Origin of the sequence: Acidipila rosea, from assembly GCF_004339725.1 — a bacterium.
Lineage (GTDB): Bacteria > Acidobacteriota > Terriglobia > Terriglobales > Acidobacteriaceae > Acidipila > Acidipila rosea.
In genome coordinates this window covers 1,037,493-1,147,137 of the sequence record NZ_SMGK01000002.1, presented here as the reverse complement: position 1 = coordinate 1,147,137, position 109,645 = coordinate 1,037,493, and the positions used below count along the sequence as shown (strand labels likewise).

111 protein-coding genes and 1 riboswitch (1 of these 112 running past the window's edge) are annotated in these 109,645 nt (G+C 59.3%); of the genes, 79 read left to right on the top strand and 32 right to left on the bottom strand.

The window, feature by feature from the left end; all coding sequences use genetic code 11:
- From C7378_RS09970 to polA, 37 genes are all read left to right on the top strand, one after another.
- Positions 1-96: EF-Tu C-terminal domain-related protein (locus C7378_RS09970; protein ID WP_131990475.1), on the top strand; the 96-nt coding region annotated here is incomplete at its 5' end.
- Positions 97-164: 68 nt separating this feature from the next.
- Positions 165-482 (top strand): 30S ribosomal protein S10, encoded by a 318-nt coding sequence (gene rpsJ, locus C7378_RS09965; RefSeq protein WP_131995448.1) that lies wholly within the window; start codon positions 165-167, stop codon positions 480-482.
- Positions 483-539: 57 nt separating this feature from the next.
- Complete coding sequence (gene rplC / locus C7378_RS09960) at positions 540-1,280, top strand: 50S ribosomal protein L3 (RefSeq protein WP_131995445.1); 741 nt, start codon at positions 540-542, stop codon at positions 1,278-1,280.
- A gap of 80 nt (positions 1,281-1,360) precedes the next feature.
- The gene (gene rplD, locus C7378_RS09955; protein ID WP_131995442.1) at positions 1,361-2,041 is read left to right on the top strand and encodes a 50S ribosomal protein L4; all 681 of its coding nucleotides are present in this window, start codon (positions 1,361-1,363) and stop codon (positions 2,039-2,041) included.
- On the top strand, positions 2,041-2,334 hold the full coding sequence (locus C7378_RS09950) for a 50S ribosomal protein L23 (protein ID WP_131995439.1): 294 nt from the start codon (positions 2,041-2,043) through the stop codon (positions 2,332-2,334). The genes rplD and C7378_RS09950 overlap by 1 nt, the downstream gene beginning before the upstream one ends.
- A gap of 99 nt (positions 2,335-2,433) precedes the next feature.
- The gene (rplB, locus tag C7378_RS09945; protein ID WP_131995436.1) at positions 2,434-3,258 is read left to right on the top strand and encodes a 50S ribosomal protein L2; all 825 of its coding nucleotides are present in this window, start codon (positions 2,434-2,436) and stop codon (positions 3,256-3,258) included.
- A 26-nt stretch (positions 3,259-3,284) separates the two neighbouring features.
- Positions 3,285-3,572 (top strand): 30S ribosomal protein S19, encoded by a 288-nt coding sequence (gene rpsS / locus C7378_RS09940; RefSeq protein ID WP_131995433.1) that lies wholly within the window; start codon positions 3,285-3,287, stop codon positions 3,570-3,572.
- Positions 3,573-3,606: 34 nt separating this feature from the next.
- Entirely contained in the window at positions 3,607-4,107 is a 501-nt protein-coding gene (gene rplV, locus C7378_RS09935) for a 50S ribosomal protein L22 (RefSeq protein ID WP_131995430.1), read from the top strand.
- Positions 4,108-4,130: 23 nt separating this feature from the next.
- Positions 4,131-4,802 (top strand): 30S ribosomal protein S3, encoded by a 672-nt coding sequence (rpsC, locus tag C7378_RS09930; RefSeq protein ID WP_131995427.1) that lies wholly within the window; start codon positions 4,131-4,133, stop codon positions 4,800-4,802.
- Positions 4,803-4,894: 92 nt separating this feature from the next.
- Positions 4,895-5,329: a 50S ribosomal protein L16 gene (gene rplP, locus C7378_RS09925; RefSeq protein WP_131995424.1), complete on the top strand. Its 435-nt coding sequence runs from the start codon at positions 4,895-4,897 to the stop codon at positions 5,327-5,329.
- A gap of 75 nt (positions 5,330-5,404) precedes the next feature.
- On the top strand, positions 5,405-5,671 hold the full coding sequence (rpmC, locus tag C7378_RS09920; RefSeq protein ID WP_131995421.1) for a 50S ribosomal protein L29: 267 nt from the start codon (positions 5,405-5,407) through the stop codon (positions 5,669-5,671).
- Positions 5,672-5,674: 3 nt separating this feature from the next.
- Positions 5,675-5,998 carry a 30S ribosomal protein S17 gene (gene rpsQ, locus C7378_RS09915; RefSeq protein WP_131995418.1) on the top strand — a complete coding sequence of 108 codons (324 nt, stop codon included), beginning with the start codon at positions 5,675-5,677 and terminating at the stop codon, positions 5,996-5,998.
- Between the two features lie 36 nt (positions 5,999-6,034).
- Positions 6,035-6,406 (top strand): 50S ribosomal protein L14, encoded by a 372-nt coding sequence (gene rplN, locus C7378_RS09910; protein ID WP_131995415.1) that lies wholly within the window; start codon positions 6,035-6,037, stop codon positions 6,404-6,406.
- Positions 6,407-6,442: 36 nt separating this feature from the next.
- On the top strand, positions 6,443-6,772 hold the full coding sequence (gene rplX / locus C7378_RS09905) for a 50S ribosomal protein L24 (RefSeq protein ID WP_243648167.1): 330 nt from the start codon (positions 6,443-6,445) through the stop codon (positions 6,770-6,772).
- 85 nt (positions 6,773-6,857) lie between these two features.
- Positions 6,858-7,409 (top strand): 50S ribosomal protein L5, encoded by a 552-nt coding sequence (rplE, locus tag C7378_RS09900; protein WP_131995412.1) that lies wholly within the window; start codon positions 6,858-6,860, stop codon positions 7,407-7,409.
- Positions 7,410-7,430: 21 nt separating this feature from the next.
- Positions 7,431-7,616 (top strand): type Z 30S ribosomal protein S14, encoded by a 186-nt coding sequence (locus C7378_RS09895; protein WP_131995409.1) that lies wholly within the window; start codon positions 7,431-7,433, stop codon positions 7,614-7,616.
- Positions 7,617-7,750: 134 nt separating this feature from the next.
- The gene (rpsH, locus tag C7378_RS09890) at positions 7,751-8,149 is read left to right on the top strand and encodes a 30S ribosomal protein S8 (RefSeq protein WP_131995406.1); all 399 of its coding nucleotides are present in this window, start codon (positions 7,751-7,753) and stop codon (positions 8,147-8,149) included.
- A 145-nt stretch (positions 8,150-8,294) separates the two neighbouring features.
- Complete coding sequence (gene rplF, locus C7378_RS09885; RefSeq protein WP_131995403.1) at positions 8,295-8,834, top strand: 50S ribosomal protein L6; 540 nt, start codon at positions 8,295-8,297, stop codon at positions 8,832-8,834.
- A gap of 45 nt (positions 8,835-8,879) precedes the next feature.
- Positions 8,880-9,236 (top strand): 50S ribosomal protein L18, encoded by a 357-nt coding sequence (gene rplR, locus C7378_RS09880; protein ID WP_131995400.1) that lies wholly within the window; start codon positions 8,880-8,882, stop codon positions 9,234-9,236.
- Between the two features lie 45 nt (positions 9,237-9,281).
- Entirely contained in the window at positions 9,282-9,791 is a 510-nt protein-coding gene (gene rpsE / locus C7378_RS09875; protein ID WP_131995397.1) for a 30S ribosomal protein S5, read from the top strand.
- A 2-nt stretch (positions 9,792-9,793) separates the two neighbouring features.
- Positions 9,794-9,982, top strand: a complete 189-nt coding sequence (gene rpmD, locus C7378_RS09870; RefSeq protein ID WP_131995394.1) for a 50S ribosomal protein L30 — start codon at positions 9,794-9,796, stop codon at positions 9,980-9,982.
- A gap of 94 nt (positions 9,983-10,076) precedes the next feature.
- Positions 10,077-10,517 carry a 50S ribosomal protein L15 gene (rplO, locus tag C7378_RS09865; RefSeq protein WP_131995391.1) on the top strand — a complete coding sequence of 147 codons (441 nt, stop codon included), beginning with the start codon at positions 10,077-10,079 and terminating at the stop codon, positions 10,515-10,517.
- A 67-nt stretch (positions 10,518-10,584) separates the two neighbouring features.
- Complete coding sequence (secY, locus tag C7378_RS09860; RefSeq protein WP_131995388.1) at positions 10,585-11,982, top strand: preprotein translocase subunit SecY; 1,398 nt, start codon at positions 10,585-10,587, stop codon at positions 11,980-11,982.
- Positions 11,983-11,997: 15 nt separating this feature from the next.
- Positions 11,998-12,705, top strand: coding sequence for an adenylate kinase (locus tag C7378_RS09855; protein ID WP_131995385.1), 708 nt, complete (start codon positions 11,998-12,000; stop codon positions 12,703-12,705).
- A 10-nt stretch (positions 12,706-12,715) separates the two neighbouring features.
- Entirely contained in the window at positions 12,716-13,468 is a 753-nt protein-coding gene (gene map / locus C7378_RS09850) for a type I methionyl aminopeptidase (protein WP_131995382.1), read from the top strand.
- A 51-nt stretch (positions 13,469-13,519) separates the two neighbouring features.
- Positions 13,520-13,738 carry a translation initiation factor IF-1 gene (gene infA / locus C7378_RS09845; protein ID WP_131995379.1) on the top strand — a complete coding sequence of 73 codons (219 nt, stop codon included), beginning with the start codon at positions 13,520-13,522 and terminating at the stop codon, positions 13,736-13,738.
- Between the two features lie 130 nt (positions 13,739-13,868).
- A complete protein-coding gene (gene rpmJ / locus C7378_RS09840) occupies positions 13,869-13,982 on the top strand; it encodes a 50S ribosomal protein L36 (RefSeq protein ID WP_013581269.1) in 114 nt (37 codons plus the stop codon).
- Positions 13,983-14,134: 152 nt separating this feature from the next.
- The gene (rpsM, locus tag C7378_RS09835; protein ID WP_131995376.1) at positions 14,135-14,521 is read left to right on the top strand and encodes a 30S ribosomal protein S13; all 387 of its coding nucleotides are present in this window, start codon (positions 14,135-14,137) and stop codon (positions 14,519-14,521) included.
- Between the two features lies 1 nt (position 14,522).
- Positions 14,523-14,942, top strand: coding sequence for a 30S ribosomal protein S11 (gene rpsK / locus C7378_RS09830; protein ID WP_131995373.1), 420 nt, complete (start codon positions 14,523-14,525; stop codon positions 14,940-14,942).
- A gap of 108 nt (positions 14,943-15,050) precedes the next feature.
- Complete coding sequence (gene rpsD / locus C7378_RS09825; protein ID WP_131995370.1) at positions 15,051-15,680, top strand: 30S ribosomal protein S4; 630 nt, start codon at positions 15,051-15,053, stop codon at positions 15,678-15,680.
- Positions 15,681-15,842: 162 nt separating this feature from the next.
- Positions 15,843-16,946, top strand: coding sequence for a DNA-directed RNA polymerase subunit alpha (locus C7378_RS09820; RefSeq protein WP_131995367.1), 1,104 nt, complete (start codon positions 15,843-15,845; stop codon positions 16,944-16,946).
- A gap of 73 nt (positions 16,947-17,019) precedes the next feature.
- The gene (gene rplQ / locus C7378_RS09815; protein WP_131995364.1) at positions 17,020-17,502 is read left to right on the top strand and encodes a 50S ribosomal protein L17; all 483 of its coding nucleotides are present in this window, start codon (positions 17,020-17,022) and stop codon (positions 17,500-17,502) included.
- A 116-nt stretch (positions 17,503-17,618) separates the two neighbouring features.
- Positions 17,619-18,521 carry an ABC transporter ATP-binding protein gene (locus C7378_RS09810; RefSeq protein WP_131995760.1) on the top strand — a complete coding sequence of 301 codons (903 nt, stop codon included), beginning with the start codon at positions 17,619-17,621 and terminating at the stop codon, positions 18,519-18,521.
- A complete protein-coding gene (locus tag C7378_RS09805; protein ID WP_131995361.1) occupies positions 18,514-19,764 on the top strand; it encodes an ABC transporter permease in 1,251 nt (416 codons plus the stop codon). The genes C7378_RS09810 and C7378_RS09805 overlap by 8 nt, the downstream gene beginning before the upstream one ends.
- Positions 19,765-19,809: 45 nt before the next feature.
- Positions 19,810-20,454, top strand: a complete 645-nt coding sequence (locus C7378_RS09800) for a lysophospholipid acyltransferase family protein (protein WP_165876731.1) — start codon at positions 19,810-19,812, stop codon at positions 20,452-20,454.
- A 47-nt stretch (positions 20,455-20,501) separates the two neighbouring features.
- Positions 20,502-21,551 (top strand): tRNA preQ1(34) S-adenosylmethionine ribosyltransferase-isomerase QueA, encoded by a 1,050-nt coding sequence (gene queA, locus C7378_RS09795; protein ID WP_131995757.1) that lies wholly within the window; start codon positions 20,502-20,504, stop codon positions 21,549-21,551.
- A gap of 20 nt (positions 21,552-21,571) precedes the next feature.
- On the top strand, positions 21,572-24,325 hold the full coding sequence (polA, locus tag C7378_RS09790; RefSeq protein WP_131995355.1) for a DNA polymerase I: 2,754 nt from the start codon (positions 21,572-21,574) through the stop codon (positions 24,323-24,325).
- 46 nt (positions 24,326-24,371) lie between these two features.
- On the opposite strand, the gene glmM is transcribed toward polA, so the two are convergent.
- Both glmM and xseA read right to left on the bottom strand, forming a co-directional pair.
- On the bottom strand, positions 24,372-25,721 hold the full coding sequence (gene glmM, locus C7378_RS09785) for a phosphoglucosamine mutase (RefSeq protein ID WP_131995352.1): 1,350 nt from the start codon (positions 25,719-25,721) through the stop codon (positions 24,372-24,374).
- Positions 25,718-27,127, bottom strand: a complete 1,410-nt coding sequence (xseA, locus tag C7378_RS09780) for an exodeoxyribonuclease VII large subunit (protein WP_243648166.1) — start codon at positions 27,125-27,127, stop codon at positions 25,718-25,720. Before xseA ends, glmM begins: the two co-directional genes overlap by 4 nt.
- A gap of 184 nt (positions 27,128-27,311) precedes the next feature.
- On the opposite strand from xseA, the gene C7378_RS09775 reads away from it, so the two are divergent.
- From C7378_RS09775 to C7378_RS09715, 13 genes are all read left to right on the top strand, one after another.
- Positions 27,312-29,330, top strand: a complete 2,019-nt coding sequence (locus tag C7378_RS09775; RefSeq protein ID WP_131995349.1) for a M3 family metallopeptidase — start codon at positions 27,312-27,314, stop codon at positions 29,328-29,330.
- A 168-nt stretch (positions 29,331-29,498) separates the two neighbouring features.
- Positions 29,499-30,020: a DUF2127 domain-containing protein gene (locus tag C7378_RS09770; RefSeq protein WP_131995346.1), complete on the top strand. Its 522-nt coding sequence runs from the start codon at positions 29,499-29,501 to the stop codon at positions 30,018-30,020.
- A gap of 267 nt (positions 30,021-30,287) precedes the next feature.
- The gene (locus C7378_RS09765; RefSeq protein WP_131995343.1) at positions 30,288-30,731 is read left to right on the top strand and encodes a division/cell wall cluster transcriptional repressor MraZ; all 444 of its coding nucleotides are present in this window, start codon (positions 30,288-30,290) and stop codon (positions 30,729-30,731) included.
- 23 nt (positions 30,732-30,754) lie between these two features.
- A complete protein-coding gene (gene rsmH / locus C7378_RS09760; protein WP_131995340.1) occupies positions 30,755-31,663 on the top strand; it encodes a 16S rRNA (cytosine(1402)-N(4))-methyltransferase RsmH in 909 nt (302 codons plus the stop codon).
- A gap of 153 nt (positions 31,664-31,816) precedes the next feature.
- Complete coding sequence (locus C7378_RS09755; RefSeq protein WP_131995337.1) at positions 31,817-32,329, top strand: FtsB/FtsL family cell division protein; 513 nt, start codon at positions 31,817-31,819, stop codon at positions 32,327-32,329.
- A gap of 35 nt (positions 32,330-32,364) precedes the next feature.
- The gene (locus C7378_RS09750; protein ID WP_341539140.1) at positions 32,365-34,698 is read left to right on the top strand and encodes a penicillin-binding protein; all 2,334 of its coding nucleotides are present in this window, start codon (positions 32,365-32,367) and stop codon (positions 34,696-34,698) included.
- The gene (locus tag C7378_RS09745) at positions 34,695-36,197 is read left to right on the top strand and encodes a UDP-N-acetylmuramoyl-L-alanyl-D-glutamate--2,6-diaminopimelate ligase (protein ID WP_131995334.1); all 1,503 of its coding nucleotides are present in this window, start codon (positions 34,695-34,697) and stop codon (positions 36,195-36,197) included. Before C7378_RS09750 ends, C7378_RS09745 begins: the two co-directional genes overlap by 4 nt.
- Positions 36,194-37,585, top strand: a complete 1,392-nt coding sequence (locus tag C7378_RS09740; protein WP_131995331.1) for a UDP-N-acetylmuramoyl-tripeptide--D-alanyl-D-alanine ligase — start codon at positions 36,194-36,196, stop codon at positions 37,583-37,585. Before C7378_RS09745 ends, C7378_RS09740 begins: the two co-directional genes overlap by 4 nt.
- A 64-nt stretch (positions 37,586-37,649) precedes the next feature.
- Positions 37,650-38,783 carry a phospho-N-acetylmuramoyl-pentapeptide-transferase gene (gene mraY / locus C7378_RS09735; RefSeq protein ID WP_131995328.1) on the top strand — a complete coding sequence of 378 codons (1,134 nt, stop codon included), beginning with the start codon at positions 37,650-37,652 and terminating at the stop codon, positions 38,781-38,783.
- A gap of 35 nt (positions 38,784-38,818) precedes the next feature.
- A complete protein-coding gene (murD, locus tag C7378_RS09730) occupies positions 38,819-40,198 on the top strand; it encodes a UDP-N-acetylmuramoyl-L-alanine--D-glutamate ligase (RefSeq protein ID WP_131995748.1) in 1,380 nt (459 codons plus the stop codon).
- A complete protein-coding gene (gene ftsW / locus C7378_RS09725; RefSeq protein ID WP_131995325.1) occupies positions 40,183-41,274 on the top strand; it encodes a putative lipid II flippase FtsW in 1,092 nt (363 codons plus the stop codon). Before murD ends, ftsW begins: the two co-directional genes overlap by 16 nt.
- Positions 41,275-42,342 carry an undecaprenyldiphospho-muramoylpentapeptide beta-N-acetylglucosaminyltransferase gene (gene murG, locus C7378_RS09720; protein WP_131995322.1) on the top strand — a complete coding sequence of 356 codons (1,068 nt, stop codon included), beginning with the start codon at positions 41,275-41,277 and terminating at the stop codon, positions 42,340-42,342.
- Between the two features lie 143 nt (positions 42,343-42,485).
- Positions 42,486-44,066 carry an ATP-binding protein gene (locus C7378_RS09715; protein WP_131995319.1) on the top strand — a complete coding sequence of 527 codons (1,581 nt, stop codon included), beginning with the start codon at positions 42,486-42,488 and terminating at the stop codon, positions 44,064-44,066.
- Between the two features lie 21 nt (positions 44,067-44,087).
- Here C7378_RS09715 and C7378_RS09710 read toward each other — a convergent pair whose 3' ends face one another.
- From C7378_RS09710 to cyaY, 3 genes are all read right to left on the bottom strand, one after another.
- Positions 44,088-45,911: a mechanosensitive ion channel domain-containing protein gene (locus C7378_RS09710; protein WP_131995316.1), complete on the bottom strand. Its 1,824-nt coding sequence runs from the start codon at positions 45,909-45,911 to the stop codon at positions 44,088-44,090.
- Between the two features lie 47 nt (positions 45,912-45,958).
- Positions 45,959-46,732, bottom strand: a complete 774-nt coding sequence (locus tag C7378_RS09705) for a glycosyltransferase family 2 protein (RefSeq protein ID WP_131995313.1) — start codon at positions 46,730-46,732, stop codon at positions 45,959-45,961.
- 66 nt (positions 46,733-46,798) lie between these two features.
- Entirely contained in the window at positions 46,799-47,134 is a 336-nt protein-coding gene (gene cyaY, locus C7378_RS09700; RefSeq protein ID WP_131995310.1) for an iron donor protein CyaY, read from the bottom strand.
- A gap of 36 nt (positions 47,135-47,170) precedes the next feature.
- Between cyaY and C7378_RS09695 the strand changes: the two genes are divergently transcribed.
- The 3 genes from C7378_RS09695 to C7378_RS09685 all read left to right on the top strand — a co-directional run bounded on the left by C7378_RS09695 (position 47,171) and on the right by C7378_RS09685 (position 54,113).
- Positions 47,171-48,043, top strand: a complete 873-nt coding sequence (locus C7378_RS09695) for a hypothetical protein (RefSeq protein ID WP_131995307.1) — start codon at positions 47,171-47,173, stop codon at positions 48,041-48,043.
- Positions 48,044-48,370: 327 nt separating this feature from the next.
- On the top strand, positions 48,371-52,084 hold the full coding sequence (locus C7378_RS09690; RefSeq protein ID WP_243648165.1) for an outer membrane beta-barrel protein: 3,714 nt from the start codon (positions 48,371-48,373) through the stop codon (positions 52,082-52,084).
- Between the two features lie 154 nt (positions 52,085-52,238).
- Positions 52,239-54,113, top strand: a complete 1,875-nt coding sequence (locus C7378_RS09685; RefSeq protein WP_165876730.1) for a tetratricopeptide repeat protein — start codon at positions 52,239-52,241, stop codon at positions 54,111-54,113.
- Here C7378_RS09685 and C7378_RS09680 read toward each other — a convergent pair.
- Genes C7378_RS09680 through C7378_RS09655 form a run of 6 tightly spaced genes read right to left on the bottom strand, consistent with a single transcriptional unit; the run spans position 54,110 to position 59,613 of the window.
- Positions 54,110-54,913, bottom strand: coding sequence for a c-type cytochrome (locus C7378_RS09680; protein ID WP_165876729.1), 804 nt, complete (start codon positions 54,911-54,913; stop codon positions 54,110-54,112). The genes C7378_RS09685 and C7378_RS09680 overlap by 4 nt on opposite strands.
- A gap of 9 nt (positions 54,914-54,922) precedes the next feature.
- A complete protein-coding gene (locus C7378_RS09675) occupies positions 54,923-55,882 on the bottom strand; it encodes a substrate-binding domain-containing protein (protein ID WP_131995298.1) in 960 nt (319 codons plus the stop codon).
- Positions 55,883-55,912: 30 nt separating this feature from the next.
- Positions 55,913-56,620, bottom strand: a complete 708-nt coding sequence (locus C7378_RS09670) for a hypothetical protein (RefSeq protein ID WP_131995295.1) — start codon at positions 56,618-56,620, stop codon at positions 55,913-55,915.
- Complete coding sequence (locus tag C7378_RS09665; protein ID WP_131995292.1) at positions 56,610-56,828, bottom strand: hypothetical protein; 219 nt, start codon at positions 56,826-56,828, stop codon at positions 56,610-56,612. The genes C7378_RS09670 and C7378_RS09665 overlap by 11 nt, the downstream gene beginning before the upstream one ends.
- Entirely contained in the window at positions 56,825-59,422 is a 2,598-nt protein-coding gene (locus tag C7378_RS09660; RefSeq protein ID WP_131995289.1) for a cbb3-type cytochrome c oxidase subunit I, read from the bottom strand. The genes C7378_RS09665 and C7378_RS09660 overlap by 4 nt, the downstream gene beginning before the upstream one ends.
- Positions 59,419-59,613, bottom strand: a complete 195-nt coding sequence (locus C7378_RS09655) for a hypothetical protein (RefSeq protein ID WP_131995287.1) — start codon at positions 59,611-59,613, stop codon at positions 59,419-59,421. The genes C7378_RS09660 and C7378_RS09655 overlap by 4 nt, the downstream gene beginning before the upstream one ends.
- Positions 59,614-59,993: 380 nt before the next feature.
- On the opposite strand from C7378_RS09655, the gene C7378_RS09650 reads away from it, so the two are divergent.
- The gene (locus C7378_RS09650; RefSeq protein ID WP_131995284.1) at positions 59,994-60,881 is read left to right on the top strand and encodes an aldo/keto reductase; all 888 of its coding nucleotides are present in this window, start codon (positions 59,994-59,996) and stop codon (positions 60,879-60,881) included.
- Positions 60,882-60,941: 60 nt separating this feature from the next.
- Here the strand turns inward: C7378_RS09650 and C7378_RS09645 are convergent, their stop codons facing one another.
- The 7 genes from C7378_RS09645 to cyoE form a co-directional block, all read right to left on the bottom strand.
- Positions 60,942-61,163: a hypothetical protein gene (locus C7378_RS09645; protein ID WP_131995281.1), complete on the bottom strand. Its 222-nt coding sequence runs from the start codon at positions 61,161-61,163 to the stop codon at positions 60,942-60,944.
- A gap of 191 nt (positions 61,164-61,354) precedes the next feature.
- Positions 61,355-61,825, bottom strand: coding sequence for a single-stranded DNA-binding protein (locus tag C7378_RS09640; RefSeq protein ID WP_131995278.1), 471 nt, complete (start codon positions 61,823-61,825; stop codon positions 61,355-61,357).
- A 57-nt stretch (positions 61,826-61,882) separates the two neighbouring features.
- Complete coding sequence (locus tag C7378_RS09635; RefSeq protein ID WP_243648164.1) at positions 61,883-62,203, bottom strand: hypothetical protein; 321 nt, start codon at positions 62,201-62,203, stop codon at positions 61,883-61,885.
- Between the two features lie 11 nt (positions 62,204-62,214).
- Positions 62,215-62,757, bottom strand: coding sequence for a DUF420 domain-containing protein (locus C7378_RS09630; RefSeq protein WP_131995275.1), 543 nt, complete (start codon positions 62,755-62,757; stop codon positions 62,215-62,217).
- 26 nt (positions 62,758-62,783) lie between these two features.
- On the bottom strand, positions 62,784-63,614 hold the full coding sequence (locus C7378_RS09625) for an ABC transporter permease (protein ID WP_131995272.1): 831 nt from the start codon (positions 63,612-63,614) through the stop codon (positions 62,784-62,786).
- On the bottom strand, positions 63,614-64,618 hold the full coding sequence (locus C7378_RS09620) for an ABC transporter ATP-binding protein (protein ID WP_243648163.1): 1,005 nt from the start codon (positions 64,616-64,618) through the stop codon (positions 63,614-63,616). Before C7378_RS09620 ends, C7378_RS09625 begins: the two co-directional genes overlap by 1 nt.
- A gap of 8 nt (positions 64,619-64,626) precedes the next feature.
- A complete protein-coding gene (gene cyoE / locus C7378_RS09615) occupies positions 64,627-65,787 on the bottom strand; it encodes a heme o synthase (RefSeq protein WP_243648162.1) in 1,161 nt (386 codons plus the stop codon).
- Between the two features lie 75 nt (positions 65,788-65,862).
- Positions 65,863-65,983: riboswitch (SAM riboswitch) on the top strand.
- 124 nt (positions 65,984-66,107) lie between these two features.
- Between cyoE and thrC the strand changes: the two genes are divergently transcribed.
- From thrC to C7378_RS09585, 6 genes are all read left to right on the top strand, one after another.
- Positions 66,108-67,373: a threonine synthase gene (gene thrC / locus C7378_RS09610; RefSeq protein WP_131995269.1), complete on the top strand. Its 1,266-nt coding sequence runs from the start codon at positions 66,108-66,110 to the stop codon at positions 67,371-67,373.
- Positions 67,363-67,692 (top strand): MoaD/ThiS family protein, encoded by a 330-nt coding sequence (locus C7378_RS09605; RefSeq protein WP_131995266.1) that lies wholly within the window; start codon positions 67,363-67,365, stop codon positions 67,690-67,692. The genes thrC and C7378_RS09605 overlap by 11 nt, the downstream gene beginning before the upstream one ends.
- Before the next feature lie 147 nt (positions 67,693-67,839).
- Complete coding sequence (locus C7378_RS09600) at positions 67,840-68,772, top strand: ABC transporter ATP-binding protein (RefSeq protein WP_131995263.1); 933 nt, start codon at positions 67,840-67,842, stop codon at positions 68,770-68,772.
- A gap of 21 nt (positions 68,773-68,793) precedes the next feature.
- Positions 68,794-69,594, top strand: coding sequence for an ABC transporter permease (locus tag C7378_RS09595; RefSeq protein ID WP_131995260.1), 801 nt, complete (start codon positions 68,794-68,796; stop codon positions 69,592-69,594).
- Between the two features lie 7 nt (positions 69,595-69,601).
- On the top strand, positions 69,602-70,681 hold the full coding sequence (locus C7378_RS09590; protein ID WP_165876727.1) for a sensor histidine kinase: 1,080 nt from the start codon (positions 69,602-69,604) through the stop codon (positions 70,679-70,681).
- Entirely contained in the window at positions 70,678-71,292 is a 615-nt protein-coding gene (locus C7378_RS09585) for a response regulator transcription factor (protein WP_131995255.1), read from the top strand. Before C7378_RS09590 ends, C7378_RS09585 begins: the two co-directional genes overlap by 4 nt.
- 21 nt (positions 71,293-71,313) lie before the next feature.
- On the opposite strand, the gene C7378_RS09580 is transcribed toward C7378_RS09585, so the two are convergent.
- Positions 71,314-72,162: a class I SAM-dependent methyltransferase gene (locus C7378_RS09580; RefSeq protein ID WP_131995252.1), complete on the bottom strand. Its 849-nt coding sequence runs from the start codon at positions 72,160-72,162 to the stop codon at positions 71,314-71,316.
- 154 nt (positions 72,163-72,316) lie between these two features.
- On the opposite strand from C7378_RS09580, the gene C7378_RS09575 reads away from it, so the two are divergent.
- The 5 genes from C7378_RS09575 to C7378_RS09555 all read left to right on the top strand — a co-directional run bounded on the left by C7378_RS09575 (position 72,317) and on the right by C7378_RS09555 (position 75,869).
- Positions 72,317-72,892, top strand: a complete 576-nt coding sequence (locus tag C7378_RS09575) for an RNA polymerase sigma factor (RefSeq protein ID WP_131995249.1) — start codon at positions 72,317-72,319, stop codon at positions 72,890-72,892.
- Complete coding sequence (locus C7378_RS09570; protein ID WP_131995246.1) at positions 72,889-73,335, top strand: hypothetical protein; 447 nt, start codon at positions 72,889-72,891, stop codon at positions 73,333-73,335. Before C7378_RS09575 ends, C7378_RS09570 begins: the two co-directional genes overlap by 4 nt.
- Positions 73,336-73,538: 203 nt before the next feature.
- Complete coding sequence (locus C7378_RS09565; RefSeq protein ID WP_131995243.1) at positions 73,539-74,396, top strand: manganese catalase family protein; 858 nt, start codon at positions 73,539-73,541, stop codon at positions 74,394-74,396.
- A gap of 123 nt (positions 74,397-74,519) precedes the next feature.
- On the top strand, positions 74,520-75,530 hold the full coding sequence (add, locus tag C7378_RS09560) for an adenosine deaminase (RefSeq protein ID WP_131995240.1): 1,011 nt from the start codon (positions 74,520-74,522) through the stop codon (positions 75,528-75,530).
- 117 nt (positions 75,531-75,647) lie between these two features.
- The gene (locus C7378_RS09555; protein WP_243648160.1) at positions 75,648-75,869 is read left to right on the top strand and encodes a hypothetical protein; all 222 of its coding nucleotides are present in this window, start codon (positions 75,648-75,650) and stop codon (positions 75,867-75,869) included.
- Positions 75,870-75,918: 49 nt separating this feature from the next.
- On the opposite strand, the gene C7378_RS09550 is transcribed toward C7378_RS09555, so the two are convergent.
- From C7378_RS09550 to C7378_RS09540, 3 genes are all read right to left on the bottom strand, one after another.
- A complete protein-coding gene (locus tag C7378_RS09550; protein ID WP_131995237.1) occupies positions 75,919-77,178 on the bottom strand; it encodes an arsenic transporter in 1,260 nt (419 codons plus the stop codon).
- A 447-nt stretch (positions 77,179-77,625) separates the two neighbouring features.
- Entirely contained in the window at positions 77,626-78,120 is a 495-nt protein-coding gene (locus tag C7378_RS09545) for a dUTP diphosphatase (protein WP_131995234.1), read from the bottom strand.
- Between the two features lie 12 nt (positions 78,121-78,132).
- A complete protein-coding gene (locus tag C7378_RS09540; protein WP_131995231.1) occupies positions 78,133-78,351 on the bottom strand; it encodes a hypothetical protein in 219 nt (72 codons plus the stop codon).
- A gap of 389 nt (positions 78,352-78,740) precedes the next feature.
- On the opposite strand from C7378_RS09540, the gene C7378_RS09535 reads away from it, so the two are divergent.
- Positions 78,741-79,466 (top strand): lysophospholipid acyltransferase family protein, encoded by a 726-nt coding sequence (locus C7378_RS09535; protein ID WP_131995228.1) that lies wholly within the window; start codon positions 78,741-78,743, stop codon positions 79,464-79,466.
- On the opposite strand, the gene C7378_RS09530 is transcribed toward C7378_RS09535, so the two are convergent.
- Positions 79,463-79,951 carry a hypothetical protein gene (locus C7378_RS09530; protein WP_131995225.1) on the bottom strand — a complete coding sequence of 163 codons (489 nt, stop codon included), beginning with the start codon at positions 79,949-79,951 and terminating at the stop codon, positions 79,463-79,465. The genes C7378_RS09535 and C7378_RS09530 overlap by 4 nt on opposite strands.
- 35 nt (positions 79,952-79,986) lie before the next feature.
- Positions 79,987-80,412, bottom strand: coding sequence for a YtxH domain-containing protein (locus C7378_RS09525; RefSeq protein ID WP_131995222.1), 426 nt, complete (start codon positions 80,410-80,412; stop codon positions 79,987-79,989).
- Between the two features lie 223 nt (positions 80,413-80,635).
- On the opposite strand from C7378_RS09525, the gene C7378_RS09520 reads away from it, so the two are divergent.
- The gene (locus tag C7378_RS09520) at positions 80,636-81,778 is read left to right on the top strand and encodes a BON domain-containing protein (RefSeq protein ID WP_131995219.1); all 1,143 of its coding nucleotides are present in this window, start codon (positions 80,636-80,638) and stop codon (positions 81,776-81,778) included.
- Positions 81,779-81,854: 76 nt separating this feature from the next.
- Here the strand turns inward: C7378_RS09520 and C7378_RS09515 are convergent, their stop codons facing one another.
- The 4 genes from C7378_RS09515 to C7378_RS09500 all read right to left on the bottom strand — a co-directional run bounded on the left by C7378_RS09515 (position 81,855) and on the right by C7378_RS09500 (position 84,567).
- Positions 81,855-82,604 (bottom strand): PIG-L deacetylase family protein, encoded by a 750-nt coding sequence (locus C7378_RS09515; protein ID WP_131995216.1) that lies wholly within the window; start codon positions 82,602-82,604, stop codon positions 81,855-81,857.
- Entirely contained in the window at positions 82,589-83,350 is a 762-nt protein-coding gene (locus C7378_RS09510) for a ribonuclease HII (RefSeq protein ID WP_243648159.1), read from the bottom strand. The genes C7378_RS09515 and C7378_RS09510 overlap by 16 nt, the downstream gene beginning before the upstream one ends.
- A gap of 45 nt (positions 83,351-83,395) precedes the next feature.
- Positions 83,396-83,884, bottom strand: coding sequence for a hypothetical protein (locus tag C7378_RS09505; protein ID WP_131995213.1), 489 nt, complete (start codon positions 83,882-83,884; stop codon positions 83,396-83,398).
- Positions 83,885-83,952: 68 nt separating this feature from the next.
- Entirely contained in the window at positions 83,953-84,567 is a 615-nt protein-coding gene (locus C7378_RS09500) for a hypothetical protein (RefSeq protein WP_131995210.1), read from the bottom strand.
- Positions 84,568-84,632: 65 nt separating this feature from the next.
- Here C7378_RS09500 and C7378_RS09495 point away from each other — a divergent pair, with 65 nt between their 5' ends.
- The 7 genes from C7378_RS09495 to C7378_RS09465 all read left to right on the top strand — a co-directional run bounded on the left by C7378_RS09495 (position 84,633) and on the right by C7378_RS09465 (position 94,491).
- Positions 84,633-85,310, top strand: coding sequence for a metal-dependent transcriptional regulator (locus C7378_RS09495; RefSeq protein ID WP_131995207.1), 678 nt, complete (start codon positions 84,633-84,635; stop codon positions 85,308-85,310).
- 81 nt (positions 85,311-85,391) lie between these two features.
- A complete protein-coding gene (locus tag C7378_RS09490; RefSeq protein WP_131995204.1) occupies positions 85,392-86,714 on the top strand; it encodes an Nramp family divalent metal transporter in 1,323 nt (440 codons plus the stop codon).
- Positions 86,715-86,903: 189 nt separating this feature from the next.
- On the top strand, positions 86,904-88,718 hold the full coding sequence (locus C7378_RS09485) for a hypothetical protein (protein WP_131995201.1): 1,815 nt from the start codon (positions 86,904-86,906) through the stop codon (positions 88,716-88,718).
- 99 nt (positions 88,719-88,817) lie between these two features.
- Positions 88,818-90,245 (top strand): hypothetical protein, encoded by a 1,428-nt coding sequence (locus tag C7378_RS09480; RefSeq protein ID WP_131995198.1) that lies wholly within the window; start codon positions 88,818-88,820, stop codon positions 90,243-90,245.
- A 36-nt stretch (positions 90,246-90,281) separates the two neighbouring features.
- Positions 90,282-91,460: a potassium channel family protein gene (locus C7378_RS09475; RefSeq protein ID WP_131995195.1), complete on the top strand. Its 1,179-nt coding sequence runs from the start codon at positions 90,282-90,284 to the stop codon at positions 91,458-91,460.
- Positions 91,461-91,591: 131 nt separating this feature from the next.
- The gene (locus C7378_RS09470; RefSeq protein ID WP_131995192.1) at positions 91,592-92,701 is read left to right on the top strand and encodes a GGDEF domain-containing protein; all 1,110 of its coding nucleotides are present in this window, start codon (positions 91,592-91,594) and stop codon (positions 92,699-92,701) included.
- Positions 92,702-92,775: 74 nt separating this feature from the next.
- Complete coding sequence (locus C7378_RS09465) at positions 92,776-94,491, top strand: electron transfer flavoprotein-ubiquinone oxidoreductase (protein ID WP_131995189.1); 1,716 nt, start codon at positions 92,776-92,778, stop codon at positions 94,489-94,491.
- A gap of 67 nt (positions 94,492-94,558) precedes the next feature.
- On the opposite strand, the gene C7378_RS09460 is transcribed toward C7378_RS09465, so the two are convergent.
- On the bottom strand, positions 94,559-95,128 hold the full coding sequence (locus C7378_RS09460; protein ID WP_131995186.1) for a c-type cytochrome: 570 nt from the start codon (positions 95,126-95,128) through the stop codon (positions 94,559-94,561).
- A 141-nt stretch (positions 95,129-95,269) separates the two neighbouring features.
- On the opposite strand from C7378_RS09460, the gene C7378_RS09455 reads away from it, so the two are divergent.
- Positions 95,270-96,052 carry a hypothetical protein gene (locus C7378_RS09455; RefSeq protein ID WP_131995183.1) on the top strand — a complete coding sequence of 261 codons (783 nt, stop codon included), beginning with the start codon at positions 95,270-95,272 and terminating at the stop codon, positions 96,050-96,052.
- A gap of 98 nt (positions 96,053-96,150) precedes the next feature.
- Here the strand turns inward: C7378_RS09455 and C7378_RS09450 are convergent, their stop codons facing one another.
- Positions 96,151-97,902: a class I mannose-6-phosphate isomerase gene (locus tag C7378_RS09450; protein ID WP_131995180.1), complete on the bottom strand. Its 1,752-nt coding sequence runs from the start codon at positions 97,900-97,902 to the stop codon at positions 96,151-96,153.
- A complete protein-coding gene (locus C7378_RS09445; protein WP_131995177.1) occupies positions 97,892-98,851 on the bottom strand; it encodes an ROK family protein in 960 nt (319 codons plus the stop codon). The genes C7378_RS09450 and C7378_RS09445 overlap by 11 nt, the downstream gene beginning before the upstream one ends.
- Before the next feature lie 345 nt (positions 98,852-99,196).
- Here C7378_RS09445 and C7378_RS09440 point away from each other — a divergent pair, with 345 nt between their 5' ends.
- The 3 genes from C7378_RS09440 to C7378_RS09430 all read left to right on the top strand — a co-directional run bounded on the left by C7378_RS09440 (position 99,197) and on the right by C7378_RS09430 (position 105,783).
- Positions 99,197-102,763 (top strand): polysaccharide lyase family protein, encoded by a 3,567-nt coding sequence (locus C7378_RS09440; protein WP_131995174.1) that lies wholly within the window; start codon positions 99,197-99,199, stop codon positions 102,761-102,763.
- A 199-nt stretch (positions 102,764-102,962) separates the two neighbouring features.
- Positions 102,963-104,903 (top strand): YjhG/YagF family D-xylonate dehydratase, encoded by a 1,941-nt coding sequence (locus tag C7378_RS09435; RefSeq protein WP_131995171.1) that lies wholly within the window; start codon positions 102,963-102,965, stop codon positions 104,901-104,903.
- 52 nt (positions 104,904-104,955) lie between these two features.
- Positions 104,956-105,783 (top strand): fumarylacetoacetate hydrolase family protein, encoded by an 828-nt coding sequence (locus C7378_RS09430; protein ID WP_131995168.1) that lies wholly within the window; start codon positions 104,956-104,958, stop codon positions 105,781-105,783.
- 53 nt (positions 105,784-105,836) lie between these two features.
- On the opposite strand, the gene C7378_RS09425 is transcribed toward C7378_RS09430, so the two are convergent.
- Positions 105,837-107,270, bottom strand: a complete 1,434-nt coding sequence (locus tag C7378_RS09425) for a DUF5666 domain-containing protein (protein WP_131995165.1) — start codon at positions 107,268-107,270, stop codon at positions 105,837-105,839.
- Between the two features lie 275 nt (positions 107,271-107,545).
- Here C7378_RS09425 and C7378_RS09420 point away from each other — a divergent pair, with 275 nt between their 5' ends.
- Positions 107,546-109,645, top strand: the 5' portion of a protein-coding gene (locus C7378_RS09420) for a glycoside hydrolase family 31 protein (protein ID WP_131995162.1). It continues 393 nt past the right edge of the window; only the first 2,100 of its 2,493 coding nucleotides appear in the window; it begins with the start codon at positions 107,546-107,548; its stop codon lies off the right edge, out of view.

The window sequence follows — 109,645 nt, the reverse complement described above, 5'->3', positions numbered from 1 at the left end:
CACACCCCGGTGGCGATGGAGAAGGGGCTGAGGTTTGCAATCCGCGAAGGCGGTCGCACCGTAGGCGCCGGCACCATCACTGAAATCATTAAGTAAATACAAGCAAGTAAGCCGGTGAGTGGGCCTCAAGGCAGGCCCGCTCACTCGAGAAAGATTGAATAGCGATGGTAGGACAGAGAATACGCATTCGGCTTAAGGCATACGACTACCGGGTGCTTGACACGTCAACAGGCGAGATTGTGGACATCGCGAAGCGCACTGGCGCGCAGGTGGCCGGACCGATTCCGCTGCCGACGGTCAAGAACAAGTACTGCGTACTGCGTTCGCCGCACGTTGATAAGAAGTCGCGCGAGGCTTTCGAGATCCGTACGCACAAGCGGCTGATCGACATTCTTGAGCCGACGCAGCAGACGGTGGATGCACTGATGAAACTCGACCTCCCAGCGGGTGTCGACGTTGAAATCAAGGCTTTCGAGAAGTAAACAGGCTAACGCCTTCAGTGCCGGCGCAAACGGTGCAGGCATGATGGGGAGAGAACGATGTCAGTAACAGGAATTCTGGGCAAGAAGATCGGCATGACGCAGGTGTTCGACGAGAAGGGTGAAGTTCACCCGATCACCGTCCTGCAGGCCGGTCCTTGTGTAATCACTCAGTTGAAGACTTTGGCTGTCGACGGCTATGACGCCGCGCAGATCGGGCTCGTTGAGTTTGTGAAGTCGTCCAAGGTCAACAAGCCGATGGCGGGGCACTTCGCCAAGAGCAGTGCTGCTCCTGTCAAGATGATGAAGGAAGTGGGCATCGAGACGGCAAAGAAGTCCGATGGCGAGGCTGCTCAGGACGGAGTCAAGGCGGGAGATCGCGTGCTGGTCGATATCTTCTCTGATGAGAAGTACGTCGACGTAATCGGCACAAGCAAGGGCCGCGGCTTTGCAGGTGTAGTTCGCCGGCATGGTTTCGGTGGCGGTCCCAAGTCGCACGGTCACATGTTCCAGGTGCAGGGCTCGATCGGAGCTTCATCGTTCCCCTCGCGTGTCTTCCCTGGACAGAGAATGCCTGGTCACATGGGCGTCGATCGGGTGACGGTTCGCAACCTTCGTATTCGCGGCATCGACCTCGAAGAGAATCTCTTGATGGTTGAGGGTGCGGTTCCGGGTCCACGGGATGGTTACGTGATGATCTCGAAGGCCAAGGCGCCACCGCGCGAGCGTCGCGGATTTGCGGGAGCCGGCACGGTCGATCCTCTGAAGGCTTCTAAGAAGGCTTCAGGCAAGAAGAAGTAAAGCAGACCGCCCAGGCACATACACCTGCGGTATTGAGATTTGAACGCCGGGTTCTGACCCGCAGCGTGAAAGAGAAGACGATGGCAAACATTGATGTAGTCGATCTCGGTGGACAGAAAGTCGGATCCTTTGAACTGGCCGACGAAATCTTCGCCCCGAGTGAAGTGAACGAGGCGCTGCTCTGGGAGGCGGTCAAGCACTATCGTGCAGCCTTGCGCCAGGGAACGGCCGCGACCAAAAATCGCAAGCTGGTTTCGGGCTCCGGCAAGAAGCTGTGGAAGCAGAAGGGAACTGGCCGCGCCCGCGTGGGTTCGGTTCGCTCGCCCCTCTGGCGCCACGGTGGCACGGTGCACGGACCGCAGCCCCGCAGCTACGATTACGCCTTCCCGCGTAAGAAGCTGCTCGGTGCACTCCGCTCTGCGCTGGCTGCAAAGCTGGCAGATGGCAAGCTGATCGTGGTCGAGTCTTTCGACCTCAGTGAGCCGAAGACGAAGCTGTACCGTCAGGCATTCGACAAGCTGGAAGCAAAGCGGACGATCCTGCTGGTGGAGAATAGCCAGACGCTGAGCGAGAAACTGATGCTTGGCTCCAGGAACCTGAGCGGCGTTGAGCTGATGCTCAATACCGAAGTACATCCTTATGACCTGCTTCGCTACGAGCGGGCGATCTTTTCCCGGTCGGCTCTCGAGCAGCTGCAGGAGTCACTCAGGAAGACGGTCTCGAAGCGCAAGCTGGCGGCCCGGAATGCGGAGGTGGCCTAATGCCAACAACTTTTGATGTAATTCGCCGCCCCTTGATTACTGAGAAGGGAATGGGAGTGAAGGAAACCGAAGGGACTCTGGTCTTCGAGGTAAACTCCAAAGCTACCAAGACGGAAGTGAAGCAGGCGGTGGAGACGATCTTCAAGGTAAAGGTCTCCGCGGTCCGCACGGCAAACGTTCTGGGTAAAGAGCGTCGCCGGGGCAAGTTCTCTGGCTATCGTCCTGACTGGAAGAAGGCGTATGTACGGCTTCAGGCAGGCCAGAAGATGCCGGACTACGTGGATAGCCTGTAGCCAGCCCGGATCCTGACTCGGGACATAACGGATTCAGGACTTAGACAAGATAAGAACGAGCTGTGCAAGTGGAGCAGCTGGAAGCAAAGAGCTTAGACGATGCCGATTAAGACATATAGACCGATCACCCCGACGTTGCGCTTCAAGACCTCGCTGGTCAACGATGACATCACGACCGACCGGCCCTACAAGCCGCTGCTCGTGGTTAAGCAGCGCACAGGCGGACGACGCAACTCGGGTGATCTGACCATCCGTCATCATGGTGGCGGTCACAAGAAGCAGCTTCGCCTGATCGACTTCAAGCGCGAAAAGTATGGCGTTCCGGGCAAAGTGGCGACCATCGAGTACGACCCCAACCGCTCCTCGCGCATTGCCCTGATCAGCTACGCTGATGGTGAGAAGCGCTATATCATTCAGCCAGTGGGTCTCAAGGTCGGACAGACCATCATGAGCGGTCCGGAAGCTGACATTCTTATCGGCAACGCACTGCCGCTCAAGAATATTCCGGCCGGCACCACGGTTCACAATGTCGAGCTTCGCCCCGGCAAGGGCGCGCAGATGGTGCGCTCGGCTGGCGCTTCGGCCCAGCTGGTGGCCAAGGAAGGCGACTACGCCCTTCTCAAGCTGCCTTCGGGTGAGACGCGTCGCGTACTGGTTGAGTGCATGGCGACCATTGGCCAGGTGGGCAATACGGATCACGAGAATGTGTCCATTGGCAAGGCAGGACGCAACCGCTGGAAAGGTATCCGGCCAACCAACCGTGGTGTCTCGATGAACCCGGTCGATCACCCGCACGGCGGTGGTGAGGGCAAGACTTCGGGTGGACGTCATCCGGTGACCCCGTGGGGTCAGCCGACACGCGGCTACAAGACACGTAACAACAAGCGGACTGACACGTTCATCGTGAACCGCCGTTCGAAGTAAGAAACAGCAGCAGACGAGGATTTCTGATGGCACGGTCGACAAAAAAGGGTCCGTTCATTGACGGGCACCTGATGGTAAAAGTGGAAGCGCTCAACCAGGCGAACGACAAGAAGGTGATTCGCACCTGGTCGCGCCGTTCGACGATCCACCCGGAGATGGTGGGGCACACGATTGCGGTGCACAACGGCAAGAAGTTCGTGCCGGTGTATGTGACCGAGAACATGGTCGGGCACAAGCTGGGTGAGTTCTCGGCGACCCGTACTTTCAAGGGCCATTCGGCCAAGGCATCCGAGTCGTCGGCTAAGGCGCGGTAACGATTTTTCAGACGAGAGATTAGAAGGCAAGCCAATGCAACTAGACACACGCGAATTCAGAGCAGAGGCGCGATTCCAGCGGGTATCGCCGCAGAAGGCGAGGCTCGTGCTCGAGCTGATCAAGGGCCGCCGCGTCGAAGACGCGCTGAACACGATGGCTTTCACCAAGAAGGGCTGCGCCCCGATGGTCGAGAAGGTACTCCGTTCCGCGCTCCAGAACGCCAACTACCTCAGCGATGAGCAGGGGCTCGACGTCGATATCGATAACCTGTATGTCAAGCAGGCGATCGCGAACGAGGGACCGCGGATGAAGCGTATCCGCCCCGCTCCGATGGGACGTGCCTTCCGCTATCAGCGCAGGCTCGCACACATCATCATCTCCGTGGCTGAGCGTAAGCAGGCAGCTCTCGCATCCAACGCCGACGGAGAATCGGTATCGAAGCCCGCGACGAAGCGCGCTACCAAGCGTGCAGCTGTCAAGAAGGCGCCTGCCAAGAAGACGGCAGCTAAGAAGACGGCGAAGGCCGCTAAGTAGCAGGTAGAGGTTAAGGGGAATTTATGGGACAGAAAGTCCATCCTTACGGATTTCGGCTCGGCGTCAATAAGCCGTGGAAGTCGCGCTGGTTTGTGGTTCGCGACTACGATAAGCTCCTGGTGGAAGATGTTCACCTGAAGCGTGAGCTCAAGGAAAAGCTTAAGGCTGCCGGCGTCAGCTCAGTCGAGATCGAGCGCCCCGGCAACAAGCTGCGCATCATCATTCGCACTGCGCGTCCTGGCATCATCATCGGCCGCAAGGGTGCCGAGATCGACAAGCTCAAGCTCGAGCTGCAGAAGCGCACGAACCGCGATGTCTTTATCGACATTCTCGAAGTCAACAAGCCTGAGCTTGATGCGCAGTTGGTTGCTGAGAGCATCGCCCTGCAGTTGGAGAAGCGTGTCGGTTTCCGCCGCGCCATGCGTAAGTCAGTGGATTCAGCTCTCCGCTTCGGCTGCAAGGGCATCAAGGTCCGCGTTTCGGGTCGCCTGAACGGAAATGAGATCGCCCGTTCCGAGTGGTACCTGCAGGGTCGTCTGCCGCTGCACACCCTCCGCGCTGACATCGACTACGGCTTTGCAGAGGCGCACACGACGTACGGCATTATCGGTGTCAAGACGTGGATTTATCGCGGCGACATCTACCAGCAGAAGCGGCGTGAGCCGCAGGCAGCGGTCGGCACGTCGGTATTCTAGGCCGTTGCGGGCTTCCAGCCGGTCTTCGAAGCCGGAAGCTCTTCCAAGCTGTCTACTGAGAACAGATAACTGGTTGTACAGAGGTTTTTCTTATGTTGATGCCAAAGAAGGTCAAGTTCCGCAAGCAGCAGCGCGGACGCATGAAGGGTAAGGCCTGGCGCGGCTCGGAGCTGGCGTTCGGCGACTACGGCCTCAAGGTCATGGAGTGCGGCTACATTACCGACCGCCAGATCGAGGCGAGCCGTATTGCTATGACCCGCTTCATCAAGCGCGGCGGCAAGATCTGGCTGCGGCTGTTTCCGGACAAGCCGGTAACCAAGAAGCCGGCCGAAACCCGTATGGGTAAGGGCAAGGGCGCTCCCGATCACTGGGTCGCAGTTGTTCGCCCGGGTAAGTTACTCTTTGAGATGGAAGGCGTCTCTCCGGAGATGGCTCAGGAAGCGATGAGACTTGCTTCCCACAAGCTTCCCTTGAAGACACGTTTTGTACAGCGCCACACCGTGAAGGCGACGGTAGCGGCCAAGTAGTACGGTAGTTGGGTATTTGAGATTTGGGAGACGCCGCCTGAGGGCGGGCAGTCCCGGAGAGAAGATTCAGACGAGATGGAACTAGACAAGATTCGTAACCTGAGCGATGGCGAACTGGTGGTCGAGGAGCGTAAGACCGCCGAGCAGCTCTTCCGCCTGCGTTTTCAGATGAAACTCGGCCAGAATGAAGGCGTCAAGAAACTGCGCGAGCTCAGGAAAGATATCGCCCGCATCCAGACGATCAATCGCGAGCGTGCGCTTGGACTTCACGGCGCCCAGCACAAAGCGGAATCCAGCGCGCCGCCAGCGAAGGCGAAAAAGCTAAAGAAGGGGTCCAGCTAAGCCATGAGCGCAGCAGAGAATCAAACCCAGCAGGCGCAGCCTGAATCGCGCCGTAATGAGAAGGTCGGTCAGGTTGTGTCGACCAAGATGCAGAAGACCATCGTGGTCGAAGTCGAAATGCGCAAGGCTCATCCGAAGTACAAGCGCGTCATGAAGACGAATAAGAAGTTTTACGCGCATGATGAGCAGAACTCCGCCCGCGTTGGGGATATGGTTCGCATCCGTGAGACGCGTCCGCTGAGCAAGCTGAAGCGCTGGAACCTGGAAGAGATTGTCCGTCGTTCGGCCCTTGCCCAGATTGAAGAGAAAGCAGCGGTCGCCAGCTAAGGCTGCGAAACGCGGAAGATTGAAGGAGATTCGACGATGGCAGTGCAGATGAGGTCCATGCTTGAGGTAGCGGATAATTCCGGTGCCCGCAAGCTGCAGATGATCCTGCCGCTGGGTGGTTCGAGCGGTAAGAAGGCTGGCCTGGGTGACGTGATCACCGCGGCTGTTAAGGAAGCATCGCCCGACGGTCAGGTTAAGAAGGGCAAGGTCGTCAAGGCGGTAGTCGTTCGTACCCGCAAGGAATACCGTCGCCGCGACGGCACCTACATCCGCTTTGACTCCAATGCGGCGGTGCTGATCAACGAAGCCGGCGAGCCGGTTGGGACGCGCGTCTTCGGGCCGGTGGCCAGGGAATTGCGCGAGAAGAAGTTTCTGAAGATTGTTTCACTCGCCCCGGAAGTTCTCTAAACGAGAAGCCAGGCAGCAGAGAATAAGGGAAGGCTTATGCCGAGTTTGAATATTCAGCGAAATGACACTGTCGAAGTGATCGCAGGGGGCGACAAGGGCAAGCGCGGTCGCGTTCTGCGTGTCATTCCCGACGAGAACCGCGTACTGGTCGAGCACGTTCATGTGGTGAAGAAGAATGTGCGCCCGAACCCGCAGAAAAATATCAAGGGCGGTATTGCCGAGCAGGAAGCTCCGGTGCACATCTCGAATGTGATGCTGGTCTGCTCGAGCTGCGGCCCGACGCGTGTGGGTCACAAGTTCGAGGGTGACACCAAAGTTCGCGTCTGCAAGAAGTGCGGCCAGACTCTGGCAGCAAAGAAGAAGTAAACCGCGCCTCTGGCGCAATTGAACCCCCTCCGTAACGGTATACGGCCCCGGCCAATCCGAGACCGGAGAAGAAAAGAGAAGAGAAATGGCAGTCGCAAGGCTCAAAGAGAAGTATCACAAGGAAATCAAGGGCGCACTCCAGAAGGAGCTCGGTCTTGAGAATCCGATGGCAGTTCCTCGCCTCGAGAAGATAGTCCTCAACATGGGACTCGGTGAAGCCACACAGAACTCCAAGCTGCTCGATCCGCTGTCGGCAGATCTGGCGGCCATCGCCGGTCAGAAGCCAGTCACCACCCGCGCCAAGAAGTCCATCGCTGCTTTTAAGCTCCGCGAGGGGATGCCGATCGGCGCCATGGTCACATTGCGTGGCGATACAATGTATGAGTTCTTGGACCGTCTGATCTCGGTTGCTCTGCCCCGTGTCCGCGATTTCCGCGGCGTCTCCACCAAGAGCTTTGATGGCCGCGGCAACTATACCCTCGGCATGCGCGACCAGCTCATCTTTCCCGAGATCGACTACTCAAAGGTAGAGAAGCTCAAGGGCATGAACATCACCATCGTTACGTCGGCCAGCGATGATAACCAGGCGCGCGCGCTGCTCAAGCAGTTCGGCATGCCTTTCCGCCAGACCGCGTAACGGGAGAAGGAAAAAGAGATTATGTCAACGACTGCAAAGAGGGTGAAAGACGCCCGCAAGCCAAAGTTCAAGTGCCGTCAGCATAACCGCTGCAAGCTGTGCGGTCGTCCGCGCGCCTTCCTGCGCAAGTTCGGCATCTGCCGTCTGTGCTTCCGCCAGCTGGCGCTCAAGGGTGAGATTCCAGGCGTTATCAAATCCTCCTGGTAACTCGGCGCAGCGCAAAGCAGCCGCTTCTCACTGGAGCGCATAACGAATCAAGACCTGGCTGGATAGCCTTAGGTCACAAGACATTCCCGCGGGTTCTCTGAAGAGCAGAGCGAACGGGGGATGAAGGAGAGCAAATGAGTTTGACCGATCCGGTAGCAGATTTTCTGACACGCATCCGCAATGCGATCCGCGCCCGCCATCAGAAGCTGGATGTTCCGGCCTCCAAGCTGAAGACGGAGATTGCCCGTATTCTTAAAGAAGAAGGCTACATCGCCAGCTACAAGGCTGCTGAGGAAAACGGACGCGCCGTTCTTCGCGTGTATCTTAAATACAGCGCTACCAATGAGGCTGCAATTCGTGACCTTTCCCGCATTTCGCGTCCCGGTTGCCGCGTTTATGTTGGACGCGATGAGATCAAGCGCGTTCAGGGTGGTCTCGGCATCAGCATCCTTACTACTCCGCGTGGTGTGATGACTGGCCGTCAGGCGCGCCGCGAAGGCGTCGGTGGCGAGATCCTCTGCGAAGTCTGGTAATTACCGGCTTGCAGCGGTTCGCGCTGCAAGCTGGGTGAATCAAGTTCTAGACCTCACCTGTGGTGAGGGATTCAGGTCTGCCAAGGCAGACAGGCTGCAGTGGAACGGCTCAAACCGGGACTCGCAAGCCGCTAAGGATTAAAAGATGTCGCGTATTGGTAAGAAGCCGATTCCGTTGCCGGCGGGAGTGAAGTATACCGTCCAGGGCAACACCATTGTGGTCGAGGGACCCAAGGGCAAGGTGCAGCAGGTAATTCCTGCCGGCATCAAGCTGGAGACGCAGGATGGCCACATCCATGCCGTTCGTGAGAACGACTCCCAGGCTGCCATTCACGGTCTGACCCGCGCACTGGTTTTCAATGCGGTTGAAGGTGTAACCAAGGGCTGGTCAAAGGATCTCGACATTGTCGGCATTGGTTACCGTGCTGAGTTGAAGGGCAAGGATGTGGTTGTGTTTACCCTCGGCTATTCCCACCCGATCGAGTTCGCATTGCCCACCGGTATCACTGCAACCATTGATCCGAAGCAGACACGTGTCACCATCAGCGGCATCGATCGCCAGAAGGTCGGCCAGGTAGCCGCCGATATGCGTTCGCTGCGCAAGCCAGATCCTTACAAGAATAAGGGCGTCCGGTATTCTGATGAGAAGCTGAAGAAGAAGGTCGGCAAGACCGGCGCGAAGTAAACCGAACGGGGCCGTAGGTCGGCTCCGCCTTTAGGAAGGAAGACCATGATTTTACAGAAGAAAAGAAATGAAATTCGCCAGCGCGTGCATGCGCGCATACGTCAGAAGATGGCGGGAACGGCGGAGCGTCCGCGTCTCAACGTTTATCGCTCGCTCAACCACATCTACGCTCAGGTGATCGATGACAGCAAGGGATTCACCCTGGCTTCGGCATCGACTGTGGCAGGCAAGATGAAGACCGGCGGCAACGTCGCCGCTGCAAAAGAAGTGGGCAAGCTGGTCGCAGAGCGTGCGCAGGAGAAGGGCATCAAGAAGGTGGTCTTCGATCGCGGCGGTTATCTTTATCACGGACGCATCAAGGCTCTCGCGGATGCCGCACGTGAAGCAGGGCTTGAGTTCTAAGGGTTTAGTTTCAGGCGTGAGACGCCGGAAGGAATCAGGAAGCGAATGGCAACAATCAAGAAGAGAGTGGACGCCGGTCAGTTCAACCTGAAAGATCAGGTTGTGGCCATCAACCGCGTCACCAAGGTAGTCAAAGGCGGCAAGAATATGTCGTTCGCGGCGCTGGTAGTGGTTGGTGATCCGGGCGCGGGCGTGGTCGGTTATGGTTCGGGCAAGGCTAAGGAAGTGCCGCAGGCGATCCGCAAGGGTATCGAATCGGCCAAGAAAAACCTTGTTCGCATCAACCTGACCGCGACGACCATCCCCCATCAGGTTCTCGGGCGCTTCGGGTCTGGGCAGGTGCTGCTCAAGCCGGCTCCTGAAGGTACAGGCGTCATCGCCGGCGGTGCGGTTCGCGCCGTGATGACCTCGGCCGGTGTGCAGAATGTTCTGACCAAGAGCCTGGGTAGCGCAAACCCGCACAATGTGATCAAGGCGACTTTTGACGCCCTTGTCCAGTTGCGCGATAAGGCTGAAGTCGCAGCAGCACGCGGCAAGCAGGTTGAGGAGCTATAGTCATGGCAGAGAGCAAAGCAACGATTAAGATCCAGTACTTCCGCTCGAAGATCCAGGCTCCCGTGAAGCATAAGAAGGTTGTGCAGGGATTGGGCTTTACCCGGCTAAACCAGATTGTTGAGCGGGAAGATACGCCGTCGATCCGGGGCATGGTCAAGGCTATTCCGCATCTGGTACGTATCGTCGAATAACTATTATTACCCGAGAATCATTACCATATGATAATGATTCTCCATAAGCGAGTCGGAAAGGCGTAATTGCCACCGGCGTTGAGCGAGGAAAGCAATGAATTTATCGAATCTCAGGGCGCCAAAGAAGGCGAACAGGAACCGCAAGCGTGTAGGCCGCGGTATGGGATCGGGTCATGGAAAGACTTCGACCCGTGGACACAAGGGACAGGGTTCGCGTTCAGGCTCCAGCCTGATGCGCGGCTTCGAGGGCGGCCAGATGCCGCTTCATCGCCGTCTCCCCAAGCGTGGCTTCACCAACATCTTCCGGACCGAATACACCGTTGTAAACCTTGACCGACTGGTTGAGCTGGGTGAAACCGAACTGACGCTCGAAACCCTCACCGCTAAGGGCCTGCTGAAGAAGCGCAATGAGCTTCTCAAGGTGCTGGGCAACGGTGAAGTCTCAGCGGCCATTACTGTTTACGCGCACAAGTTTTCAAAGGCCGCGCAGGAGAAGATCGAAAAGGCCGGCGGCAAGGCGGTCCTGGTCGCCTAACTGAGGCGGTCAGGATAGACACAGGGTGGCCGCAGCGACTGCGGCCCCAGTCTGGAATTACAAAAGTATGTTTGAGAAGATCGCCAATATCTTCCGCGTTCCCGACCTGCGGAACCGCGTCCTGTTCACCCTTGCCATGCTTGCTGTTTACCGCCTGGGCGCGTTTATTCCCACCCCGGGAGTCAACGCAACGGCTCTGGAACAGTTTTTCAATGCAAACAGCGGCAGCCCTCTAGGCTTGGTGGATCTCTTCAGTGGCGGCATGTTGCGTCGGCTGACCATTTTCGCCCTGGGCATCATGCCGTACATTACGGCCTCCATTATCTTTCAGCTGCTGACCGTGGTCTATGAGCCGCTGGCGCGCCTCCAGAAGGAGGGCGAACTGGGCCGCCGCAAGATCACTCAGTGGACACGCTACGTCACGGTCATTCTCGGCGTCGTTCAGTCGACGGCAATTGCCTTGACTCTGTCGCATGGGTCGGGCGGCATTCAGTATGTATTGAATCCCGGAATCGGATTTGTTCTGATGACGGTCATCACCCTTACGGCCGGCACGACTTTCGTCATGTGGCTGGGTGAACAGATTACCGATCGCGGCATCGGAAATGGCATGAGCCTGCTGATCTTCGCCGGCATTGTTGTGGGCCTGCCCCACGGGATTGCAGAGCTGGTGGATACGGCACGGACCCAGAAGTTTGGCGCCTTTACCGTGCCTGCGCTAATCATCCTGGTAGTTGCGATGATCGCTGTTGTCGCCTTTATCGTCTACGTCGAGCGCAGCGAGCGGCGTATTCCTGTCCAGTATGCAAAGCGCATTGTGGGGCGCCGCCTGATGGGCGGCCAGTCGACCCATCTGCCCCTCAAGGTCAACTCCGGCGGTGTTATGCCGGTCATCTTCGCGGCATCGGTGCTTTCGGCTCCTCTGCTCTTTTCGCAAGCATCTTTCGTTCGCAATAGCGCGGCGCTCACCCGGATTTTCGATGCACTGCGTGCCGGTGAGCCATGGTACGAGCTCCTGTACATCGTCGCGATTGTTTTCTTCGCCTACTTCTATATCTCGATTGTTTTTCGGCCGGACGACATTGCCGACAATATGAGAAAGTATGGCGGCTTCATCCCGGGGATTCGCCCAGGTAAGCGCACCTCGGATTACGTGAATGACATCCTCACGCGTATCACCTTGGTTGGCGCAATCTACCTGATCGTTATTTCACTGATACCGCAGATTCTCATCTCCGGTATCCACCTGAACCATCTGGCTCTTGTGGGACCGCTGTTTGAGAAGTTGCCGTTGTGGGTCACGAATGGTCTAGGTTTCAATTTCTACTTCGGTGGCACTTCGCTTCTGATTGTCGTGGGCGTTGCCATGGATACGATCAACCAGGTCGAATCGCAGCTGATCATGCGCCACTATGAAGGCTTCTCGCCACGCAGTGGCCGGGTCCGCGGAAGGCGGTCCTGGTAAGTGGCGCACCCGGCGATGGATATCGAAGCAGCATCCGCTACGGTCGTCATTCCGGGGCCGATTCTACTCCTCGGGGCGCCGGGCGTAGGTAAGGGTACACAGGCTAAAGAGCTGGCCTCGCAGTGGGCGATTCCTCATATTTCAACCGGGGATATTCTGCGGGCTTTGCGCTCGGACCCGGCGAAGGCTGCAACTACAGTCGGTGCGCAGGCCAAGGCGTTGATGGATGCGGGAAAGCTGGTTTCTGATGAGCTGGTGCAGGAACTGGTAGCCACCCGGCTGAAGGAGCCGGACACGGTTCGCGGATATATTTTGGATGGATTTCCGCGGACAATCGGCCAGGCGAAATGGCTTGACCAGACACTTGCTGCTGTAGCGGAGAGCCTGCCTGTCGTTGCCGTGAGCATCCAGGTCGGATATACTGAACTTTTGCGTCGCATTACCGGGCGACGCACCTGTCCGGTCTGTGGAAGTATCTACAACACATACCTGCAGCCCCCAAAGGTAGCTGAACATTGTGATCTGGATGGAGCTTTATTGATCCGTCGTCCAGATGATACTGAAGCGGTCTTTGCCGAGCGCATGCGGGCATATGAGAATCTGACCGAGCCTGTCGTGGAGCATTATCGTGCGATGGGTAGATTTGGGCAGGTAGATGGAGCCCGGCCAATTGGTGATGTAACAGCGGGAATTCTGGCGGCAGTTAAGCGCCTAAGAGGGTAAGCCGGGCTCAATGGCAATCGTGATCAAGTCGCCGCAGGAGATTGAGAAGATGCGGCGCAGCGGAAAGGCTGTTCGTGAGATTCTTGAGTATGTGCGCGGGTTTGTAAAGCCCGGCGCGACGACACTCGATCTTGAGGCAGCAGCTGCGGCAAAGATGAAAGAGATGGGCGCGATTCCCGCATTCAAGGGATATCGCGGTTATCCGTGTGTGCTGTGTACCTCGGTGAATCAGGAGGTCGTCCACGGGATTCCATCGGCAGGCAGATCGTTGCGCGAGGGCGATATCGTCTCGATCGATACTGGGGTTGTGATTGAGGGTTTTTATGGCGACTCGGCCATTACGGTGCCTGTGGGCGACAAGCTGAGCACCTCGGCGAAGCGGTTGCTGGATGTTACGGAGGCCTCGCTTGAGAGCGGGATTCGTGCCGTCAAAGCCGGCGCGACGCTTGGAGATGTAGGAGCGGCGGTGCAGGAAGTGGTTGAGGCGGAAGGCTTCAGCGTTGTTCGGGAGTTCGTGGGTCACGGGATTGGTACGCGCCTGCATGAAGATCCTCAGGTTCCAAACTATGGCCGGCGCGGGCAGGGATTGAAGCTGCGGACCGGCATGGTACTGTGCATCGAGCCGATGGTGAATGCAGGCGGCGCTGGTGTACAGGTGCTCAAGGACGGATGGACGGCGGTCACGGAAGACGGAAGTTTGAGTGCACATTTCGAGCACACGATTGCGGTGACGGACGATGGCGCACTTGTGCTGACGCAGTAAGGGTCGCAGGAAACGAGCCAGGCTGAAGGCCAGGCAGAATCAGGATACGGATTGTCGAAGGAAGATGCGATTGAGGTAATGGCAACGGTTGTCGAGACGTTGCCCAATGCGATGTTCAAGGTGGAGCTTGAGAATAAGCACCAGGTGCTGGCTCACGTCTCCGGGCGCATGAGGAAGAATTTCATTCGTATCCTTCCGGGCGACAGGGTAGCAATCGAGTTGAGCCCTTACGATTTGACCCGCGGGCGGATCGTCTACAGGTACAAATAAGTTTTTAGCCATCAGTCTCCAGCTCCTGGCCGGATTGATGGTATGCAGGTAGCGCCGTGAAGTGAAGCAGCTTCGGGGCGCGAATCGAGGATAGCTAATAGCCAGGAGCTAGTAGCTGGGAGCTTTATCAATGAAGGTTCGTGCATCAGTCAAGAAGATTTGTGACAAGTGCAAGGTCATTCACCGCCGCGGGGTGGTGCGTGTGATCTGCGAGAACGCGAAGCATAAGCAGCGCCAGGGTTAAGCCTGGCGTAGAGACAAAAGCCGGCGAGGGGCGAGTTAGCCGAAAAGAGGCTTGCGATGAACCTCTCGACCCGCAGGAACCTGCCGCGATTGATTCAGCGGCCTAACCCGTCCGGGTGGCGAAGCTTCCCCGGACAAGAGTGAAGGAAGAGCATGGCACGTATTGCTGGCGTCGATCTGCCCCGCAACAAGCAGGCCCGGATCGCGCTCACTTACATCTTCGGTATCGGTAATCCGCGGTCGCTGCGCATTCTTGCTGCGGCGGACGTCGATCCGTTCAAGAAGATTCAGGATCTTGGAGAGGATGAGGTCAATCGCATCCGCCAGGTCATCGAGCAGGAAGGCCAGGTCGAAGGCGACCTGCGCAAGGATGTCTCGATGCACATCAAGCGGCTGATTGACATTCAGTCCTACCGCGGACTTCGCCACCGGCGCGGCCTGCCCACACGCGGGCAACGGACGCACACAAATGCGCGTACTCGCAAGGGACCGCGCAAGGGTACGGTAGCAGGCAAGAAGAAGGCGACGGGGAAGACCTAAAATGGCAAAGGCACAGCAGGGCGCGGCCGGAAAGGCCGCCAAGAATAAGAAATTCAAGAAGCGCGAACGCAAGAATGTCCCTTACGGTCTGGTTTACGTTCAGGCGACGTTCAATAATACGATTGTGACCATCACCGATGGTCAGGGCAACACCTTGTCGTGGAAGAGCTCGGGGTCGCTCGGTTTTCGTGGATCGCGTAAAGGTACACCGTTCGCAGCTCAGCAGGCTGCGGTGAATGCAGCTAACCAGGCGCGTGACCACGGTCTCCGCTCGGTAGATGTGCGGGTAAGCGGTCCCGGTTCCGGACGCGAATCAGCAGTGCGTGCGCTGGCAGCGGCCGGTCTTGATGTCCGCTCCATCCGTGACGTTACGCCGATTCCGCATAACGGCTGCCGTCCGCCCAAGCGCCGCAGGGTGTAAGGGTAGTTAGTGGTTTGATCGAGGACCGGGAAGAAGCGCTCTGCGTGTAAACCGGTCGTCCTCTGCAATAGAGGCCTGGAGCATAGTTCCGGGCAGGGAGATTAAGAAGTGGCACGTTATACAGGTGCAGTATGCCGCCTTTGCCGTCGCGAAGGCATGAAGCTTTTCCTCAAGGGCACACGTTGCTTTACCGATAAGTGCGCGATTGAGAAGCGTAATTTTGCTCCCGGCCAGCACGGCCGCGATCGCAAGGCGAAGATCGTGGGCTACGGCCTGCAGCTTCGCGAGAAGCAGAAGGCAAAGCGCATCTACTTTGCCCTCGAAGGCCAGTTCCGCGCTTATTACGAGAAGGCATCGCGCGCCCCAGGCGTCACAGGCGAGCTGCTGCTGCAGCAGCTCGAGCGTCGTCTGGACAATGTGGCTTACCGCCTGGGATACGCGAGTTCGCGCCGTCAGGCCCGGCAGATTGTCCGTCATGGACACATCGAGGTCAATGGCCGCAAGGTGAACATTCCTTCGTTCCAGGTGAGCGTGGGTGATGAAATCAAGATCCGTCCGAACAGCGCAAAGCTGACGGTGGTCGAGTCCTCGCGTGAGTTTGCCAGCCACCAGCCTGCTCCGGCATGGCTTTCGGTCGATCATGCGAATCTTTCAGGTAAGGTTCTGGCGCTGCCACGGCGCGAAGACGTCAACCTGCCGGTCAACGAGCAGCTGATCGTCGAACTCTACTCGAAGTAAACGGGATTGGGTGGTGGCGATGCCGCCACCCATGTACGCCGTCGCGAGACGTTAAATCGACATCAGCCTGCGGGATATCAGGTATCCGGCAGGTCGACAATGGAGAAAGCGCGCAGCCGTTGCAGAATGCTTCGCGGCGTTCGCTGCGCAGGGAGATACAAGATGCTTTGGAGAGGTTTTCAAAAACCGAAACGGCTTGCGGTCGATACCGAAACTCTGACCGAAAAGTATGGCAAGTTCAGCGCACAGCCTTTTGAGCGCGGCTTTGGCACCACCATCGGCAATGCGCTGCGTCGCACGCTGCTTTCCTCGATTGAAGGCGCGGCGGTCACAGCAGTCAAGATTGAAGGCGTGCTGCACGAGTTCCAGTCGATCACCGGCGTTGTAGAAGACGCGACTGACATCATCCTCAACCTGAAACAGATTCCGTTTAAGCTGAGCGGCGACGGCCCGAAGGCGCTTTATCTGCGCGCGGACCAGCCCGGCATTGTGACCTCAGGGATGATCGAGGCCGATGGTGACGTGGAGATTCTCGACAAGGACGTCTATGTCGCCACGGTGAGCGAAGGCGGCAAGCTCGACATGGAAATGCGCCTGAAGCGCGGACGCGGCTATGTCTCTGCGGACAAGAATTTCGACGGCGATCTGGGTATTGGTTTTATTCCGGTCGATTCTGTCCACTCGCCGGTGCGCAAGGTGAATTACGCGGTTGACGCTGCGCGTCTTGGCCAGATCACCGATTATGACAAGCTGACGCTCGAAGTCTGGACCAATGGCACGGTGTTGCCGGCGGATGCGATCGGTCTTGCGGCCAAGCTGCTGAAAGACCACATGAGCATCTTCATCAACTTCGAAGAAGAGATGGAAGCTGATGGTCACGCAGATGACGGACGTATGCAGCTGCGGAACGACAATCTGAACCGTTCGGTGGAAGAGCTGGAATTAAGTGTTCGCAGCTACAACTGCCTGAAGAACGCAAACATCCAGACGATCGGCGAACTGGTGCAGAAGACCGAAGCCGAGATGCTGAAGACGAAGAACTTTGGCCGCAAGTCGCTGAACGAGATCAAGGAAATTCTCGCGCAGATGGGCCTTTCGCTTGGCATGAAGATTGACGAGCACGGCAATGCTGTTCCGGGACCGACGAGCATATTGCCGGCGGCTGCGCTGGCTGCCAGCTACTCGAATAATTTCGACGACGATGACGAAGACGATATGCTGGATGAAGCAGAGCTGCCGTCACAGACAGAGCCGGAGAACTTCTAAAAGCAGGGAACAGGGAGTAGGCAGTCGATGTCTGCTCCCGCAATTTTGATTTCGATTTAGAGAGAGATTTGCCATGCGCCATCGCAATGCAGGATATAAACTCGGACGCAACACCAGCCACCGCCGCGCACTGCTGCGCAACCTGGTCACGTCCATTGTTATGGAGGACCGCGTCGAGACTACCATCACCAAGGCGAAGGCTGCGCGTCCTCATGTCGAAAAACTGATCACCCTCGGCAAGAAGGGCGACCTGCACGCACGGCGTCTGGCGCTTTCTTATCTGCAGACTCGTGAGGCAGTCACCCGCCTCTTCGAGACCGTTGCACCCCGCTATGGCGAGCGCAATGGTGGCTACCTCCGTATCGTGCGCACCGGATTCCAGAAGGGCGACGGCGCAGAGAAGGCTTTCATCGAGTTGCTGGGCGCAGAGCAGGTGCTTGACGAGAAGCGCCAGAAGCGTGCAGAGATTCGCGCCAAGCGTCGGGAAGAGCTGGATAAGGCTATGGCCGAGCAGCAGCAGCAGTCTGCGGGCGACGGTACAGACGTCAGCAGCTAATCATCCAAGCATTTCATTTTAAAAACGCACCCTAACGGGTGCGTTTTTTCTTTGAAGCTAAACGACTTACTCATATGATGGCGTCAGCTTGATCTGCTGATAACGGAGCACGGATGATGCCTGTTGTTGAGTTGGACCGTATTTCAAAGAGCTACGACCAGAAGGTTGCGATCAAGGATCTGAGCCTGAAGATTGAGGCAGGCACAATGTTTGGCCTGCTTGGGCCAAATGGCGCAGGCAAGACATCAAGTATTCGCATGATGATCGGGATCACGCTGCCGGACAGCGGCACAGTGAATCTCTTCGATCGGCCTTTTTCGCGCGACCAGCTCTCCAGAGTAGGCTATCTGCCGGAAGAGCGCGGCCTTTACAAGAAAATGAATGTGATGGACCAGCTGGTGCTGATGGGACAGCTGCACGGCCTCAAGGCGGAGACGGCGCAGCAGCGCGCCCGCGCCTGGTGCGACCGGCTGCAGATAATGGATGCTGCGGACAAGAAGACGCAGGAGCTGTCCAAGGGCATGCAGCAGAAGATCCAATTCATCTCCACGCTGCTGCATGATCCCGGGCTCATCATCATGGACGAGCCTTTCTCGGGCCTCGATCCGGTGAATGCGTCCCTGCTGCAGGACACGCTGCTTGACCTGAAGAAGCAGGGGAAAGCCATCCTTTTCTCCACTCACCGCATGGACCAGGTGGAGAAGCTTTGCGACTCAATCTGCCTTGTCCATCGTGGCGAAGCGGTGCTTGCCGGGACGATGCGTGAGGTCAAGTCGGGCTATGAGCGCAACCGTGTCCTGATCCACTTTGAGGGCGGCCGTGATTTTCTTGGACATCCTGCGGTGGAGAGCTTCAAGGAATATGCAGGGCAGGCTGAGATCAAGCTGAAGCCAGGAGCAAATGCGCAGGACCTGCTGAAAAGTGCTGCGGAGCGCGCGACGATCTTCAGGTTTGAGTTGGTCGAGCCATCGCTTGAAGAGATTTTTATCAAGACGGTCGGGGAGAAGGTCGATGCATAGTGCACTGCTGATCGCCAAACGCGAGTATCTGGAGCGGGTTCGGAGCAAGGCATTTCTACTTACCACGATTCTGCTCCCGCTGGTCATGGGCGGCATCATGGCAGGTAGCATCTTCGCTGCATCGAAGGGCGGAGGCTTGAAGCATCTGGCCATTGCGTCGAATGACGCCGGGCTGGCAGCTGCGGTGAAGGCCCAGGTGCAGAAGGGGGATAATCCCCCGGAGAGCGTCATGGTTGTTGCGCCAGCCACCGAGGCAGATCGACAGGAACTGGTCAAGCAGGTGGACGCGCGCACGCTGGATGGCTATCTGTGGCTTGATCTGAAGCCGGGAAAAAGCGTTCCACAGGCGATCTATGCTTCGCGAACGTCTGCAGACGTCTTCAGCGTCTCCCGCCTGCAGGACGCCGTCAGCCAGGCTCTGATGCGGCAGCAACTGGCGGCTAGAGGCATGGCGGCGGATCAGGTCGATGATCTGCTGCGCAAGGTGGACGTGAAGACAGCTCAGGTGAAGAACGGCGCAATCATCACTTCAGATGCGAGCAAGAGCTTTATCGGCGCCTACGTGATGATCATGATGCTCTACTTCGTCGTCGTCTTCTACGGAATGAATGTGGCGCGCTCGGTCATCGAGGAGAAGACATCTCGCATCTTTGAAGTGCTGCTGGCAACGGCACGCCCCGAGTCGCTACTGATGGGCAAGCTGCTTGGCGTGGGAGCGGCGGGGCTGACCCAGGTAGGCGCATGGTTCCTGCTGCTGGCCGTCTATAGCGGATCTGCGATAGCGGCGCGGGCGGGCGTCAATGGATTTGCTTCCTTCGGGATAACGCCGCTGCAGCTGGGCTTTTTCGCAATCTATTTTTTACTGGGCTTTTTCTTCTACAGCGCGGTTGCTGCTGGGTTTGGCGCCAGCGTCAGCTCCGAACAGGAGGTGCAGCAGTTCAGCTTCTTCATCGTGGCTCCCCTGCTGGTTGGACTCATCATGATGAGCTACATCCTCTCGAACCCCAACTCCGCACTCTCCGTTGGGCTGTCGCTCTTTCCTCCCTGCACGCCTATCGTGATGTACCTGAGGCTTTGTTCGCAGACTCCGCCCATGTGGCAACTTGCGCTCTCTGTTGTCCTGATGGTTGCGGCGATCTGGGTGGCCATCTGGATTGCGGCCCGCATCTACAGGGTTGGCATCCTCATGTACGGCAAGAGAGCAACACTGCCGGAGATGCTCCGCTGGTTACGCTACAGCTAGAATCAACTGGTGTCTTCTGAGCGTCAATTCTCCTTATCGCAACGGTTGGTTCTGGCGATAGCCCCGCGCCTGACTGCCTTGCTGATGGCGCTGGTCGGCAGCACGCTCCGTTTTGAGGTCATTGCGGAAGAAGGCGCAATACCGGAGAAGCCGCCGACGAGCGGCATCTACTGCTTCTGGCATCGCTCGACCCTGCCGTGTGGCTGGTATTTTCGCAAGTTTCGCTGCTCGATCATCATCAGCCGCAGCTTCGATGGCGAGCTGATCTCACGCACCCTTGGACTGCTTGGTTATAACAGCGTGCGCGGCTCCAGTTCGCGGGGAGGTGCGGCTGGGCTGCTAGCCCTCAAAGAGGTGATAGCCGGTGGCGACCCCGTGGTCTTTACCGCCGACGGCCCTCGCGGGCCAATTTACCAGACCAAGCCAGGCCCGGTGAAGCTGGCGCAGATGACCGGAGAAAGCATAGGCAGCTTCTATCTTTTGCCGGAGCGTGCGTGGGTGCTTAACTCCTGGGACAGGTTTCTTGTGCCTAAACCCTTTTCCCGCGTTGCCGTGAGCTGGGCACGCAAAGTCGCCGCACCGTCGCCGGATGCGGATGACACAGCGATAGAAGAAAAGCGAATCGAGCTGAATGATGCGCTGGAACGCGCACGGCTGAATGCAGAGCGATACTTCTCTAAAATCAAATAAGTCCCTGCATGCAGAAGGCTGAATCGTATTTCCTGTGGAACGACCCCATGCTTGTCACCGATTTTGACTACGAACTACCGGAAGAGTTAATAGCGCAGCAGCCCCCGCAGCAGCGCGGAGGCGCGCGCATGCTGGTGGTGGGCCGCGAAAGCGGCGCATTGCAGGACAGCATGTTTGCGCAGTTTCCAGGGCTGCTGAGTGACGGAGATCTGCTCGTGCTGAACAATAGCCGCGTCATTCCGGCGCGTCTGTTCGCGACCCGCGAGGGCAGCGGCGCGATGCAGACTCCAACGGGGCGCATCGAGGTGCTCCTGACCGAGCAGCTCGACGAGTGGGAGTGGAAGGCGCTGGTGCGGCCGGGGCGGAAAGTGCAAATCGGCGAAGTACTTCGTTTCGCCGACGCCTTCTCCGCGGAGGTTGTCGCGCATGGTGAGTTCGGGGAGCGCACGCTCCGCTTCAGGCCAGTGGCGAACTTCTATGCCCAGCTTGAAATGCTTGGGCATATGCCACTCCCTCCGTACATCCACCGGCAGGATGAGATGGGCGACCGGGAGCGCTATCAGACGGTCTATGCGCAGACTCCTGGCTCGGTTGCTGCGCCCACAGCGGGGCTGCATTTTACGCCGGAGACACTTGCACGCCTTCGTGCCCGGGGAGTGCGAATTGCCTATGTGACGCTGCATGTTGGGCTGGGCACCTTCCAGCCGGTGCGAGTGGAGAAGCTGGAGGATATTCGCCTGCATCGCGAGCGCTACACTCTGCCGGAGGAGACGGCTGTTGAGATCAATGCCGCGTTGCGCGAGGGCAGGCGGGTGATCGCCGCGGGAACAACGACTGTGCGCACACTCGAGCACTGCGCACGGATAGGGCCAGGGGGGTTGCAGCCGCACTCCGGGGCAACGGAGATTTTTATCTCGCCGGGGTTTAAGTTTCAAGTTGTCCAGGGTCTTCTGACGAATTTTCATCTGCCGCAGTCCACTTTGCTGATGCTTGTCAGCGCCTTTGCGGGTAGGGAGCGGGTGCTGGCTGCCTATCGGCACGCGGTCAAGCAGCGATACCATTTCTTCTCCTATGGGGACTGCATGTTTGTGAGCTGAGGCGTTAGACTCGACTTCTGATGTCTACTGGAAATAAACCGCCTGTCTTCCTGCTCGACGCCATGTCGTTCATCTTTCGCGCCTACCACGCCATGCAGCGGCAGAGGCCGATGTCTACGAGGAATGGGCTGCCTACGGCCGCCACGTATGTCTTCGTGAATATGATCAACAAGCTGCGTCGCGACTTTTCGCCTGAATTTTTTGCCGCAGTCTTTGATATGAGTGCACCCGTCTTTCGCGATGAGCGCGCGAAGACCATGACGACAGTTCGCAAGTTCAACAGTAAGACGCAGACCTTTGATGAGGTGGCCTACGGCGGCTACAAGGCGAACCGCACCGAGATGCCTGCTGACCTGGCGCAGCAGTTGCCGTATATCCGGCGTGCGCTTGAGTCCTTTCACATACCGATTCTGCAGATGGAGGGTTTCGAGGCTGACGATGTGATCGGTACCCTTGCTGCCAAGGCTGCCGAGGCCCATCATCCTGTCTTTATCGTGTCGAACGACAAGGACATGCTGCAGCTGGTAACAGACGAGGTGAAGGTGTTGAACCCGGCGAAGGACAACCTGGTGCTCGACCGTGAAAAGGTGATCGAGACGCTGGGCGTGCCGCCGGACAAGGTTGTGGATGTGATGGCGCTGCGCGGCGACTCCATCGACAATATTCCGGGCGCTCCGGGAATCGGCGACAAAGGGTCGGTCGAGTTGATCCAGCAGTTTGGCACTGTAGAGGCAGCGCTGGACCGTGCAGACGAGGTAAAGAAGAAGACTTATCGCGAGTCGCTGGCGAATAACCGCGATACCGTGCTGCTGAGCAAAGAGCTGGTGACGATCCATTGCGCGGTGCCGCTGGAGCTCAATCTGGAGGCCATGCGAACGCAGGAGGTCGATGTAGAAGCCTGCCGGGCGCTCTTCACTGAGCTTGAGTTCACAACTTTACTGAAAGAGCTTGCGCCTGCTGTCAGGAAGTTCGCGGCTGAGTATGTCTTGGAGCCTACAGCTGCACAGGTCGATGCATTTCTGGCGCTCGCCAGGCAGCACGGCTTTGCACTGGCGCTGGAGACCTCAACGCTGCAGGCAGCCTCAGAACAGGTAAGCGAGCAGGAGTCCGAAGCTATCGAAGAGCGTGAGCCGGAGTTGAAGGCGATGTCCATGTTCGACCTCTTCGATCAACCGGAAACCGCCGCGGCCGTCACTGCCCAGGAGCTGCGCATAGGCGTGGCTGCAAGCGCTGAGACAGCGCTCCTGCTGCCTGTAAGCGCGGTGAAGAGTCTGCTCGAGGACAGCAGCGTTCCGAAGCAGGTGCATGACTTGAAGGGTACGATGCGCGTGCTCTCGCACCATGGCATTGCGCTTGAAGGAGTCGAAGATGATGCGATGCTCTACTCCTATCTCATTAACCCCACTCATGCCACGCATCGGCTCAGTGATATTGCGGCGCGTTTCAGCGAGCATCCGTTACAGGAAACCGGCGAACGGCGGCTGACAGAGGCCGCAGAGGCGGTCTATGCCCTTACGCCTGTGCTGAAGCGTGATGTGGAGGCACTGGAGGCGCGCGAAGTGTACGAGACGATCGACCTGCCACTGGGCCCTGTTCTCCTGCGCATGGAGCAGGTCGGTGTGCGTATCGACTCCGGTGTATTGCGAGAGATGTCGGGAAGGCTGGCGACGCAGATGCAGAGTGTCGGCGAAGAGGTCTATTCGCAGTCGGGCCATCGCTTCAACATCAATTCGCCGAAACAGCTTGGGGATGTTCTCTTCAACAAGATGGGACTGCCGAAGCCGCTGAAGTATGGCAAGGGTAAAGTGGTCTCCACTGCACAGGATGTTCTCGAAGAGTTGGCGCTGCACAACGAGGTGCCACGGCTTGTGCTCGAATATCGCCAGCTGGCGAAGCTGAAGTCGAACTACATTGACTCGCTGCCCCTGCTCGCCGATAGTGATGGGCGCGTGCATACCACCTTTAACCAGGTTGGCACGGCTACAGGACGGCTCTCCTCGACCAATCCGAATCTGCAGAATATTCCGATACGTACAGAGCTGGGTCGTGAGATTCGGGCCGCGTTTATTGCGGCCCCCGGCAACGTGCTTCTTTCCGCCGACTACTCGCAGATCGAGCTGCGCCTGATGGCCCACTTCTCTGAAGATCCTCTCTTTGTGAGGGCTTTTGCGAATAATGAAGACATCCATACGTTGACCGCGTCAGAGGTCTTCGGTGTATCTCCTGACAAGATGGATAAGGAGACACGCAATCGCGCCAAGGCCGTGAACTTCGGGATCGTGTACGGCATTTCGCCCTTTGGACTGGCAGCGCAGCTGGGCATCGATCAGCATGAGGCACGCCTCTATATCGAAACCTACTTTGCGCGTTACCAGGGTGTGCGTGCCTTCATCGATCGTGTACTTGAGGAGACGCGCAGCAAGCAACAGGTGAGAACACTTTTCGGCCGCGTGCGGCCAATTCCTGATATTCAGAGCCGCAACGCAAATCTGCGCGGATTTGCCGAGCGCACGGCAGTCAACACGCCATTGCAGGGAACAGCTGCGGACATGATTAAGCTGGCGATGATCCGCATCGAGCGCAGGCTAAAGGAAGAGAAGTTGAACACCCGCATGACGTTGCAGGTGCACGACGAACTGCTATTCGATGTGCCGAAAGATGAAGTTGAACGTGTGCAGCCGCTGGTCAAACACGAGATGGAGCACGTCATCGAACTGCATGTGCCCATCATCGCGGAATGCGGTGTCGGTGCGAACTGGCGGGATCTAAAGTAAGTCGGCCGTGAGGGTAGGGCGGGACAGCTGCGGTCCCGCCTGTTCTCTATGCGCCAAGTTCGCTTCTGATTGCCTCTGCGATGCGCTCGGCGTGATGACGCATTCTCTCCTCTGACTCGGCTTCAATCATGACCCGCGCCAGCGCCTCCGTTCCGGAGTAGCGCACGACGACGCGGCCGTTGCCGTCGAGTTCGCGCTCGGCTGCGGAGATTGTATCCATCACGGTTACGAATTGCTCGAGCGGCTTCTTTTCTTTGACGCGAACATTCACGATGACCTGAGGAAACACCTTGAGGTCAGCAATCAGCTCAGCGAGTGACATGCCGCTGCGCCGCACAATATCGAGCACGACGAGCGCGGTGAGCAGGCCATCGCCTGTTGTGGCGAGATGCGGGAAAAGAATGTGGCCGGACTGTTCGCCGCCAAGGGCGGCGTCGTGTCGCCGCATCATCTCGAGCACATATTTATCGCCAACCGCAGCGCGCAGCATCTTGATTTCATCCCGTCGCAGCGCGGCTTCGAGACCCATGTTTGACATGGTCGTGGCGACCACCATGTTGCCAGCGAGCAACTCCCTCGCCTTCATGTCGCGCGCCGCAAGCAGCATTATGGCATCACCGTTCACGACCCGACCTTCTGCGTCGGCAAAGAGTGCCCGGTCGGCGTCGCCATCGAAGGTGACACCGATGTCCGCTTTGAGTGACGCTGTCTCCGCAGCAACGATCGAGGGGTGCAGTGCGCCGCAATTGGCATTGATGTTGCGCCCGTCGGGACTGGTGTGGGTGAGGTGAATCGTGCCGCCCAAATGTGCAAACAGCTCCGGCGCAATGGCCGAAGCCGCACCGTTGGCGCAGTCGAGCACAACGTGCAGACCATCGAGGCTTAATCCCGGTACGGCGGCGCGTAAAAAGTCTTCATACTCTGTTCGGTATTGAAGATCGACGGCAGGAGGTTCAGTGTTCCATTCGGCAGGGGTGGTCGCTGATTCGAGCTGACGAAAAATTTCATCCTCGATGCGCAGCTCTGTTTCGTCGGGCAATTTGTATCCATCGCCGCCGAAGACCTTGATGCCGTTATCCTGCCATGGATTGTGCGAAGCAGAGATGACAATGCCTGCTGCGAAGCCGTGTTTGCGCGCCAGGTAGGCGACGGCCGGGGTAGTGATAACGCCGGCACTCACTACGGCTGCACCGCCATCCTGCAGTCCCTGGGCAATGACGGCAGCGATCCAGGTGCTGGATTCGCGCGTGTCCATGCCGAGAATCAGTGTGGGCCTGTCGCCGTGGGTTTTAAGCTGATGCGCCAGTGCGGCTCCAACTGCGTAGATGGTCTTGTGGTCGAGCGGCGCTTCTCCAGCGACGGCGCGAATGCCGTCCGTGCCAAACAGTTTTCTCATACTTCCTTGTCCGTGGTGAGTTGAGTCACGCGACTCTCAAAAGATCCTTTAGCCAGACGCGTGCGAATGTGCTGGTTGGTGGTGAGCTGCGCAGTATCGCGGACGAGCAGGCCGTCTTCATCGAAGACGAGAGCATAGCCGCGGCGCAGAACTCCGAGCGGTGAGAGAGCATTGAGCTGCCTGGTCAGCGCAGAGTGCCGCTGGCGTGCTGCGGCAACAGCGACCAGCCCTGCCCGCGATGCGCGGGCGTCGAGTGAGTCGAGCTGCCTTCGGGCAAAGGCGAGCCTGTCCACAGGGTCGCGGCGAAGTGTCAGCGTTGTCAGCCTCTGCAGTTGCTCTGCCCTGAGGCGCAACTGCGATTGCATAGCGTTCTCCATGCGGAAGCGAAGTTCGTCTACGCGCTGCTGGCGGCGGTTGAGAAGGTCGCGGATGCTGCCGCTCATGGCTACGGTGGAGAGCCTGGTGAAAAGTTCGCGGGCCTGCATCATGCGATAGCGCGACGCGCGAACAAGGCGCTGCGTCAGCTCTTCAACGCGCTCCTCGACTCTGTGCTGCGCCGCGGTGATGAGTTCCGCGGCTGCGGAGGGCGTGGGAGCGCGAAGATCGGCGACGAAGTCCGCAATCGTAAAATCCGTCTCATGCCCAACGGCTGAGACGACAGGCAACTCGGAGGCGGCTATCGCACGCGCGAGCATCTCGCTGTTAAATGGCGCCAGGTCTTCAAGCGACCCGCCTCCACGAGCGATTACCACTACATCGACATTGCGGGCGGTGTTGAAGTAGGCGATGCCTGCTGCCACTTCCATGGCAGCCGATTCACCCTGGACAAGCGCAGGGAAGAGAAGCACATCGAGCGCTGCATGACGACGCCCCGCAACGTTAAGGAAGTCGCGAATGACGGCGCCGGTCGGTGAGGTGATGATTCCAACGCAACGCGGAAATGCAGGTAGCGGCTTTTTGCGTTCTGCCTCGAAGAGGCCTTCCTGTTGAAGCTTGCCTTTGAGCTGCTCGAAGGCGACCTGCAAAGAGCCAGCGCCAACGGGCTCCAGAAATTCGGCGACAAGCTGCATCTGGCCGCGCTGCTCATAGACTGAGACTTTGCCGCGGAGCAGGATCTGCAGGCCATCCTCAGGACGAAATCGTAACAGCGATGCCTGGCGTCGAAAGAGGACTGCAGGGAGTTGCGCATCGCCATCCTTGAGCGTGAAGTAGATATGGCCCGACGGGGCGGAGCGCAGGTTGGAAATTTCACCCTCGACCCAGAGATCGGCATATTCGCGCTCGATGTGGGAGCGAACCTCGCCGACCAGCTCTCCGACGCTCCAGATACGGCGTGCGGGCGCTGGAGGAGCTTCAAAACGGAAGCCAAGCTGCCAGTCTCCGGATTCGCGCGACGCTATGCTCACAAGGTTTGAGTTTACACTCCTGAAATCCTGGGGGAGCGGCTGGAGTTGGCGTCGTCATGGCCCCGGTTTGCATCTCATTGGCGGACCACTCGCAGGGGTGAAGCATGGACTGATTTTCGGTACGTGGCTGTCAGCGGATAACGCCATGCGCTAACCTGAATCCAAGGAAAGAAGAGGACGCGTTTTGGCACAGACAGAGATATTGCAGCAGTTTGAACATCCGTGGAACCCGGACGGGAGCGGTAGCGTAAGCCCTGCAAGCCTGGAGGCCTGGGTAAAGGAGCGGCTGGCGCGGCACCAGAAATCTCTGGACACGATGCTCAGCGTGAGCGGAGCGCGGACGCTCGAGAATACGCTGCGCGCCTATGACGATGCCGTGGCAGAGCTGGGTGCGGCGGGCTCGCAGACAGGGCTGCTGAACAGCGTCGCGACCTCCAAGGAAGTGCGCGACGCGGCGCAGGCGTTGACACAGCAGATCGCAGAGGCGGGCACGATACTCGCGCTCAATCAGGATGTCTACAAGGCGTTGAGCGCTATCGATTTGAGCTCCGCCGATGATGCCACCCGCCATTACGCCGAGCGCACGCTGCTGCAGTATCGGCTGGCTGGCGTGGATAAGGATGATGCCATGCGCGCCCACATCAAGGAGCTGCAGGACAAGGCTACGCTGCTCTCGCTGACGTTCGCTCGCAACGTGCAGGAGGGCGGCAACCGAGTGACGGTGAAGAGCGCGGCTGAACTGGATGGACTTCCGCAGGACTTCCTCGCATCCCATCCGCCGAGTGAAGATGGCACGGTTACGCTTACCACGGATTATCCGGATTTTCTGCCGGTGATGACCTTTGCGAAGAGCGCTGAGCTGCGGCGCAACATGTTTCTTGCCTACCAGACGCGGGCGTATCCGGCGAACCGGCAGGTGTTGATGGACCTGTTGGCGACGCGGCAGGAGATTGCCACGACACTCGGCTTCAGTACCTGGGCCGACCTTGCGACTGCCGATCAGATGATGGAGTCGGCGGGAAACATGCAGGCTTTTCTCGATCAGCTCGATAAGGCGACCAAGGGCGGCGCAGAGCGCGAATATGCCATGGTGATGGAGTTTGTGCAGGCTCGCGAGTCTGGCGTCGAGAAGCTTTCCGCGGCCGATCGAGGGTATTGGTATGAGCAGTATCGCCGTACGGCCTTCGACTTTGACTCGCAGTCGGTGCGGCCTTATTTCCCTTATGAACGCGTAGAAAGAGGCGTGCTGGAGACGGCGGAGAAGCTCTTCAAGGTGACCTTCCTTCCAGCGGAGGGCGCCGAAGTATGGCATGAGTCCGTCAGCGCGTGGGATGTCTTCGACGGGGCAACGACAACGGCTCGCGGGCGCATAGGCCGCTTCTACCTGGATATGCATCCGCGCGAGGGCAAGGATAAGTGGTTCAGCGCGCATCCTTTGATTCCGGGCATTCGAGACCGGCAGGTTCCAGAGGCAGCGCTGATCTGCAACTTCCCGGGCGGCACAAAGGATGATCCAGGGCTCATGCAGTACAGCGATGTGGTGACCTATTTTCACGAGTTCGGCCACCTGATGCACGCGATCCTTGGGGGGCAACAGCAGTGGGCCGGGGTGAGTGGAATTGCGACAGAAGGAGATTTCGTCGAGGTTCCCTCGCAGACGCTCGAAGAGTTCTTTCGCGACCCGCGCCTTCTGGCCACCTTTGCGCACCACTATCAAACCAACGAGCCGATTCCGGCGGAGCTGGTGCTGAAGATGAATCGCGCCGGAGCGTTTGGGCGTGCCGACTGGGTGCGTTCGCAGCTCTTCTACACCAGCTATTCACTGGATACCCATCAGAATGACCCGGCCGCGCTGGATCTCGATGCACTGCTCAAATCAGACTACGAGCGCTTCGTGCCCTATGAGTGGGTGGACGGCAACCGGATGTACGCGAGCTTTACGCATCTGACCGGCTACTCATCGAACTACTACACTTACCTGTATGACAAGGTGATCGCGCTCGACTTCTTTTCGACTTTCAACCGGGTGAACCTGCTGGATGATCCCGTTTCAATGAAGTATCGGCAGATGGTGCTCGAACCGGGGGGCTCGCTTCCTGGCAAGGATATCGTTCTGCGCTTCCTGGGCCGCAGTCAGAGTTTCGATGCCTTCCAGAACTGGGTGAGTGAGGAATTCGTGCCCGGCACGCCGATGTACGACTAAGTGAGGCTTTGCCGGTCGATGCGCTCCGAGGCTGTCAACCGGGAAAGCTCGCGGTTGAGTTTCTTGACAGCCAGCCTGCAGAGATCCAACACCGGTGTCCGCAGCGATCCACTGGCGGAGCGGAGTGCAAGAGGCGGACAACATGTTTTTTTACAAAGGACTTAGGGTTTGCCGACTACGCAGCGGGAGAAGGACATAGCGAAGCACCATAAGCACAATCAGTGGCTGATCTTCATCGGCGGGCTGAAGCTGCTAAAGGGACTTTTGTTTATTCTTCTCGGCTTTGGCGCCCTCAAGCTGCTGCATAAGGACATTGTTGACCTGTTGACGCGCTGGTTTATTGACATGCGCTTCGATCCCGAGAGCCGCTTTATTAATCTGCTGCTCGATAAGGCAGCCCTCATCGACGATCATCGGCTGAAGCAGATCAGCTTCGGCATCTTTTGCTACGCTGCCCTGGACCTGGTGGAGGGCACGGGACTGGCGCTGGAAAAGACCTGGGCTGAGTACCTCACCCTGATTCTCACCGCGTCCTTCCTGCCCTGGGAGTTCTTCGAGATTATCCGGCATTTCACCTGGGTCAAAGTGGTGCTGGTGCTCATCAATGTTCTGGTTGTCCTCTACCTGCTCTTCATCCTGCAGATCCGGGCACGCGAGCGAGAGGCTGCACGGGAGCAGTCCTCCGCCTGAAGCAGGGTTTTTTGGCAAGCTCTTCCTTAAGGGGTGGGACCGAGAAAGTTAACACTTCAGGTAGTGGTCAGCGGCAAAATTTACACAAGTGCCCCGGCTTTCCACAGGCGATCCACTGCTTTTCCTAAATCGGACAAACTTTAGTTCATTCGCAGACGAGTTTCCGCTTGGAGCCGCATCTTACAGTGCGTTACGATTGTGGACGAAAGTGGTCAAGAGTGGAGCAAAACTAATCCTTTTGCCCGCACCTGACGAAAAGAGTAGCAGATGTTCCGCGGCAACCACCCAACCCGGGTCGATGACAAAGGGCGCCTTAAGCTCCCGGCGGAGTTCAAGCGCCGTATCGACGAGGTTTACAAGGGCTCGCAGTTCTACATCACGAGCACCGACGGACGGGTAGCCCAGATTTATCCGCTGCAGGAGTGGGAAAAGATCGAGCAGAAGCTGGCCGCGATCCCCGGCATGAATCCTGCGAAGAAGAAGTACCTGGACCGGGTGAACTACTACGGCCAGATGGCGGAGATGGATGCGCAGGGGCGGTTGCTGTTACCGCAGATTCTGCGCGAGTCGGCAAAGGTAACGGCCGACGTAGTTGTTTTCGGTATGCAGACGTACCTCGAGGTCGCAAACCACGAGGCATTCAAGCAGAACATGGACGATAACCCGCTGACGGCGGAAGATGCACAGGCGCTGGCGGACTTTGGGTTGTAGGCAAAACCCCCAAGGGGGAGCACATGGCGAACGATGAACGGCATGTGCCGGTTCTTTTACAAAATGCGATCCAATTCCTGAATGTGCGCGCAGGCGGCACCTACGTCGACGCCACGCTGGGCTTCGCGGGCCACTCCAGCGCAATAGCACGACTGCTGGGGCCGAAGGGCAGGTTGATAGCCTTTGACCGCGATCCGGAGGCGCTGCGGCTGGCTGGCGAAAGGCTCGAAGCTCTGAAGCAGGAGCTGGGCGACGCGATGCCGCAGGTTGAGGTGCATGGCGTCGAGTTCTCCCAGGCGGTGGAGTTGATTCCACCGGCGAGTCTCGATGGGCTGCTGGCCGATTTCGGCGCCAGCTCGATGCACTTTGACGACGCACAGAGAGGATTTAGTTTTCAGGCGGATGGGCCACTGGATATGCGGATGAATCCGCGCCAGGGACCAACCGCCGCACAAGTGGTAAACCAGGCTGGAGAAAAAGAACTCGCCGACCTGATTTACGAATTCGGAGAGGAGAGGAGGTCGCGGAGAATTGCCAGAGCCATTGTCAGGGCGCGGCCGTTGACGACGACGGCACAGTTAGCCAGAGTCGTAGCGGCTGCCGCCCCGGCGATGAAACCAGAACGGGGCAGGCACTCGATTCATCCAGCGACCAGAACCTTTCAGGCTCTCCGAATTTACGTCAATGCCGAGCTGGAAGAGATAAGCGCGTTGCTCAAGGCAGCTCCCGGGCTTCTGAAGCCGGGCGGAAGGCTGGTAGTCATCAGCTTCCACTCTCTTGAAGACCGGCTGGCTAAGGACGCGCTGCGCGAAGGAGCGCAGCAGGGAATTTACGAAGTGCTTACCCGTAAGCCGGTAACGGCAGACGAAGAGGAAATGGATCGCAATCCGCGGTCGCGCAGCGCGAAGCTGCGGGCAGCGGAAAGAAAGTAAAAAAGGTCGGGCCGGGGCCGTCCCTCCGTTGTAAATGGCGAAAGTGTACGGCAAATCCCCAGCAAGTTATCCCTCCGATCTATAGCGGCCCTGGCCCGGTCGTTTCGTGAGGGAAGAGATTGAAAGCGGCAACAGTTTTTTGGAGATGAGATTATGGCAACTCAGGCAATCGCGGCGCAGGGAATTTTCGACGGTGGACGCCAGCAGACAATAACTCCCGAAGAGCGGGAGTTGGCGCTGCGAGCGGCACAGCAGCGCGCTCGCCGTGGGCCTACGCCTGAGGTGCTCTTCACCAAAAGGCTGGACAATTCCCGGCTGGTCAAAGCCGCCGATCCGGTGCGCGTTCGCGAGATGCGCAGCTTTGCGTCGGTCATGGCGCTCCTGCTGGTCATGGTGCTTGTCTATGGCTGGCAGCATTTCAGCTCTATAGAATATGGATATCGGGTAGAGTCAGAGAAGCAGCAGCTGCTGTCGCTGGAGGAGCAGAATCGCCAGCTCCGGCTTAGCGAGGCAGAGCTGGGCGACCCGGTTCGCATTGATCGTATCGCACGTCAGCTTGGCCTCGAGGCTCCACGGCCCGGACAGGTCGTACGGCCTGATGCCTCGGTCGACCCGAGCACCCCGGTGCTTGCGGAGGCTACGCCCATTCTGCCGTCGATGCGGTAATCTCAAAAAGTCCGCGTAGGGGGCGCGTCTCGCAGGTGAAGCAGTTTTCCTTCAACCGCAAGCCTTCGCGAGCATTCCCCCCGGTTAAGACGACGCGCACGGGCGTCGTTACCCCCATGCGCCGTCTGCGCGTGCTCTACGTTCTTCTCTTCTTTAGCGCCTGGGCGCTGGCTATTTGTTTCCGCCTGGTGCTGCTGCAGGTCTTCGAACACCATGAATATGTTTTGCGCGCTGCAAGGCAGCAGCAGCGGACCTTTGAGGTAGCTCCCCGCCGCGGCATTCTCTATGACCGCAATCTTCATGAGCTGGCGATGACCGTCCTCGCCGACTCCATCTACGCTGTTCCGTCGGAAATGGGCACCTCCAAGGCGCAGACGGCAGCAGCCTTGGCGAAGATCGTTCACACGGATCCCTCGGATTCCTTTACGACGGAGAAGCAGATCCTCGCCCGGCTGCGGGATTCGAAGAACTTCGCCTGGGTGGCCCGCAAGCAGAACGAAGACGTGATCGCCCGGGTAAAGGCGCTGGGGCTTAAAGGCATCTACTTCCAGAAGGAGTTCAAGCGCTTCTATCCTGACAACGATATTGCCGCCCAGGTGCTGGGCTATGTCGGGCTGGATGACAACGGACTGGGAGGCATCGAGCAGAAGTTCGACCGCCAGCTGCACGGAACCCCCGGGCGCATGCTGACTGCCCTCGATGCCCGGCGCCATGTGCTGGGCAGTGAAGAACGCGATCCACAGGCGGGTGACAACCTGGTGCTGACCGTCGATTCGAACATCCAGTTCATGGCGGAGCAGGCACTCGACCACGCGATGGAACGGGTGAAGCCGCTTAACGGCACCGTCGTTGTTCAGGACCCGCACACGGGGCAGATTCTGGCGCTTGCGATCCGGCCTGCCTTCAATCCAAATGACTTCCGCCATGCCACCCGAGACCTGCTGCGCGACCATGCGGTTAGCGATGTTTATGAGCCGGGCTCGACGTTTAAGCTCGTAACCTACTCCGCCGCGCTCGAAGAGAAGGTCACGAACCCCAACCAGATGATTGACTGCCAGGGCGGCAAGATCGTCGTCGCCGGCCGCACCGTGCATGATGACCACTACAACGGGATCCTGTCGACCAGCCAGGCCTTGTGGGAATCCAGCGACGTCGCCGCTATCAAGCTCGCTCTGCGGATGGGACCACAAACCTTCTACAAATACATCCATGCCTACGGGTTTGGGCAGAAGTCGGGGCTTGAGGTGCCCGGCGAGACACGCGGGCTGGTAAAGCCGCCGAACCGCTGGCAGCCGACGACCATCGGCTCCATCCCCATGGGGCAGGAGATTGGTGTAACGCCGGTACAGCTGATCACCATGGTATCGACGATCGCGAATGGCGGCATGTATCTGCCGCCCCACCTGATCCTGAAGAGCACGGACCTTCGCAAGGGAAATCCGCAGCTCAAGCCGGCAACATTTCATCCCGGCTATGACCTTCCCGATCCGCTGCCTCCGGGAGCCCACCGCGTCATCTCCACCTACACTGCGGCAGAGATGAGAAAGATGATGCAGGGAGTTGTGCTCTACGGAACCGGCAAGAATGCCCAGCTGAACGGCTACACCTCGGCCGGTAAGACAGGAACGGCGCAGAAGATCGACGTGCGCACGCATACCTATTCCAAGACGAAGTACATCGCATCTTTTGTTGGCTTTGCGCCGGTGAATAACCCGGCGGTAAGCATCGCCGTCATCATCGATTCACCGAGTGTTGGTTCCCACTTCGGATCGTCGGTGAGTGCGCCTGTCTTCAATGAGCTGGCTCAGCAGGTGCTCGAGTATCTCGGCGTTCCACATGATGAGCCATTGAAGACAGCTCCCGAGCTGGCGAAGGCGCGTAAGGCAGTGCAGGTGAAAGAAGTGGATTCGGAACAGGTTGGCGACCTGAATGGGCTTTTCGCAGAGGTGAACGATCTGCCTGCGGACGACCCCTTGCGTGCCCCTGAGCATGATCCGAAGGCTGCCGCGCCGCTGGCAGCAGGGGACAATACACTAAGGGCAGCGACTGCAGCGCCAGCAGCCACGTCAGACCAGAGCAGCGCCGATGCTAAGGTCGGAGCTCCGCCGGGCTTATCACCCGCGCCCTCTGCTCCGGCGAAGGCTCCTGCGTCGCCGCAGCCGGCGGGCGAGCCGGTTACGGTGGATGCGCGTCGCCGGGTTGCGGTGCCGTCTGTTGTGGGGCAAAGCGTGCGTGCGGTCATTGAGCGTGCGGGTGCGGTTGGACTTGGCGTGCAGGTGCTCGGCGATGGAATCGCGCGGGAGCAGGCGCCTGCTCCGGGAACGATGGTGCCGGTGGGCGCGGAAATTGTGGTGCGGTTCAAACGATGAAGATCGATGAGGTAACAGCGGGAGTTGAATGCGTGCGCCGGGCGGGGCCAGATGTCGAGGTCGCTGGCGTCGAGTACGATTCGCGTAGCGTTGGCGCAGGTTCGCTTTTTGTGGCCATGCGGGGCGGTTCGGTGGATGGCAATCGCTATGTCGCCGATGCTGTGCGTGAAGACGCAACCGCCATAGTTACAGATTCAGCGGCAGCCTTCGACGAGGTGGTGCAGGCTTATCCGCAGATTGCCGCGATAGAGGTGAGGCACGGCAGAAAAGCCCTGGCGCAGCTGGCCGCCAACTTCTTTCACCATCCGGAGCAGAAGCTCGCCTTGAGCGGCGTCACCGGAACCAACGGCAAGACGACTACTGCATTTCTGCTTGAGGGGCTTCTAAACCAGGCTCAGCGCAAGACGGTGCTGGTGGGAACGATCGAGTGTCACGTCGCCGGCAAGGTGAAGCCATCCCCGCACACGACGCCTGAGTCGCGCGACCTGCTGGAGCTCTTCGATGAAGGAGTACGCGCAGGCGTTACGGAGGCGGTGATGGAGGTCTCCTCGCATGCGCTTGATCAGGGACGCGTGCATGGTCTGCCTTTTGACGTTGCTATCTTTACCAACCTCACGCGCGATCACCTCGATTATCACGGCACCATGGAGCATTATTTTCACGCCAAGCTCGCGCTCTTTGACGGCACACTTGGCCAGCCTCCGCGGGTGGCTGTGGTAAACATCGACGATGAGCACGGAGCGAGGTTTGCACTGCGTGCGCGCGAGGCCGGGGCGGAGATTTTCTCCTATGGCATCGAGACGGGGGAGTTCCGCGCAGAAGAGATCAGAATGCGCACGAACGGCATGTCGTTTCGACTGGAGGCGCCACACGGGGCCGCTGAAATCACAAGCCGTCTCACGGGCCGTGTGAATGTGCACAACCTGCTTGCCGCTTTGGCTGCTGCGCTCGCGCGGGGACTTACGCTGGAGCAGGTCGCCGCGAGTTCCGCCTCCCTGCCATGCGTCCCGGGACGCTTTCAGACGGTCGATGCAGGGCAGCCCTTCACCGTGGTCGTGGACTATGCGCACACGGACGATGCGCTTCGAAACCTGATCGCGCTGGCGCGTGAATTTGTGCAGTCGTCGGGCGGTCGCGTTCTCACGCTCTTTGGTTGTGGCGGCGATCGTGACAAGACCAAGCGCCCATTGATGGGGCGTGCTGCGGGCGAGGGCAGCGACTTTGTCGTGCTGACGTCAGATAATCCACGCAGTGAAGAGCCCGAGGCGATCTTGCGGGATGTATTGCCCGGGCTGGAGGCAACGCACTGTGAATTCATCGCGGAACCTGACCGGGCGCGCGCCATTGCGCTTGCTGTCGGAGCCGCAACCGCAGGCGACATCGTGCTGCTTGCTGGCAAGGGTCATGAAAAGACCCAAACTCTGCGCACCGGAACCATTCCGTTCGATGATGTGAGCGTGGCGATGACTGTACTGCGTGAAAGGAGGAAGCAGGGATGAATCTCGACCTGGCAACGGCTGCGCTCGAGGCTGGCGGAAAGCTGCGCCTCCCGGGCAAACCCATCGGGGAGTTAATCGCAACGGGGTATTCCATCGATTCGCGCACGATGCAAGCGGGCGAGCTCTTCTTTGCGGTGCGTGGAGAGCGCTTCGATGGCCATGACTTTATCGAGGCCGCCTTTGCGCGCGAAGCGGTTGCAGCGGTTGTCGCGGAGTCCCAACTTCTCAATCTGCCTGAGCGGGTGCGGAGCCTGCCGCTGATCGTAGTCGATGATCCGCTGCTGGGGCTGCAGCGTCTGGCAGCGTATGTGCGCCGCCACTGGGGCAGACTCTTGATCGGCATTACGGGCAGCGCGGGCAAGACCACGACGAAGGACGCAATCGCTGCCGTACTCAGCATGAAGTGCCGCGTACTGAAGTCGCAGGGCAACCTGAATAATGGCTTCGGACTGCCGCTGCAGCTGCTCAAACTTGACCGTGCACTGCATGACGTTGCGGTTATTGAGATGGGCATGTCGAACGCAGGTGAGATCACCATGCTGGCACGCATCGCGTCGCCGGACTGGGCGGTCGTGACGAATGTCGGCAACGCGCATGCACAGAATTTTCCCGATGGCATTGCCGGGGTCGCTCGCGCCAAGTATGAGCTGGTGGCCGACGTCAGCGGCCGCGGCAAGGCATTCCTCAACTGCGACGATGCCTATGTCTCGCAGTTTGGCCGCGACTTTCAGGGGGAAGTGATCTATTTCGGCTCTGGGCCATGCGGCGATCCTCGGGCCTTTGACGTGGTGGAACATGGAGCCGATGGCGTCACCATGCACGTGCACGCAGGCACACAGGAACAGCGTGTGCAGCTTAAGCTGATGGGGCGACACAACGTGACCAACGCGCTCGCTGCCATCGCCGTCGGGACGAAGTACGGGGTTCCGCTTGCAGATTGCGCGCTTGCCCTGGCATCGCTGGAGCCGGGCGACAAGCGCGGCCAGATGGTTGAATTCCACGGCGCAAAGCTTATCAATGACTCCTATAACTGCAACCCTGAGGCGCTGAAGGCGATGATCCGCACGCTCGCTGCAGTTCCGGCCACGCGGCGGATCTTGGTTGCCGGTGAGATGCTGGAGCTTGGCCCCGACTCACGCGAACTGCATCGCGCCTGCGGCGTGGAGGCGGCGGCAAATCATATAGATATCGTTCTGGGAGTGCGGGGAGAGGCCGCCCGGATCGTGGAGGCAGCTGCTGAGAGTGGGTTGCAGGCCATCTTCCTGGAAACTCCGGAAGCGGCGGGCGCATGGCTGAAGGCCAACCTGCGCCCGGGCGACGTGGCGCTGCTCAAAGCTTCGCGCGGCGTAAAGCTGGAACGCGCACTTGCTGAACTTGCGACGGAGTAATGCGTCTCCGGTGCGGCACGAAGTAACATAAGGTCAAGAATCCCTCAGCATTGCCGGAGGAAGTTTGCTTTACTGGCTGCTCTACCAAAAGCTGTTCCCATATTTCAGACCCTTTCGCATCTTCCGGTACCTGACGTTCCGCACCGCCTTTGCCTCGCTCACGGCGCTGCTGATCGCGCTGCTCATCGGTCCCTATGTGATTGAGAAGCTGCGCGAGTTTCAGATCGGCCAATACATCCGCGAGGAGGGACCGAAGGCGCATCAGAAGAAGGCCGGTACCCCAACCATGGGCGGCGTGCTGATCTGTATCGCAATCCTGCTGCCCACGCTGCTTTGGTCCGATCTCTCTAACCCTTTTGTATGGATGGTGATGGGCTCTACGCTGGCCTTCGGCGCCATCGGATTTGCTGATGACTATATCAAGGTCATCCACAGGCGAAATCTTGGCCTCACGGCCCGGGCCAAGATGGGCCTGCAGATTCTGGTCAGCGGGGCCATTGCCATTTCCCTGGTGTACATGCAGACGCAGGGGAGCTATTCCACCCGATTGATGGTGCCGTTTCTGAAGCGGTTCCGCCCGGATCTGGCAATCAATGCGCTTGGGCATATTCCGCATCTCGGCCTGCTGGCCTTCGCGCCCTTTGTCATCTTTACGGTGCTGGTGATTGTCTTTTCGAGCAACGCAGTCAACCTCACGGATGGTCTCGATGGACTAGCCATCGGCTGCACTATCATCGCTGCAGGCGCGCTCGCGGTGCTCACCTACGTTAGCGGCCATGTCGTCTTCTCTGACTACCTTGAGCTGCAGCGGATGCCGCTGGTGGGCGAGCTGACGGTCTTCTGCGGCGCAATGGTGGGCGCGAGCATCGGCTTCCTCTGGTACAACGCGCATCCGGCGGAGGTCTTCATGGGCGATGTCGGCTCCTTGGCGCTGGGCGGAGCCATCGGTACGGTTGCAGTCGTCATCAAACAGGAACTGCTACTGCCCTTTATCGGCGGCATCTTCGTGCTGGAAGCAATGTCCGTGATCCTGCAGGTGGGCAGCTACAAGCTGCGCAAGAAGCGTATTTTCAAGATGGCTCCGCTGCATCATCACTTCGAACTGCTCGGCTGGTCGGAGTCAAAAGTTATTGCACGGTTCTGGATCGGCGCATTGGTGTTTGCACTTTTTGCTCTCACCACGTTGAAGTTGAGATAATCCGCCAGAAAAGCATGGGAGAATCGAAGGTCGGCATGGAATTCAAAGGTAAGAAAGTCCTGGTGGTAGGACTCGGCAAATCTGGCCGCGCAGCGGCGCTCTTTCTGCGCAGGCAGGGCGCGCAGGTCACTGTCTCTGACATTCGCAGCGCAGAGCAACTGGGCAAAGATATTCCGGCGCTGATTGAGGAAGGCATTTCGGTTGAGGCCGGCGGCCACGGTCTACTGACCTTCCGACGCCAGGATCTCATCGTGGTGAGTCCGGGCGTGCCGCTCGATACCCCGGAGCTGGTACAGGTGAAGAAGTTTGGCCTGCCCATCATTGGTGAACTGGAACTGGCCTCGCAGCTCCTCAAGGGAAAGATCCTCGCCATCACGGGCTCGAATGGCAAGACCACCACCACTACCCTCTGCGGTGAAATACTCCAGGCAGCCAAGCTCCCGGTGAACGTCGGGGGCAACATCGGTGTGCCGGTAATTGCGCTGGTGGAGGAAAGCCGCAGCGACGACTGGTCCGTGCTTGAGGTTTCGAGCTTTCAGCTGGAGACCGCCGATACCTTTCACCCGAATATTGCTGTCATCCTAAATATCACTCCCGATCATCTTGACCGGCACGGCAGCTTTGAAAACTATGCTGCTGCCAAGGAGCGCATCTTCGCGAATCAAACCGCGGAGGATTCGCTGGTGCTGAATGCTGACGATGATGCCGCCTCGCGCGCGGCTGTGCGGGCGAAGTCACGGATCTTCTGGTTCAGCCGTAAGCGTGCGGTGAGGCAGGGTGCTTTTGTCTACGAGGGCGCCGTCGTCTATCGCGCTTCCGAGCAGGCCGCGCCGGAGTTCATCCTGAAGCTCGACGAAATTCCTCTTAAGGGCGAGCACAATGTCGAGAACGTGCTGGCGGCAGTGTGCGCCGCGCGGCTCGCAGGCGTGCCAGCGGAGACGATTCGTGCGGCGGTCGCAGCATTCAAGGCTGTCGAGCATCGGCTGGAGTTTGTGGCGGAGATTGTTGGCATCAGCTATTACAACGATTCCAAGGCCACCAACGTCGATGCAGCGATGAAGGCGATTGCGTCCTTTCCGGGCGGGATTCACCTGATCCTGGGCGGCAAGGACAAGAATTCCGATTACAGCCTGCTGCGGCCCTTGCTGGAACAGCGCGTAAAGGCGGTCTACGCCATTGGCTCCGCAGCGGAGAAGATCACGTCACAGATACACGGCGTCGTTCAGGTGGTTTCCGCAGAGACGATGGAGCAGGCAGTTGCCCTGGCAGCCGATGCGGCTGATGCAGGAGACACGGTCCTGCTTGCGCCGGCATGTTCAAGCTTCGACCAGTTTGAGAACTATGAGCACCGCGGGCGCGTCTTCAAGGAACTCGTAATGGCGCGGCGGGAAGCAGGAGTATGGCAAAGCGCGTAGGCGTCGACAAGTGGCTCTTCGCGGTCACGCTGCTGCTGGTCTTCATCGGGCTGGCAATGGTCTTCAGCGCCTCGGCGGTGATGGCGAAAGAACGCTACGGATCGCCCTACACCTTTGTGATGAAACAGGCGATCTGGGCCGCCGTGGGGTTGGCTGTGATGACTGCGCTGATGCAGATCGACTACAGGAAATACAACCGCCCCAATGTGGTTTTTCCTGCGGTCGCCATCACTGTGCTCTGCCTGCTCGCGGCTTTCTTCATGCGCGACTCACATAACACCCACCGATGGATTCGCTTCAGTATCTTCTCCTTTCAGCCGTCGGAGATTGCGAAGCCTGCACTGGTTCTTTTTCTCGCCTGGTTTTTGCAGGATCGCATGGAGTCCATCGAGGACTGGCGCAATACGATTCTGCCTGCGGCTCTGCCCAGTCTGATTTTCATCGCCCTGATCCTTAAGGAGCCGGACCTTGGTACGGCCCTGGTCTGCGCCGGCGTGACTGCGCTGATGCTTTATCTCGCCGGAATGGAGATGAAGTATCTCGGTTACGCAGTGCTTGGCGCCGCGCCCATCCTTTACTTCCTGCTCTTCCGCGTGAAGTGGCGCCGCGACCGGCTGCTGGCCTTTATCAATCCTGAGTCGGACCCGCTCGGCAAGGGCTTTCACATCATCCAATCGCTGATCGCGGTGGGGACAGGCGGCATCCATGGTCTGGGATACATGGAAGGGCGGCAAAAGCTCTTTTACCTGCCGGAGCCACACACCGACTACATCTTCGCAAATATCTCGGAGGAGCTGGGCCTGATCGGCGCACTCCTCGTCGTCGGCTTATTCGTTGTGCTCGGCGTGCGCGGCATGCGCGCGGCCATGCTGTCGAAGGATCCCTTTGCGCGCTTTCTCGCCTTCGGGCTCACCTCGACGATTCTGATCCAGGCCTTCTTTAATATCAGCGTCGTGCTGGCGCTTGTGCCAACGAAGGGCATCACGCTGCCTTTCATCTCCTATGGGGGAACATCGCTTTTCATCATGCTGGCCTGTATCGGCGTGCTGCTGAACATCACGCGGGAGATTGAATAGTTGCGCGTTCTCATCGCCGGCGGTGGAACCGGCGGCCACATTATCCCGGCGCTTGCCATAGCCGATGAGCTGCGAAAGCGGCACGATGCGGAGGTCCGTTTTGTGGGCACATCCCGCGGCCTTGAATCGCGGCTTGTACCTCAGGCTGGTTATCCGCTGGACCTCATTCAGGTCGGACAATTGAAAAATGTGAGCCTGGCAACGCGGGCGCGCACCCTGTTGGATCTGCCGCTAAGCATTCTCCGCTGCAGGACTCTGCTGCGGGCTTTCCGTCCTCAGGTGGTGGTCGGCGTGGGTGGATATGCCTCCGGACCGGCCATGGCTGCTGCTATTCTCCTACGCATTCCTACTCTGGCTTTCGAGCCGAACGCGGCGCCGGGGCTGGCGAATCGGCTGGTCGGCAAATATGTTTCCGCTGCTGCGGTCAACTTTCCTCCCGCTGCGGCCTATTTCAGAAATGCGCATGTGACCGGAATTCCTGTTCGAGAAGAATTTTTCCATCTTCCCCCCAGACCTGCTGCCGCGCCGCCGCACCTGCTCGTCTTTGGTGGCAGTCAGGGTGCTCGGGTCTTCAATGAAATCATGCCGCGCATTGCTGCTGCTCTTCTAGAAGCTGTACCGGGACTGACGATCCTGCACCAGGCGGGCGCGCGTCATGCAGAAGCCACGCAGGCGGCCTACGTGGCCTCCGGGGCCGACCGCTCCCGCTGGCAGGTGAGCGCATTCCTCGACGACATGCCGCAGCGCTTCGCTGCCGCCGATCTGGTGCTGGCTCGTAGCGGCGCGAGCACAGTCGCAGAGCTGGCAGCAGCAGGGAAGCCATCTCTGCTCGTTCCATTCCCGCTGGCTGCGGACGATCACCAGTTGAGAAATGCGGAGGTGCCCGCTCAGGCTGGCGCCGCGCAACTGCTGGTTGAGAAAGATGTGACGGCAGAGGCGCTGCTGCGCAGTCTCTCCGGTTTGCTGGCGAGTCCGACTCATCTTCAAGCTATGTCTGACCACGCCCGGGCCCTGGCGCAACCCCAGGCCGCCTGCAGTATTGCTGAACTTATAACCGCACTTACGTAAGTAAGTACGGGTAGCTGCTGGTCATTAAAATTCATTGCATACAACGGTTTATTGAGCTATCGTACGTATTACTTTGGTGACGTCCACGCGTCTATTGAGACAGTCGAGAGCAGTCTCTCCATAGCGAACCCCCGGGACATCTTATGCAAGACCAATGGCTTGGAAAGTTCGATAAGGCCCCATGGTATGTAAGAGCTGGTCTGGGGCTTGTTTGTGCTCTTCTGATCTCTGCGTTAGCCATTCATTTTCCCGCCTATGAGCAAATGCCTTATACCCTCAGCTTTCCGGGGATTATTCTGGTTGCCTGGTTTCTCGGCATGTCGGGGGCGGTTGCCGCGTCGCTCACGAGCGCGCTGCTGATTGACTACTATCTTGAAATCCCTGTTCACGAACTGACACTCCTGCGCCCCGGACACTTGCTGCGCCTAACGAGTTTCCTGGCTGTGTCGATCATGTTCAGCTGGGTTATCCGACGGTTGTCGCGACATAGCGCCCAGATGATCAAGCAGGAAGCAGCGCTGCAGCTGGAAGCAGCCGAAGCAAAGCAGCACCTCGCGGAGGAGCGCGCCCGCACTCTCCAGATCGTCCAGGACAAGGAGGTCAGACTGCGGCTGGCGCTCGCCGCCGGGCGGGTCGGATTGTGGGATTGGGACCTGCGGACGGGTGAAATTATCTGGTCGGATCAGTTCTATGCGCTGCTGGGCCTCGTGCCCGGCTCCGTCGTTCCGACGGAAGAGTTGTGGCAGAGCTTCCTTCACCCTGACGATCAATCCCTTCTATGTCGACTTCACGGAGAGAAGAAGCACGAAGGTCATCCATACTCGACCGAGCATCGTGTCATTTGGCGCGATGGCAGTGAGCACTGGATAGAGATGCAGATACATTATGTCCAGGAGGCGGAGGGGAAACCGCGCCGTGCCTTTGGAGTCGCAACCGATATCACTCAGCGTCGGCTCGCACAGGCTTCCATGGTTCGTGCGGAGAAGCTGGCGGTAGCTGGACGAATGGCCGCGTCGGTAGCGCACGAAATCAACAATCCGCTGGAAGGCATGGCGAACCTGCTCTTTCTTGCCTCTGCCAGCAAAGACCTGAACCAGACGCATGAATATATAGAAGCGGCATTAAGACAGCTCATGCGCGTATCGAGCATTACGCGGCAGGCGCTCCGTTTTCACAGGCAGTCGGAGCACGCAAAGTCTGTCAGGTTATCCGAAGTTTTCGGCAATGTTCTGCTTCTATTCAAGCAGAAACTGCAAAGCTCTGGAATCACCGTGGATGAAAAGGTGAGCGGTGAGCCGGAGATACTCTGCCTTGCTTCAGATGTTGAGCAGGTGCTGGCAAGTCTGGTTTTGAATGCCATTGACGCTATGCCGAACGGAGGCAGGATCGCTGTCCGAATTTGCTCCGGCTCTGACTGGCGGGAGCCCCATAATCCCGGCGTTCGATTTACGCTGGCAGACTCCGGTTGCGGCATGGACCTCGCCACCCGAAGGCGTATCTATGAGCCTTTTTTCACCACCAAGTCCTCAACTGGAACCGGTCTCGGCTTGTGGGTGGCCGGGGAGATTGTCAATCGTATCGGTGGCGATCTCAGGGTTTGGAGCAGCACCTCTCCTCACTCCAGCGGCACAACCTTTTCGCTCTTTCTGCCATTCCAGACTACGGTCAGCAGCGACCGTCATGCCGCACCAGCAGTCGGTGCAACTGCAGGTGCAGACAGATAGCCTGTTCAGCCGCGGACTGTTTCAGACATTGCTGTCGCTGGGAGCGAGCTTCTGCGGTTGACTCGTATGAAGGACATCGATCACGCGCTGGTAGAGTCGCGTACGGGTTTCGATACGCTCCTGCGCGCGTGTAATGTAGCGCACAACTGCTTCCAGTCCGTCGCCTGCGGGACGCACATCGAGGCTGGGCGCGGCGGAGACATGGTTGGTGACGCTGTAGCTGTGCGCAGCATGCTGCCACTCCGCTTCTGCGAGGCGCGCGTTCTCCCTGGTTGCTTCTTCGACAGAGCGCAGAATCTCGCTGATCTTCTGCTGGGAGTCGAGTCCGGCAGGAACCGTAATATGCAGCTCATCCCACAGCCATTGGCCTGCGGTTGAAAAGTTGAAGAAGCGCCCCTCGATCGCATAGCCATTCATGAAGGCAACTCGCCGGCCGGTCAGGTGGCTCGAATCGGTCCAGTTGCCTGTCTCGAGCAGTACGGTGCGCATCAGTGTGATCTCCACCACCTCGCCGGTGACTCCGTTGATCTCAACCCAGTCACCAACCCGCATGCCGTTTCTGCCCATCAGAACAAACCATCCAAGAAAAGCAACAATGAAATCCTTCATGACCACGGCGAGCCCGGCGGTGAGCAGCCCGAGGATGGTCGACAGCTGGTGCGGAGGGCCAAACAGAACGATGAGAATGAGAAGCAAGGCAACAACCTGGAGCCCCAACCGCGACAGCACACGCAGATGGTTGCGCCGTCGGCGGTCGGCGATATGACGCTCAAGTAGCCCCAGGACAAAGCCATCGAAAAGGAGGACGATGAGGATGATGACAACAATGAACATGCTGACGCGGAAAATGCGTTGGAGCACCGTCCGTTGCTGCAGCCGAACCAGATCCTCCCAGTTGTCATAGTTCGCGGCAAGCTGCTGCAGATCGTGGCCGCGGCGATCGAGCGCCGCAATTGCCTTCCGGCTTTGCGCCATCTGGTGTAAACGATTCAGCCGATCAGGAGTTTCGCCTGCGCTGTTCTGCTCGCTGAGCGCATCGATTTCCCTGTCCAGCAAGTCGCGCTGTGCTGTCAGTTCCGAGAGATAGGCGAGAGCTGCGCTGCGGGCGGCGATCAGTTGACGGCTGCGGCTGCGCAACGAGCTCAATGCGCGTATCTTGCCGGCCATCGTTACCAGGCTTTCCGGCGATTCGAGCTGGGCTGTCGCGGTATTCAGCGGGATAGCGGCAGCCTTCTTTTCTACCGCTTCATGCTCGGCCAGCGCCTGCTCGATGCGCGCATGAGGGTCTCCTCCAGCGCGAATGAGATCCTGCTTCAAATCGTCGAGCTGGTCCTGATCGAGAGCGAGTTGCGCCTGGTCAATCGCCAGTTGCTGCACATTGTCCTGCGCCAGGACCTGCTGCTTCGGCGTCATCCGGGCGCTGGGCGTAGAGGCGGATTTCTGCAGCCCGGCGATGCGCTGCTGATCGTCGGCGATACGCGCGCTGAGAGTAACAATATGCTGGGAAATGGCGAGTGCTTCTCCGCTCAGCTTCGGCGTATCCTCAGCTGCTTCGCGCAGCGCGGCGTCAAAAGCCTGATCCACTTCATGATCGGCAAGGCGCAGGGCCTGCTCAGCATACTCACGCTCCTGAGGCGTTGCGGCCTGGGCAGCCAGGATGCGCGCCGTCTGCAGTGGCGTCTGATCCACAAGCCCGGTCGTATTGGGCAGCGACGGAGGCGCGTTATAGGCCAGTTCCGGGTCGCCGCCGCGCGTCATGACGACGCCGGCAAAAAGCAGCGAGAGCAGGAGCAGCAGGAGGACCACCGCTATCCGCCGGCTGAGTTGAAAGGGAGTGACATTCATGGGGAAACTCGTATCGAGAGTAGCATCATGACTGCATGCCGGATGGCTCAATCACGCTTGCTGTTGCCTAGCTGCCACGCCTTCGCGTATTTCCAGCTCACATAGGTGGAGTGGTAGAGATGAAGCAGGAGGCCCTCCCGCCCGTCGAGGAATCCCAGCCTGAGGCCGTAGTTATAGATAAAGGTAGCCGCCGGGTTGAGTACGGTATTCCCCAGAAACGAAAGGAGGCCTTGACCACTGGAGCCTCGGATGTGGGCAGCACCCGCTCCCAGCGTGCTGTAGCGATTCATGTGTTCGAGATAGCCTTCGAGGTCAGGATAGGCGTGGTGAATCAGGTCGCCCTTCAACTGACCGCACGGCCCGGAATAGCTCACCGTCTCATGCACGACTCGCTCTTCAAACCGCGCTGCGCCGCGCTCGAAGAGGCGCAGCTTCCGGTCAGGATAGTAGCCGCCATGGCGCATCCAGCGGCCAAGAAACAGGTTTCTGCGCGGCAGGGAATAAGCCTTGTACTCCGGTTCTTCTGACAGGAGCGCCTGGATCTCACGCTGCAGCTCAGGGCTTACCTCTTCATCGGCATCGAGAGAGAGCAGCCAGTCACCGGAGCACTGGGCAAGCGCGAAGTTCTTCTGCACGCCAAAGCCACGCCATGCCTCCTCATAGATCGTTGCGTTATGATCGCGGGCAATTGCAAGCGTGGCGTCCGTGGAGCCTGAGTCTGCCAGCACCACTTCATCGGCCCAGGAAACGCTCCTCAGCGTGCGGGCAAGGTTTGCCTCTTCATTCCGAGTGATGATGGCGACTGACAGCGTCTTACGCATCCGCTAGTGTCCTGAGCGTTCCATAGCCTGCCTGCCAGTCCTCGTCGCGCCGTGGCCCCGCATTGTCTAATCGAGGGTGACGGAGTTTGTGCCGAAATACTGATTGATCAGGCGCGCCACCAGCGGCTTGAGCGCTGTGCCATCCTTGAGCAGCACGAAGTCCGATGCGCTATCCACCCAATCCAGCTTGAAGCTGGTTGAGAGTGCGGAAATCCAGATCTGCCGAGCTGCAGCGTTGGGCGTGATGACATATTTTGCCGGGGGAGCCTCAAAGACGATGTTGAGCACTCCGCCATTTTCCTCGGCCTCAAAGAGTCCATTCTCCTCAGCCTTGATGAGGCTGCGCTTCAGCGCTTCGATGGAATCATCTGCATGTTTGCGGAATTCTGTCTCATCCAACATGTTTTCAGTGTAGCAATTAGCATCGACATAGTTAGCATGCGAATTTACCGGTTCCTGTCCCCGCTCCTTCTCCTTGTCATCCTCCTGCTGGCGTCGCCCCTTCCCATTTTGGCCGCACCGCCTGTCTCAGCGCAGCAACTGGTCAAGGAGATGGTCTATAACGAGCTGCAGGATCGCGAGCATGACAGCTTCTGGAGCTACCGGGTCGTCAGGACGACTCCGGAGCAGACCATCGTCGCCTGCCAGGTCGAAACGGGTAACGGCCCACTCTATCGCATTCTCAGCAGAAATGGCGTTACCCTCGCCGGGGAACAGCTTGCGCAGGAGAACGCCCGCCTCGATAAGCTCTTTGGCAGTCCCTCGGCGCTCGCTCACAACCGCGCGCAGCACCGGGATGACGAGCAGCGCCTGCAACGCCTGATGAAGCTCATGCCGGATGCTTTTCTCTATGACTACGAAGGCGCATCCGATGAGCCGGCGATCAGGATAAGTTTCCGTCCTAATCCGGCCTTTGTCCCGCAGACATGGGAAGCCCGCGTCTACCACGGCCTCGCCGGCACCGTGCTGGTCGATCGCCGCTATAAGCGGCTGATCGATATCAATGGGAAGCTGGTTGACCGGATCGACTTCGGCTACGGCATCCTGGGACACATTGAGAAAGGCGGCACGTTTGAGGTGCGCCGCGAAAAGGTCACTGAAACCCACTGGAAGACATCCCTGGTCAACATCCAGGTCGACGGCAGGGTTATCCTCTTCAAAACGGTAAGCAAGCAACAGCGCGAGGAGCGGTCCGGTTTCCTGCCTGTGCCCACGGACATCAGTCTGGAACGCACCCGCCAGATCCTCGATCAGGCCCTTACCTCCGGCTCAGCCTGCTTCGCCCAAGGGGGAAGCCCAGTACATAAGTAATACCTCCTCCTCTTAAAAATTAGAACCTTGTAAAACCGTTTAGCTCTGAAAAAGACAACTTCCTCCATCCGGAGACCGGCATTCCCCTGTTTTTTCTGCAGCAATTTAAAAAAGGTTGACAGTTGTCATGCCGGTACGATATCTATCTTTTCGCGTTGAAACGATTTAGCTGTCCTAGAAAATCAATTTGCTGCACATGCGACCCGTGGCAGGCTGCAACGGGCAAGGATTGTTTCTAAATAGCTGGATGAAGAAGTTCAGCGCGTGGTTGAGCACTTTTGAGGAGGCTGTATGGCAGGTACAAGGAAACGGCGGCAGAATTCTGTCTTGAATTGGCCGCTTTCCACACGCAACCATGGCGAATCGTCCATCGTTGCCAAACGGAGCTGGTATGCGATGGCGTTTTTCGCCCTCGCCGCACTGCTCTTCTGGACGCCCGCAATCCAAGCACAAACATCCGCGGTTCTTTCCGGTTCAGTCGTGGACTCGTCCGGAAGCGTCATTCCGAATGCGAATGTCGTGCTCGAAAACAATGCAACTCACGAGCGCCGCTCCACCGTCAGCAACGATACGGGTACATTCACTCTGCCGGCCATTTTGCCAGGCACCTACACCATCAACATCACGGCCAAGGGCTTTAAAGGCTTCCAGCAGGGCGGCATCACCCTGGACGCCGGTGATATCCGCAGGCTTACCCCCTCGACGCTCGACATAGGCAGCGCAAGCGAGACGGTTACTGTTCAGGAGAACACGCAGATCGTGCCCCTCGACAGTGGCCAGCGCGCAGCCATCCTCGACTCGAAGGACATTGAAAACCTCGCTCTCGGAAGCCGCGATCTTTCGGAACTCCTAAAGGTTCTGCCGGGTGTTACGACCAGCCCGAACGGACTTAGCAACGGCCCTGCGTTCAACTTTACGCAGGTGGGTGCGGCGGGCAGCGCAGTGGGCAACGGACTCGTTGCCAATGGCGCTCCTAACCGCGGTGGCACCAGCCAGCTCGCTGACGGTGTCGATGTTGACGATCCAGGCTGCAATTGCAACTCGATTGCGGTTATGAACCCCGACATGACGCAGGAAGTCAGTGTCCAGACCTCGAACTTCGGGGCAGATGCTCCTTACGGCCCGGTAGTTATCAGCTCTATCAGCAAGTCGGGATCGACGAAGTATCATGGCGAGGGCTACTTCTATGCCCGCAACGATGTCTTAAACGCGAATGACTGGGTCAGCAATCACCAGGGCATCGCCAAGGGCTCGGCTCATTACTACTATCCGGGCGGCAACATCGGAGGCCCGGTTCCGAAGACGAAGGACAAGCTGCTCTTCTGGTTCGGCTACGAGCGCTTCCTCCAGAACACCGGCAACTCCAACTCGCTGTCCTCGTTTATTCCCACCCCGGATATGATGGCGGGTAATTTCACCCCAACCTCCGCCAACTCGGCGTTCTGCCTTGGCGCAGGAAACATCAACTCAACCCAGACGAACGGTTGTAATGATTTGACCGGTACCGTGCTGCCCGACGGCAGTGTGGTCGGCCAGGGAAATCGCCCTGCCGGCATCATTCCAGCGCAGTTTATCGATCCAGGCTCAAAGGCTCTGTCCGCCTTCTGGCCGACAGCAAATGCCAACCCGGCAACCACGCCCGGTAATTTCAACTACTTCCAGATCATCCCCGGTATTCACGATGGCTGGATCTATCGTGCACGTGTCGATTACAACCTCAGCGATCAGACCAAGTTCTACGTTTCCTACCAGCAGGGCTATGACAAGCAGCTATCCCAGGGCAACGGCGCACATATCTACTGGACGCCGGGCAATTCTATTCCCTACCCCGGGGGCGGCCTCTATAGCACTTCATATACGAAGGCGATCTCCGGTCACTTCATCCACACCTTCACTCCGACGCTTACCAACGAGCTGATTGCCAGCTGGGGCTTTGGCAACTTCCCGGTTGGTCCTTCCGATCCGGCAGGCGCGTATCGCTCGACCCTCGGTTACCCAAACTACGGCACGGTGTTCAACGCCGGTTCGAAGCTGATCCCGTCGTATAACACGGGTGGTTTTGAAACCTTCCCTGACTTCTCACAGCAGGATATCTTCGAGAATGGCAACGGCACCTACCTGGTACGTAAGGAAATGCCCGCCTTCGCTGATAACCTGACCAAGGTCTGGGGCGCTCACACCATCAAGATTGGTGCGTTTACTGAAAACGTCGGCAATATTCAGGGTGCCGGCACTTCCAAGAATGGCAGCTTCAACAGCTTCAGCTTCGGTGGAACGCTCACGCCCAACATCATCACCGGCCAGAGCGTCGGTTCGCCGAACAACCCCACCGCCAACTTCGTGATGGGTCTCTCGACGAGCTACTCGGAACAGAACTCCTCACCTGTAAGCAATATGGCCTACCAGATCTTCGCCGGTTATGTAGACGATCTCTGGAAAGCCAGCAATCACCTCACGGTTGAACTTGGTGTTCGTATCGATCACCAGGGCCACTGGTATGACCGCAACAAGAACGGTATGGCTGTCTTCCTTCCGGATCGGGTCACTTCCGACTTCGCGGCTGGCAAGCTCAACCCCGGCATCTACTACCACGGCAACGACCCTGGAATTCCCAACAGCGGTATGCCTGACCGCTTCGCATATCTCGATCCCCGCTTCGGTATCTCTTACGACGTATTTGGTACCGGCAGGACCATGGTTCGCGGCGGCTGGGGCATCTACCGCTTCTCTGACCAGTACAACGACTACACCGGTGCTCTGACCACCGCACAGGGAATTCTCGGTTACAGCCTGCCGGGAAGCTCCAGTGTCTTCCTCAATCAGTTGAGCCAGATCACCGCTCCAACTGCCGTGCAGAAGACATGCTGCAATGGCGCAGTCAATGCCCTGGATGCAACCAACTTCCAGATTCCGATGACCACCTCGTGGAACATGACGATCTCGCAGCAGCTGCCCTGGCAGACACTGCTTGAAGTGGCCTACGTTGGCAACGACAGCGAAAACCTGCCCGTGGGTGGCGAGGCCCTCTCCGGCGGCGGTTTCCCGGAATATACAAACGTCAATAAGATCCCGGTTGGAGCATTCTTCAAGCCGGATCCGATCACCGGTGTCACTGCCGCCAATCCGGAGAATGTAACTTCCTCCGGCAACAAGACAGCTGATTACCGCCCCTATGGTCTGGAGTACGGCGACAATACCGTCGACGTTCTCAGCACAGCGGGTTATTCCAACTACAACGGCCTGCAGATCAGCTGGGTCAAGAGAGGCACGGTCGCGAACTTCGATGCGAACTATACCTGGTCGAAGACGCTCTCAACCTCGCTGAACGAAAACCCGTTCAACATCCGCGATAACTATGGCGTCAGCCCCTATAGCCGCGCCCATGTTGTCAACCTTTCCGGTTCCTACACCTTCCTGAACGTCTACCACGGTGATATGAAGCTCGTTCGCGGCGCAGCCAATGGCTGGACGATCTCCAACATCACCACCTGGCAGGCCGGCGGAAACATCCAGGCGCTGAACAACGCGAACTTTGGCATGACTCTGCAGTACACCGGCAATCGCCCTGCCGGAGTAGGCACCGGACTCAGCCAGGCAACCTACTATGGTACGAACGAGCCAATCACGATTCAGCCGCTCGTAACATGCAACCCCGGCTCAGGAACAGGCTCCAATCAGCGGATCAAGTACTCCTGCTTCACCCCGCCACCGATTGGCACCTATGGTCCGAGAAACTACTCCTACACCAGCGCTTCGTACTTCGACAGCGATATGGCGCTCTACAAGTCCTTCCATGTTGTCGGCGATCAGGCAGTGCAGTTCCGCCTCTCGGCCTTCAACTTCATCAATCACCCGCTGCCGCAGTACAGCGGCGGCAGCCAGCTGACCTTGCACTACAACACGGTCTACGGCTCCAATGCCTTCACGCCGAGTGCAAGTCAGTACCCGAAGGGCGATCCGAACCAGTTCGGCGTCCTCGACACCAAGTCGGGTAATCCCAACCAGCGCGTGCTTGAACTGGCGATCAAATACCTGTTCTAGTTCCGCTCGGCAGCGGGAAGTCTCCTATCCAGACTTCCCGCATCTTCAAAACCGGGTGTGCATGGCAGCATCTCAGCCCGCACACCCGGTTTCTTTTTCTAATCCGGAGCAGATATGCTTCGACTTAGCCCCTCAGTTCCGCAGAAGCTACCGAATGAAGCCATCCGTACGAATCTCCGCAGTCGTTCTCGCCGCCCTTGCCGCTGGCCCGCTTTTTGTTGAAGCGCAGCAGCTCAACCGCCCGGTGGATGCAGCGCAGTCCGTGTTGCAGAAGCATTACGATGCAGCTCAGCACTACCAGCAGGCCGGCAACATGGCGCAGGCCGCCCGTCAGTACCGCCTCTTCATTGCCGATGCTCTCTTTGAGCTTGCCCTCGGACGAGCACGGCTGGACGACTACAACAAGGCTGCGCCGCTCTTCGATGAGGCTTTGAGGCTGGCGCCCAATTCGCCTGCGCTTCGCATCGAGTATGCCCAGGCTGCGCTCTCTTACGGCGATTATGCCCGCGCCAAGTCCTTGTCCGAGGGCGTTCTCCACGATTACGCGAACGACAACAAGGCCGTCGCCAAAGCTCATCTCATCCTCGGCCGCACCTTGCTGAAGATGAACAAAGACCAGGAAGCAAGGGAGCAACTCGAGTCCGCAGTGGCGCTCAATCCCGATTTCGAAAACGGATATACCCTGGCTGTCGCCTGCCTGGATCTTGAAGACCAGAAGTGCGCCGCTAAAGTCTTTTCCGAGATGCAGGCCTCGTTCGGGGATACCGCTGCACTTCACATGGAGTTCGGTCAGGCCTATGGCCAGTCAGATTTTCAGGCGAACGCTGTTGCTGAATTCAAGCAGGCCATCGCCGAGAATCCAAGGCTGCCCGGCGCGCACTATTCCCTTGCGGCTGCCTATCTTTCCAGCCCGGAAGATAACAAGGTGGAAGATGCTGTCGCCGAGTTGAAGCAGGAGCTGACTGTTTCGCCGAATGATTATCTGACCTATGCCGCGCTCGGACATGTGGCAGAGAAGCAGCATAAGTACGGCGAAGCAGAAACGTATCTGAAGCGCGCCATCGCACTCAACCCGCACAATCCTGATGCGTATCTCTACCTTGGCCAGCTCTATACCGATATGAATCGCCCGGTAGATGCAGAGCCAGCTCTTCGTTCGGCCATACGATATACCACGGACCCTTCACGCAATCGCTACCAGGTGCAGAAGGCCCACTTCCTCCTGGGGCGGCTGCTGATGCAGTCGGGTCACCCAGATGAGGCGCATACGGAGATGCAGGCGGCGAAGGCGCTCACCCAGCAGGGGCTCTCGCGCGACCAGAACCGGCTCTCGGAGTATCTCTCGAAACCGGATCAGGCAGCCGGGGGAAATGGACCAGCGCAGATGCGGCCTGCTGCTCCTGCAGACAGTGAAGATGCAGCAGCCGCGCAGAAGGTGGATGCATACGAGAAGCAGCTCACACCAGCCGTTGCAGACAGCTATAACAACCTTGGAGCTATCGCAGCGAGTGAGAAGGATTATGCTGGTGCGCTTACCGACTTCAAGCGTGCCGCCGAGTGGAGCCCCTCGCTTGAAGGACTCGACTACAACTGGGGCCGCGCAGCGTTCTCTGCCGGACAATATGCCGAGGCGGTCGGTCCACTCACGCGTTATCTTGTCGCTCATCCTGCGGACAAAGGCATCCGATCCGCTCTGGGAGTCAGCCAGTTTATGGCAGGCGATTACGCCCAGACGGTTGCGACTCTGCAGCAGATCGACCCGCAGGCCGATGGCGTGGCGCAGCTGGCTTATGTGTACGCCGCTTCGCTCGTGAAGACGGGAAAAGTGGACGAAGGGATTGCGAGATTGCTTCAGCTCGAAAAGAAAGATCCCTCTGTCGCCGATATCCATCGTGCATTGGGTGAAGCCTACCTACTCAAAAAGGATCAGCCGAAAGCCGTGGAAGAGCTCACGATGGCTGCGAAACTCAATCCGTCGGATGAGCAGGCGAAAAATGATCTCGTCAAGCTAAAGAAGCAGAATCCTTAGTAGCTCTTATACGCCGGGTTAAACCTGGGCCGAGGCATTGTGTGCAGGAATGCCGCAACGTCAAAAGCGTCTTGCGCTGTCAGTGTACCCGGATGGTTCTGCGGCATGTTGTGGAGCAGGAAGGCGGCTGTCTTCTGCGGATTATTCATGCCCGCACCATCGTTGTAGGACCCCGGCCCCCACACAGGCGGCAGCACCGGAGGAACGCCTGCACCATCCACTCCATGGCAGCCGGCGCACTGGGTTGCGTAGACAGTTTTTCCTTTTACCGGATCGCCAGTTAGTTCCGATACCTTGACGAAGCCGCGGCCTTTGTAAGGCTTGCCCTTGACTCCATTCCGCGAAAGCCAGTCAACGTAGGCGGTGAGCGCCTTCATCTCCCGGCTGTCCATCGGCAGCGGGCGTCCGTTTTCGCTGCGCACGAAGCACTCCTGGAAGCGCTCCTGCATTGAGATCACGCGTCCCGCGCGCTTGTTGTACATGGGGAAGATGTTCGCCATGTCGATCATGGGTGCAGCATAGGCTGCCGTTCCGCTCTGGACATGGCAATCGCTGCAGGAGAGTCGATTGCCGACATAGGCGCTCGCATACTTCGGCGTCTCATCGAAGATGAGTTTGCCAAGTCGTATCTGTTGCCCCGCGCTTCCTGAGGGCATCTCCATTGCCTGATAGTGTGACTGGTTGCCGCTGGGTGGCGGCAGCGTTTCAGGCTGCGGGCCGGAACAGCCTGCAACTACTCCGAGCAGCACCAACAACGTAGTGCAGACGCTCACTCTTCTGTAGTTGCCAGACTGCATCATGCGCTCCATTTACTTCGTCCCGGCTTCGATCGATCTGAAGCCGAACTGGTGGTAGATCCCCTGCGCCTCGGGAGTTTTCAGGTATGCCAGCCATTGCTCGGCGGCCTGCGGGTGGGGCGCGTCGACCATTACTCCCCCCGCGTAGATTGCAGTGCTGTTCTGGCTGTCGGGAATCTCGACGCCGGTGATAGGGTTGCCGATCTTTTTCTGAAATTGCACCTCAGAGGCCCAGGTGACGCCTGCATCCGCTTTGCCCTGCATAATTCGCATCGGCGTTTGACGATGGTGAATCTCGGTAAGCACCGTGCTCCCGCTTTCCACCTTCGCCTGGTAGACCTGCTGATAGAGCGCATCGCCTCCCGCTTTGCGAAGAGCAGCAGCAATCTGGTTGGCAACGCCCTCCCACTGCGGATTCGGCATCGATAGCCTCAGATCAGGCCGCGCCAGATCATTGAGCGAGGTAATGTGTTTGGGATTATCGGCCGGAACCATGATCTCGAGCGTGTTGGTTGCGTACTCGGTCACATTCCTGACCTGCTTCTGCTGCTCCATCGCGTGGAGCACTCGCGCTCCTGCTTCGTAGACGTCGGGCCTCACCTGTAGAGTTAGGTTGCCCAGCGTGAGCGTGTCGTTCGCAGCAATCTGCCTGCGAAGAATACCCGGAGGCAGCGTCTCGTAATAGATGTGGCCCGCGAGTTCCGGATGGAGCTTTACAAAGCCCTCTACCAGCTGCGGAAGCACGAAGAACTGGTTGCCGCCGATGAAGAGCACCAGCCTCGCATCCGCTGGATTACCGTGTAGATCTGGGACGTTGTCTACATCCGGTACTTGAAACTCATACCCTTTGCTGGCGGCCGGATTGTTCGCGCCCTTGCTCCAGGGCGGGGTGGCCTGGAGCTTGTTCTGCGAATAAAGTGGGCTCATGAGAGTAGCTCCAAGCAGGGGGATCAACAGCTTTTTCAACTTCATTCTTTCTTTCCTTCCCGCGTGCGATGCGGCTTAAACGGTGATGTAGGTGTACCGGCCTTCAGCCTGCAGCAGCGCTATCGCCGCGACCATTGAGGCAACGACCAATACATCGGGAATCGTGTGCGCCAGCATATCCTTGACGATCTGCTCGGGCTGCTCGGTGAGGTTGTTGTGCTTGACCAGTGCGCGTGCCTGTTCTTCGGTTGCAGTGTGGCAGCTCAAAAACTTTACGCCGCGGTGCTGCAGTGCCTGGATGCTCGTGTCCTGATAAATCGAATCGTGACTGTCAGGGTCCTGGGAGGAGTAGTGCAGCTCCGGTCCGGCTTTGCTGGCGTAGAAGGGATTCTTGACGGCAGGCTCGCCGGTGGCGGGATCGGTCACTTTTAACCATGCACCGATCTTGTATTTGTTCCAGATGTAGTCGTCATAGTTGAGCATGTTCGTCGGCCCGTGGAGCGCTGCCACTATCTTGATCTGGTCCACTGGAACTCCGAATCCGAAGTGCAGGCCGTTCAGCGAATTCTTGATGTTATTCAGAAACTTGCCCTCGCCGATCGGAATGACGTCATACACCTGTTTCACTCGCGCTGGAGCCTTGACGACCTTGTCGAAATCGGAAACCTTCCAGTCCGATGTGGTGTAGACGAGCTGCGCGTCTGCGCCGGGCGTCATCGCACCGAGTGTTCCGAGGGCGGAGATGCCGGCTGCTGCGGTGGTGACAAAGGTTCTACGACTCACGCTTTTCATCATGTTCTCTCCTGGTTATAGGTTGAGTGTCTTCGGGTGGCTGTTTCGTCCGGGACGAGGAGCGCGATCCCAATCCGAGGTTGGCCAGGATCTGAAACTTGGGCTGCTCACTCCTGCGCCTGAACTCAGGCGAAGATCGACGCCACAGGATAAGCACCAGCAGAATGAGCGTAGCTGCACCCAGAATGTAGGCGGTCATTTCATCCCCTCCATCTTCATAGAGGCAGATGCAGCAGGTTGCGCCGTGCCGTCCGGGTGGGCCGAATAAAAGGAACGAATGTAGAAAGTGACCGCCTGCACCTCGGCCGGCGTCAGCAGCGGCCACGCCGGCATACCGCTGCCGGGCACGCCGTCGCGGAGGATCTCTGCTGCCGCTTGATAGGAGGGCATCATCTCGTGGAAATTCGCAGGGCGGGGAAGCATCTCCAGCCCGTCCGGCCCATCTCCGGCAGCTTCCTCGCCGTGGCAGCGGGTGCAGTGCGTCTCAAAGATCCTCCTGCCCGACTCCATCAGCACTTCATCGGAGGCATAGCGCTGATCCGGCGTAAGTTCGCCGGCCTGTGCGACCATCGCCACATAGTCCGCTACAGCGCGGAAGTCCGAGCTCGGCAGATCATTCCACGAGGGCATGGACGAGCCCGGCACGCCGGTCTGGAGCACTCGCCAGATAAGATCGTCGGAGAGTTTGAATTCCGCAAGGTTAAACGCGACTGGCCGCAGGCTCTGTCCTCCAATGGAACGGCCATCGGCCTTTTCTCCGTGGCATCCTGCGCAGTTGGCTACAAATACCTGCCGCCCCTCTTCGGTGTCATTGGCTGACGCCGCTACGGGTAGCAGATAGGTCGCCCTCGGCAGTGGAGGAGTCAGCGCTGCCTGCGCCCTGCCCAGCGTGTTCAGGAAGGCAACAAGGTCCCGTGCATCCTGCGTGGGCCGGTCGGGCGCACCGTTGAAGAGCCATGGGTAGGAAGGCATCACCGAATCGGGCACGATGTAGCGCGGATCGTAGAGATGCACCAGTTGCCAGTCGACCGGTCTTTTGCCTGCCTCCCGTGCGAGATCCGGGCCTATGCGCCGGGTGCCCCACATCTGGGGATACTGCTGCTGCGTCTCCCACGCCTGCGTCGGCGTGCCGAAGCGCCACACATCGGCCGGGGTGAAGCGCACCTGCATGGAGTGGCAGTAGGCGCAGCCATCCACCGCGTAGAGATGGCCGCCATGCTGCTCGGCGGCAGTGAGAGTGAGTTGCGCTCCCACTGGCGTGGTCTTGTGGATCGACTCGCGAAGGCGAAATGCAGGATAGACTCCCAGCGCGAGGAACGAGAGAAAGAAGAACACTACGCCCGCGCCGAAAGTCGCCGCATACGCCGTTGTGAACCAGTATTGCGCCTTGTGATCGCGGGGCAGCTCATCCTTCGTATCGAGGGTGAGACCCAGAAATCCTTCGGAGTTGCGCGGCCCTGTCACGAAGCTGAGTCCGAACACTACAAAGCCTGCCAGCAGCACCACGCCATCGATGGTGCGGAAGATCCAGTAAGGCCGGGAAGCGCGTACAGAATCGATCCACGGGATGTGCCGCTGCCACAGCGTCGCCTGCACCAGCCCTGCGGCTGTCAGGTCGAGCACCATCAGGCCGAGTCCGATCACCAGCAGCCAGTAGGACCACGCCATTGCGCGCCGGCTATGCCGCACTCCCGGCATCTGCTGCCATATGTGTCCCAGGCCGCCCATTGCTGCGAATGAGGCAAACCCGATCATCGCCAGATGGGAATGGCCGATGACCCAGTCGGTGAAGTGGATGAAGCTGTTAAACGTCATTACGGCCTGCACCGAGCCCTGGATGCTGACGATGAGGTAGAGCACAATGCTGGTCCACACAAAGCGCATTGGCACGTCGCGCAGGACGGAGCCTTCTGTTGCGAGGCCGATCGAAAGCAGCAGATTCGTGACGACGAGGATTACATCAATGCCCTGATAGATCGAAGCAGCTTCAGAAACACGCTGCGCAGCCATCGGCAGCGAAGAGTAAATGTAATGGTGAATGCCGTTAAGCGGATACACCAGAAACAGCAGCCAGAAGCCCACCATCGAGTAGAAGTGGCTGTAGATTGGCTTGCGCGTGACCGCCGTGATCACAAAGTACTCGACCGCAACGGCCAGAGGCGTGATGAAGACGCCGACCGCATCGTGAATCCACAATCCGCTGAAGGCTGCTCCCATAGCGCCCGGCAGCTCATGCGGCACGATATTGCCGAGCGGATAGGCAAGGAAGGTGAACGTGAGACCGCCGAGCAGATACCAGCCTGAGACGTAGAGCTCCGATGCGCCGCACTTGAGAAATGGTATGCAGAACTGCACGATCATCAGCGCCAGGCACAGCTCGATGACCGCGGCGACGATCAGGGGGAACTCCGCCCACTCTAACGGCTGCAGCACCCCGGCCAGGACCAGCGACCAGCCGCCCAGCACTGCCACAAAGTTATAGACGAAGAACATGACCCAGCCGAGCCGTTCGCTTGTGACCGGGCGCCGCGTCAGATAGGGCACCGCGAAATAGATGAAGGCGATGAATGCATTGCCCAGCCACGCGTAGAGAATGCCTTGCGTGTGGTCATAGCGAAGCCTGCCCCACGTCAGGGCTGCATGGTTCGTCAGAAACTCAGGGACGTGAAACTTGACCGAGACCGCCAGGCCAAACAGCGCGGAAAGCAGCAGCCCGACAAAGGCCGCGTAGGTGTGCGCCCGAACCAGCTTGCTCGCGACCGGAACACGTGCCTGCACTTCGGTTGCAATCATGGGCGCGCGCTCGGCTGGATGGAGTGATCGTGCGGGGCCGAGGTATATGTCTGGTCCTGTTCCTGAGGGAAGGCATTGTCAGGATTCATGAAGCGAATGACCACGTAGGAGATCAGCGTACCGAGCAGCAGCAGCAGCGTCACAAATGCCCTCTGCTTGTTTGACAACGGTCTATCGGCAGAATGAGACATCTGGGCTGCGCTTCCTCTCCGTGCGGGCGTTGTCGGGGCGCGAGGAGTGCTCCCAGCCGTCCCCGCGTCTCTTCACTACACACATGATCTTCCACGCACGACGAAGCGCTGTCCAACTAGAAAGCCTAATGGCGTATAAGAAGTCCGAATGACCGGAGCCAGCAGAAGGCCACAGGCGTGCGTAGAAGTTGTGCCCGATGCCCCGGCTGCTCTTTTCGAATGCCTGACTATAATGCAAGGCAAAGAAAAACTCCGGTCCGGCCTTCAGCGCAAAGCATGAGCAGGTGGCTCAAAACAGAGCGCCTCACTCGCGGCAAAAAACAGCGTACTGTGCCAACCGAGTCCGCCGTGCGTCTCTCTAACGTCAACAGGAGCATTCAATGAGCTTGGAACAACGTCCTTCCGCCGCCGCTGCTGGCACATTCACTATCGGTGGCGATCTCACCGTCAATCGTCTCGGTTACGGAGCCATGCGCATCACGGGCCCCGGCATCTGGGGCCCTCCTGCAGATAAAGAGGCCGCACTCGCCACCGTGCGGCACGCTGTCGAACTCGGCGTCAACATTATCGATACGGCCGATTCCTATGGCCCAAATGTCTCGGAGGAGTTGATCTCCGAAGCGCTTTACCCCTATCCCTCCGGCGTGGTGGTCGCCACCAAAGGAGGCTGGGAGCGTCCGGGCCCGGGGCAGTGGACGCATAATGCCAGCCCAACCCATCTGGCCAAGGCGCTTGAAGGCAGCCTCAAGCGGCTTCGCCTCGACCGCATCGACGTTTACCAGCTTCATGCGCCCGATAATGCGGTGTCGTTCGAGGCATCTGTCGGAGCCCTGGCAAAGCTCCGCGAGCAGGGCAAGATCCGTCACGTCGCACTCTCAAACGTGACCCGCGAACACATCGAACGCGCGCGCCGCATCGTGCCCATTGTCTCGGTGCAGAATCGCTACAGCTTCGCCGACCGCGAGTCCGACTTCATCGTTGATTACTGCGAAGAGAACAACATCGCCTTCTTCCCGTGGGCTCCTCTCGGTCAGGCCAAAGAGGCTCATGAGGCAGTCAAAGCGGTAGCCGCAGAGATGGGGGCAACTCCACTCCAGGTCGCTCTGGCGTGGCTGCTCAAGCGTTCCAGGGTGATCGTGCCTATCCCAGGCACGTCGTCCATCAAGCACCTTGAGGAGAATGTCGCAGCTGCAGCGCTCAAGCTGAGTGAGGCAGCCTATGAAAAACTGTCGGCTGTGAACCATCCGCCGGCGAGCCTGCGAGGCTGAGGAGCAACGCGGAGGGCCTGCGTGCCGCTCTCCGCGTTGCAGCTTTCGGCGCTTCTGGCTCTAACTGTCTTTGCGATATAGAAGCTCGCGGATTGCCTGCCTCCGGGCTTCATTGGCTTCCGCCGTGGTCTTACGCTCGATGGCATCCATGCGATGCGTCGCAGAGGAGTCGTCGGCTTCGGGAGTGCTGCAAGCCGGGCATCGGTTGGCAAAGCCGGGTTTATCCGGCCTCAATTCAAATTCTTCAGAACAGATAGTGCAGACTTTAATGGGAAACGGCATTGGAACTCCATGAGACCTCCTCGGTAGGAGGCGACCTGTCACGGCCAGCTTCAATTTACCTTAGTATGCCCGGGCTTTTCCAGCGGGCTACAGGTTATCGCGCCACGCGCAAGCAGTAGAAAGAACGCAGCTCCGAAGAGCTTGCGCCTGCTTTCTTTGCTCATTTTCTTGCAGCCTGCGTGGCGCAATCGCTAGAAGGGAATATCGTCGTCGGTGATTTCCGCCGAGTTTGCGTAGTCGTCTGCCGGAGCCTGCGAACCGCGCTGGTCGTAGCCCGATGATCCGCCGGAGCGCTGATAGCCGCCGCCGCCACTTTCGCCTTCGCCCCGGCCTGAGAGCAGGGAGAGTTCGTTGACCAGGATCTCGGTCCGGTACTTTTTCTCGCCGGAGGTCTTGTCGTCCCATGAGCGAGTCTGGATCTTGCCTTCAACGTAGATCTTCGAGCCCTTCTTTACATAATCGCGGACAATCTCGGCTGTACGCTTGAACGCAACAAGATTGTGCCACTCGGTCTGGTCCACCCAGTTGCCCGTCTGGTCTTTGGTCCGGTCAGAGGTGGCGAGCGTAAAGCTCGCGACGATTGTGCCACTCGCTGTCGAGCGGATTTCCGGGTCTTTTCCCACATTGCCGAGCAGGATAGCTTTGTTGACGCCTTTGGCCATAACTTTGTTTTTCTCCCGGCGCGTCTGAAGCAGCGCGCAATGCTGAAGAATATCAGATTAGCGGGTCTGCCGGAGGCGGCGATTCCTGAGCCACTTCGCCCCGCCCAGCAGGGTCAGCAGAGAGCCGAAAGGCAGACACATCAGCGCTACGATCAGCGCCAGCCAGCCGGAGTTTGTATGCGGCCCCTGCCTGCCGATTCCACCGAAAACGGTCTTCGTCAGCAGCGCCGCAGCCAGGCCCACAAACAGCGTCGCCAGCCCCGAGCGCAGCAGTTGACGCGTGCCGTCATCGAATGTCGGCTCGTCTGCAGTCTGATGAGTCGCGAGCTTGTGTGTCTGGTCTTCGGGCTTAACGGGGTTGAAAGTCACAGGCGTCATCGATTCTATCTCTAGCGCCATGCAGCCAGCATGGCATACACGACTACCCCGGTCACAGAGACGTATAGCCAGATGGGAAAGGTGAAGCGGGCAATTTTTCGATGCTGGGGAAAGCGCCCGGTCAGCGAAAAGAAAAAGGTAATCAGCACCATTGGAAGCGCGACGACGGAAAGCAGGATGTGGCTGATGAGGATCGAGAGATAAACCGTCCGCGGCGTGCCGTGGCCGGGAAAGATCATGTCGCCGTGCAGCGCATGGTTTGCAATGTAGCTCACCAGAAACAGCACTGAGAAGGCGAAGGCAGTTATCATGGCGGCTCGATGAGCGGCAATCTTTCGCTGGCGGATGAAGGAGAACCCTGCCAGCAGGGCAATGGTGCAGAGCCCATTCAGCACAGCATTCAGCGCAGGCAGGAACATCAGCCTGTCGGCATTAGCCGCCGATGCGTGATGGACGTAGATCAGCCAGAAGAGAAATGCCGAAGCACCGGCGCTGATCGCCAGAATGAGTGCGATCGGCGCCCGGTTGCTGGTGGTGGTCTGCGCTGCTTGCATAGTTGCTGCCTCGTTCTCTTTGCGCTTTACGCCGCTGGCCGGTTGCTGCGGCGGTTGACGATGGCCCAGGATGCGATAAACGTCAGCAGGCAGAAGCCCGCAGTGACTGCCAGATTGATTGCCAGGGGAAAGCTGGTTGCTTGTGCAGGAAAGAGGGCATTGCGCAGTGCATCTACGCCATAGGTCAGCGGATTCAGCAGCATCACCAGTCGCATCCAGCCCGAAGCCCCGCTCGCCGGAAAAAGCGAGCCGGAAAGCATCCACAGCGGTAGCAGGATCAGGTTGACGATCGCATGGAAGGCCTGTGGCGAATCCATCGGCCACGCAATCGTGAAGCCGAGCGCTGTCAGTTCAAAGCTGATCATCAGGATAACGGCCACGCTGATGCCGATGGATGCCAGGCTTGGATGCACCCCGACCAGAGGCGTGAAGACGAGGAACACGATCCCCTGAATCGCGGCCAGCGTCGCGCCGCCCATCACCTTGCCCAGCACGATCGACGAGCGGCTGACCGGCGCTGCCAGCACCGACAGCAGAAAGCCCTCATTGCGGTCCTGGATCAGCGACATCATGCTGAAGATGGCCGTGAAGAGCACGATCATCGCCACCGCACCTGGAAAGAAATAGCCGAGATACTTGTCCGACGATGATCCGCTGGAGTGAAAGCTGTTTGCGAAGCCCGAACCGAGCACCAGCCAGAAGAGCAGCGGGGATGCGATCACGCCCACCACCCGCGCCTTCTGGCGGTAGAAGCGAACAATCTCGCGGCGCCAGAGGGTGTAGGCTGGCAACCAGATACCCGGCTGGGGCACCCGGTTGACGCGCGGCGCGGCAGTGGTTGCGGTCAGAGTAGCCATCAGTTTTCTCCCGTCGTTTTCTCAGTCCAGAAGCGGTGCCCGGTGCGGCGGATGAAGACATCTTCGAGGCTCGGCTTTGAGACCGAAACACCCTCGACTACCCCCGGAAATGCCTCAACTACCTCCGTCACGAAGCGATGTCCCTGTTCCCGCTCCAGGCGCACTGTCTTGCCCAGCGCCTTCGCCGTGACCAGGAAGCGATCGGAGATTTTCCCGGCCAGTTGTGCGGCCGTCTCCTCGCTTGCGGTCTCAAAGAGCACCACGTCACCGCCGATCTGCGATTTCAGATCGAAGGGCGATCCCAGCGCAACCAGTTTGCCTTCGCTCAGAATGGCGAGCCGGTCGCAGTGTTCGGCCTCTTCCATCATGTGCGTGGTCACCAGCACGGTCACGCCTTCTTCATCGCGCAGCAGGCGCAGATACTGCCACAGGTCGCGTCGCGCTCCGGGGTCGAGCCCCGTCGATGGCTCGTCGAGCAGCAGCAGCCCGGGTGAGTGGATCAGGCACTTCGCCAGCTCCACGCGCCGCTGCATTCCGCCCGAGAGCGTCTCCACCAGATCGCCCGCACGGTCAGCGAGCGCCACGCGGTTGAGCGAGTCCTGGATCCGCGTCTTGAGCAGCGAGCCGCTCAGCCCGTAGAGATGCCCCTGGTGGCGCAGATTTTCAGCAACGGTGAGCTTCAGGTCGAGGCTGCGCTCCTGGAAGACGACGCCAATCTGCTGGCGAACCTTGTTCGGCTCGCGAGCCGCGTCGAAGCCCTGAATGCGCGCTGTGCCGCCACTCGGCACCATGAGCGTCGAGAGTATGCGGAAGAGAGTGGTCTTGCCGCTGCCGTTGGGGCCCAGCAGGCCGAAAATCTCCGCTGGCTGCACTGTAAAACTCAGATGATCGAGCGCCAGCCGGCTGCCGTAGTCGTGCGTCAGTGAAATCAGTTCGATAGGAGCGGCTGCGCCGGCGGAGAAAATCTGGCGGTCCGGGGCTCCGGTTTCGATCATTGTTGCCATAGTGTCCTTCACTTTCCTGCCGCGTTGAGCATCAGTACGGTGAGCAGGACAGGCAGGTAGACAACGCTCACCTTGAGTAAATCGCGGGCGTACATTTTTGATTCCACCGCGCTGCGTGCGCGGGTTATCCGCGCAAACCGTATCGTGTAGCCGAGGTACATGAGCCCGAGCACAATCGCCACCGCGCCGTAAATATGACCGGCGATGTGCAGATAAACCGGCAGCAGGCTGACGGGAATCATCAAAACCGCATAGGTCAGAGCTTCGAGCACCGTCGACCATCCATCCGGCTGCACTACCGGCAGCATGCGGATTCCCGCACGGCCATAGTCCTCGCGATAGAGCCACGAAATGGCCATGAAATGGGGGAACTGCCAGACGAAAAGGATGGCGAAGAGCGCAACCGCAGGCCATTCGATGAGGCCCCGCGCGGCGGTCCATCCCAGCAGGGGAGGCATCGCGCCTGGAAAAGCCCCGATGAAGGTCGCGAGCGTTGTCCGCCGTTTGAGAGGCGTATAAACCGCCACATAGGTGAACGCTGTAATCAGCGTGAGAGTGCCGGTGACCAGGTTGGTCGAGTGGGTGAGCCAAAGGGTTCCGCCAATGATGGCCGCCAACCCCAGGATGATGCCGTGGGCGAGGCCGATGCGGCCCGTAGCCATCGGGCGCTGGGCGGTTCGGAGCATCCTGGCGTCCAGCTTGCGCTCCAGGCATTCATTGAGCGCCGCAGATCCGGCTGAGACCAGCCCGATTCCGAGCAGCGCAGTCAGTAGTTCCGGCTGCACGCTGCTGATTCCTGAACGCATTGAGCCGAGGTAGAAACCAGCCCACGCGGTCATCACAACCATGGTCGTCACGCGGATCTTGAACAGTTCGCGATAGTCGGCGATGCGCGAGGCGGTCTCACCCGCACGTAAATGCTCAGAGCCGGCCCCGGTGGGGGAGGCGGTTTCGGATGCAGGCTGCGGGTGTGCGGCAGCGACGGCGGAGCGACTTTCCACAGTGGCAGGAGTCACTCGCAGACCCTCACCGGCGCGGTAGAGGCGGCCGCCTGGGAAGCCCCAGATTTGCAGGAATGGCTCACTCTTCTCATGATAGCAAGCATCGCCTGCCGGGGACGACCCGAGGATGGAGAGTGCCTTCCGCGGCATCAAGCTTGGGGTTTTCATAGCTTTGCTTGCATCCGCGCGAGCATCTGTGCTATCAAATAAACATTCAAGTTTGCTCCTTGTGAGCGGGCCTGAGTTTCATGACGAGTGGCTGAGGGACGGGCCCTGTGACGCCACGACAACCGGCTTGAGCAATTCAAGACATCGGTGTCAACTCTCTCCCGGACTCCGGAAACGGATATGGGGAACATGAGATTCGGGGTGCATGCAGTTTGCGCATCTCGCCAATTTCCAGCAGTTGCAGTGCCGTAGTAGCAGAAGAAGCAGAGTAGTGTCACATCTTTGCCCGTACCATCTCCACTCTCGGATAAGAGGGTGCGATGGCTTTATCTTACGAGTTGCGATGTCGCGAATGCGGCAAGCGTTATGACAACGCTCCGCTGTCGATTTGTGATGAGTGCTTTTCTCCGCTTGAGGTCGTGGTCGATCTCGATGCTGCCAGGGCTGACTTTACCCGCGAGAAGATCGCCGCCGGTCCCACGAGCATGTGGCGCTACAAGGCGCTCCTCCCCGTGCCCGATGATTACGTCCCTCCCACTCCGGCGGGCTGGACTCCGCTGCTCAAGGCGCCGCGTCTCGCCCAGCGCATCGGCGCAACCAATCTCTACATCAAGAACGACGCCGTCTGCCTGCCGACGCTGAGCTTCAAAGACCGTGTCGTCTCCGTCGCTCTGGCAAACGCGCAGATCTTCGGCTTCGACACCGTCGGCTGCTCGTCCACCGGCAATCTCGCCAATGCGGTTGCGGCGCAGGCCGCGCGTCTCGGGCTCAAGACCTACATCCTGGTGCCTGCTGACCTTGAAGCGGCGAAGATTCTCAACACCCAGGTCTACGGCGCAAATCTCGTCCGCATCGACGGCAACTATGACCATGTCAACCGCCTCTGCTCGCAGATTGCCGACCGTTTCAACTGGGGCTTCGTCAACGTCAACCTGCGGCCTTACTACGCCGAGGGCTCGAAGACGGTAGGCTACGAAATCGCCGAGCAGCTGGGCTGGCGGCTTCCGGACAACGTGGTCGTTCCCATGGCTGGCGGCTCGCTGATCACCAAGATTCGCAAGGCATTCAAGGAGTTGATTGCGCTCGGACTCGTCGAGGACAAGCCGGTGCGCTTCTTCGGAGCGCAGGCAACCGGCTGCTCCCCCATCTCCACTGCGGTCAAGACCGGCGCCGACCACATTGAGCCGCAGCGGCCTTCCACCATTGCCCGCTCGCTCGCCATCGGCAACCCGGCTGACGGAGTCTATGCGACCCGCTGCATCCGCGAGAGCGGCGGATGGGCGGAGGATGTCTCCGATGTTGAGATCGTCTCCGCGATCCAGGAACTGGCTGAGACGGAAGGTGTATTCACTGAGACGGCTGGCGGCGTAACCACGGCAGTTACGGCGCGGCTCTATGCGCATGGCCGCATCAAGCCTGACGAACTTACCGTCACCTGCATCACCGGCAACGGACTCAAGACCACCGACGCGCTCAACGGCTGCTACGAAACCCAGCGCGCCGTTCGTCCGCGGCTCACCGACTTTGAAGAATATCTGGAAGAAGGCCATCAGGAATTGGCTTTTGGAGGCGTAAATGTCCGTTAGAGTACTGCTGCCGAATGCGTTTCAAAAACACACCAATGGCACGCGCGAGATTCAATCGAGCGCCACCAACCTGCCGCAGTTGCTCACGGAGATCGAGACCAGTTTCCCCGCACTCAAGACTCACCTCCGCGACGACAACGGACAGGTGCGCCGTTTTATCAACTTCTACGTCAACGAAGAAGACATCCGCTTCCTCGGTAACGAGAAGTATGCCTTCAAGGATGGGGACGAGGTGCTGGTGATCCCCTCGATTGCCGGCGGCGTTGACTGTTGTTGCTGCTCCTACTGCGGCCAGGAAGAGTGCTGCTGCGACTGCTGATCCCGAGGGCAGGCTCCGCGCTTCTGCGCGGGGCCTGCGAGGTCTTCTCGATCATGACAACTGTCACCTCCCTTTGGTGACACCCTCCACTCACGATCCACTCTCTTCCCGCGCGATCCTGTTTCTGCAGTTGAAAAGGAAACAGCGATGCTCGCGACGCTTGATGAACCAACCCCGGTCTACTCTATCCTGCGCAGTCCAGCGGTCGCGCGACTGCATTCTGTAACCAAGCGCTACGGCGCAATCACCGCGCTCGATACTCTCAACCTTGCAATCAATGCCGGTGAAGTACTCGCGCTGCTTGGCCCGAATGGCGCGGGCAAGACTACCGCCATCCGTCTGCTGCTCGGCCTCATTTCGCCTACCGCCGGCAGTGTCCGCGTCATGGGGCGTGATCCGCGCGACTCCGCCACCCGCACCCGCATCGGCGCCATGCTGCAGGTCACGCGCGTGCCGGAGACGTTGCGCGTCCGCGAGCATATCGACCTCTTCCGCAGCTACTATCCTCATCCCATGTCCGTTGCTGAGATCGTGCGTCTGGCGCGACTGGAAGGCCTGGAAGATCGCTTCTTCGGCAAGCTTTCCGGCGGTCAGAAGCAGCGCGTGCTCTTTGGTCTCGCCATCTGTGGCAATCCCGACCTGGTCTTCCTCGACGAGCCGACCGTCGGCCTCGACATCGAATCCCGCCGCGCTCTCTGGGCGCAGGTACGCGAGCTGGCTGCACGCGGCAAGGCGGTTCTGCTCACTACGCATTATCTTGAAGAGGCCGACGCCCTTGCCCACCGCGTCATCGTCATCGACAAGGGAAAGATACTCGCCGAGGGCACGCCCGCGCAGATCAAGACTCGTGTCACCGGGCGAAGAATCCGTTGCGTCACTGACTGCGACCACTCCTGGCTGCGCGCGCTCCCTGGTGTCGCGGATGTTCAGCCGGACCGTGACGCTGTCGTTATCACTGCAACCGCTCCTGAAGCGGTGCTCCGCGAGATGTTTCTCCATGATGCGACTGTCAGCGATCTTGAAGTTTCCACTGCCGCGCTTGAAGACGCATTCCTCGCCCTCACCCAGGCCCAGGCCTGATCCCCTAGAGGAGAAAGTATTATGGCTACCGCATCGATCGCCGCACCCGCACCAGCCGCAGGGCTGGACTTTGACTACTACTTCAAACTTTTTCTCAAGGAGACGCGCTACGAGTTCCTCAACCGCCTGCGCCTGCGCGCCTACTCGCTTTCCGTCATCGGCTTTCCGGTGATGTTCTACCTGATCTTCGGCATTGCGAATCGTCACAGCGAAGGCTTCCACTTCGCGCGCTATCTGCTTGCGAGTTACAGTTGTTTCGGCATGATCGGCGCCGCGCTCTTCGGCCTGGGCGCGGGTATCGCCTTTGAACGCGCGCAGGGCTGGCTCGAACTCAAGCAGGCAAGCCCCATGCCACGGCTCGCTTACCTCGCTGCGAAGACTGTCTCCTGCATGGCTTTTGCTCTTATCATCGTCGCCGTGCTCGTGGCGCTTGCTATTACTGTTGGCGGCGTTCACATGACACTTCGGGAACTGATACAGCTGATTGCCATCACGCTTGCAGGGGCTCTGCCCTTTGCCAGCATGGGGCTGCTGCTCGCTCTTGTCCTGCCTGCGAGTGCCGCGCCCGGCATTATCAATCTCATCTACCTGCCGATGTCTTTCTGTTCCGGACTGTGGATGCCCATCCAGGCGCTTCCGCATTTCCTGCAGCGTATTGCGCCCCTGCTGCCGACGTATCACTATGCGCAGCTGGCGCTTGGCATCTTCGGTTACGCGCAGCCGGGATCGACGCTCCTGCACTGGGACGCTCTGATAGGCTTTACCTGCATCATGCTGGGGACGGCCTGGTTGCTGTTCACGCGCATGAATGCGGACGCTTGAGGCGACCATGACACGCATCCGGCCAGATCACAGGACTACTCCTGCCGAGTTCTTTCTGCGGCATGTTTGGCTCGTCTACACGATCTTCTTTTTCATCCAGCCGGCCGTCAGCCATCAGACTCGGCAATGGATAATGCTGGGAGTAGTGTTTCCCCTGTTCTTCGCACTCTATTGGGGGGCAGGTTACACACGCGGCCGACTACAGAAGACTCTGCTCGCCGCCATGTTTCTCCTCGGTGTCGCCTACACCCCGATGAATGAAGGCGCCTCGGCAATCTATGTCTTTTCCGCGGCCTTCGTGCCCTATGCTTTCCAGTCGCCGCGCTTTGTCAAAGTCTCGCTCGTATTCGCCGCGCTGGTTCTTCTTGCTGAGACGCTGCTCTTCCATCTCAGCTTCTGGGCAACAGGCTTCTCCATCCTCTTTATTCCGGTTGTTGGCCTCATCAACTACGCTTCCGTGCAAAAGCGCGGCGCCGAGGCAAAGCTTCGCATGGCTCACGAAGAGATCGAGCACCTCGCCAAACTGGCCGAGCGCGAGCGCATTGCCCGCGATATGCACGATGTTCTGGGCCATGCGCTTTCAGTGGTTGTGCTCAAGTCCGAGCTGGCTGGCCGCCTGGTCACACAGGATCCGGTTCGCGCACGGCGCGAAATGACTGACGTGGAAGACACTGCGCGCAAAGCCCTGGCTGAAGTCCGCGAAGCTATTCGCGGCTATCGCTCGGAGGGTCTTGCGGCCGAACTTGAACGCGCGCAACGTACCCTCGATGCCGCAGGGGTCACTCTACACTGTCCTGCAAAACCGCCCTCGCTTGCTCCTGCTGAGGAGACGGTCGTTTCCCTGATTGTGCGTGAAGCGGTTACAAATATTGTTCGACACGCAGAAGCAAGTCAATGTGAGATGAATTTCTCAAACGGCAATGGAAGACTGCTTTTTACAGTCAGGGATGATGGGCGCGGGTGTATTCGTGATGAGGGTAATGGTCTGCGAGGCATGAGAGAGCGGGTCGAGGCTCTGGGCGGACGCTTCTCAATAGAGGCTGCCAACGGTACGGAGTTATTGATTGAGATTCCGGTGCGCGCATGAGCCGCAAGATTCAGGTCATGGTTGCTGAAGATCAGGCGATGGTTCTCGGCGCTCTCGCTGCCCTGCTTGAGACCGAGCCCGATATTCAGGTCTCCGCACGTGCGTCCAACGGCCGTGAAGCGCTGAAGCAGATCGCAAAGAGCCTTCCCGATGTCCTCATTACGGATATTGAGATGCCGGAGATGACCGGGCTCACCCTTGCTGCTGAGGTCCGCGAACGCTACCCTCAACTCCACGTCATCATTCTCACCACCTTCGCGCGGCCAGGCTATCTGCGGCGCGCGCTGGACGCTGGCGCGAAGGGCTATCTGCTCAAAGATCGTCCTGCTGCCGAGCTGGCGGAAGCTGTCCGCCGTGTCCATCGCGGCCTGCGTGTTGTCGATCCGGAGCTGGCTGCCGAGGCGTGGAGCTCCGGCGCAGATCCGCTTACCGACCGTGAGCGCCAGATCCTGTGGCGCGCCGGCGAGGGCCGCACCAGCTCGGAGATCGCCGCCGAGCTGCATCTGTCGGAAGGAACGGTTCGCAATTACCTCTCGGAGGCCATCAGCAAACTGGGAGCCGCCAATCGGGTTGAGGCGGCGCGCATCGCCCGCGCCAAGGGCTGGCTCTGACCAGCAGCATCGTGCGATTGTTTATGCTCCCTGCGCGGAGGCAAATTCCCGCTGTCCGGTTCGATTGACATAGGCGCTGGGACGCAACTGCACGCTGCGGTGCGCTGCCGCCTGGGGGTGGCCGATCATGTATTGAATCCCCACTCGGCCTGAGCACTCGATGCCACACTCCCAGCGATAGCCATCCTTGTCGAGACCTGCCGTGAGCTCGCGCATGTCGTCCAGCGAATAGCTGCGCAGGCAGGAAAGCCATCCGTCGATCAGCAGGGTCAGGGGAATCACGGGCAGCACGTAAGTCCAGAAGAGTCGCGACCAGCGAAAGGGCCGTATCGCCGGGGTTAGCAGCAGGTTCAGCAGCGGTACTACGAGGACAAAGAGCATCATCCGTGCCGTCGGTTTTGCGGCCTCGAAGATTGCAATGCCCTGCTGCTGTTCACATGCGTCTCTCAACATGGCCCGCGCCTGCGCCGGGCTAAAGTGGTGAAAAGAGGAGAAGAGGGTGCGAAAGCCAGTCAGTCGCGGGGGCAGGTGGCTCGCATCGATGGATTCGGCCTCGTAGCGGATTGTTTCGCTCGATGCGGTCGCGGCCCGCGCGAACGCGTCGTAGTTCGGATATTTATCGGTCAGGCAAATAGAGACAGATTCGTGCAGGCGGCCGGCCATGCTTGGCCACGGGCCGCCTCCGCCCGAGCAGAGATCGACGATACTCGAGGTCTCTGCCTTGTTCAGCGCAACTTCAAGAAGCGGCAGCACAGGCCCATAGCTGTTGCCCGCGCTCCACAGCGATTCCAGCGCATCTGTAACCAGATCCCGGAGGAAAGCCGGATACCATCGGCTGTCGTGAAGTTCAAACCATTCTTTGCGCTGCATTCATCCCTCGTTCACTCTTGGATGCGAAAGGGAAGGCTACTCCACGGATAGCTTCCGTTCAACCGTTTTCATCGTGCACAGGTTCTCAGCGCGCTCCGGCCCAGTATCCCGCGAGCGAAAACGGAGTATCCTTCGTCATTATGCTCAGGAACTTATGAGCGCATTCGAGGGACAAGCCGGTGGCTGGCTCTATGCCGCCTCCGCTGCATCGGTGGATACGGACGAGATCATCGCATCGCTGGCGGCTGAGTATTCGACAGCACTCTACCGGGTCGCCTATTCCGTGACTCGCAACGCCGCAGAGGCAGAGGACGCGGTGCAGGAGACCTTCCTGCGCGTACTGCGCCATCAGGCCAAGCTCGGTGAAATTCGCGACGCACGCGTGTGGCTGGTGCGCATTACCTGGAACATCGTCCTTGACCGCAAGCGCCGCTCAAAATCGCGTCCCGAGACGGATGACCTGACGTATGTGGCGCGCACTCTGGCCGCCGATGCTCCCGGCGCCGATCAGGAGCTTGTCCACTCTGAGGCGCATGCGCGCATTCTGCGGCTGGTGGATGAGCTGCCCCGCAAGGAGCGCGAAGCGCTGCTCTTGACGGCCGTCGAGGAACTGTCCACGGCGCAGGTCGCCGCCGTCCTCCGAACTACCGAATCGTCTGTGCGGTCCAGGATCTTTCGCGCCCGTAAACAGTTGTCCGCGCTGCTCAACCGAGAGGGGATCAGCCGATGAACCACCACGAAGAACACCATCATGATCGTCAGATTGACGCAGCCCTGGGCCTGCTTTCCCGGGTCAAGCCCGATGCCGGGTTAGAGCGCCGTCTCCGTGCGCGGCTGGCCGAACAGAGCCGCCGCACCGGGCGTCCCAGGCTGCTGCGGCTGCAGCGCTTCGGCCTGGGGCTGGCCGCGACTGCTGCCGCCTTTGCTATCGTCACCGGCTCTGTGCGTCACTCCCATGAACTGACCCTGCCGCCACCGCCCGTGCGTCTCGGCTCAGCTGAGGCGGGTGTGGGCACGGCCTCGGCCGCCCGCATCCCTGCCCAGGCCATTCCTGCTCCAGCAAGGAAGCATGGTCGATGGGAGCGAAAACACTTCAGAGGCCGCGCCGAGCTGAAGACACCGCCCCGCCGTTCACCCGGTGTGGAGCCGGCGCTGCCTGTTGAGCAGCCCTGAGCCGCGCTTCTGCTCTCCGGTTCCTTCATTTTGTGACTTCGCGCCGGCCGGCAATCTGCATCCTAACCTGTAGGAATGCGAGTGCAGGGCTGCTCGCGTTCTGGCCATCACGACCGCCATGCACGAGTCCTTCTGCGTATTGAGTCGTTGATATCGCACGACAACGGACATCCGCAAACTTCTGAAGATACCCGAGGAGCTCTATGTACCATCATGTGAAGAAGTTGATGTATACCGTTAACATTGGAACGCCCGACCCCGCCTTTGGCAACATGCTGTTGGAGCAGTTCGGCGGCGCCAACGGCGAGTTGGCTGCAGCCATGCAATATACAGTGCAGGGATGGAACTGTGAGGATCCGGCTCGCAAGGACCTGCTCATGGACATCGGCACGGAGGAACTGAGCCACCTGGAGATTATCGGTGCGCTCACCCGTATGCACATGAAACCGCTCAAGACCAGCCGCGAGGCAGCAGAGTCTGATCCCATGGTCACGATTGCAGGGGGCGGAGGCGTGAATCTCTTTAACTCCGTAGGGGATGCCTGGACTGCCAACTACCTCAAGGTGACCGGCGATCTCTACGTCGACCTCCACAGCAATATCGCCGCGGAAGCCCGCGCGAAAATCGTCTACGAAAGGCTGATCTCGTTCACGGATGATCCCGGCAGCAAGGAAGCGCTGCAGTTCCTGATGACGCGCGAGATTACGCACATGCGCGCCTTTGCTTCGGCACTTGAGAGCATGGGCAAGCCCGCTTTCACCGTAGGAACAATCGCACCCACGCCAAATCTGGTGGATCAATACTTTGATGGCTCTACGGGAAGCGGTGAGGAAGGCGAGAATACGACCGGTCCATGGAATAACGGTCAGGCGGGACTCAAAGTGGTCGCGTCAGACATGGCGGGAAGACGGGCAGGCGAAGAGCTTGACGTCAAGCCCTACATGCCCAAGCCGGGAACACTGCCCACCTCCCCTGCCGATTCCACGCCGGTTGGGGCACATACCAAGGGCGAGCAGTCAAAGCATGGTTGGGAAAAGGTCAAAGATAAACTTGCATCCTGACTCCTCCTTTTTCGCCTCCATCCTGTTCTCCATCCCGCGTCCGCTCTCAGGCCGGGATGGAGAATTGGGAGCAGTAAATCGATGGCAATACACTCCAGCCGCTCACCCATGTAGATTCTAGGCATGGTCGCAGACGTCTCCCACTTTATTCGTCGCCTACCGAAGGCCGAGCTTCACCTGCATCTGGAGGGCACCATCACGCCCGAAACGCTGGTGGAGCTGAGCGCCCGCCACGATGCTTCTCCGCTCACCCTGGAAGCCGCCCGCGCTCTCTATCACTACACCGACTTCACCGGCTTCATGATGGCCTTTAAGGCGGTCACCGAGCGGCTGCAAAGCCCGGAAGACTACGAGCTCATCACCTACCGAATGCTCGAAAAGCTGGCCGCGCAGGGCGTGGTCCACGCGGAGGTCTACGTCTCCGTAGGCGTCGTCTACTACTGGCGCAAGACCGAGTTTGAACCCCTCTTTGCCGGTATGGAACGAGCCCGCCAGTGGGCGGAGCGCGACTTCGGCATCACCCTTTATTGGATCTTCGATGCAGTGCGCCACTTCGGCCCGGAGGAGGCTGCCCGGGTCTTCCGCAAAGCCGCCGAACTGCGTCTCACCCATCCCAGCGTCATCGGCATCGGCATCGGCGGCGATGAGCGCCGCACCGGCTCCGAGCCTTTCCGCGAACTCTATGCCGAGGCCCGCGATGCCGGTCTCCGCCTTACGGCGCATGCCGGCGAAACCGTCGATGCCGAGGGCATCTGGGGCGCCATCAACATCGGAGCCGAACGCATCGGCCACGCGCTCTCGGCGATCGAAGACCCGGAGCTGATGGCGATCCTCGCGGTTCGCCAGATTCCCCTGGAGATCTGCATGACGTCGAATGTGCGCACCGGCTGCTGCCTCGCGCTTCATGAGCATCCAGTCCGCAACTACTTCGATGCGGGTCTGATGATCACCCTCAACTCGGACGATCCTGCCATGTTCGGCAGTGATCTGGAGGGGGAATACAGGCTGGCGCACCGCGAATTCGAGTTCACTCCCGAGCACCTTCGCGAGCTTGCGGGTAACTCCATCGAAGCTTCGTTTCTCCCTGCCGAACGGAAGATCGAGCTCCTGCGCCGCATCGAAAATCTTATGTAACTGGAAATTTACTTCTGCCGATAACATCCACAGCGAAGCCCCGGCGAACTGCGCTATCATTTCTTCATGAAGCCATTTGCACCATGCAGGCTTTTGCGATCGAGAAGGAAAGGCCTGGTGATCCCTTTGCCCGGAGTAGCAAATAAATGTGGAGACGGTTCGCCTGCGATCAAGGCGATTGGCTGGGCGTCAGTCGCCGTCGGAGTTGCAGCACTGGGCCTCATCGTAGGCCGCGAACTCCGCTTCCGCTATAAGTTCAACCGCCGCACGCCCTCTGATCTCTACTCCCACGCCGGCGATACCATGGAAGTCGCGGCTGAATACGGCATGGGTATCTAGCCCGTCTGCGGCTGGATACCTGCTTGAAAGAGATCTCTTCGTCTGTCGCTCACCACGAAAACAACAGCAGCAGTGCAGCCGTCAACGCCAGGGGCATTACCACTGCTCCTGTCTTCAAAAACTCCCAGGCTGTAATCTCCTCGCGCTCGCGCCGGAGCGCGATCAGCCAGAGAATAGTCGCCAGCGAGCCAGTCACGGACAGATTCGGCCCCAGGTCTACCCCGATCAGCACAGAATGAAGAATGATGGGCGCACTATGCGCCCGTTGCAGGCTGATGCCGGAGGCGAGCCCCACCGGCAGATTGTTCATGCCGTTGGACAACAGCGCGACGGCAAACGCCGCGATAAACTTCGCATAGCCATCCGCTGTATGCATCAGCCAGCTGAGCCCCGCCTGCGAGACCTGCAGCATGCCCGCTCCATTCAGAGCCTCGACGATGATAAACAATCCCCCCACCAGGGCGATCACCGGCCATGAGATGCCTTTGGCCGTCGTCTTCCATACCTGCCTGTCACGGGTGCTCACCAGCGCAAGGGTAAGCAGCCCCGCGGCAAACGTAGGCGCTCCCAGCCGCCAGCCCGCTGCAGATGCGAGTGTCAGCGTCATGGCCGCCATCGCGATTCCGGCCAGTGAGAGCTTGCCGGCTGTCGAAAGCCCTCCATCGGGTTCAGGCATCTCGACGGCACAATCGAGATCGCGCCGCGAGAGCAGCCGCAACACAACAAATGTGACCGCGATGGAAGCCATCGCCGGCAGCAGAAAGACCCGCAGCCATGCCATCAACGAAGGGAGCTTCTCTCCAAAGACGACGAGGTTGGCAGGGTTTGAAATCGGCAGCACGAAGCTTGCTGCGTTGGCGATGAACGCGCATGCCAGCAGATACGGTTTCGCCTTCACTTTGGCGTGGCGCACCACCGCAAGTACGGCCGGCGTCAGCACGACGGCCGTTGCATCGTTCGACAGAAAGACGGTGACGGCCGTGCCCGCAAGATAGATCAGCAGGAAGAGCCTGGCGGCCGACCCATCTGCACGCCGCGCCGCGATGTTTGCGATCCAGTCAAAGACCTTTTCCTGCCGCGCGACTTCGGCCAGCGTCATCATACCGAGCAGGAAGAGGTAAACATCGTGGCCCTCGTATATTGCGTGGCCTGCATTCCTGAGCGTGACAGAGTGTGTAAGCACGAGCAGGATTGCCCCGGCGCTGATCCAGACGGCTTCCGGCAGGCCCTTCGGCCGCAGCAGCATCAGCAGAATGCTGAGCAGGGAAATACCCCAGGTCAGGAAAATATGGAGGTTCAAATCGTGCATCTTTGATCCGTTCGCTCTTATTTTGAAGTTTATGCGATTGCCGGTGCGACACAGCCGAGCCGCAGCCACTGGGGGAAGCTCATGCTCCTTCCGCTGGTGACAGCGTTGCTATGCTGTCCTGATCATCAGGAGGCAGTAGGGAGGAATCGCTGCTGTCGCGCGCTCTCTCGACTCTGTTTCCCGCCCGGAATGAAAGCCGCGGCGTTGTGGCCCCGGCTCGTCCAGAGCATCTGGCGGCAGCTGCGCAGCATAGCGGCACTAGTGAAAACAGCGGAGCATCGATACGATTGCGCGGCACCCCGCTGCAGCCGTCTGGTGCGGTCCTTCGCGGCTTCTCCGCCTGTTTCCAGGTGAGCGCCGGGCCCGGGGTGGAAGAGTAGTTCCGGGGATTGGAGGCTACTCCGGGATAATAGTTATCGAATGATAGGAGTTATCGTTTGATAGTGATTATCGCCCGCTGGAGCCGAATCCCTTTCCTTCCCTTTCACTTGATGCAAGTTCCTCAACCTGTATCAGTTCGTAATGGGTCATCGCCTGGAATGGGGACATCTGCGCTATCTTGTCGCCTTTGCGAATGGAGAGAGAAGCATCGCTTACCTCAAGCGACGCAGCGCGCAGCACGCCCGCATCGGTGTATTCGGTTTTAAGGGAATAGCGGGGCTGGTTGACGTTCACGAGGCAGACGAGGATTTCGCCACGATAGCCTGCATCGATGCGGCCGCCCGCATAGGTGATGCCGCGGGCAGCCATCGAGGACCTGTCTCCCAGGACAAAGCCGCAGCCTGGAGGCCCTTCGATGGCAATGCCGGTGCGTACCTTTACAGGTACGCCAGGCTCGAGAACTGTATCTTCGATGGCGAAGAGATCATAACCAAGGTCGCTGCCGGCGTAGGTCACAACCGGCAGACGGGCATCGGGGTGGAGCAGTTTGACTTTAATCATTGGAAGAAAACTTCAGGCTTTTTTCTGCTTTGCCCAACGACGCTTCTGAGCATCGGCTATTTTCTTGCGGGCTTCAGGGCTCAGCGGCCGGCGCTTGGTTGCACCAGCGGCTATCGACGGGATACGGGCTGTGAGTTGCGGAAAGCCTGTGGTGTTCTGCAGGAGCATCCGCACCTGTTGTAGCCGGTTAAGTTCTTCATCAATAGCTGCAATCATCTGTTCGCGCGTCATCTATCTATTTGTCCTGGATGTTGGAGTTACATGCACCAGAGGTGCGATTTGGGGGAACGTCATAATCCTAACAGCGAAAACTATAAATTCATTTATGGAAACGGAGACAAGTAGCTACGGTTATGCGAAGAAATAGTAATAAGTAAACCAACTAGCAGATTGGCTTAGCAAGCTAGTAGATGCTCCCGGGCACGTCTCTCGCTCTAGACATCTGCTCGAACTGCAATTTTCTTTTGCTCCTGCCAAAAGTGCAGTATGCATTTCTTTTCCTTAAGCTGATCCGATTTGTCGTACCTCACAGGTAGGATGCGGCAAAATTACCAATCACGAACTGCGTGAGCTATAACTGCATCGTGTCCCTTCGTCCGATAATTCGCCTGAGTAGACTTGTGGTTGTCTTGAGCGGCGCAGCCTTTCGCTTTGGTTGGTTGTGGGTGCGCAGGCGCGGCGCTCTGTCTCTTCGCGATCGCGCGCTGTGGGCCTCGGGAACCAGCAGGCGCATGCTGCAGGCGTTCGGAGTTGACTCGACCGTGAGCGGAGAACCGCCGCCGTGCGGGCTGCTGGTGTCGAACCACCTCGGCTACTTTGATATTTTTCTCTATTCAGCGCTCGCACCGTGCATCTTCATTTCGAAGGACGAGGTGCGATCGTGGCCGCTGCTGGGCTACCTGGCGCGATTTGCGGGTACCGTATTCATCAATCGGGGAAGTGCCCGGGACGGGAGCGCGCTGCTCGCACAAATCGAGGCCCCGCTACGGGAGGGATGTGTGGTGATGTGCTTTCCGGAGAGCGCCAGTACGGATGGCTCCCATGTCAGGCCGTTTCACCCATTGCTTTTCGAAGCTGCCATCCGGGCACAGGCGCCCATTACTCCGGCGGCGGTCAGCTTTTGGTCAGAAGCGCTTTCCGAAGATAGGCTTGCGTATTGGGGAGACGATACGCTCCTCCCGCATCTCCTCCAGGCGACCAGTCCTAAACGCGTGAGAGGTCAGGTGAAATTCGGAGCCGCACTACCCGAAGTGACAGACCGAAAGAGAGCAGCCGCAGCCGCGCACCGGTGGGTAGCTGATAGGCGGGAAGAGTGGAAAGAAACGGAAAAAGAGAGCGCGGTCTAAAAAGCCTCTCGGTCTTCGGTTTCTTTCCTCCACAACGTGCTTACGCCTGCGCGGACCCCATCCAGGATGCCCGAGATCTGGCGTAAAGGATTGCCGATGCCATGCTGGATGGTGGTAGAGGCATGAACCACTGAGTTCAGAACGCTGGTGACCATTTCATCCACGCGCTCAGCCTGCACCCGGGTACGGTCCACCACCTCGTCAACGGCTGTGTTGACGTGCTCGGTCTGATGACGAACTTCCGCGGTAATCGCGGCAACATCTTCGGTGATCGTCCGCAGTTTCGGGACCACATCTTCGAGCAACTGCTTGGTGGTGGCGACAGCAGGGATCAGATGAACGTTGAGCTGATCGGTAATGTCCTCCACCTTTTTGGCGGCGCGTGTCGCTGCCAGGAACATGCCGAAGAGAACCCCAGCCTGAATGAGAACGCCGATGGATGTGACAGCCGTGAAGATGAGGAACAAAGTTGGGTTAATAGGCATGTGGGCTGGACTCTTTCGGCGTTCTCTGTGTCAGGTTAGTAGCTGGCCGGTTCGACGATGGGCGATGTCTCAGCCGTAGCGCCAGGTTCGGCCGTCTTGCTCTTGTAGGCCTGTCGTCCAGCATCCACCGCCGCGACTACTTTTTCGCTCTGATCATTCACGAACTGCTGTCCGCGTGCGACAACCTCTTCCCACTGCTGCCGTCCCCGCTCGACTGCTTCTTTGCTGCGGTCGACATATTCGTTGACCTGGGACTTGCTACGATCAACGTAGGCGGACACCTGATCCGCTGCTTCGCGTGACCGCTGACGCAGGTACTCTTTCCCTTCGCAAGCCCCGTTGACCAGTTCGTCGCGAGTTTCGCGGCCAGATTTGGGAGCGTAGAGAACTCCCAGCAGGGCTCCAATGCCAAGGCCTGCCACGAACCAGCTGAATCCACCACTCTGTTTTTCTTCGCTCATTGAGATCTCCTTTAATCTGTTGCGAGGCTGGTTGCTGATCCCCGCAGCGCCACATTCATGTGAATAGATGCCAGTCTCCCTGCCGGTGCTGCCAGACGGGACGCAACTAAAGCCGCACGAACGCGTCTATGCATCATAAACCCGCCATCGGATGCCTCAGGGATTCTAAACTTGGTGCATGTGGCCAGTGCAACCGATGGCCGACAGGAAACGAAGGTGAAAGATGAAATTTCCTAGTGAAGTCTCGAGAAGTATTCAGGCAACCGGACTTGCTGTCACGCTGGCCCTTGGAATCGGATGCAATAAACAGGCCTCCGAACAGCCGCCGCCTCCCACCGACCAGCAGATCGCCAGTGCAGTCCAGGCGAAGATAGGCAGCGAGAGCGCACTCAATGGGCAGAATATCCAGGTGGGCGTGCAGGGCGCGGTTGTAACGCTTTCCGGAACGGCCAACGATGAAGCCTCCCGGGCCCTGGCAAGCAACGATGCGGGAAGCGTCAGCGGGGTGAAGACGGTTCTCAACAATCTGACCGTGCAGCCACCGGCGCAGGCCGCTGCAGCGCCTGCACCCGTGGCTCCGCCGCCTCCACCGGCAGAGTCGGCGCGCGAAAAGCGTGATCGCCTGATGAAGGAGCGCGCAGCGAAGCAGCGCGAGGCAAAGCTCGCCCAGCGGCGGGCGCAGGCTGAGGAACAGGCGCCGCCGGTGCCTCCGGCCCCACGGCCGGTGCCGGAGCGAGTACAGACCGTGGCCCCGCCACCGCCGCCCGCTCCTCCCAAGCCGGTTGTGAAGACAGTGACGATTCCGGCAGGTACGGTGGTTCCTGTGCGTATTACCGAAGCGCTGGACAGCTCCTCGGCGCAGCCGAATCAGACGTTTCACGGAACTGTGAGCAGCGACCTGATCGTGGATGGAATGGTAGCTGTCCCGCAGGGGTCAACGGTGGTAGGCCGGGTGATCGATGCCAAGGATGCAGCCCACTTCAAGGGGAGCTCGCTTCTCTCGATTGAGCTGACCCAGCTCACCGCCCATGGCAGGCAGATCGCGCTGGTCACTGACCCTTATAGCAAGCAGGGGGCAGGTCGCGGCAAGAACACGGCTGCGAAGGTAGGCGGCGGAGCGGCCCTGGGCGCCATCATCGGCGCACTGGCAGGAGGCGGCAAGGGTGCGGCGATTGGCGCTGCAGCCGGAGGCGGACTGGGCGCGGGCGCTAACACCGTAACTCGCGGCGAGCAGGTGCAGATCAAGCCGGAGACTCTGGTGAACTTTAAACTGCAGTCGCCGGTCAATGTGACAACGTCGCGTGCGGTTGGCGCGCCGCGTAGCTTCAGCGATAATTCGCCGCAGCTGCAGCAGCGACCCCAGTAAGACAGGCAAGCAGAGCAGGACCAGGTGAAGCGGTGCATACCAGGGCTACGGTATGCGCCGCTTTGCTTTTTGGGAGTCAGTCCTCTATGACATCGCTGAAGAGCGCAATGTCCTGGTTGAGGGGGAGCGCCTTGCGGGAGGCAGCGAGAAGATAGTGTTCGTAATCGAGTTGCGGCTCCATGATGTCGCGGACGCGATCGAGGATGGCCTGCTGGGTCGTGTGCTTGAGGAAGGCTGCGATCTTCTTTTCCTTATAGTCCCGTAGTTCGAGGCTCAGGGAGTGCGGAGTTCGCGCGGCTACGGCCTTGTCTTGTTCGCTGCGCACGGCGAGGAAGGGAGTGCCGGCGTAGTAGAGTTTCTGCGGTGCGTAAGGCCGGGTGGCGAGAGTGAGGGGAGAGTTTTCGCGGCCGGCCCAGTGAAAGGCTGCCGTGGCGGCCAGGCTGACGATCGTGTGGTCGCGATGCTGATTGACGTTGCCATCGCCGGCGAAAGTGAGCACCACCTGCGGACGGCAGGCGCGCAGGTGTTCGGCCACCAACTGCACCAGATCGAGAAACGGCTCGGAGGCGAGCGCGCCGTCAGGGTAGCGCAGCAGGATGGCATTCGTCACGCCCAGGAGTTCGCAGGCGTCGGCGAACTCAGCGCGGCGGATGCGGGCAAGCTCGTCATTGGTCAGCCCATCGGGGCGATAGCTGCCCGCTGCTCCTTCAGTGAGGCAGAGAACGGTGGTTTCGACGCCCGCTGCGTGGGCCATCGCCAGAGCGCCTCCAAAGGCGCCGGATTCATCATCAGGGTGTGCGGTAATGCACATCAATCGCTGTGGCAAGATTCTTCCTCGTGATCCCAGGGCAGCGTGGCTTCAGCCACAGGACGAAAGGTTCTGCGGTGCAGGGGCGTGGGCCCATGACGCAGCAGAGCCGAGAGATGGGCCGGGGTGCTGTAACCCTTGTGCGAGCTGAGGCCGTAGAGAGGATATTCGCGGTCGAGCTCGCACATGCGGCGGTCGCGATAGACCTTGGCAACGACTGAAGCGGCTGCAATCGAGACGCTGAGTGAGTCGCCATAGATGATGCTGGTCTGGGTGCACTCGACGTCCAGGCGCAGCGCGTCGACGAGCAGGTGGTCGGGCCCAGGTTGCAGCCGCCGGACTGCGGTGGTCATGGCGAGACGCGTCGCCTGGTAGATGTTGATGCGGTCGATGGTGGCAGCGTCAACCTCTTCGATTGCGATCGCAAGCGCCTTGCGCTCGATGATCGCGGCGAGGCGTTCGCGCTCTGCCGGTTCGAGCTGCTTGGAGTCGCGCAGGCCGCGGATGCGGCAATCGTCCGGAAGCACCACCGCTGCTGCGACAACCGGGCCGAAGAGGGAACCGCGGCCCACCTCATCCACTCCTGCGATGTGGGTCGCACCCTGCGCCCGGGCCTGCTTCTCATACTTGAGGCCGCAGACGAGGGAACGGAGCATCCTCAGCTTTTGAGTAGCGGCGGAGACTTGCTTCTCTGCGCCAGGGTTGACGTTGTCCGGCATCTGCTTGATTTTATCGCGGGTGCAGAGCGACGGAGACGGACGCATCCCGCTTCTGCGCAACGCAGCTCACAGAAGACGGGATGCAAATGCTTACTGCTGAGGCGAAGCCGGCGGCTGGGGAGCGCTGCCGCTGTTCGGTTGCGGGCCATTCTGCATCTGCTGATGCCTCATCTGCATGCGGTGCTGCATCATCTGCTGCCACTGCTGCTTCTGCTGGTCGTTGAGGATGGCATCGACTTTAGCGTGAGTGTCCTGATTGATGGTGCGCATCTGCTGCATGCGGTCCTGACGCGAGAGCGACTGGTCCTGCATGAGCTTCTGCATCTGCTGCTGATGGTCTACGAGGATCGGCTTGATCTGGCTCTGCTGGTCAGCGGAGAGATTCAGCATCTTCGTCATGTGCTTGAGCTGCCTGTCAGGATTCATGTGGCGCATGCCGCGCATGGGTGGCTGTTGCATGCTGCCCTGCGCCGGCGGTGACGGCGGCTGCTGGGCTGCATCCTGGGCGATGAGGATGCTGCCGGAAAGACCGACTGCAAGCAGGCCGGTAAGGGTAATAGCTCGAATTTGTTGACGCATTGTGTTTCCTCCAACGCTCTTTAGGAACCCGGCCTGGCGGCGGCAGTTGTGCGGAGGATGCAGAAAACCTAACGGCGTGGCGGCATATCGACGGGCAGAGAGCGTAATCCGCAGGAGAGCAGCCCGGCTTCGTTCTGCCCCGGAGCGGGTAGATACGCATAGGCGAAGATGACCCGATACTCTCGTTCCCCGGGATAGTTGCAGAGAGCGCAACCGGGTTTATAGGCCAGTGCGGGGTTGTCTTGTTCGCTGGCTATCCACTCCTGCGACCTGTGCGGAGGAACCACCAGGAATGAGGGATTGGCGGGCGCGGTGTGGGGCTGAGAAGCAAAGAGGCGTCCCTTTTCGTTGAGGCCGTCGGCCAGGCTGCCGCCCGCTCCGGCAGAGGCGCGCCAGAGCCACTTCTGCCCGACACGCGCGTACCAGTGAGCGCTGGTCGGAGCAGGCTGCTGCAGCTTGATGGTGTGCGCGGTGTCGTTCTGGAGCACAAAGTGAAAGCTGATGGGGCCACCGGGCGTGGTCGGTGCAAGATACGCCGCGGTGAGATGAATGCCCGTGCAGAGGGGCACGAAGGGACCGTGACCTGCACCTGGATGAGGTTCGGCGGGACGGGCAGTAACAGCACCGAAGGAGAAGATTCCGCCGAGTGCAAGGATTCCAGTAAGCAGTCCGCGAGTTTTCATCCTCTTCAGGATATCGCGGGAGTAGGATGCGACGGCGGGGGCGAGCGTCGTCGTAGGATAGAGACGTGACGGCCAAAACCGCGATCTCGAACTCGAAGGAAGACTATCTCAAGGCTATTCTGGAAGCGGAAGCCGAGGGGCTGAGCGTCATTCCCAGTACGCTGGCGCACTGGCTCGGAGTGAGTGCGCCGGCTGTGACAATGGCGCTCAAGCGGCTCAAGCGCGACGCCTATGTTGAGGTCAAAAAGGACGGGATCATCCGCCTGACCGCGAAGGGCCGCGAAGCTGCCTATCGGACTGCGCTGCGCCACCACCTGATCGAACGCATGCTGTCGGAGGTCTTCGACATGGCGTGGTACGAGATCCACGATGAAGCCGAGCGGCTGGAGCACGCGGTCTCAGAGGCTTTCGAGGCCAAGCTGGTCGAGAAGCTGGGGCGCGATGGTGTCTGTCCCCACGGGAACGCAGTGCTGCCGGAGAGCCCGTCGCAGCGGCGAAAGCGGGGGCTGGTGCCCCTGTCGGAAGCGGCAGAAGGCGCATCCTACCTGGTAACGAGCCTTTACGAGCGCGATCCGAAGCTGCTCAAGTTTCTGCACCAGCTCGGGATCGGGCCAGCTTCGCCTGTGAGAGTCCTGGCCAGAAATTATGACGAGACGCTGCGTCTGAAGACCAGCGCCGGTGAGGCGACCCTGGGGTCTGTGGCCGCAGCGCGGGTCTGGGTAAGGCCAGCGCCTAAACGTTGATTTTTTGATGGTACTTAACCTCATATCTATATTTTTATTTAACCTAGGTTAAATAACTGTGGCATACTGTAGCTAGACAGGATGCCGTCCGAAACCCTCCAAGTCGAGACGCGTTCGAGCCCCTCCGAGTCGGCGGGAACCGTTCATTCGTTCGCAAATCGGGGCCTTTTCCGGCACGTGCTGGGCTTCGCGGGACCGGGTTTTCTCATCGCCGTCGGCTATATGGACCCGGGCAACTGGGCGACGGACCTTGCAGCCGGGTCGCGCTATGGCTACAGCCTGCTCTTCGTCATCATGGCTTCCAACCTGATGGCGGTGCTGCTGCAGAGCCTCTCGCTCAAACTGGGGATCGCTACCGAGCAGGACCTGGCGCAGCTGTGCCGTGCGCGTTATCGCCGCTCCGTCGCGGTGTCTTTGTGGGTGTTTGCAGAGATAGCGATTGCGGCCTGCGACCTGGCGGAGGTGATTGGCTCGGCGATCGCACTGCAGCTGCTCTTCGGCCTGCCGCTGCTGCTGGGCGTTATCGTCACCGGCCTCGATGTGTTGCTGATCCTGCTGCTTGAGGGGCGCGGCTTCCGCAAGCTGGAGGCTGTGGTGATGGTGCTGATCGGCACTATCGCGGTGCTCTTCGGCATAGAGGTTGTGCTCTCGCACCCTGCCTTCGGATCAATGGTGACGCACCTCTTCGTGCCACCGGCGGGGTTGCTGCGCGACCGCGAAATGCTCTACATCGCGATCAGCATTCTCGGCGCTACGGTGATGCCGCATAACCTCTATCTGCACTCCTCGATTGTGCAGACGCGCGACTATCCGCGAACCCGGGAAGGGAAACGGCAGGCAGTGCGCTTCGCCAATATCGACTCGGCGGTCGCGCTGACGATGGCGCTGTTTGTCAACGGAGCGATCCTCGTGGTGGCGGCGGCGGTTTTTCATAAAGCCCATCCCGAAGTAGCGGAGATCGGCGATGCATATAAACTGCTGACGCCACTGCTGGGCGTGACGGGCGCGAGCACCATATTTGCGCTGGCCCTGCTGGCCTCAGGGCAGAACTCGACCATCACGGGCACGCTGGCCGGGCAGATCGTGATGGAAGGTTTTCTTGACCTAAAGATGAAGCCGTGGCTGCGGCGGCTGATCACGCGGGGAATGGCAATCGTTCCCGCGGTGATCGTGACAGCCATTTACGGCAGCGACGGCACGGCACGCCTGCTGGTCTTCAGCCAGGTAGTGCTGAGCATGCAACTGAGCTTCGCGGTTGTTCCGCTGGTGGCCTTCACCGGAAACCGCGAACTCATGGGTTCCCTGGTGAATCGCCGGTGGCTGCAGGGAATGGCCTGGGCGGTGGCGGCGCTCATAGCAGTTCTGAATGGATGGCTGCTGTTGCAGATGATTCACCCGCAGTAATTGACTGAACGCCCAGGGCGGCGCCGCCTCTCGTATTGACCAGTAATTCATCGTCTTTTCTTCAAATATTCACAAAGGCCTGTCACTCTACACACAGTTTTCGCCGTTGCGACTCTGGGAGGACGTGTGTTTGGAGTTTCCTGCAGACGTTACCGGCGATCAAGTGCAGTCGAACCCATGAGAGGTCTAATGAAGAGCAATCTAAAAGTGCTGGCGAGTATGGTGCTGGCTTCTGCTCTGGTAGCCAGCGCGCAGACCGCGAAAAGCGGAGTTGAGGGCAGCGCTGCAACCAGGAAGACAACGCATAAGGCCAGGCCGGTCAGGAAGCCTGCTAAGCCAAGTGTCGAGTCGCAGATCGAGTCGCTGCGACAGGACATGGAAACGCAGATCCAGATGCTGAAGCAGCAGCTGGCAGATCGCGATGCCCAGTTGCAGCAGGCGCAGCAGACCGCGGCTGCCGCACAGCAGGCCGCCCAACAGGCGGAGCAGGGCAACCAGATGCAGCAGCAGGCCGCTGCGCAGACGGCAGCCAGCGTCAACAGCCTGCAGAATGCAGTCGGAGACCTGAAGACAACGACCAAGACCCAGGTGCTCGCCGTACAGACCAGCCAGGCGAAGATCGAGAAGTCGATCGAGAGCCCGGATGCGGTTCGATTCAAGGGTGTAACGCTCTCGCCGACAGGCAGCTTCCTGGCGGGTGAAACTGTGTACCGCAGCAAGGCCACGGGCGGTGGTTTGAACACGCCTTTCGGCGCGATTCCGCTGCCGGGTCAGCCGCAGGCAAATTACTCAGAGTTCTACGGTACGGGTCGTCAGTCGCGTATTGCGCTACTCGCCCAGGGTAAGCTCGACAACATGACCATCGGCGGATACTACGAGGCTGACTTCCTGTCGGCAGCCGCCACCTCAAACAATAACCAGAGCAACAGCTACTCGCTTCGCCAGCGGCAGATGTGGGCGCAGGCCGCGCTGAACAGCGGCTGGACCTTCACCGGCGGCCAGATGTGGAGCCTGGCAACGGAAACGACGAAGGGACTGCAGAACCGATCAGAGATTCTGCCGTCGACCATCGACCCACAGTACGCCGTCGGCTTCGTATGGACGCGGCAGTATGCGTTCCGTATCACCAAGGACTTCGGCCGCAAGATCTTCTTCGGCGTATCGGCGGAGAACCCGCAGATCGCCTCGGTCGCCGGGCACAACTTCCCGAGCAACCTGATCGTAGGACAGGCTGGAAACGGTGGCGGCCTTTTCAATCCGCTGGCAAATTACGCCTCGAATGCAGCGCCGGACTTCATTGCGAAGGTCGCGTTTGAACCGGGCTGGGGGCACTATGAACTCTTCGGCATCAGCCGCGTGTTCCGCGCCCGCGTCTATCCCAACGATCTTTCGAGCGTAGCTGCCAACAACAACTCGACCGGCGCCTACAACGATGATGCAGTGGGCGGCGGCATCGGCGGTGGCTTCCGCGTTCCGACCTTCCACAAACGCCTCGATATTGGCGCAAAGGGCCTGTGGGGTGATGGCATCGGGCGCTACGGCAGCACCGGACTGCCTGATACGACGGTCGATCCGGGCGGACAGCTGGCGCTGCTGCACGGCTTCTCTGCCCTGGGCACCCTTGAAGCGATGCCCACAACACGCCTGAATATCTATGCCAACTACGGCACAGACTACGCGTTCAAGCGCTACTTCATGAACTCTGCGGGTAAGGAAATTGGCTACGGTGCTCCGACCTTTGTGAATACCGGCTGCGACAAGGAGCCGCTGCCGGGTGCGGGTGGATATGCACCGGGTGGCTTGGCAAACTGCACCGCGGACACCAAGGACCTGCAGGAATTCATCCTGGGCTACTGGTATGACTTCTATAAGGGGCCCAAGGGCAGACTGCGCCAGGGGCTCCAGTACTCCTACTTCCAGCGCTTCACCTATCCAGGCGTTGGGGGAGCACCCAAAGGTACAGACAATGGCTTCTGGACCTCGTTCCGCTACTACCTGCCGTAAGCATGGCTCAACGCAAAAAGAGGCGTCCGTTCGCGGACGCCTCTTTTTATTCCGGCGAACTGTACAGCCGGAGCAGGCGGGTGGCTGTAGGATAGCGGCATGAATCGCCGGACCTTTCTGGAATGTGCCGCGTGGAGTGCAGGCGCTTGCCTTGCACCGCGCGGGTTTGCGGCTGCCCGTTCTTCTCAGGTGGTCAGCCTCCGCGTGCTGGTTGATAAGAAGCTGAGCGTTATCCCTGCGGACTTCATCGGCCTCGGCTATGAGGCATCCTCTGTGGCGGCGCCCGGGCTGCTGAGCCCCAACAACCAGCACTACGTGCAGCTGGTGCGGACGCTGGGGGCCCATGGGGTGGTCCGCGTTGGCGGCAACAATTCGGATTATGCCTCCTACCAACCCGATGGCAAGCCGGTGGCGCGTGCGAAGTCGAGTGTGATCACGAGGAAGAATCTTGAAGACCTGAAGGGCTTTCTGAATGCCACGGGCTGGCGCCTGATCTGGGGTTTGAACCTCGGCAGCGGCACCGCAGAGCAGGCGGTCGCGGAGGCCGTCGCAGTCGATGGGATCATGCAGGACAAGCTGCTCGCTTTTGAGATCGGCAACGAGCCTGACCTCTACACGCACGAGGGACATCGCAAGGACAGCTACGGCTATGAAGACTACCTGGCGGATTTTCGCCGCTACCGGAAGGCGATTCGCGCGACGCTCCCGCATGCGCCTTTTGCCGGGCCGGATGCAGCGTTCACGGATGAATGGGTGACACGCTTTGCTGCGGACGAGGGCCACGATCTCAGGTTGCTGACCGAACACTATTACCGTGGCGGTGCGGGCAGCTCTTCGAGCACGCTGGAAGAGCTGCTGGAGCCGGATGCCCAGCTGGAAACCAGGCTGAAGAGACTGCAGGAGGCGTCGCAATCTTCGCATGTGCCGTATCGCATCTGCGAGACGAATTCCTTTTCAGGGGGTGGCAAGCCCGGCGTCAGCGATACCTTTGGCGCGGCGCTGTGGGTGCTGGATTTCATGTTCCGTCTGGCCTCCCATGGTGCTGCCGGAGTGAATATCGAAACCGGACTGAACCAGTTCGATGTAGTCAGCGCCTACTCACCTATCGGAGATGACCAGCGGGGCAGCTATACCGCGAAGCCGGACTACTACGGCATGCTGGCCTTCGCGCAGGCGTCGCAGGGAACTCTCGTTGCTGCCGAACTCGATACCGGTGGAGTCAACCTCACCGCCTACCCTGTCATGCGGCCGGATGGCGGCCTGGTGGTGACGATCATCAACAAGGATGAGGGCCGTGATGCGGATGTCGAGCTTGCCGCGGGGATGGAAGAGGCGCGCGGGCAAGTGGTCCGCCTGGCTGCTCCTTCGCTGGGCAGTTTGCAGCGCGTAACGCTGGCCGGAGCGGCGGTGGATGAGCGAGGCCGCTGGTTTGCAGGGGCTGCGGAGCGAGTATCGATGGCGGCGGGCAGGTGCCGTATCCGTGTAGCAGCGGGTAGCGCTGCGCTGGTGACACTCGAAAGAAATTAGCGACTGTGCCGCCTCGAGACGCTCTAATCTAGCATCGTGCATGTATTGAGCTTTATCGCAGGGCTGGCCTGCCTTTTCGTCGGGTTACTGGACGCCTTCCAGACGGTGATTCTGCCGCGCCGCGCTACGGGACATTTTCGCCTGACGGGGCTTGTATATGTGCTGACGTGGCGTCCCTGGACGACGGCCGCGCGGCTGGCGCGAACGCCCCGCAAGCGGGAGACGATGCTCAGCTTCTACGGGCCGCTCTCGCTGGTGCTGCTGCTGGTGATGTGGGCGGCCTCGATCGTGGTGGGGTTTGCGCTGCTCTACTACGGGCTCGGGTCGCCGTTTGCCGATCCGTTGATGCATACGCCCGGCTGGCACTCTGACCTGTATGTCAGTGGTACGACGCTCTTTACGCTGGGTCTCGGCGACATGGTGCCGCACACCCATACAGCGCGCTATCTGATGGTGCTCGAGTCGGGAATGGGGCTGGGATTTGTCGCCGTGGTGATTGGCTATTTCCCTGTGCTGTACGGCGCGTTTTCGCGGCGCGAGGTGAGCATCTCCCTGCTGGATGCGCGCGCCGGTTCGCCGCCGACCGCTGCCGAACTGATGCGGCGTCATGCCTTCGATGGCGGCAATGATGCACTGATCCTGCTGCTGGAGGAGTGGGAGCGATGGTCGGCAGAGCTGCTGGAGAGCCACATCTCCTATCCACTGCTGTGCTACTTCCGCTCGCAGCATACGAATCAGAGCTGGCTCGCGGCGCTGACGGCGGTGCTTGATGCCTGCGCGCTGCTGGTCTCGGGCGTACAGGAGTATCCGGCGCGGCAGGCGCAGCTGACCTTTGCCATGGCTCGGCATGCGCTGGTGGACCTGTCGCAGATCTTCTCGCTCACGCCCGTTCCGCTGGAGCGGGACCGTCTGCCGCAGGAGGGCTTCGTGGCGCTCTATGACCAGCTTTGCCAGGCGGGCGTTCGAGTCTGCCGCGATGCGGATTCGCTGGCGCGGCTGCGCAAGATGCGGCAGCTCTACGAGGGGCACGCGGAGGCGCTGAGCCGGTATTTGTTGATGCCGCTGCCGCCCTTCGTTGCCGAGCAGCCGCACAAGGACAACTGGATGACCGTCGCGCGGCTGAGAGCAGAGACGGAAGCGGTGAACCTGGGCGAAGCTTCCGCAACCGGTGCTCACGCCATCATGGCGCATGATGAGGAAGACCATCTTTTCTAACTGCTAGCGGTCATTGCCGAAGGGTTACTTTCGACTGCTGCCGGGCACAATATTTTTCTTCTGGTTTGTAACCCCTCGATCCTACACTGGAGACATAAACCAACTCCGCAGGAAAACTGAATAGCAGGTCGATGCAAACTGAATTAAGTTGCACTGCCGATCTCGAACTGGCACGTCTGCAGTCGCTTCGGCATCTCAAGATTCTCGATACAGCTCCGGAAGACCCCTATGACGATCTGGCACAACTGGCTGCCTTCGTATGCGAAGCGCCGATTGCGCTGGTTTCGCTGATCGATCACGATCGCCAGTGGTTCAAGGCCAGAGTGGGCCTGACTATGCAGGAAACCTCAAGATCGGCTTCTTTCTGCAGTTACACGATCACGCAGAGTGGTCTCTTCGAGGTATCGGACGCCACGCTGGACTCTCGATTCCGGTCAAACCCGCTGGTTCTGGGCGAGCCGTATATACGCTTTTATGCAGGCATGCCGATCAGTAGTCCCGACGGGTTCCAGGTAGGCGCCCTGTGTGTGATCGATCGCCAGCCGCGCCAACTCACGGAAGAAAAGCATAAAGCACTCAGGGTGCTGGCGCGACAGGTGAGCTACTGCTTTCAACTGAGGCAGCAGCTTGTCGCACTGGAAGAGGCCAACTCACGCGCTGCGCGGATTGAGGAAGAGCTGAGACTCAGCCGGCATGAGCTGCAGAAGTCAAATGCCCGGCTCACGGCGCAGGCCACGACAGACGAGCTGACAGGCATGCGAAATCGGCGCTCCTTCCTCTACCAGATGGGCAATGCCCTCCAGTCCGAGATGCCAGACGGCGGGGAACTCTCGCTGCTGATGGTCGATGTCGATCACTTCAAGTCGATCAATGACGAGTTCGGCCACATGGAAGGCGACCAGGTGCTTCGTCGTATTGCGGCAACCCTGCAGGCCGGCGTTCGCCGAACAGACATGGTCGCAAGGTACGGCGGGGAGGAGTTTGCAGTGTTGCTGCCGGCAACCTCCAATGCCGATGCGGTCAAGGTGGCGAAGCATCTCTGCGAAAGAGTCAGGAGCCTGGGAGCGGTGATTCACTCTGCCACGATCAGCATCGGGGTGGCGACTGGCCCTACGGGCGCGGCCGCAGTCGATGCCTCGAGTCTGATCTCCCGCGCGGATGAGGCTCTCTACAGGGCCAAGCGAGCAGGCCGAGACTGCGTCTGGAATGAGGAGTCGCCTCTCCTGCATGTGAAGGGATAGCGGCCTGACAGGGCGGCTCTCCTTTCTGCTCCACGCACGCGCTGGACTCCTTGTCGTACACTACGTGGTCGCCCATGATCACTTTTCGTAAACCTATCGAAGGAATTGAGCGCCCGCAGATGGAGGCCGACGTCGTTATCGTTGGCGGCGGGCCTGCCGGGATGGCCTGCGCGCTGCGGCTTTCCCAGTTGATTGACGAACATAACGCTGCCCACCCCGGCTCGCCGCTGACCAAGGAAAATATTTATGTGCTGGAGAAGGCGCGAGAGATCGGCCAGCACTGTCTCTCCGGCGCGCTGCTCGACCCGCGGTCGATGAAGGAACTGTTGCCCGGCTTCGAAGCGGAAGCGCCCATCGACGCCGAGGTCACGAAGGAATCTGTCTATTTTCTAACTGACAAGGGTCAGCGGAAATTTCCCATTGTGCCGCCCCCGCTGCGCGATCATGGCAACTACGTCATCTCCATCAACCGGTTTGTGAAGTGGCTGGGCGAGAAGGTCGAAGCCGCAGGAATCACCGTCTTTACCGGCTTCGCCGGCAGCGAGCTCCTCTTTGAGGGCGAGCGCGTGGCGGGGGTTCGCACGGATGATAAGGGCGTTGACAAGCAAGGGCAGCAGAAGGCGAATTTTGAGCCGGGCTATGACCTGCGGGCCAGAATCACCGTGCTGGCGGAGGGTACGCGGGGCAGCTGCGCGAAGCAGCTGATCGGGCGGCTCGGGCTCGAAGACCCGGAGCACGCGCAGACCTATGGCCTCGGCATCAAGGAGCTGTGGGAGATCCCGGCCGGGCGCATCGCCAAGGGCGAGGTGGTCTATACCATGGGCTATCCGCTGACCACGCGCGAGTATGGCGGCGCATGGATCTACGGCATCAGCGATACGCTGGTTTCAGTCGGCTTCGTGACAGGACTCGACTATGAAGCCCCCCGCACGGACCCGCACCATGTCTTCCAGGATTTCAAGGAGCACCCGCTTGCGCGTCGGTTGCTTGAAGGCGGCAAGATGGTGCGGTACGGGGCGAAGAGCCTGCCCTACGGCGGCTGGCTGACGATGCCGAAGCTCGCGGGCGATGGCTGGATGCTGCTGGGAGATTCGGCAAGCTTTCTGAATTCGCAGCGGCTCAAGGGGATACATCTGGCCATCAAGAGCGGGATGCTGGCGGCGGAGACGGCCTTCGATGCGATGCTGTCCGGCGATTCCTCTGCGAATACGCTCAGCGAGTACAAGGCTGCGGTGGATGCCAGCTGGATCCGCGAGGAGCTCTACCCGGTACGCAACTTCCACCAGGCATTTGAGCATGGACTATATGAAGGGCTCATGAGGGCCGGTCTGCAGCAGGTGATGCGCGGCGCAAACTTCGGCGCCGATTCAAAGAACGAGGCCGGCTACCGCAGGATGCGCCATGCGGATGCGCTGAGCATCTACGGCGACAAGCGCGAACACTTCCTGGGCAACGCGAAGGGCGATGGCAAGCTGACATTTGATCGCCTGACGGATGTCTATCACTCGGGCACACGCCATGAGGACGATCAGCCGGTGCATCTGGTGATCCGCGATCTCGACGTGTGCGATGGCCGCTGCACAAAGGAATTTGGCAACCCCTGCCAGTACTTCTGCCCGGCGGCAGTCTACGAGATGGTGGAGTCGGCGGAGACGCCCGCGGAGAAGCGGCTGCAGATCAATTTCGCCAACTGTGTGCACTGCAAGACCTGTGACATTATGGACCCCTACCAGATCATTGACTGGGTGCCGCCGGAGGGTGGCGGCGGGCCGAACTATGACGGGATGTAATGGAAAAACCGGCCTGGAAGATCAGGCCGGTTCGGGGTATTGAGAGAAATACTTGCGGGCGAGGCCGCTATTTCGAGGAGACCGGATCTGCCGCAGGGGTCTGCGGATCGAGATCAAGCGGACGCCTCATCAGATCCATCACCGTGGGCGGCAGCGGTTTATCGGCATTCGCCAGCAGCAGGCTGACCTGCCACATCTGAGTCTCGTTGAGGATCTTGGCGAAGGCTGGCATGCCGGTCAAACGGATGCCGTTCGCAACCTTCCAGTAAGTTTCGCCCGGCGGGTCGTCGCTGACTCCGATGACGCCCTTGCCATGGGGATGCCAGAGCTGAGGAGCGCGCGGATACATATGCGGCCCGATGTCGGAAGGCAGTCCGTTGAGGCCATGGCAGGCGGCGCACTCCTGGCGATAGATATGTGCGCCGGCTTCAAGATTGGTGGCTGACGGCTCGATAGGCACTGTCTTGGGCATTTCGCGGTCAATGCGCGCATGCAGGGGTACATGAACAATCTGCTTTTCAAAGGGGAAAGCCGGATCAGTTACGGCCACCGGAGGGTTGCCGAACTTGAGATAAATAGCGGCGACAATGGGTATGACAGCCAAGCCTACGAGAAGCCCAATCAGGAATTTTTTCATGCGCGCCTTTCGCTCCGTACCAGACAATAATGCTACAACGGCCGTCTGAATAAAACGTCATCTATGAGCAGATGCCCCAATGCCTCGAATACAATAGCTTTTCAAAGACTTTTTGTTTGGGGCAGTCGGAGGTTTTCACGTTTGGTTCACATGAGTAAGTGCCTGAAGTACGCGGTGTATCCCGTATTTCTCTTTCTTTTGTCCGCAGGGTCTACGCTCCGCGCGCAGGATACAACTCAGCCACAGCAGCCACAGTCGCAAACCGAGCAGCAGGGGCCGATCTCGGAGCTGCCCACGCAGACGCAGCAGCAGCGGGCGCAGGTCTTAAGGCAGGCGCAGCAGCGGGTTCGCGCTCGCCGGGAACAGCGCGACAAGCAGACCATTCAGGACACGTATAGCCATAAGTATGAGATTTACTTCGGCAGCGGCTACCTGCGCTTCCGGCCCGGCCACACGCTGCAGCATATGGACGAAGGCATGTGGAATGTCGGCTTTACGGACTGGGTCCACGGCAACTGGGGTGTCACAGGCGACGTCCGCGGCTACTACGGGCGGGCCTACACGCACCCGAATGAGCTGGGCCTACCGATCTTCCACCCGAGCATCAGCCAGTACAGCTTCATGGCCGGTCCGCAGTATCACTTTTTTGAGGGCGTGCACTGGGGATGGAGCGCGCAGTTGCTGGGCGGCATGGGTCATGGAAACTGGGCAACCGGTACGGGCGGCGTTCCCGCCAACCTTGTCGGCCTCTATTCGAATACCAATGTGCTGAATTTAAGCGCCGGCGCGCAGGTTGACTACAATCTGAGTCCGAGCCTGGCCATCCGGCTTCTGCCGATGATGCTGGTCACCAAGTACGGCAGCAACCTACAGCCGAACCTGGGATTCACCGTAACGGGCGTCTACCGCTGGGGCCGTAAATAGGCTGCTGGCTTAAACCGGGCTGAGTCGAAGAGCAATGGCCGCCAGGATCCTTCCTGGCGGCTTTTTCGCATGTGGGCATTTCATGATTCAGGCTGCGGTCAGGCGGATGCGTGCTCTGGGCGGATAAAGGCCTTGATGGTAGCGCACTTCTTGCCCTCCGAGGGGCCTGACGGCCGGATGGTATAGAGGCCAACCTGTGCCGGCACAATGAAGGTCTCAGCGTAGTGAACGGTAAAGGGCTCGAAGGCCCCGTCCGGACTTTCAACGACGATCTGCTCCCCTTCAATCAGATTGAGAACATTCACGGTGTTGCCGGTGTCATGAGGCACGCTCCCGGTGAACCAGTGCCGACGTGTTTCGATGAACTGCAGTTCATGCAGCCCGGTTCGTTCTTCCCGCCATCCGTCGCCTTCGGCAACCGGCTCCACGCGATTGATCAACGAGCGCTTTACCCAGTCAGTGGTCCGGTCCCACTGAATATTCGCGATGCCGTGCTTCAGATGAATCGGCCGCGGCCGTCCGTCGAGCCCGAGCCGTCCCCAGTCCCAGAGTTTGAAGGTGAAGATGTAGGGCGTGGCGCTGATTTCAAGCACCATGCTGCCGCGTCCGGAGCAGTGGACGGTTCCGGCGGGAATCAAAAAGTGATCGTGCCTGCGCGCAGGAAACCTGTTGACGTAGCGTTCGGCGTCAAAGGCAGCGTCACCCGCCTGGGCAGCTGCGAGATCGTGCTGCATGGCGTCGGCATCGACCTCCTCCTTCAGGCCCAGATAGACTGATGCGTCGCGCTCCGCGTCGAGGATGTAGTAGCTCTCATCCTGCGTGTAGGACTGGCCAAACGCCTGCCGGATGTACTCGGTCAGCGGGTGGACCTGGAGCGAGAGGTTTCCTCCTTCAATGGTGTCCAGAAAATCGAAACGGATTGGAAACTCTGCGCCGAACCTGCGGTAGATATCCTGCCCCAGCAACTCGCGCGGATGAGTGAAGACGAGGTTGATGGCGGGGATCTCAACCTTCAGCTCCCCGAAGGCGAGCAGCAGGCTGTTCTCCTCTGGAACGCAGTCGAAACACCAGGCGTAGTTGGGCACGTCCGCAGGGAGAGCGAAGGTGCGCTCCATCCAATGGCCGCCCCATGGCCCCGGATCAAAAAAAGGAACAACTCGGAACGGTCGCCGGGATGCGAGCATGAGCCCGCGATGCAGCAGGTCGCCGGGAATCATCTTCGGCGTCTGTGGTGAGTTGGTGTCGAGCAGGTAGTCGATCGAGGAGAAGAGTTCCTGCTTGATGCGGTCGGCAACGCGCCAGTCGACGAAGAACGATCGTTTGTATTTCAGAGAAGGACGTTCGTTGCAGTTGTCCGCGCCAAGATTGCCGATCTGCCCGCGCCTCTGGCGCTGCTGGATCTCCCAACGCGCCATATCTGCGTAGACAAGGAGATCGTAATTCTCCGCGACAAAGGCTGCTCCGGCGCCGGCTACGATGACTAATCCGCTGTCCTGCTGAAGGATTGCCGCTCGTGCGAACTCGACTTTTTGCGAGTCAAGAAAGTCTGCGATGGTGAGGGTGGTGAGCCGCCCGAAGACCGGATCATCCGTGAGCCAGGGCTGCACCCGCTCCTGAATGGAGGCGGGTGGCAGAAGAAGTTCTTCCACGTTGATGAAGAGCGCCGGGTTGAGTGCGGTCTTCAGCGCCGCGCATAGTTCGGGCACGAATACTCCGGGATAGCACTCTACGCAGAGGACACAGCGGCGACCCAGGGCGGCACGCTGCAGTTCGGCCGTGATTGAGTCCCATCCAGCCATGCACCTGGCGCTGGAGTCGGAAACCTGAATTTCCGGATACTTATCGTACATTTGTCCTCACGTCGGAAGGTGAAGTGGATAGCATCGGAATTGCCCCCAGCAGTGCGGATTCGTTCCCGGGACGCGCGCTGCGAATCTGCACTTTGCCCCACGGAGTCCAGACACGCCCGGGGATATGCGCCTGAAGATAGGGCAGAATGACCTCTGCGCTGCGCATGACTCCTCCGCCAAAGACAAGCAATTCGGGATCATAGGCGTGGACCAGCGCGACTCCGGTTGCCACCCAGACATCCATGCAGTGCTGCTGAATGGCTTTGGCGATCGGGTCCCCGCTCGCCGCGCACCGGAACAGGTTTGCAAAGTTGATCTCCTGCCCGGCGAGCTCGCTCTGCGGGAAATTCGCCCATGACTGGCATAAACGAGGAAGCGCCCAGCCAGATGCCTCGGACTCTGCGCAGCCCTCTCCGCCGCAGGTGCAGGCACGTCCCTGCAGGACAACCGGCACGTGTCCGCCGAGACTTCCGGCCTGACCATGCTTGCCCTGGAGGAGTTTGCCCTCGATCATCACCGCGCTGCCGATGCCGGTGCCCAGCGTAACCATCGCAACATCCTGGAATCCCTCGGCGGCTCCCGCGTAGTGTTCCCCCATGAGCGCCATGCGCGCATCGTTTTCGAGGCGAAGCGGGAGGTCGAAGTTTTCTCTGCTCCAGGAGTGGAAGTCAATTTCGGCAGCGTCAGGATACTTACCGTTGGTGGATTGCACCCGTCCAGCACGGCTATCGACAATTCCGCAGAAGCCGAGGGCGATTCCCGCTACGTCCGTGATGCCCCGCGTGCTGCAGTTGCTGAGATCACGCAGGGTCGCGGCCAGCAGCGGCAGCAGAGGCCTGAGTCCGGCAGCCGGAGGCTGCCCTATCGTTTGCGACGCCACTATCTGCCGGTCTTCGACAACGGCGACTGTGATGTGTGTTCCGCCAAGATCAACAGCAAATGCCTTCACCCTGGGTTTACCTCTTTCGTCCTTGCATCGCGTTCTTTGTTCTCATGGCTCCATCAATGCCCATCATGAAGTTGGGTCGGGCGGGGAGTGGTTCGCGCAACTCTGGTCATGGTAAACCAGCTGTCAGAGCATGCCTTCGAAAGCATTTTTCGCGCCCCCGGCTGTGTGCAGACGATTGTTGAGTATTGTAGATTGACGCATAAAGAATGCAGGGAATAGGATGGCGATGTTCCGCCGCACGCTGCGCGTTTCGCAGGGAAGACGGCGGAATGCACGCCGTTACCGCGCCTCGGCGAAGAACGGTCATCACGGCAATTCCTGGGCTGATAACGGAGCGATTCATCGGTGAATGCAAAATGGAGTTTCATCTCTGCAAGTGGACTTACGCTGCTGTTCGCAGCTTCTCTCCAGTTGCACGCCGCCAGCGGAAACAGTCAATCGAGCAATCCAGTCTTCAGGATAGGAAGCTTTGATCGCTCTTCGGTAGAGTTTGCCTCGGGCAGCCCGAAGCAGCCGGTGAAGTTTGTTGTCGGCAAGAGCGATGCGGCGAAGGACTGGTATGCGGCGCAGCCAGCTGTGCTCGGCTCTGCGACGGCGGATGAATCGCCAGCCAGTGCTGCGGCTCCCCGCTCCATCCTGTTTACGCTGGATCACGCTGCCGCGCCTTCGTATCGGCTGCATGTCTCGCTGCTCATTCAGAGCGCAAGCGTTCCTGCCCTGCGGGTTGGTATCAATGGGAAGCATGGCATCTTCTATCTGCACCCCAAGCTCGATTACAGCAACGGCGATCAGGGCGACTCCTTCTATCCGGCGTATTCGCAGGCTGATGTGGAGTTCACGGTGCCGGGCAGTGCGCTGCGGCAGGGGGAAAACACCATCACCCTGCAGGCGGTCGAGGAGGCCGATCAGGCGGTTCCCGAGGCAGGCCTGACCTATGACGCTATCGAGCTGGATCGAGGGACTGCGAAGGCGGAGGCGCGATCCTCGACCGCGCAAATCCTTCCGACCATTTACTTTCGGCAGCGGGCCGGCGGCCTGGAGGAGGAGGTAGAAGCTTACATCCGCTCCAGTGAGCCGATGAAGCCGGGAGGCCATGCCGATCTGACGATCGCTGGCAGGCACTATCAGCAGGCTCTGCGCGGCAACCAGGACTTCGGCGAAGAGAGACTTGACTTCAGCGTTGCAGAATTTCCAGCGCAGACGCGCGCGGCCTTTGACTGGCAGGTTAGCGGCCACCGCCAGCATGTCGAGCAGACGATCGACCCGAAGAAGAAGTGGACGGTCTTTGTCGTACCCAATACTCACGTGGATGTCGGTTACTCCGACTATCAGGCAAAGATTGCCGCCATTCAAAGCCACGCACTCGATGAAGCGCTGGATATGATCGGCAAGCAGCCTGATTTCCGCTTCAGCACGGATGGAGCGTGGAACCTTGAGCAGTTCATGAAGACGCGCACACCTGCGCAGCAGCAGCGGGCGATTGCCGCTCTCCAGAAAGAGCAGCTCTTCGTCCCTGCGCAGTACGCGAATATTCTGACTGGATTTCCGGCGGCGGAGACGCTCATCCGCTCGCTCTATCCAAGCGCAAATTTCAGCCGCATTCATGGCACGCCGTTCAACTATGCCAACCTGACGGACGTGCCTTCTTACTCGTGGTCTTATGCGTCGATCCTGGCCTCCGCCGGCATTCATTATCTTGCCGGTGGGAGCAACAACTATCGCGCGCCGGTGCTGCTGCAGGGACGGTTGAATGAAGACTCTCCGATATGGTGGGAGGGGCCGGACGGCAAGAAAGTTCTCCTGTGGTACTCGCGTATCTACCAGCAGATGCAGATGCTGTTTGGGCTGCCTCCCGTCTTAGCAGCAGGGCGCGACACGCTTCCCCTGTTCCTGCAGATGTATGAGCACCCCGGCTACCATGCCAGTGCGACGATGCTCTACGGCACGCAGGTCGAGAACACCGACCTCTTTCCGCAGCAGGCAGAGCTTGTGAAAGAGTGGGACGACACGTATGCCTTTCCGCATCTGCAGTACTCCGGCTTCCACGAAGCGCTGCAGAATATCCAGAAGCAGTTCGGCGACACGATTCCCACGACGCGCGGCGATGGCGGCCCTTACTGGGAAGATGGCATCGCTTCCGATGCCTATTATGCGGGGATGGAGCGATGGACCGAGGGCAACGCGCCCACAGCAGAAAAGCTGGCGACATTGACTGCGCTGATTAATCCCCTGATGAAGGCCAACACCGCGGACCTGAAGCGCATGTGGACAAATATGTTGCTGATGGACGAGCACACGTGGGACTCGTACAACAGCATCTCCGATCCGACGAGCATGGAGGCGGTCAAGCAGCTTGCGATCAAAGACCAGTATGCGGTGAACGCTAAAGCGCTTGCGAACTTCATCGCCATGAACAGCATGGCGAGCATGGTGAGCGCCATACCGGCAGCGCCTGGCAGTCTGATCGTGTTCAATAGTTTGAACTGGAAGCGCGATGGACTGGTTTCATTCGATGTTGATAAAGGGAATGAGATCGTCGATACGACGACCGGCAAAGTAGTTCCGGCCGAGAGGCTTGGCGGTGACGGCAACTTCGATCATATTCGCTTCCTGGCGCAGGATATTCCGGCCGTCGGCTACAAGGTGTTCGAGATGCGGCATGCGGCGGCAGCGACGCCCCAGACAGACCAGGTCTCGACACTCGAAAGCCCCTACTACAAGGTGACGCTCGACAGTTCCACCGGCGCAGTGCGCAGCATCTACGACAAGCAGCTGCAGCGCGAACTCGTCAACCAGCAGAGTCCCTATCGTTTTGGCCAGTACCTCTATGTATCTGGCGGAGACAAAGGACCCAACACGGTGCTGCAGTACAGCCATGTGTATCCCAAGGCCGATCTCGAGATTCATCCTGCAAGCAGCGGCCGTCTTGTTTCCATAACCCATACTCCTTATGGCGCCGTCGCCCATCTGCAGAGTGAGGATACGAATACGCCTTCTATCGCGACGGAGATACGGCTCTTCAACAGCGAGAAGAAGATCGAGTTCATCGAAGACGTAGACAAGAAAGAAGTGGATAGCAAGGAAGCTGTCTACTTTGCATTTCCCTTCGCGATGACACAGCCGCAGTTTCAATATGAAGTGCAGAATGGAGTGGTGGATCCGGCGAAGGACATGTATCCCGGTGCTGGCCATGAGTGGTTCTCTGTGCAGCACTGGGTCTCCGTGCAGCAGGAAGGGATGTCAGGAACAGTGATGCCGCTCGATGCATCGCTCGTGACGCTGGGCGACATCAACCGCGGTGCGTGGCCGGAACAGTTCGGCAAGCGTCCCGGCACCATCTTTTCCTACGTCATGAACAACTACTGGGATACGAACTACCGTGCAGGGCAGGGCGGGCACTTTCATTTCCACTACATTGTGACCAGTGCTCCGTCTACTAACGCGCAGGAGCTCAGCCATCTTGGTTGGGAAGAGATAACGCCGCTTCAGGCGGATACTGTTACGACACAGGACAAGGCGATCAGCCCGATCGCAGAACATGACGGCAATCCGCAGTATCCTGACCCGGCAGCGCAGGTCAAGCTGTTGCATCTTGCTCACCCGCTCGACGCGCATGAGGAGAGCTTCCTCAAAGTAGAGGATGCGAACGTCGTGCTCACGGCGTGGAAGACAGCCGAGGATGGGAATGGAACGATCCTGCGCTTTCTCGATCTCGGGGGGCAGCAGCGAACTGTGACCGTTCAGACGCCGCTGCTGCAGATCAACCAGGCGTGGCAGGCAGATGCTGTCGAGCGAAATCAGGCAGCATTGCCGTTGGTGGGGACAAGCGGGTTCACCTTCACCATCCATCCTCATGAGATCGTCACGGTGCGGATAACCGGAACGCCGAAGTCCCAGACGCCGGGTAGTTGAGGCGGTGCCGGAAGTGGGTCGGAGGCCCGATCGCTGATACTCTCATAGCTGTTTGCAGCGAGCTGCGAACCTGATAAGGAAGCAGTTCGCTGCTGCCTGCTCGCGACAAACACTTCCGCAACCGGCGGTTCTGGAGTAGCGTATTTCGATCATTTCTTTTGACGCTGTCATTGAGAGCTCCGGATTCGATCCTGGAGTGATGCGCACGCATGCTGCCGGGCCGCAGGGGCAGCTGCCCATCACGGCGGAAATGCTGCTCACGCAGCCTTCAGGAAACCTCTTTGGCCTAAGCCAGGACGCAGGCATGGGCTGGGAGCCGTCGCGGCTGCTCGATCCTGAATTCCTTATTCTGAGCACCCACGGCGGAATGCGTGCGGAAGACGGCACGCCCATTGCTCTGGGTTTTCACACCGGGCATTGGGAGGTTGGTCTGCTGGTGGCGGAGGCTGCGCGCGAGCTTAAGGCGCATCGCTGCACTCCGTTTGCGGGCGCCTGCACAGACCCGTGCGATGGGCGGACGCAGGGCACGGAAGGCATGCTCGATTCGCTCCCGTTCCGCAATGATGCGGCCATTGTGCTGCGACGCCTGATGCGATCGCTGCCAACCCGTAAAGGCGTACTCGGCGTAGCAACCTGCGACAAGGGGTTGCCGGCGATGATGATGGCGCTGGCCTCATCAGGGAGGCTGCCGAGCGTTCTGGTTCCGGGCGGCGTTACGCTGCTTCCTGCACATGGCGAAGATGCAGGCAAGGTGCAGACCATCGGAGCGCGCTTTGCCCAGCACCAGATCACGCTTGAGTATGCGGCGGAGATGGGTTGCCGCGCATGCGCGACGCCCGGTGGTGGCTGCCAGTTTCTGGGTACAGCGGCTACGTCGCAGGTTGTTGCGGAGGCGCTCGGGCTCTCGCTCCCACATACAGCGCTTGGTCCTTCCGGCGAGCCCGTCTGGCTGGATGCGGCTGCGCGGTCTGCGCGTGCGATTCTGCGGATGCATCAGTTGCAGATGGGCACAAGCGATGTGCTGACCAGCGCAGCCCTGCGTAACGCGATGGTGGTGCATGCGGCCTTCGGCGGCTCCACGAATCTACTGCTTCATATTCCGGCGATTGCGCATGCTGCCGGGCTTCGACGGCCGGTCGCCTCGGAGTGGGCTGAAGTCAATCGTGAGACCCCGCGGCTGGTTGATGCGCTTCCCAATGGTCCCGGCAACTATGCGACGGTCCAGGTATTCCTCGCTGGGGGTGTTCCTGAGGTGATGCTGCACCTGCGCTCGGCAGGACTGCTCGACACAACGGTAAAAACCGTAACAGGAGAGAGCCTCGACAGTTGCCTTGACTGGTGGGAGGCGAGTCCGCGGCGCAAGCAGATGAAGCAGCAGTTGCTGCAGCAGGACGGAGTCGATGCGGATGACGTCATCATGAGCAGCGACCGAGCGCGCAGGCGAGGGCTGACTTCCACTGTCTGCTTTCCGGTGGGCAATCTGGCGCCGGAGGGCTGCGTCATCAAGAGCACGGCTATCGATCCTTCGCTGATCGATGCGGCGGGTGTCTATCGCCACCGTGGCCCGGCAAAGGTCTTCATTACAGAGGAAGCAGCGATCAAGGCCATCAAGGATGGCCGCGTGGGAGCAGGCGATGTGGTGGTGCTCCTTTGCGGCGGCCCGGCTGGAGCGGGCATGCAGGAGATCTACCAGATCACCTCGGCCCTCAAGCAGCTTCCGCATTGCAAGCATGTTGCCGTCATCACGGATGCGCGCTTCAGCGGCGTATCGACCGGGGCCTGTCTCGGACATGTTTCTCCCGAGGCGCTGATGGGCGGTCCGATAGGCCGTGTCCTCGAAGGGGACACGATCGAGATCATCATCGATCGTGAATCTCTGGTCGGCTCCGTGGATCTGGTTGGTGAGGGGAACGAGCGCTTCGACGCAGAGACAGGCCGCGCACGACTGGCGGCAAGGTTGCCGCGCCCCGATCTCGCGCCACATCCTGCGCTTCCCGTCGACACCCGGCTCTGGGCGGCGCTTGTGCATGCAAGCGGGGGCGTGTGGGGCGGCTGTGTCTACGACGCCGATATGATCATCGAGCGACTGCGGGGTAGCGCGTCCTCCGCCGATGACGCCCAGGGTACTGAGGCGCGGTAATCGAGCCTGCACCAGGGCCTCCATAAAGTTTTTTTGAAAAAGGAGCAGCAACGTGAAACTTTACCGAACGCGCCGCGGATGCTACGTGGAAGAAGCCGGATCGTATTTCCTTATTCCTGACCTGAGCTGGGATGAAATCGTGCAGCAGGAAAGTCTCGAGGATTTCTGCCGAGCAGTGGTAAAGGGCTCGACTGCATGTGCAGCCCCGGCAGCGTCCGATATTCTCGCGCCAATACAGAGCCAGGAGGTATGGGCGGCAGGTGTCACCTACTATCGCAGCCGCAATGCGCGCATGGAAGAGTCAAAGGATGCGGGCGGGGGCGACTTCTATGACCGCGTGTATCAAGCGGAGCGGCCTGAGCTCTTCTTTAAAGCCACAGGTGGAAGCGTAGTGGGCTCTGGTGAGAAGGTGCGAATCCGCAGCGATGCAAGGTGGTCTGTACCTGAGCCGGAGATGACGCTGCTCATCAACGCGCGTGGAGAGATTGTGGGCTACACCATCGGCAATGATATGAGCTCGCGCGATATCGAAGGCGAGAATCCGCTCTACTTGCCGCAGGCGAAGGTCTATGACGGAAGCTGTGCGCTTGGCCCTTGCGTATTCGTCTCGCGAGAGCCGCTGCCGCGCGAAACCCGAATCGAGATTGCAATTGAACGAGCAGGCAAGACGGAATTTGCCGGTGCTGTGCAGTTGACGGAACTCAAGCGCGATCCGGAGACGCTGGTCAGCTATCTTTACCGCGACAAGAGCTTTCCGCAGGGCTGCTTTCTGATGACCGGTACTGGTATCGTGCCTCCGGACTCGTTCACACTGATGGGCGGCGACACGATCCGCATCACGATTGAAGCTGTAGGGACTCTTACCAACCAGGTCGCCTGAAGACAAAAATACAGCAGCGTATCTGGACTTAGACACGCTGCTGTATTGGACGGTCAGCTCGCAGCAATCGTCGAGGCGACGAATACCCACTGGCCTGCGTTCTGGAAGAGTAAGCCATGCACTCGCAGCGTTGTGCCTGCTGGGATAGCGGTCGCGCTCTCCACGTTGGTTGCGGTCTGCTGGTAGACCTGGATCGTGGTTGCTCCGGTGAGAGTTGTGAAAGCACAGCCCGGCAGCAGCGTGAGGACGAAGCTGCCAGAGCTGCCCGGTCTGATTGTCACGTCAGTCGTTCCGCGGAAACCCTGCTCCTGCAGACGGACGTCGGAGGCGGTGATGGTGCCGACCGATCCAGCTGATCCACTTACTGCAATGCCGGTTGCTTCACTGATTGGCAGAACGCTCTGTCCCGCGTAGATATGGCTGGCGTCGAAGGCAGGCGTGACGGGCAGCCCGGTCAGGTCAACCCGATCATCGTCGATTTCATACTCGGTTGAGGAGGTGAGATTGACGGTAAGCGGCTGCGACAGGTAAGAGGTCATCAGGCTGGCGCCTGCGCCATTCTGCATGACGAGGGTCAACTGAGTAGCCGGCATGCCCACAACCTGCGTGATGATTCCACCGCCCATGATGCCGCCGGAATTCATCCTCGACCTGATGCGGGTAGCGAGCAGCGTGCCGTCAGACTGCAGCGATGCAGTGACCAGTACTCCCATCCCTGTTGCCACCATGGACATATTGCTGACCTTGCCCTGAAACTGAGTGGCTGAGTTCACCTTGAAGGTGAAGGTGTTAGTGGCCTGAAGAGGAACGATGCTGAACGATGTTGCGGAAGCATTGCTGACGACCCCGAGCATCTGCTGCATGCCGCCGTTGCGTGATCCGTTGCCGGCGCCCGCGCCCTGCAGGCCTGCAGACGTCTGGAACGTAGGACTGAAGCTCAGGTTTCCGCTGTTGTCCATCGTTACTGATTTCTCGAGATCGAGGTCAAAGTTGAATGCGTAAGGAGTGGCCCCCACCGTGACTGGCGAAGTGAAATCGATCTTCGCGGTGAATGGTCCCTGAATTGTCTTCTGCACCATGGCTTTTGTGTTCGGATCAAGGTAGCTCACGTTGCACGAAGCGATAGTGATGGTAGCGCCGTTGTAGGTATCCTGCGGAACGGGCACCATCGCAATTGGCTCCATGATGCCGAGCCGGTGGATCATCTCTACCGGCAAAGACGCGCTGACGACGCCGACGGAACCATTGCTGCCGGTGAGGTTCATGGAGGTGATGTTCATGGCGAAGGCCAACATCCAGTCCGCTGGAGCATCTCCCATGTTCACCTGCACGGTGGAACTCTGCGTAGTGGGAGTGGGCGTTGGGGTGGAGCTGCTGCTGCCTCCACACGCTGTCAGAATAACGAGGAGGCAGGCACTCAGCACGGCTGCAAGTTTGCTTGCACTGGATGCTGGGATAAGACCACGATAGAAGGTTGGCTTTGGCATGTACTACTCCTTTCGGGATACCAGCGAGTGATGACTTCGTCGCTTTGTTGCGACACAGCCTCGGCTGTTTGCCGACTCCCAGTGTTCTGATTTAGCGCTCGGCGGCAGCCTGGTGGATGTGTCCCCGGTCACATCACATGCGCGGGCTGTGGATCGAGAGTCAGTCAACGGAACACTCTGAAGCGCTAAGCTCAGCCGTACAAGAGAGGTATGGGGCGGCCCCAGTCAAAAGTAGTTTGCCTTGCGATGGTTGAGTGCGTTTTACTGCAAGCATCATGTTTAAGTTCTGCCTTAGATCAGGCGCTCTCCTTTCTCTTTTAGGTTGTGTACCCTTTGCTGTCTTCGCACAGGCCACAGCATCGTTTCATGCAACGGCGCTCCCCAATGGTGTCGAGGTGCAGCGCGATGGAACGACCATGCGCGTCGTTGCTCTGCGCGATGATGTACTGCGAATTACCGCAGGCCACGACGGCAGGATGCCGGAGGATGCTTCCTGGGCCGTGCTGCCGCAGGCGATGAAGGCAGCGGTCAAGGTAGTGCAGGATAGTGGAACCGCGGGCGCTTCATTCCACACGGAGGCCTTGCGCGTCAGCATCTCGCCTGATCTCAGTCTTACCGTGAAGGACGCAGCCGGGAATGTGGTGCAGCAGGATGCAGCGCCACTGGCCTGGCGCAAAAAGGGATTTGAGCTTGCGAAGGTCAAGCGTGATGACGACCACTTCTTCGGGCTCGGCGACAAGACGGGGCCGCTCGATCATGCAGGTTCAAGTTACACGTTGTGGAATACCGATACCGGGTTTCAGGAATCGACAGACCCTATCTACAAGAGCATTCCATTCTTCATGGAGTTCCACGGCGGCAACGCAATGGGAGTGCTGCTGGACAGCACGTGGCGCACCTACTTTGACTTCGGCAAAGAGGATCCTGCGCAGTACACCTTCAGCTCAGCGGGCGGATTGGTTTCCTACTATCTGATGTATGGCCCCACGCCGAAGAAGGTCATCGAGGATTATGCATGGCTCACCGGACCAACCCCGCTGCCTGCACTGTGGACGCTTGGCTTCCAGCAATCGCGCTACAGTTATGAAACTGAAAACCGGCTCATGACTGTGGCGCATCGACTGCGCGCGGATAAGATTCCGGCCGATGCGCTCTATCTCGATATCGACTACCAGGTGAAGAACCGGCCCTTCACTATCAATACCGAGGCCTTTCCCGATTTTCGTAAGATGGTCGGCACTTTGAAGCAGGATCATTTTCATCTGGTGGTGATCACCGATCTTCATATCGCCAACCTGCCTAACCAGGGATACGCGCCTTACGACTCCGGCGTAGCGGGCAATCACTTCGTCAAGAATCCAGACGGAACGAACTACGTTGGGCCAGTGTGGCCCGGACCGGCAGTCTTTCCTGACTTCACGCGCAGCGTTACACGAGATTGGTGGGGAAGCCTCTACAAGAATTTTGTCGCCGATGGAGTTGCGGGATTCTGGAACGACATGAACGAGCCGGCCATCTTTCGCTACCCGTCGAAGACCATGCCTGATGATGTGCAGCACCGGATCGAGGAGCCGGGCTTCAAGACGAGGACGACATCGCATCTGGAGATACACAATGTCTTCGGCATGGAAAACTCGCGCGCCACTTATGATGGTGTGCTTAAGCTGAATCCAGACGCTCGGCCGTTTGTGCTGACCCGTGCCACCTACGCTGGCGGCCAGCGGTATGCGGCCACCTGGACAGGGGATAACGATGCGACCTGGAATCATCTCCGCATGACGATTCCGATGCTTGAAAATCTGGGCCTGAGCGGATTCGGCATGGCGGGTGCGGATGTAGGCGGCTTCAGCGGCTCGCCCTCAGTTGAGCTGCTTACTCGATGGATCGAAATCGGAGCCTTCCAGCCCATCGATCGCGATCACTCTGCGAAGAATACGCGCGACCACGAGCCCTGGGTTGACGGACCTGCCCAGGAAGATATCCGACGCAAGTTCATCGATGAGCGCTACCGCTTGATGCCATACTTCTACACGGTCGCGGAAGAGATGTCGAGAACCGGGCTGCCGATCATGCGTCCGCTCTTCGTTGAGTTCCCGCATGCCACAAGCGATGGCCATCCGCTTGATCTCGATGCCGGCGGCCATTTCATGGTGGGCTCTCAACTGCTGGTTGCGGCCTCACCGTCGCCGGATCAGATCCGGCCTTATGAAGTGCACCTGCCGCCCGGCACCTGGTATGACTACTGGTCGGGAGAGCGCTACACCCGGCAGAATCCAGCAAGCCCCAACGATACCGAGCGCCACGATCTGGTGCAGCTCGATAAGCCGATCATGGTGTTGCCAAAGCTCGATGAACTGCCGGTCTATGTTCGTGGA

Bases quoted from the DNA above. Each gene is read 5' to 3' on its own strand.
- rpsJ (WP_131995448.1), top strand. From the start codon at position 165: ATGGTAGGACAGAGAATACGCATTCGGCTTAAGGCATACGACTACCGG.
- rplC (WP_131995445.1), top strand. From the start codon at position 540: ATGTCAGTAACAGGAATTCTGGGCAAGAAGATCGGCATGACGCAGGTG.
- rplD (WP_131995442.1), top strand. From the start codon at position 1,361: ATGGCAAACATTGATGTAGTCGATCTCGGTGGACAGAAAGTCGGATCC.
- C7378_RS09950 (WP_131995439.1), top strand. From the start codon at position 2,041: ATGCCAACAACTTTTGATGTAATTCGCCGCCCCTTGATTACTGAGAAG.
- rplB (WP_131995436.1), top strand. From the start codon at position 2,434: ATGCCGATTAAGACATATAGACCGATCACCCCGACGTTGCGCTTCAAG.
- rpsS (WP_131995433.1), top strand. From the start codon at position 3,285: ATGGCACGGTCGACAAAAAAGGGTCCGTTCATTGACGGGCACCTGATG.
- rplV (WP_131995430.1), top strand. From the start codon at position 3,607: ATGCAACTAGACACACGCGAATTCAGAGCAGAGGCGCGATTCCAGCGG.
- rpsC (WP_131995427.1), top strand. From the start codon at position 4,131: ATGGGACAGAAAGTCCATCCTTACGGATTTCGGCTCGGCGTCAATAAG.
- rplP (WP_131995424.1), top strand. From the start codon at position 4,895: ATGTTGATGCCAAAGAAGGTCAAGTTCCGCAAGCAGCAGCGCGGACGC.
- rpmC (WP_131995421.1), top strand. From the start codon at position 5,405: ATGGAACTAGACAAGATTCGTAACCTGAGCGATGGCGAACTGGTGGTC.
- rpsQ (WP_131995418.1), top strand. From the start codon at position 5,675: ATGAGCGCAGCAGAGAATCAAACCCAGCAGGCGCAGCCTGAATCGCGC.
- rplN (WP_131995415.1), top strand. From the start codon at position 6,035: ATGGCAGTGCAGATGAGGTCCATGCTTGAGGTAGCGGATAATTCCGGT.
- rplX (WP_243648167.1), top strand. From the start codon at position 6,443: ATGCCGAGTTTGAATATTCAGCGAAATGACACTGTCGAAGTGATCGCA.
- rplE (WP_131995412.1), top strand. From the start codon at position 6,858: ATGGCAGTCGCAAGGCTCAAAGAGAAGTATCACAAGGAAATCAAGGGC.
- C7378_RS09895 (WP_131995409.1), top strand. From the start codon at position 7,431: ATGTCAACGACTGCAAAGAGGGTGAAAGACGCCCGCAAGCCAAAGTTC.
- rpsH (WP_131995406.1), top strand. From the start codon at position 7,751: ATGAGTTTGACCGATCCGGTAGCAGATTTTCTGACACGCATCCGCAAT.
- rplF (WP_131995403.1), top strand. From the start codon at position 8,295: ATGTCGCGTATTGGTAAGAAGCCGATTCCGTTGCCGGCGGGAGTGAAG.
- rplR (WP_131995400.1), top strand. From the start codon at position 8,880: ATGATTTTACAGAAGAAAAGAAATGAAATTCGCCAGCGCGTGCATGCG.
- rpsE (WP_131995397.1), top strand. From the start codon at position 9,282: ATGGCAACAATCAAGAAGAGAGTGGACGCCGGTCAGTTCAACCTGAAA.
- rpmD (WP_131995394.1), top strand. From the start codon at position 9,794: ATGGCAGAGAGCAAAGCAACGATTAAGATCCAGTACTTCCGCTCGAAG.
- rplO (WP_131995391.1), top strand. From the start codon at position 10,077: ATGAATTTATCGAATCTCAGGGCGCCAAAGAAGGCGAACAGGAACCGC.
- secY (WP_131995388.1), top strand. From the start codon at position 10,585: ATGTTTGAGAAGATCGCCAATATCTTCCGCGTTCCCGACCTGCGGAAC.
- C7378_RS09855 (WP_131995385.1), top strand. From the start codon at position 11,998: ATGGATATCGAAGCAGCATCCGCTACGGTCGTCATTCCGGGGCCGATT.
- map (WP_131995382.1), top strand. From the start codon at position 12,716: ATGGCAATCGTGATCAAGTCGCCGCAGGAGATTGAGAAGATGCGGCGC.
- rpmJ (WP_013581269.1), top strand. From the start codon at position 13,869: ATGAAGGTTCGTGCATCAGTCAAGAAGATTTGTGACAAGTGCAAGGTC.
- rpsM (WP_131995376.1), top strand. From the start codon at position 14,135: ATGGCACGTATTGCTGGCGTCGATCTGCCCCGCAACAAGCAGGCCCGG.
- rpsK (WP_131995373.1), top strand. From the start codon at position 14,523: ATGGCAAAGGCACAGCAGGGCGCGGCCGGAAAGGCCGCCAAGAATAAG.
- C7378_RS09820 (WP_131995367.1), top strand. From the start codon at position 15,843: ATGCTTTGGAGAGGTTTTCAAAAACCGAAACGGCTTGCGGTCGATACC.
- rplQ (WP_131995364.1), top strand. From the start codon at position 17,020: ATGCGCCATCGCAATGCAGGATATAAACTCGGACGCAACACCAGCCAC.
- C7378_RS09810 (WP_131995760.1), top strand. From the start codon at position 17,619: ATGCCTGTTGTTGAGTTGGACCGTATTTCAAAGAGCTACGACCAGAAG.
- C7378_RS09805 (WP_131995361.1), top strand. From the start codon at position 18,514: ATGCATAGTGCACTGCTGATCGCCAAACGCGAGTATCTGGAGCGGGTT.
- queA (WP_131995757.1), top strand. From the start codon at position 20,502: ATGCTTGTCACCGATTTTGACTACGAACTACCGGAAGAGTTAATAGCG.
- polA (WP_131995355.1), top strand. From the start codon at position 21,572: ATGTCTACTGGAAATAAACCGCCTGTCTTCCTGCTCGACGCCATGTCG.
- glmM (WP_131995352.1), bottom strand. From the start codon at position 25,721: ATGAGAAAACTGTTTGGCACGGACGGCATTCGCGCCGTCGCTGGAGAA.
- C7378_RS09765 (WP_131995343.1), top strand. From the start codon at position 30,288: ATGTTCCGCGGCAACCACCCAACCCGGGTCGATGACAAAGGGCGCCTT.
- rsmH (WP_131995340.1), top strand. From the start codon at position 30,755: ATGGCGAACGATGAACGGCATGTGCCGGTTCTTTTACAAAATGCGATC.
- C7378_RS09755 (WP_131995337.1), top strand. From the start codon at position 31,817: ATGGCAACTCAGGCAATCGCGGCGCAGGGAATTTTCGACGGTGGACGC.
- C7378_RS09745 (WP_131995334.1), top strand. From the start codon at position 34,695: ATGAAGATCGATGAGGTAACAGCGGGAGTTGAATGCGTGCGCCGGGCG.
- C7378_RS09740 (WP_131995331.1), top strand. From the start codon at position 36,194: ATGAATCTCGACCTGGCAACGGCTGCGCTCGAGGCTGGCGGAAAGCTG.
- murD (WP_131995748.1), top strand. From the start codon at position 38,819: ATGGAATTCAAAGGTAAGAAAGTCCTGGTGGTAGGACTCGGCAAATCT.
- ftsW (WP_131995325.1), top strand. From the start codon at position 40,183: ATGGCAAAGCGCGTAGGCGTCGACAAGTGGCTCTTCGCGGTCACGCTG.
- C7378_RS09715 (WP_131995319.1), top strand. From the start codon at position 42,486: ATGCAAGACCAATGGCTTGGAAAGTTCGATAAGGCCCCATGGTATGTA.
- C7378_RS09710 (WP_131995316.1), bottom strand. From the start codon at position 45,911: ATGAATGTCACTCCCTTTCAACTCAGCCGGCGGATAGCGGTGGTCCTC.
- C7378_RS09705 (WP_131995313.1), bottom strand. From the start codon at position 46,732: ATGCGTAAGACGCTGTCAGTCGCCATCATCACTCGGAATGAAGAGGCA.
- cyaY (WP_131995310.1), bottom strand. From the start codon at position 47,134: ATGTTGGATGAGACAGAATTCCGCAAACATGCAGATGATTCCATCGAA.
- C7378_RS09695 (WP_131995307.1), top strand. From the start codon at position 47,171: ATGCGAATTTACCGGTTCCTGTCCCCGCTCCTTCTCCTTGTCATCCTC.
- C7378_RS09685 (WP_165876730.1), top strand. From the start codon at position 52,239: ATGAAGCCATCCGTACGAATCTCCGCAGTCGTTCTCGCCGCCCTTGCC.
- C7378_RS09680 (WP_165876729.1), bottom strand. From the start codon at position 54,913: ATGATGCAGTCTGGCAACTACAGAAGAGTGAGCGTCTGCACTACGTTG.
- C7378_RS09675 (WP_131995298.1), bottom strand. From the start codon at position 55,882: ATGAAGTTGAAAAAGCTGTTGATCCCCCTGCTTGGAGCTACTCTCATG.
- C7378_RS09665 (WP_131995292.1), bottom strand. From the start codon at position 56,828: ATGACCGCCTACATTCTGGGTGCAGCTACGCTCATTCTGCTGGTGCTT.
- C7378_RS09660 (WP_131995289.1), bottom strand. From the start codon at position 59,422: ATGATTGCAACCGAAGTGCAGGCACGTGTTCCGGTCGCGAGCAAGCTG.
- C7378_RS09655 (WP_131995287.1), bottom strand. From the start codon at position 59,613: ATGTCTCATTCTGCCGATAGACCGTTGTCAAACAAGCAGAGGGCATTT.
- C7378_RS09650 (WP_131995284.1), top strand. From the start codon at position 59,994: ATGAGCTTGGAACAACGTCCTTCCGCCGCCGCTGCTGGCACATTCACT.
- C7378_RS09645 (WP_131995281.1), bottom strand. From the start codon at position 61,163: ATGCCGTTTCCCATTAAAGTCTGCACTATCTGTTCTGAAGAATTTGAA.
- C7378_RS09640 (WP_131995278.1), bottom strand. From the start codon at position 61,825: ATGGCCAAAGGCGTCAACAAAGCTATCCTGCTCGGCAATGTGGGAAAA.
- C7378_RS09635 (WP_243648164.1), bottom strand. From the start codon at position 62,203: ATGACGCCTGTGACTTTCAACCCCGTTAAGCCCGAAGACCAGACACAC.
- C7378_RS09630 (WP_131995275.1), bottom strand. From the start codon at position 62,757: ATGCAAGCAGCGCAGACCACCACCAGCAACCGGGCGCCGATCGCACTC.
- C7378_RS09625 (WP_131995272.1), bottom strand. From the start codon at position 63,614: ATGGCTACTCTGACCGCAACCACTGCCGCGCCGCGCGTCAACCGGGTG.
- C7378_RS09620 (WP_243648163.1), bottom strand. From the start codon at position 64,618: ATGGCAACAATGATCGAAACCGGAGCCCCGGACCGCCAGATTTTCTCC.
- cyoE (WP_243648162.1), bottom strand. From the start codon at position 65,787: ATGAAAACCCCAAGCTTGATGCCGCGGAAGGCACTCTCCATCCTCGGG.
- thrC (WP_131995269.1), top strand. From the start codon at position 66,108: ATGGCTTTATCTTACGAGTTGCGATGTCGCGAATGCGGCAAGCGTTAT.
- C7378_RS09605 (WP_131995266.1), top strand. From the start codon at position 67,363: ATGTCCGTTAGAGTACTGCTGCCGAATGCGTTTCAAAAACACACCAAT.
- C7378_RS09600 (WP_131995263.1), top strand. From the start codon at position 67,840: ATGCTCGCGACGCTTGATGAACCAACCCCGGTCTACTCTATCCTGCGC.
- C7378_RS09595 (WP_131995260.1), top strand. From the start codon at position 68,794: ATGGCTACCGCATCGATCGCCGCACCCGCACCAGCCGCAGGGCTGGAC.
- C7378_RS09590 (WP_165876727.1), top strand. From the start codon at position 69,602: ATGACACGCATCCGGCCAGATCACAGGACTACTCCTGCCGAGTTCTTT.
- C7378_RS09585 (WP_131995255.1), top strand. From the start codon at position 70,678: ATGAGCCGCAAGATTCAGGTCATGGTTGCTGAAGATCAGGCGATGGTT.
- C7378_RS09580 (WP_131995252.1), bottom strand. From the start codon at position 72,162: ATGCAGCGCAAAGAATGGTTTGAACTTCACGACAGCCGATGGTATCCG.
- C7378_RS09575 (WP_131995249.1), top strand. From the start codon at position 72,317: ATGAGCGCATTCGAGGGACAAGCCGGTGGCTGGCTCTATGCCGCCTCC.
- C7378_RS09570 (WP_131995246.1), top strand. From the start codon at position 72,889: ATGAACCACCACGAAGAACACCATCATGATCGTCAGATTGACGCAGCC.
- C7378_RS09565 (WP_131995243.1), top strand. From the start codon at position 73,539: ATGTACCATCATGTGAAGAAGTTGATGTATACCGTTAACATTGGAACG.
- add (WP_131995240.1), top strand. From the start codon at position 74,520: ATGGTCGCAGACGTCTCCCACTTTATTCGTCGCCTACCGAAGGCCGAG.
- C7378_RS09550 (WP_131995237.1), bottom strand. From the start codon at position 77,178: ATGCACGATTTGAACCTCCATATTTTCCTGACCTGGGGTATTTCCCTG.
- C7378_RS09545 (WP_131995234.1), bottom strand. From the start codon at position 78,120: ATGATTAAAGTCAAACTGCTCCACCCCGATGCCCGTCTGCCGGTTGTG.
- C7378_RS09540 (WP_131995231.1), bottom strand. From the start codon at position 78,351: ATGACGCGCGAACAGATGATTGCAGCTATTGATGAAGAACTTAACCGG.
- C7378_RS09530 (WP_131995225.1), bottom strand. From the start codon at position 79,951: ATGCCTATTAACCCAACTTTGTTCCTCATCTTCACGGCTGTCACATCC.
- C7378_RS09525 (WP_131995222.1), bottom strand. From the start codon at position 80,412: ATGAGCGAAGAAAAACAGAGTGGTGGATTCAGCTGGTTCGTGGCAGGC.
- C7378_RS09520 (WP_131995219.1), top strand. From the start codon at position 80,636: ATGAAATTTCCTAGTGAAGTCTCGAGAAGTATTCAGGCAACCGGACTT.
- C7378_RS09510 (WP_243648159.1), bottom strand. From the start codon at position 83,350: ATGCGTCCGTCTCCGTCGCTCTGCACCCGCGATAAAATCAAGCAGATG.
- C7378_RS09505 (WP_131995213.1), bottom strand. From the start codon at position 83,884: ATGCGTCAACAAATTCGAGCTATTACCCTTACCGGCCTGCTTGCAGTC.
- C7378_RS09500 (WP_131995210.1), bottom strand. From the start codon at position 84,567: ATGAAAACTCGCGGACTGCTTACTGGAATCCTTGCACTCGGCGGAATC.
- C7378_RS09490 (WP_131995204.1), top strand. From the start codon at position 85,392: ATGCCGTCCGAAACCCTCCAAGTCGAGACGCGTTCGAGCCCCTCCGAG.
- C7378_RS09485 (WP_131995201.1), top strand. From the start codon at position 86,904: ATGAAGAGCAATCTAAAAGTGCTGGCGAGTATGGTGCTGGCTTCTGCT.
- C7378_RS09480 (WP_131995198.1), top strand. From the start codon at position 88,818: ATGAATCGCCGGACCTTTCTGGAATGTGCCGCGTGGAGTGCAGGCGCT.
- C7378_RS09470 (WP_131995192.1), top strand. From the start codon at position 91,592: ATGCAAACTGAATTAAGTTGCACTGCCGATCTCGAACTGGCACGTCTG.
- C7378_RS09465 (WP_131995189.1), top strand. From the start codon at position 92,776: ATGATCACTTTTCGTAAACCTATCGAAGGAATTGAGCGCCCGCAGATG.
- C7378_RS09460 (WP_131995186.1), bottom strand. From the start codon at position 95,128: ATGAAAAAATTCCTGATTGGGCTTCTCGTAGGCTTGGCTGTCATACCC.
- C7378_RS09450 (WP_131995180.1), bottom strand. From the start codon at position 97,902: ATGTACGATAAGTATCCGGAAATTCAGGTTTCCGACTCCAGCGCCAGG.
- C7378_RS09435 (WP_131995171.1), top strand. From the start codon at position 102,963: ATGCGCACGCATGCTGCCGGGCCGCAGGGGCAGCTGCCCATCACGGCG.
- C7378_RS09425 (WP_131995165.1), bottom strand. From the start codon at position 107,270: ATGCCAAAGCCAACCTTCTATCGTGGTCTTATCCCAGCATCCAGTGCA.